This is a genomic window from Actinomyces sp. oral taxon 897, assembly GCF_002999235.1.
GTDB lineage: Bacteria > Actinomycetota > Actinomycetes > Actinomycetales > Actinomycetaceae > Actinomyces.
In genome coordinates this window covers 2,017,527-2,132,869 of sequence record NZ_CP027236.1, presented here as the reverse complement: position 1 = coordinate 2,132,869, position 115,343 = coordinate 2,017,527, and the positions used below count along the sequence as shown (strand labels likewise).

Annotated in this window: 83 protein-coding genes, 2 tRNA genes and 1 pseudogene (2 of these 86 cut by a window edge); 54 read left to right on the top strand and 32 right to left on the bottom strand. The window is 72.3% G+C overall.

Going from position 1 to position 115,343, the window contains the following annotated elements; translation table 11 throughout:
• From C3V41_RS08580 to C3V41_RS08550, 7 genes are all read left to right on the top strand, one after another.
• Nucleotides 1–181, top strand: the end of a protein-coding gene (locus C3V41_RS08580; protein WP_106109925.1) for an NAD(+) synthase. Its footprint begins 2,057 nt before the window's first position; 181 of the gene's 2,238 nt are visible here — the last part of the coding sequence; its start codon lies off the left edge, out of view; the stop codon is at nucleotides 179–181.
• Between the two features lie 29 nt (nucleotides 182–210).
• Entirely contained in the window at nucleotides 211–1,029 is an 819-nt protein-coding gene (locus tag C3V41_RS08575; RefSeq protein ID WP_106109924.1) for an HAD family hydrolase, read from the top strand.
• A gap of 249 nt (nucleotides 1,030–1,278) precedes the next feature.
• A complete protein-coding gene (locus C3V41_RS08570) occupies nucleotides 1,279–2,049 on the top strand; it encodes an HAD family hydrolase (RefSeq protein ID WP_106109923.1) in 771 nt (256 codons plus the stop codon).
• Between the two features lie 3 nt (nucleotides 2,050–2,052).
• Complete coding sequence (locus C3V41_RS08565) at nucleotides 2,053–2,730, top strand: HAD family hydrolase (RefSeq protein WP_106109922.1); 678 nt, start codon at nucleotides 2,053–2,055, stop codon at nucleotides 2,728–2,730.
• A gap of 159 nt (nucleotides 2,731–2,889) precedes the next feature.
• Nucleotides 2,890–2,961: transfer RNA gene (locus tag C3V41_RS08560), tRNA-Gln, on the top strand.
• 90 nt (nucleotides 2,962–3,051) lie between these two features.
• On the top strand, nucleotides 3,052–4,038 hold the full coding sequence (locus tag C3V41_RS08555; protein WP_106109921.1) for a bifunctional UDP-N-acetylglucosamine diphosphorylase/glucosamine-1-phosphate N-acetyltransferase GlmU: 987 nt from the start codon (nucleotides 3,052–3,054) through the stop codon (nucleotides 4,036–4,038).
• Between the two features lie 62 nt (nucleotides 4,039–4,100).
• On the top strand, nucleotides 4,101–5,084 hold the full coding sequence (locus tag C3V41_RS08550; protein WP_106109920.1) for a ribose-phosphate diphosphokinase: 984 nt from the start codon (nucleotides 4,101–4,103) through the stop codon (nucleotides 5,082–5,084).
• Nucleotides 5,085–5,453: 369 nt separating this feature from the next.
• Here C3V41_RS08550 and C3V41_RS13140 read toward each other — a convergent pair whose 3' ends face one another.
• The 7 genes from C3V41_RS13140 to C3V41_RS08515 form a co-directional block, all read right to left on the bottom strand.
• Nucleotides 5,454–5,627, bottom strand: coding sequence for a hypothetical protein (locus tag C3V41_RS13140; RefSeq protein WP_165271613.1), 174 nt, complete (start codon nucleotides 5,625–5,627; stop codon nucleotides 5,454–5,456).
• 598 nt (nucleotides 5,628–6,225) lie between these two features.
• Nucleotides 6,226–6,669, bottom strand: a complete 444-nt coding sequence (locus tag C3V41_RS08540) for a hypothetical protein (RefSeq protein ID WP_106109918.1) — start codon at nucleotides 6,667–6,669, stop codon at nucleotides 6,226–6,228.
• The gene (locus C3V41_RS14420; RefSeq protein ID WP_368033255.1) at nucleotides 6,642–6,845 is read right to left on the bottom strand and encodes a GAD-like domain-containing protein; all 204 of its coding nucleotides are present in this window, start codon (nucleotides 6,843–6,845) and stop codon (nucleotides 6,642–6,644) included. Before C3V41_RS14420 ends, C3V41_RS08540 begins: the two co-directional genes overlap by 28 nt.
• 639 nt (nucleotides 6,846–7,484) lie before the next feature.
• Complete coding sequence (locus C3V41_RS08530; RefSeq protein ID WP_106109916.1) at nucleotides 7,485–8,957, bottom strand: Eco57I restriction-modification methylase domain-containing protein; 1,473 nt, start codon at nucleotides 8,955–8,957, stop codon at nucleotides 7,485–7,487.
• Between the two features lie 396 nt (nucleotides 8,958–9,353).
• On the bottom strand, nucleotides 9,354–9,761 hold the full coding sequence (locus C3V41_RS08525; protein WP_106109915.1) for a hypothetical protein: 408 nt from the start codon (nucleotides 9,759–9,761) through the stop codon (nucleotides 9,354–9,356).
• Between the two features lie 525 nt (nucleotides 9,762–10,286).
• Nucleotides 10,287–11,561: a PLP-dependent transferase gene (locus C3V41_RS08520; RefSeq protein ID WP_254423542.1), complete on the bottom strand. Its 1,275-nt coding sequence runs from the start codon at nucleotides 11,559–11,561 to the stop codon at nucleotides 10,287–10,289.
• Between the two features lie 434 nt (nucleotides 11,562–11,995).
• The gene (locus tag C3V41_RS08515) at nucleotides 11,996–13,480 is read right to left on the bottom strand and encodes a MalY/PatB family protein (protein WP_106109914.1); all 1,485 of its coding nucleotides are present in this window, start codon (nucleotides 13,478–13,480) and stop codon (nucleotides 11,996–11,998) included.
• A gap of 561 nt (nucleotides 13,481–14,041) precedes the next feature.
• Between C3V41_RS08515 and C3V41_RS08510 the strand changes: the two genes are divergently transcribed.
• On the top strand, nucleotides 14,042–14,761 hold the full coding sequence (locus C3V41_RS08510) for a TetR/AcrR family transcriptional regulator (protein ID WP_106109913.1): 720 nt from the start codon (nucleotides 14,042–14,044) through the stop codon (nucleotides 14,759–14,761).
• Between the two features lie 7 nt (nucleotides 14,762–14,768).
• Here C3V41_RS08510 and C3V41_RS08505 read toward each other — a convergent pair whose 3' ends face one another.
• Nucleotides 14,769–15,926: a glycosyltransferase gene (locus tag C3V41_RS08505; RefSeq protein ID WP_106109912.1), complete on the bottom strand. Its 1,158-nt coding sequence runs from the start codon at nucleotides 15,924–15,926 to the stop codon at nucleotides 14,769–14,771.
• A 108-nt stretch (nucleotides 15,927–16,034) separates the two neighbouring features.
• Between C3V41_RS08505 and C3V41_RS08500 the strand changes: the two genes are divergently transcribed.
• Genes C3V41_RS08500 through C3V41_RS08490 form a run of 3 tightly spaced genes read left to right on the top strand, consistent with a single transcriptional unit; the run spans nucleotide 16,035 to nucleotide 18,600 of the window.
• On the top strand, nucleotides 16,035–17,426 hold the full coding sequence (locus tag C3V41_RS08500) for a glycerophosphodiester phosphodiesterase (RefSeq protein ID WP_106109911.1): 1,392 nt from the start codon (nucleotides 16,035–16,037) through the stop codon (nucleotides 17,424–17,426).
• Between the two features lie 30 nt (nucleotides 17,427–17,456).
• On the top strand, nucleotides 17,457–17,945 hold the full coding sequence (locus C3V41_RS08495) for a hypothetical protein (protein WP_106109910.1): 489 nt from the start codon (nucleotides 17,457–17,459) through the stop codon (nucleotides 17,943–17,945).
• 19 nt (nucleotides 17,946–17,964) lie between these two features.
• Nucleotides 17,965–18,600, top strand: a complete 636-nt coding sequence (locus C3V41_RS08490) for a Wzz/FepE/Etk N-terminal domain-containing protein (protein ID WP_106109909.1) — start codon at nucleotides 17,965–17,967, stop codon at nucleotides 18,598–18,600.
• A 1,253-nt stretch (nucleotides 18,601–19,853) separates the two neighbouring features.
• Here the strand turns inward: C3V41_RS08490 and C3V41_RS14415 are convergent.
• Nucleotides 19,854–21,980, bottom strand: a complete 2,127-nt coding sequence (locus tag C3V41_RS14415; RefSeq protein ID WP_368033254.1) for a glycosyltransferase — start codon at nucleotides 21,978–21,980, stop codon at nucleotides 19,854–19,856.
• 104 nt (nucleotides 21,981–22,084) lie between these two features.
• Here C3V41_RS14415 and C3V41_RS08470 point away from each other — a divergent pair, with 104 nt between their 5' ends.
• Nucleotides 22,085–23,095, top strand: coding sequence for a glycosyltransferase family 2 protein (locus tag C3V41_RS08470; RefSeq protein ID WP_106109907.1), 1,011 nt, complete (start codon nucleotides 22,085–22,087; stop codon nucleotides 23,093–23,095).
• Here C3V41_RS08470 and C3V41_RS14410 read toward each other — a convergent pair.
• The 3 genes from C3V41_RS14410 to C3V41_RS08460 form a co-directional block, all read right to left on the bottom strand.
• Nucleotides 23,079–24,113 (bottom strand): LamG domain-containing protein, encoded by a 1,035-nt coding sequence (locus C3V41_RS14410; RefSeq protein WP_254423540.1) that lies wholly within the window; start codon nucleotides 24,111–24,113, stop codon nucleotides 23,079–23,081. The genes C3V41_RS08470 and C3V41_RS14410 overlap by 17 nt on opposite strands.
• Nucleotides 24,092–26,068, bottom strand: a complete 1,977-nt coding sequence (locus C3V41_RS14405; protein ID WP_254423539.1) for a hypothetical protein — start codon at nucleotides 26,066–26,068, stop codon at nucleotides 24,092–24,094. The genes C3V41_RS14410 and C3V41_RS14405 overlap by 22 nt, the downstream gene beginning before the upstream one ends.
• A gap of 621 nt (nucleotides 26,069–26,689) precedes the next feature.
• Entirely contained in the window at nucleotides 26,690–27,334 is a 645-nt protein-coding gene (locus tag C3V41_RS08460; protein WP_106109906.1) for a hypothetical protein, read from the bottom strand.
• A 208-nt stretch (nucleotides 27,335–27,542) separates the two neighbouring features.
• Here C3V41_RS08460 and C3V41_RS08455 point away from each other — a divergent pair, with 208 nt between their 5' ends.
• Together C3V41_RS08455 and C3V41_RS08450 are read left to right on the top strand one after the other, a co-directional pair.
• The gene (locus C3V41_RS08455) at nucleotides 27,543–28,676 is read left to right on the top strand and encodes a glycosyltransferase (RefSeq protein WP_106109905.1); all 1,134 of its coding nucleotides are present in this window, start codon (nucleotides 27,543–27,545) and stop codon (nucleotides 28,674–28,676) included.
• Nucleotides 28,677–28,741: 65 nt separating this feature from the next.
• Nucleotides 28,742–29,989: a glycosyltransferase family 4 protein gene (locus C3V41_RS08450; protein WP_106109904.1), complete on the top strand. Its 1,248-nt coding sequence runs from the start codon at nucleotides 28,742–28,744 to the stop codon at nucleotides 29,987–29,989.
• A gap of 135 nt (nucleotides 29,990–30,124) precedes the next feature.
• Here C3V41_RS08450 and C3V41_RS08445 read toward each other — a convergent pair whose 3' ends face one another.
• The 3 genes from C3V41_RS08445 to C3V41_RS08435 are packed head-to-tail and all read right to left on the bottom strand — an operon-like array spanning nucleotide 30,125 to nucleotide 33,135.
• Nucleotides 30,125–31,009, bottom strand: coding sequence for a hypothetical protein (locus tag C3V41_RS08445; protein WP_106109903.1), 885 nt, complete (start codon nucleotides 31,007–31,009; stop codon nucleotides 30,125–30,127).
• Between the two features lie 54 nt (nucleotides 31,010–31,063).
• Nucleotides 31,064–31,783, bottom strand: a complete 720-nt coding sequence (locus C3V41_RS08440; RefSeq protein ID WP_106109902.1) for a CDP-alcohol phosphatidyltransferase family protein — start codon at nucleotides 31,781–31,783, stop codon at nucleotides 31,064–31,066.
• Complete coding sequence (locus C3V41_RS08435; protein WP_106109901.1) at nucleotides 31,780–33,135, bottom strand: oligosaccharide flippase family protein; 1,356 nt, start codon at nucleotides 33,133–33,135, stop codon at nucleotides 31,780–31,782. Before C3V41_RS08435 ends, C3V41_RS08440 begins: the two co-directional genes overlap by 4 nt.
• 467 nt (nucleotides 33,136–33,602) lie before the next feature.
• Between C3V41_RS08435 and C3V41_RS13835 the strand changes: the two genes are divergently transcribed.
• From C3V41_RS13835 to C3V41_RS14220, 8 genes are all read left to right on the top strand, one after another.
• A complete protein-coding gene (locus C3V41_RS13835; RefSeq protein ID WP_254423776.1) occupies nucleotides 33,603–34,160 on the top strand; it encodes a hypothetical protein in 558 nt (185 codons plus the stop codon).
• Nucleotides 34,052–35,092: a sugar transferase gene (locus tag C3V41_RS08430; protein WP_254423739.1), complete on the top strand. Its 1,041-nt coding sequence runs from the start codon at nucleotides 34,052–34,054 to the stop codon at nucleotides 35,090–35,092. Before C3V41_RS13835 ends, C3V41_RS08430 begins: the two co-directional genes overlap by 109 nt.
• Complete coding sequence (locus tag C3V41_RS08425) at nucleotides 35,092–35,547, top strand: adenylyltransferase/cytidyltransferase family protein (protein ID WP_106109900.1); 456 nt, start codon at nucleotides 35,092–35,094, stop codon at nucleotides 35,545–35,547. Before C3V41_RS08430 ends, C3V41_RS08425 begins: the two co-directional genes overlap by 1 nt.
• A complete protein-coding gene (locus C3V41_RS08420) occupies nucleotides 35,544–41,555 on the top strand; it encodes a fibronectin type III domain-containing protein (protein WP_106109899.1) in 6,012 nt (2,003 codons plus the stop codon). Before C3V41_RS08425 ends, C3V41_RS08420 begins: the two co-directional genes overlap by 4 nt.
• Before the next feature lie 82 nt (nucleotides 41,556–41,637).
• Complete coding sequence (locus C3V41_RS08415) at nucleotides 41,638–42,600, top strand: AAA family ATPase (protein ID WP_106109649.1); 963 nt, start codon at nucleotides 41,638–41,640, stop codon at nucleotides 42,598–42,600.
• 84 nt (nucleotides 42,601–42,684) lie between these two features.
• Nucleotides 42,685–43,944 (top strand): DUF58 domain-containing protein, encoded by a 1,260-nt coding sequence (locus tag C3V41_RS08405; RefSeq protein ID WP_254423538.1) that lies wholly within the window; start codon nucleotides 42,685–42,687, stop codon nucleotides 43,942–43,944.
• Nucleotides 43,941–46,205, top strand: a complete 2,265-nt coding sequence (locus tag C3V41_RS14225) for a transglutaminase-like domain-containing protein (RefSeq protein WP_106109897.1) — start codon at nucleotides 43,941–43,943, stop codon at nucleotides 46,203–46,205. Before C3V41_RS08405 ends, C3V41_RS14225 begins: the two co-directional genes overlap by 4 nt.
• 14 nt (nucleotides 46,206–46,219) lie before the next feature.
• Nucleotides 46,220–48,109, top strand: a complete 1,890-nt coding sequence (locus tag C3V41_RS14220; RefSeq protein ID WP_106109896.1) for an RDD family protein — start codon at nucleotides 46,220–46,222, stop codon at nucleotides 48,107–48,109.
• Here the strand turns inward: C3V41_RS14220 and C3V41_RS08390 are convergent.
• The 3 genes from C3V41_RS08390 to C3V41_RS08375 all read right to left on the bottom strand — a co-directional run bounded on the left by C3V41_RS08390 (nucleotide 48,074) and on the right by C3V41_RS08375 (nucleotide 51,764).
• The gene (locus C3V41_RS08390; protein ID WP_106109895.1) at nucleotides 48,074–49,528 is read right to left on the bottom strand and encodes a serine/threonine-protein kinase; all 1,455 of its coding nucleotides are present in this window, start codon (nucleotides 49,526–49,528) and stop codon (nucleotides 48,074–48,076) included. The genes C3V41_RS14220 and C3V41_RS08390 overlap by 36 nt on opposite strands.
• The gene (locus tag C3V41_RS08385; RefSeq protein ID WP_254423537.1) at nucleotides 49,525–50,763 is read right to left on the bottom strand and encodes an FHA domain-containing protein; all 1,239 of its coding nucleotides are present in this window, start codon (nucleotides 50,761–50,763) and stop codon (nucleotides 49,525–49,527) included. Before C3V41_RS08385 ends, C3V41_RS08390 begins: the two co-directional genes overlap by 4 nt.
• Nucleotides 50,764–51,011: 248 nt before the next feature.
• Nucleotides 51,012–51,764, bottom strand: a complete 753-nt coding sequence (locus C3V41_RS08375; protein WP_165271611.1) for an FHA domain-containing protein — start codon at nucleotides 51,762–51,764, stop codon at nucleotides 51,012–51,014.
• A 184-nt stretch (nucleotides 51,765–51,948) separates the two neighbouring features.
• On the opposite strand from C3V41_RS08375, the gene C3V41_RS08370 reads away from it, so the two are divergent.
• A complete protein-coding gene (locus tag C3V41_RS08370; protein WP_106110759.1) occupies nucleotides 51,949–52,500 on the top strand; it encodes a hypothetical protein in 552 nt (183 codons plus the stop codon).
• A gap of 301 nt (nucleotides 52,501–52,801) precedes the next feature.
• Here the strand turns inward: C3V41_RS08370 and C3V41_RS08365 are convergent, their stop codons facing one another.
• Nucleotides 52,802–53,167, bottom strand: coding sequence for a hypothetical protein (locus C3V41_RS08365; RefSeq protein WP_106109893.1), 366 nt, complete (start codon nucleotides 53,165–53,167; stop codon nucleotides 52,802–52,804).
• A 478-nt stretch (nucleotides 53,168–53,645) separates the two neighbouring features.
• On the opposite strand from C3V41_RS08365, the gene C3V41_RS08360 reads away from it, so the two are divergent.
• The 5 genes from C3V41_RS08360 (at nucleotide 53,646) to C3V41_RS08335 (ending at nucleotide 63,502) form a co-directional block, all read left to right on the top strand.
• Nucleotides 53,646–54,515 (top strand): phosphorylase family protein, encoded by an 870-nt coding sequence (locus C3V41_RS08360; protein WP_106109892.1) that lies wholly within the window; start codon nucleotides 53,646–53,648, stop codon nucleotides 54,513–54,515.
• A gap of 644 nt (nucleotides 54,516–55,159) precedes the next feature.
• A complete protein-coding gene (gene mfd / locus C3V41_RS08355; RefSeq protein ID WP_174714765.1) occupies nucleotides 55,160–59,107 on the top strand; it encodes a transcription-repair coupling factor in 3,948 nt (1,315 codons plus the stop codon).
• A 1,118-nt stretch (nucleotides 59,108–60,225) separates the two neighbouring features.
• Nucleotides 60,226–60,858 carry an LppP/LprE family lipoprotein gene (locus tag C3V41_RS08345; protein WP_106109891.1) on the top strand — a complete coding sequence of 211 codons (633 nt, stop codon included), beginning with the start codon at nucleotides 60,226–60,228 and terminating at the stop codon, nucleotides 60,856–60,858.
• Between the two features lie 609 nt (nucleotides 60,859–61,467).
• Entirely contained in the window at nucleotides 61,468–62,436 is a 969-nt protein-coding gene (locus C3V41_RS08340) for a glycosyltransferase family 2 protein (protein ID WP_106109890.1), read from the top strand.
• A complete protein-coding gene (locus tag C3V41_RS08335) occupies nucleotides 62,429–63,502 on the top strand; it encodes an acyltransferase family protein (RefSeq protein WP_106109889.1) in 1,074 nt (357 codons plus the stop codon). Before C3V41_RS08340 ends, C3V41_RS08335 begins: the two co-directional genes overlap by 8 nt.
• A gap of 623 nt (nucleotides 63,503–64,125) precedes the next feature.
• On the opposite strand, the pseudogene C3V41_RS08330 reads toward C3V41_RS08335, so the two are convergent.
• A pseudogene (locus C3V41_RS08330) lies at nucleotides 64,126–65,619 on the bottom strand (glutamine synthetase family protein).
• A 274-nt stretch (nucleotides 65,620–65,893) separates the two neighbouring features.
• Here C3V41_RS08330 and C3V41_RS08325 point away from each other — a divergent pair.
• Nucleotides 65,894–66,868 (top strand): methyltransferase, encoded by a 975-nt coding sequence (locus tag C3V41_RS08325; protein WP_254423536.1) that lies wholly within the window; start codon nucleotides 65,894–65,896, stop codon nucleotides 66,866–66,868.
• A 142-nt stretch (nucleotides 66,869–67,010) separates the two neighbouring features.
• Complete coding sequence (locus C3V41_RS08320) at nucleotides 67,011–67,952, top strand: glycosyltransferase family A protein (protein ID WP_165271610.1); 942 nt, start codon at nucleotides 67,011–67,013, stop codon at nucleotides 67,950–67,952.
• A 178-nt stretch (nucleotides 67,953–68,130) separates the two neighbouring features.
• On the opposite strand, the gene phoU is transcribed toward C3V41_RS08320, so the two are convergent.
• A complete protein-coding gene (phoU, locus tag C3V41_RS08315) occupies nucleotides 68,131–68,775 on the bottom strand; it encodes a phosphate signaling complex protein PhoU (protein ID WP_106109886.1) in 645 nt (214 codons plus the stop codon).
• Nucleotides 68,776–69,173: 398 nt separating this feature from the next.
• Between phoU and C3V41_RS08310 the strand changes: the two genes are divergently transcribed.
• The 5 genes from C3V41_RS08310 to C3V41_RS08290 all read left to right on the top strand — a co-directional run bounded on the left by C3V41_RS08310 (nucleotide 69,174) and on the right by C3V41_RS08290 (nucleotide 75,122).
• Nucleotides 69,174–70,469, top strand: a complete 1,296-nt coding sequence (locus C3V41_RS08310) for a sensor histidine kinase (RefSeq protein ID WP_106109885.1) — start codon at nucleotides 69,174–69,176, stop codon at nucleotides 70,467–70,469.
• Complete coding sequence (locus C3V41_RS08305) at nucleotides 70,466–71,182, top strand: winged helix-turn-helix domain-containing protein (protein ID WP_106109884.1); 717 nt, start codon at nucleotides 70,466–70,468, stop codon at nucleotides 71,180–71,182. Before C3V41_RS08310 ends, C3V41_RS08305 begins: the two co-directional genes overlap by 4 nt.
• 105 nt (nucleotides 71,183–71,287) lie before the next feature.
• Complete coding sequence (locus C3V41_RS08300) at nucleotides 71,288–71,782, top strand: CarD family transcriptional regulator (RefSeq protein WP_106109883.1); 495 nt, start codon at nucleotides 71,288–71,290, stop codon at nucleotides 71,780–71,782.
• 364 nt (nucleotides 71,783–72,146) lie between these two features.
• Nucleotides 72,147–72,956, top strand: coding sequence for an IspD/TarI family cytidylyltransferase (locus tag C3V41_RS08295; RefSeq protein WP_106109882.1), 810 nt, complete (start codon nucleotides 72,147–72,149; stop codon nucleotides 72,954–72,956).
• 645 nt (nucleotides 72,957–73,601) lie between these two features.
• Nucleotides 73,602–75,122, top strand: coding sequence for an MFS transporter (locus C3V41_RS08290; RefSeq protein ID WP_368033252.1), 1,521 nt, complete (start codon nucleotides 73,602–73,604; stop codon nucleotides 75,120–75,122).
• Between the two features lie 336 nt (nucleotides 75,123–75,458).
• On the opposite strand, the gene C3V41_RS08285 is transcribed toward C3V41_RS08290, so the two are convergent.
• Entirely contained in the window at nucleotides 75,459–75,782 is a 324-nt protein-coding gene (locus tag C3V41_RS08285; RefSeq protein ID WP_106109881.1) for a heavy metal-binding domain-containing protein, read from the bottom strand.
• A gap of 820 nt (nucleotides 75,783–76,602) precedes the next feature.
• Here C3V41_RS08285 and C3V41_RS08280 point away from each other — a divergent pair.
• The 5 genes from C3V41_RS08280 (at nucleotide 76,603) to C3V41_RS08260 (ending at nucleotide 83,435) form a co-directional block, all read left to right on the top strand.
• Nucleotides 76,603–77,121 carry a SprT-like domain-containing protein gene (locus tag C3V41_RS08280; RefSeq protein ID WP_106109880.1) on the top strand — a complete coding sequence of 173 codons (519 nt, stop codon included), beginning with the start codon at nucleotides 76,603–76,605 and terminating at the stop codon, nucleotides 77,119–77,121.
• 720 nt (nucleotides 77,122–77,841) lie between these two features.
• Nucleotides 77,842–78,669, top strand: coding sequence for a hemagglutinin (locus C3V41_RS08275; RefSeq protein ID WP_254423535.1), 828 nt, complete (start codon nucleotides 77,842–77,844; stop codon nucleotides 78,667–78,669).
• Complete coding sequence (gene tmk / locus C3V41_RS08270; protein WP_106109879.1) at nucleotides 78,666–79,520, top strand: dTMP kinase; 855 nt, start codon at nucleotides 78,666–78,668, stop codon at nucleotides 79,518–79,520. Before C3V41_RS08275 ends, tmk begins: the two co-directional genes overlap by 4 nt.
• Nucleotides 79,517–80,983 carry a DNA polymerase III subunit delta' gene (locus C3V41_RS08265; RefSeq protein ID WP_441299705.1) on the top strand — a complete coding sequence of 489 codons (1,467 nt, stop codon included), beginning with the start codon at nucleotides 79,517–79,519 and terminating at the stop codon, nucleotides 80,981–80,983. Before tmk ends, C3V41_RS08265 begins: the two co-directional genes overlap by 4 nt.
• Before the next feature lie 808 nt (nucleotides 80,984–81,791).
• Entirely contained in the window at nucleotides 81,792–83,435 is a 1,644-nt protein-coding gene (locus C3V41_RS08260) for an alpha/beta hydrolase (protein ID WP_254423534.1), read from the top strand.
• A gap of 4 nt (nucleotides 83,436–83,439) precedes the next feature.
• Here C3V41_RS08260 and C3V41_RS08255 read toward each other — a convergent pair whose 3' ends face one another.
• Nucleotides 83,440–84,516, bottom strand: coding sequence for an asparaginase (locus tag C3V41_RS08255; protein ID WP_106109878.1), 1,077 nt, complete (start codon nucleotides 84,514–84,516; stop codon nucleotides 83,440–83,442).
• Between the two features lie 470 nt (nucleotides 84,517–84,986).
• Here C3V41_RS08255 and C3V41_RS08250 point away from each other — a divergent pair.
• Nucleotides 84,987–85,059, top strand: a tRNA-Thr gene (locus C3V41_RS08250).
• Nucleotides 85,060–85,206: 147 nt separating this feature from the next.
• On the opposite strand, the gene C3V41_RS08245 is transcribed toward C3V41_RS08250, so the two are convergent.
• The 3 genes from C3V41_RS08245 to rsmI all read right to left on the bottom strand — a co-directional run bounded on the left by C3V41_RS08245 (nucleotide 85,207) and on the right by rsmI (nucleotide 90,991).
• Nucleotides 85,207–87,522: a phospholipid carrier-dependent glycosyltransferase gene (locus tag C3V41_RS08245; protein ID WP_368033249.1), complete on the bottom strand. Its 2,316-nt coding sequence runs from the start codon at nucleotides 87,520–87,522 to the stop codon at nucleotides 85,207–85,209.
• Nucleotides 87,523–88,249: 727 nt separating this feature from the next.
• The gene (locus C3V41_RS08240) at nucleotides 88,250–88,630 is read right to left on the bottom strand and encodes an NUDIX domain-containing protein (protein WP_165271609.1); all 381 of its coding nucleotides are present in this window, start codon (nucleotides 88,628–88,630) and stop codon (nucleotides 88,250–88,252) included.
• A gap of 1,356 nt (nucleotides 88,631–89,986) precedes the next feature.
• Entirely contained in the window at nucleotides 89,987–90,991 is a 1,005-nt protein-coding gene (gene rsmI, locus C3V41_RS08235; RefSeq protein WP_106109876.1) for a 16S rRNA (cytidine(1402)-2'-O)-methyltransferase, read from the bottom strand.
• 816 nt (nucleotides 90,992–91,807) lie between these two features.
• Between rsmI and C3V41_RS08230 the strand changes: the two genes are divergently transcribed.
• Nucleotides 91,808–92,398 (top strand): isochorismatase family protein, encoded by a 591-nt coding sequence (locus tag C3V41_RS08230; protein ID WP_106109875.1) that lies wholly within the window; start codon nucleotides 91,808–91,810, stop codon nucleotides 92,396–92,398.
• 197 nt (nucleotides 92,399–92,595) lie between these two features.
• On the opposite strand, the gene C3V41_RS08225 is transcribed toward C3V41_RS08230, so the two are convergent.
• Nucleotides 92,596–93,219 carry a hypothetical protein gene (locus C3V41_RS08225; protein WP_129591533.1) on the bottom strand — a complete coding sequence of 208 codons (624 nt, stop codon included), beginning with the start codon at nucleotides 93,217–93,219 and terminating at the stop codon, nucleotides 92,596–92,598.
• A gap of 372 nt (nucleotides 93,220–93,591) precedes the next feature.
• Between C3V41_RS08225 and metG the strand changes: the two genes are divergently transcribed.
• From metG to C3V41_RS08170, 11 genes are all read left to right on the top strand, one after another.
• Entirely contained in the window at nucleotides 93,592–95,439 is a 1,848-nt protein-coding gene (metG, locus tag C3V41_RS08220; protein WP_106109873.1) for a methionine--tRNA ligase, read from the top strand.
• A gap of 250 nt (nucleotides 95,440–95,689) precedes the next feature.
• A complete protein-coding gene (locus tag C3V41_RS08215) occupies nucleotides 95,690–96,616 on the top strand; it encodes a TatD family hydrolase (protein WP_441299704.1) in 927 nt (308 codons plus the stop codon).
• 353 nt (nucleotides 96,617–96,969) lie between these two features.
• A complete protein-coding gene (locus C3V41_RS08210) occupies nucleotides 96,970–97,758 on the top strand; it encodes a G5 domain-containing protein (protein WP_368033246.1) in 789 nt (262 codons plus the stop codon).
• A gap of 382 nt (nucleotides 97,759–98,140) precedes the next feature.
• Nucleotides 98,141–99,154, top strand: coding sequence for a G5 domain-containing protein (locus C3V41_RS08205; protein ID WP_254423533.1), 1,014 nt, complete (start codon nucleotides 98,141–98,143; stop codon nucleotides 99,152–99,154).
• 52 nt (nucleotides 99,155–99,206) lie between these two features.
• Nucleotides 99,207–100,271: a 16S rRNA (adenine(1518)-N(6)/adenine(1519)-N(6))-dimethyltransferase RsmA gene (gene rsmA / locus C3V41_RS08200; RefSeq protein WP_106109870.1), complete on the top strand. Its 1,065-nt coding sequence runs from the start codon at nucleotides 99,207–99,209 to the stop codon at nucleotides 100,269–100,271.
• Nucleotides 100,268–101,383 carry a GHMP family kinase ATP-binding protein gene (locus C3V41_RS08195; RefSeq protein WP_106109869.1) on the top strand — a complete coding sequence of 372 codons (1,116 nt, stop codon included), beginning with the start codon at nucleotides 100,268–100,270 and terminating at the stop codon, nucleotides 101,381–101,383. Before rsmA ends, C3V41_RS08195 begins: the two co-directional genes overlap by 4 nt.
• Nucleotides 101,383–103,500 carry an ABC-F family ATP-binding cassette domain-containing protein gene (locus C3V41_RS08190; RefSeq protein WP_106109868.1) on the top strand — a complete coding sequence of 706 codons (2,118 nt, stop codon included), beginning with the start codon at nucleotides 101,383–101,385 and terminating at the stop codon, nucleotides 103,498–103,500. The genes C3V41_RS08195 and C3V41_RS08190 overlap by 1 nt, the downstream gene beginning before the upstream one ends.
• 132 nt (nucleotides 103,501–103,632) lie before the next feature.
• Entirely contained in the window at nucleotides 103,633–104,403 is a 771-nt protein-coding gene (locus C3V41_RS08185) for a polyprenol monophosphomannose synthase (RefSeq protein WP_106109867.1), read from the top strand.
• A 5-nt stretch (nucleotides 104,404–104,408) separates the two neighbouring features.
• Nucleotides 104,409–105,371 carry a glycosyltransferase gene (locus C3V41_RS08180; protein WP_106109866.1) on the top strand — a complete coding sequence of 321 codons (963 nt, stop codon included), beginning with the start codon at nucleotides 104,409–104,411 and terminating at the stop codon, nucleotides 105,369–105,371.
• 41 nt (nucleotides 105,372–105,412) lie between these two features.
• On the top strand, nucleotides 105,413–106,726 hold the full coding sequence (locus C3V41_RS08175; protein WP_106109865.1) for a hypothetical protein: 1,314 nt from the start codon (nucleotides 105,413–105,415) through the stop codon (nucleotides 106,724–106,726).
• The gene (locus tag C3V41_RS08170) at nucleotides 106,723–107,553 is read left to right on the top strand and encodes a hypothetical protein (RefSeq protein WP_106109864.1); all 831 of its coding nucleotides are present in this window, start codon (nucleotides 106,723–106,725) and stop codon (nucleotides 107,551–107,553) included. Before C3V41_RS08175 ends, C3V41_RS08170 begins: the two co-directional genes overlap by 4 nt.
• Before the next feature lie 135 nt (nucleotides 107,554–107,688).
• Here the strand turns inward: C3V41_RS08170 and C3V41_RS08165 are convergent, their stop codons facing one another.
• The 5 genes from C3V41_RS08165 to C3V41_RS08145 all read right to left on the bottom strand — a co-directional run bounded on the left by C3V41_RS08165 (nucleotide 107,689) and on the right by C3V41_RS08145 (nucleotide 113,720).
• On the bottom strand, nucleotides 107,689–109,044 hold the full coding sequence (locus C3V41_RS08165; RefSeq protein WP_106109863.1) for an acyltransferase family protein: 1,356 nt from the start codon (nucleotides 109,042–109,044) through the stop codon (nucleotides 107,689–107,691).
• Nucleotides 109,041–109,676: a TetR/AcrR family transcriptional regulator gene (locus tag C3V41_RS08160; protein ID WP_106109862.1), complete on the bottom strand. Its 636-nt coding sequence runs from the start codon at nucleotides 109,674–109,676 to the stop codon at nucleotides 109,041–109,043. The genes C3V41_RS08165 and C3V41_RS08160 overlap by 4 nt, the downstream gene beginning before the upstream one ends.
• 360 nt (nucleotides 109,677–110,036) lie before the next feature.
• Nucleotides 110,037–110,540, bottom strand: a complete 504-nt coding sequence (locus tag C3V41_RS08155; protein WP_106109861.1) for a GNAT family N-acetyltransferase — start codon at nucleotides 110,538–110,540, stop codon at nucleotides 110,037–110,039.
• A 235-nt stretch (nucleotides 110,541–110,775) separates the two neighbouring features.
• Nucleotides 110,776–112,098 (bottom strand): serpin family protein, encoded by a 1,323-nt coding sequence (locus C3V41_RS08150; RefSeq protein ID WP_106109860.1) that lies wholly within the window; start codon nucleotides 112,096–112,098, stop codon nucleotides 110,776–110,778.
• Between the two features lie 185 nt (nucleotides 112,099–112,283).
• On the bottom strand, nucleotides 112,284–113,720 hold the full coding sequence (locus C3V41_RS08145; protein ID WP_106109859.1) for a serpin family protein: 1,437 nt from the start codon (nucleotides 113,718–113,720) through the stop codon (nucleotides 112,284–112,286).
• Nucleotides 113,721–114,582: 862 nt separating this feature from the next.
• On the opposite strand from C3V41_RS08145, the gene C3V41_RS08140 reads away from it, so the two are divergent.
• A protein-coding gene (locus C3V41_RS08140; protein WP_106110751.1) for a chemotaxis protein crosses the window boundary here: on the top strand, nucleotides 114,583–115,343 show its 5' portion. Its footprint extends 583 nt past the window's final position; 761 of the gene's 1,344 nt are visible here — the first part of the coding sequence; its start codon is at nucleotides 114,583–114,585; its stop codon lies beyond the right edge, outside the window.

The following is a 115,343-nucleotide window of genomic DNA, read 5'->3' as shown; positions in this document are numbered from 1 at the left end:
CTGGCTGGAGCTGTTCCACCGCCGCTTCTTCGCCAACCAGTTCAAGCGCTCCACCCTGCCCAACGGGCCCAAGGTGGTGGCCGGCGGCTCCCTGTCCCCGCGCGGGGACTGGCGCATGCCCTCCGACGCCGCGGCCACGGCGTGGCTGGCGGAGCTGGAGCGCAACGTGCCCCGCTCCTGAGCCCCGCGCTACGACCACGGAGGAGAACCATGCCCCGCCTGCTTGCCACCGACCTGGACGGCACCCTCGTCTTCCGCCACGGGGCCGACTGGGCCGACGCCCGCGCCCTGGCCGCCTGGCGCGCGGGCGGGGACCTGCTGGCCCTGGCCACGGGGCGTTCGGTGGGCCTGGTGCGCCGCGCCGTCGACGCCGTCGCGGCCTCAACCGGTGTGACCCTGGGCTACGACTACGTCGTCTGCGCCTCGGGGACCACGGTGCTCGACGGCGCCGGGCGGGTCCTGCGCACCCGCGTCCTGGAGCCCGGGCAGGTGGCGGCCGTAGCCGAGCTGGTCATGGGACGCGGTGACACGGCCCTGTTCGCCTCGACCCTGGACAGGGACCTGGTGCTCCACGACCCCACGGGCTTCGGGGACGACCCGCGTGTCTACGCCGACCACTTCAGCGCCGCCACCCTGGCCCAGGCCCTGGAGGCGTCAGTGGTGGCCCTGCCCGTCTACGTGCCCGACCCGGCCCTCGCCGACGCCCTGGCCGCCCGCATTGAGGCCGAGCTGGGGCTCGCCGCCCCCCGCTCCACCAACTTCATTGACGTCGTCGCGCCCGGGGAGTCCAAGGGGGTCGGGCTGCGCCGCCTGATCGAGTACCTGTCCGGGCGGGGGACCCCGGTCAGTGAGACGATCGCCCTGGGGGACTCCTGGAACGACCTGCCCCTCTTCGAGGCCTGTGACCGCTCCTTCGCCATGGCCCACGCCCCCCGGCAGGTGCGTCAGGGCGCTACCGACGTGGCCGCCTCGGTGGCCCAGGCCCTGGAGGGGCTCGGGGGCCAGCCGCCCGCCCCGCCTGCGCGCTGAGCAGGGCTAGCTAGCCGTCCCGCCCGCGCGCTGAGCAGGACCGGCCGGTGTGGAGCCGGTGGTGGGGACAGCGCGACACGGCGGCCCCTGGCACCCCGGCGCGCAAGGGGGCACGCGAGGCCCTAGGAGTCCGTGGTCCTGAGGCGGTGGCACCCCGGTGCTCAAGAGGCTACCATGTGATATAGGTCAACTCCGGGTTGCCAGGTTGGCCGACCGGGCCCTTTACCCGCACCGTAGGAGAACGTACCCGTGCGCAAGCTCATAGCCACTGACCTGGACGGCACCATCCTGTTCGACCGGCAGGTCAGCCCCGATGACCTGGCCGCCATGGAGCGCTGGCGTCGCGCAGGCCACCTCCTGGTGGTGGACACCGGCAAGTCCGTCTTCGCCACCAGGGACGCCCTGGGGCCCTGCGGTGTCAGTTTCGACTACGCCGTGGCCTTTACCGGCGCCGTCCTGACCGACGGCGACTACCGGCTCCTGTCCGCCCGCTACCTGCCTGACGGGGTCGTCCAGGAGATTATGACGCATCTCACCGACATTTCCGGGATCACGGTGTTCGCCACCACCCTGGAGACCGACTACGTCCTGCTCAACACCCTGGGGGACGTCTCCTCCATCCTGCGCGTGTTCTCCCCCCTGGACCTTGCGGAGGTGGCCGACCACCGGTTTATCGGGGTGCCGGTGCGTGTGCCGGACGACGCCGAGAACGACCGCGTGGCGCAGGTCATTACGGAGTGCTGTGGTTCGGGCATCGAGCTGTACCGCAACCAGGACTTCCTCGACGTCGTGCCCGCTGGCTGCTCCAAGGGCCAGGGCCTGACCGACCTCCTGGCCGGTCCCCTGGCGGGCCAGGAGGTGGAGACCTGGAGCGTCGGGGACTCCTGGAACGACCTGAGCATGCACGCGGTGGCCGACCACGGTATCGCCCTGCCCTGGTCCCCTCCCCAGGTCGTCGCGGCCTGCGAGCGGGTGGTCCCCTCAGTGGCCGCACTGATCGACTCGCTCCTGGAGGGCTGAGCCGTGAGAGCGGACCGTCTCCAGGCCGTCCTGTGGGACCTGGACGGTACGCTCATAGACTCCCAGCCCTTCTGGGACGAGGCCTTCCGGAGCTGCTGCCGGGCCCTGGGCGGCAGGCCCACACCGGAGGCGGTGGCCGCCATCAGGGGGGTCTCGATCCGACGTGTCCACGAGCTCATTGCCGCCACCGGCGCCACGTCCGGCCCTGAGGACCCGGCTACCGCGCAGGTCTTCGCCGCCATGGCCGCCGACGTCGGGGCCGCGGTCAGGGCCGACCCGCCCCTGCTGCCCGGGGCCCGGGAGGCCACCTCGGCCGCGGCCGGCGCCGGGCTCGTCCAGGTGATCGTCACCCAGTCGCCGCGCGGCATAGTCGAGGCGGTGGCCCACGCCCTGGGTGACGTGTTCGCCGCGCTGGTCACCGGGGACGACGTGGCCTCCGGCAAGCCCAGTCCGGCGCCCTACGCTGCCGCCGTCCAGCGGCTGGGGCTGGGCCCCCGGGAGTGCGTGGTGGTGGAGGACTCGGCCGCCGGCGTGGCCTCGGCCCGCTCCAACGACCTCCGCGTCATCCAGGTCGGCGGGACCAAGGTGTTCCCCGCCGACCCCGGTATCACCGTGGTGGAGGACCTGACGGCCGTCGTCCCGTACCTGCTGCCGGAGCCCGCTCGCGGGGCGGCGGGGTGAGCGGAGGGTGGTGGCGCCCGCTGGTGGCCGCTGGGCCCGGTGCGCACCCGACCCGGGGCCAGCGCGTCATGGGAGACACGGTTAGGCCGACCGCGGATAAGCTTCCCCGCGCGGACGTGAGACACTGGTCCTGGCGTCAGGCCCTGGCGGGCCCGGCCTTCCGCCCTGGTGTAGCGGCAGCACGCAGGCCTTTGGAGCCTTGAGGCCCGGGTTCGAACCCTGGGGGCGGAGCGTGGTGGCAGGGGACGTACAATGCGTCTGTCCTGCTACCGACCCTGACCGCAGCGGTGCCTGTCACCGCGCACCATGAGAAGAGGACCCGTGGTCTCTACCGCCCCCGCCGCCGTCATCGTCATGGCTGCCGGCAAGGGAACTCGTATGAAGTCCGCCACACCCAAGGTCCTGCACCGCATTGGCGGGCGCAGCCTGCTGGACCACGCGCTCACCGCCGCCCGGGGCCTGGATCCCGCGCACCTGGTCGTCGTGGTGCGTCACGAGCGTGACGCCGTCGTGGCACACCTGGCCCAGGTGGCTCCCGACGCCGTGCCCGCCGACCAGGACGAGATCCCCGGCACCGGGCGCGCCGTGGCCTGCGGCCTGGCATCCCTCCCGGCCGACCTGACCGGCCCGGTGGTGGTCACCAGCGGCGACGTCCCCCTGCTGGACACCGCCACCCTGACCGCCCTGCTGGACCAGCACACCGAACGCGGCGACGCCGTCACCCTGCTGACCACCGAGCTGACCGACCCCACCGGCTACGGGCGCGTCATCCGCCAGGCCGACGGCACCGTCTCGGCCGTGGTCGAGCAGCGCGACGCCACCCCGGCCCAGCGCGCCGTCCGCGAGGTCAACGCCGGGATCTACGTCTTCGACGCCGCCTTCCTGCGTGAGTCCCTGACCACCCTGGGAACCGACAACGACCAGGGTGAGGTCTACCTCACCGACGTCGTCGCCCGTGCCCACGACGCCGGACACCCCACCTCCGCCCTGGTCGTGACCGACCACTGGCTGGTGGAGGGCTGCAACGACCGCGCCCAGCTCGCCAGCCTCGGCGCCGAGCTCAACCGCCGCGTCCTGGCCCGCTGGATGGCCGCCGGCGTGGGCGTGGTCGACCCCGCCAGCACCTGGGTGGACGTCACCGCCACCCTGGCCCAGGACGTCGAGCTCGAGCCCGGCGTCCTGGTGCGCGGCGCCACCACCGTCGGTGAGGGCACCCGCGTGGGCGCCTACGCGGTCCTGACCGACGCCCACGTCCCGGCGGGCGCCATCGTCCCGCCTCTGACGGAGCTTGACGCCTCCCGTTCCTGAGCCTCCCCGCCTCCCCGACAACCGAAACCGGCCTGACGCCACGCAGAGAGGAACCAAGCCCCATGACGGGTATCATCACCAGCGGCGAGAAGCGACTCGTCGTCGTCTCCGGACGCGCCCACCCCGAGCTCGCCGGCGACGTCGCCCGGGAGCTGGGCACCCAGGTGCTCTCCTCCACCTCCTACGACTTCGCCAACGGTGAGATCTACGTCCGTTTTAACGAGTCCGTGCGCGGCTGTGACGTGTTCCTCATCCAGTCCCACGGCGATCGCGTCAACGACTGGCTCATGGAGCAGCTGATTATGGTGGACGCCCTCAAGCGCGCCTCCGCCAAGCGCATTACCGTGGTCGCCCCCTTCTTCCCCTACGCCCGCCAGGACAAGAAGCACCTGGGGCGCGAGCCCATTAGCGCCCGCCTGGTGGCCGACCTGTACAGGACCGCCGGTGCCGACCGCCTCATGAGCGTGGACCTGCACACCGCCCAGGAGCAGGGCTTCTTCGACGGCCCCTGGGACCACCTGTGGGCCCAGCCCGTGCTCGTGGACTACGTGCGCACCCGCGTGGACCCCTCGACCGCCACCGTGGTCTCTCCCGACGCCGGGCGCATCCGCGTGGCCGAGCGCTGGGCCAACGCCCTGGGTGGCACCCCCCTGGCGTTCGTCCACAAGACCCGTGACGTCACCCGCCCCAACGAGTCCGTGGCCAACCGGGTGGTGGGCGACGTGGCCGGGCGCTCCTGCGTGCTGGTGGACGACATGATCGACACCGGCGGCACCATTGCCAAGGCCGTCAAGGTCCTCCTGGACTCCGGGGCCAGGGACGTCATTGTCCTGGCCACCCACGGGGTCCTCTCCGGGCCCGCCGTCGAGCGCCTGTCCACCTGCGGGGCCCGGGAGGTCGTGGTCACCGACACCCTGCCGATCCCGGCGGCCAAGCGCTTTGAGCGCCTCACCATCCTGCCCATCGCCCCGCTCCTGGCCCGCGCCATTAAGGCGGTCTTCGACGACAGGAGCGTCACCAGCCTCTTTGAGCCGAGCAAGGGCTGAGGGCACGCGCGGACGTACCTTAGCCGTCGGAGACGTACCTTCGTCATTGTGGACGTACTCTAGAGGTCGTCTAGGGTACGTTCCCCATGACTAAGGTACGTCCACGGCGGCGACGTCGGACCGGTGCACGGGGACGTTTTGTGCGGGGCGGGACATTTTGTGCACAGGGTGACGTTCTGCGCAGAAGGTAACCTCGATTGGTTACTTTCTGCGCAATCGGTTCCCCTGTGCACAAAATGTCTCCTCGTGAGGCTGCCCGTACCCGCCTAAAGGCTGACCGGTGTGGGTCTGACGTGCGAGGACGGGTTGTGACAGTGTGCAGGAGGGTGTTGTCGCGACCGGTGGTCCGGTGTGCGGGGAATGCGTCGCCTACGTGATCTCGACGAGGACGTCGGTGATCATGGCGACGGCTGCGACACGGCCGCCCTCTCGGATGATTATGTATCTCCCCGGCCACAGGCAAGGCAGGACGAGCTCCCTTACCAGGAAGTCTATCTTGACCTTCCAGACGGTGACCGAGACAAGCTCGGTCGGCTCCAGCACAATGGACATGGTGTATCCCGGGCTCTCGCTGCGTCCGGGGTGAATGGCGCATATCCTCCTCAAGGAAGTCGCAGGTCGCGGCGTAGGGCCACGACGGCGGGCCGTTGCGTCTCCCTCCGGCCTGGGGCGAGAGCCACTCCGACGGCCAGGGCCACGGGGTCATCGATCGACATCATGGGCTGCCTCCTTCTGGGTAGGTTGTTCGAGATGTCGTCAGGTCCAGGCGTCTACGCAGCTCGGAGCGGGTACGACGGTCACCTAGGCCGCTAGCGTGCAATGTTCTGGAAGAACTGTCCGCAGCCGTGTACAAGGGTAACAACCTCTTCAGTTTATATAATGTGCAATATGCAAGGTAATGTCGCTCCGGCTACTTGCGCCAGCGTGGTGGGTTCCAGTGTGGTGGGTTATAGCGCAGGCAGGGCAGAACCTGTTTGCAAGGAGTTGGGGCTCCCGTTCGCGCCGCCGGTGGTGCTGCTGGCACCAGCACGGGCCCCGCCACCAGCGGTGGTGCCGCCAGTGGCACCACCGCCAGCCCCGACGCCGCCCGCCGGGCGCGCAGGACGCGCGCCATCAGCCGAGCCCGCCCGGCGCGCCGGGCTCACCACCCACCACCAGCCTCGTCGTCGGGCTCGTCGGGGGTGAGGGGCCTGGCCAGGTCGAAGCGCTCGATCACCGCCCCGATCTGGGCGCTGTAGTCCACCCCCAGACGACGCTCCACCGTCTGGGCCAGCACCACCAGGTAGGGCACGGCCTCCTGCACACCCAGCAGACCAGCCTCGCACCGCCCCGTCACCGCCAGCGGCGGCACGAACCCCAGCACCTGGTCAGCCCCAAGAGGCCCCAGACGCCCCAGGGCCACCTCCACCAACGACCGACCCGACACCTCGTCCACGTCATGGTCAGGGTGAGGGCTGGTGAACAGGATGCAGCCCATACGCTCACGCATCACCGGGTCGGCCATGTCCCCGGCGTTGTCGGCGTTGGGGTTGAGGGTGCCGTCCAGGGGGTCGACCCTCAGGGCCGGGCCCGATACCTCCCCCACAGGCACATCTGCCCCAGGGCCGTACGCCCCAGGCACCACCACACCTGCTCAGGGAACGGCAGCACCACCCCCTCCAACCACGCTCCCACCACAGGAGCCCACTCCACGGGGTCCGTCACCCAGAACCGCCCACCACCCAGACCCACGAACCCCAGACGCCTCCACACGTACAACATCGACGACGGCAACACACCACCAAACCGCTCAAAATACTCCCCAGGCACCGGACGCCCCACACCCACCGGCGCCCACGACCCCCCTCCAGCAGACCCTCACGGATCTCCTGCTCCACCCACTCATCACCCCACGGCAGACCACTAACCATACACCCCACACTACACCGCCTCGTTTCTTACGGCACGGATTCCGGATAGCTCTACGCGGTCCTCTGAACGACGTCCTGGCACCTGTCGGACGACCAGAATCCGTGCGTGTGTCGCAATCTGAGGATCAGAACGAGGACCATCTTTGGCTACGCCAGGACCCGAGCCCCTGACCTGCGTGGACATTAGGTGTACAAAGGTGAGAACGGGGTGGGGTCGGCTCTGATCCTCAGATTGCGACAGAACCAGACGCTCCAGCAGGGGTATCTCCCGGTACAGACCCCCGTCGTCGGACGCGGGTGCCTACCGTTCACCCCTACCCCTCCCGTACAGGATGCGCGCAACAGCGGACCACGATATCGGGCTCCTCAGCACAGCGATAGGGCAGGGCCTGATCGGAGGTGCAGGGCGCCCTCTGTGGTGTTGTCGTGGGCAGACCCGGTGTGCTGTTTTACGTCCGTGGGTTAGAGGAGGTTGTTGACCGGGTCGTCGTCACCGGTGGGGAGAGGAGGATCCTCGTTGGGAGGAGCGGAGTACGCTATACCTCTCAGAATCGCCCATTATCTGTTCTACGGCGTCGTCCGGGCTGAGCGCGGACTCTCCCAGCATCCTCAGCTGGCTTAAGGTGGGGAACTTCATTCGTCTCAGGTCGCCGGCGTTGACCTGCGTATGTCCGGAGAATACGCGGAAGTAGTCGTCGACATGTTTTGAGTTGAGCCACACAACCAGTCCGGCCGCGGTCCGCGGATCTATGCCGTGCCCCTGCTGATGGATATAGTTAAGCTTGTTGTCAAAAGCGGGAGCGCGGTCGTCTGACCAGAGGGAGGCAACGATCCTCCGTCTTTCCTCCTTGGTCGAGAAACGCTTGACCAGGACATAGGAGCCAGCAGGTACCAGAAGTCCGGACGCATGCGTAGGAGCGGTCCTGAGCCACTGAGGCTTTCGGACCGTGCTGCGAGGGTGAACCACCTGAGCGTTCACCAGGTTGGCCGGGTAGACCATAGGGGCGTTGTGCCGACCGCTTCTGTCCGTCAGAAGGTCACGGGAACGGAATCCCACGACCTTTCCTGTGGAGACCGTCAGCCCGAGGTCCGCCAGGGTGTGCCGGACACGTTCCATCCACGACACCGCAGCGCCGTCCTCGTCCGACGCCGGAACAAAGATGAAGTCGTCCGTCACCACCTGAGAGTACGGGACCGACCGACTTGCCGGGGTGTCCCGATGGTCCAACGATGAGGACAACCGGACCTCCTGAGGGATGGCACCCCGCGTCGTCGCCACAATGATTGTCTCCTGAAGGACCCCCAGGTCACCGAATACCTGGGAACGTGACTGGAACGTATGGATGCAGTCGATTCTAAGGTGTGTCAACAGGGTGCGTCGGAACTCTGAGAAGTAGGTGCCGTTCATCCACGAGCGAGGTGTGATCGACACCTGCTGGCCGAGATCGGCCAGGAGCAGGGATCCCAGCGCCATAAAACCTGCGTAAATATTGGGTACTATGATTCCTGCGCTACGAAGGTCCCTGTCGAGCGTCGAACCTGACCTGATCTTACGGTACGGCGGGTTCTGGATCACCAGGTCGAACCGTTCGTCGGTTCCCAGGGCCCAGTTCACGAAGTCGTCCCGTACGAGAGTGGTCCGTACGCCGACGTCCTCTAGGCTTCCAAGAGTCTGGGCCAGGACGCCGTGCAGGCGCTCGTCGACCTCGACGGCGGTGACCTCCAGCCGGAGATCCGGGGCCTCGCGGCGTACCCGGTCCACGACGGCAGCGGACAGCACGCCCGAGCCGGCACCCGGGTCAAGTACGCGCAGGACTCCCTGACGCGGTAGGCGGGGCAGGGCTGCCATGAGCCGCGCGACCTCGATCGGGGTGAGGAACTGGCCCAGATCCGCCCGAGCGCCGTCGTCGAGCGCGGCCAGTCCGGCGTCGCGTCGCCCGGCAGCCAGTGAGAGCAGATCCACGGCCCTAGGCTACCGGGTCTGTCCTGCGGCGTCCGGTGGCCGTGGGCGTCCCCTGCCCTCCCCGGGCCCCGAGAGCGCTGCCGTCTCAATGAGGACAGCACCCGGCCCGGACGTCTCCCGTGGCCGGGGGCACTGGCGGGTGTGTGGGTTGCTCAGGGCCTCGGCGCTCGGCTCCCCGTGGCCGGGGGCACCGGGCTCCTTAACGCCACGGGGTGTAGACCTCCCCGTGGCCCGGGAGTATTGCTGCGGAGCTTGTGGACCCGTGGCGGGACGTCTCCGCAGCCTGGGAACACTGGTCCCGCCCGGGCGCGGGTCGGGAGCGCCAGGTGTCTATACCCCACGGTCCGGGAGCTGGTTGGCCGGAGTCCGTCAGGCTGCTGCGCCAGTGAGTGTCCCTCACATGGCGTTGTCCTTCTCGATAATGCTGGAGCGGCTTGAGGGGTCGGCGGCCGTAATGGCCTCCTGGAGGGAGCGCATAAAGCGCCGGTACACGCCGTAGCCGTCAATGTACCTGGGAGAGACCGGGATGACGTAGAAGTACGTCATCCTGCTGGTCGAGTAGTTCTCCATCCTGCAGGTGACGCGGGTGCGGTACCCGTCCGACGACGTCGCGACCACGAACTCGATGATCGTGCCACCCATCAGGTTCTTGACGTTGAGACGGGCCGAGGTCCCGTCCCGCCCCACCATCCTAATGGTGCGCTGGCGCTCGGCGACCTGCGCCACGAGATTGAGCACGGTATCCACCGGCAGCGTGGTCAGCGCCTCAATGCGCGAGTTGTGGTACTTGTGCTGCTTTGCCATGAGCGTTCCTCCCCTAGCGGTGCGCGCACGAGTGCGGCCCCTGGTGCGGTCGGGCCGGGACGCCGCGACCACGATACTGCGACCGCGAGTCTCCCGAGCCGGAGATTACCTGTCCTGCGGACGGATCAGATTCTCTGGTCGGCCGGGGCGACTGTCAACCGCTGAGGGGGGTGGGTACCAGAACCTGTATGCGCTGCACGCTCCGCAGGGAGCGTGAGCTGCGGGTTAGCCACCTGAAGGGCAATGCGCTGTTGATGATGAAAGAGGGTCATATAAATGCCTTGGGATTATTACGATCAGATAACGGATGGCCCGATGTGACCTGTAAATCAACCGCCCGGTTCCTGTGAGGGGCATATAACTGGGCTCCCTCACCTCCCGTCGGAGAGCGCTACCCTGTACCCCGGGGCGGCCGGGGTTCCCCACGAGGTCGCCGACGACGGCGGTGCCCCAGGGCACTGGCCCGGGTCCAGGGGGCCGTCGTGGCGGGCGCCACCTCGTGCCCTGGGGCGCTGGCCCAGTGCCTCAGCTACGGGTGGCCGCCGCCAGCGCCTGGTCCAGGTCCGCCACCAGGTCACGGGCGTTCTCAATCCCCACGCTCAGGCGCAGGAGCCGGTCGCTCAGCCCGTAGGCGGCCCGCGTGGCCAGCGGGACGTCGGCGTGGGTCTGCACGGCGGGACAGGTCACCAGGGACTCCACCCCGCCCAGGGACTCGGCGAAGGTGAAGACCCGCACCGCCCCCAGGAAGGCGGCGACGTCCACTTGCGGCGCCAGGTCGAAGGAGACCATGCCGCTGCGTCCCGGGTAGAGGACCCTGGTGACGGCGTCGCTGCCCTCCAGGTACTCCACGACGGCCCGGGCGTTGGCCTCGTGCCGGTCCATACGTACCGCCAGGGTCTTCAGGCCCCGCAGCAGCAGGAAGGAGTCAAGGGGCCCCAGCGTGGCGCCGGTGGTGTTAAGACGGTACTGGAGGCGCTCGCCCAGCTCGGCGTCGGCCACCGTGACCACGCCCGCCATGACGTCGTTGTGCCCGCCCAGGTACTTGGTGGCCGAGTACACCACGGCGTCGGCCCCCAGCTCCAGGGGACGCAGCAGGTAGGGGGTGAGGAAGGTGTTGTCCACCACCAGCAGGGCCCCGGCGTCGTGCGCCAGGGCGGACACGGTGGCGACGTCGAACTGGGTCATCATGGGGTTGGTGGGGGTCTCGATCACGACCAGGCTGGCGGGGTCGGCCAGGGCCCGGCGCAGCCCCTCCTCGCCCCTGACGAAGTCCACCTGGTAGACGCCCTCCTCGGCCAGGACCTCCAGGAAGCGGTAGGTACCGCCGTAGAGGTCCTCCAGGGCCACGATCCGGCTCCTGTGCGGGGCCAGCGTGCGTACCGCGAGCTCGACGGCCGCCATCCCCGAGGACAGCGCGAAGGAGGCGCTCCCGCCGTCCAGGAGCGTCAGGGCGTCCTGGAGCACGTCGCGGGTGGGGCTGGCGGTGCGCGTGTAGTCGTAGCCGGTGGACTGGCGCAGGCCCGGGTGCCCGTAGGCGGTGGACAGGTGGATGGGGGTGGTGATGGCGCCGGTGGCGGGGTCGGTGCCAGTGCCCGCCTGCGCCAGGACGGTCTCTATGGCGTACCGCGCCCCGGAGGCGTCCCCCTGCCAGCTGGCGTGGTGGTGGACGGGTGCGTGGCGTGCGGCGTGGTGCGGTGCTGCGGGGGCGCCGGGCTGGTCCGGGGCCTCGCCGGGCTGGTCTGGGGCCCCGCCGGGGTGGGTGGTGGCGCTGTGGGGGCGTGGTGAGGGTGTGGTGGTCATTGTGGTTCCCGTTCCGTGTGGTTGAGGTGCTGGTACCGGTCCTGCTGACCGGTGCTCCCGGGGTCTGCTTACTGCTGGTCGTACCGTGGCTGGTTCTGTCACTTTAGTGAGGGCGGTTCCCTGCGCCGCGTACGGTCAGGCTCCTGACCTGCGCAGACGGCTGGCTTCCGGGGGAGGGACCGGGGTGGGCTGGGCCGTGGGGCCCCGTCTGCGTGGAGCAGCTTGACCGAGGCCGGTCTGTGCGGCGTCGAGTTCGCCGTGCCCTGTCTGCGTGGAGCAGCTGGGATGGTCCTGGTCCTGGCCCTGGTGGTGAAGCGCTGTGCCCCGTCTGCGTGGGCCAGCTGGCCTCCGAGGTCAGGGCGGTCCTGAGAGCTGGACCGCCTTCCGTTCTCACGGCAAACAAGTACCGTTCTCGCGAGCAATAAGTACCGTTCTCACGACGAATAAGTACCGTTCTCACGGAAGGAGCGGGGGCGAGGACGGGGGCGGGGGTGGTGGTGCAGGGTCTGGACCGCGCGCTCCAGGCGGTCCAGGGCCGCGTCCAGGGTGGCCCGGGGGCAGGCCACGTTCATGCGGGTGAAGCCCTCGCCCCCGGTCCCGAAGACGGCGCCGTCGTCGAGCCACAGGCCCGCCTGATCCAGCATGAAGGCGTCCAGCTCACCCGCCTCCAGGCCGGTGTCCGCCAGCAGGCCGGTGCAGTCCAGCCACAGCAGGTAGGTGCCCTCGCAGGGGGTGGCCGTGATACCCGGGATCCGCTCCAGGCGCCGGGCCACGTGGGCGTGGGCGCGGGCAATGTGCTCGCGCAGGGCGTCCAGCCACTCGTCCCCGCCCTCGTAGGCGGCGCGGCAGGCCACCAGCCCCAGGACGCCGGGCTGGGAGTAGCCCACGGCGTCCAGCTCGGTGCGGAAGGCGGCGCGCAGGCCGGGGTCGGCAATGAGGATATTGGCCACCTGGAGGCCGGCCAGGTTGAAGGACTTCGACGGCGAGGTGCAGCTAATGGTCCGGGCCGCCACCTGACGCCCCAGGGAGGCGAACGGGGTGGTCCGGTAGCCGGGCAGGGCCAGGTCGGCGTGGATCTCGTCGGCCACCACCGTCACCCTGTGGCGGCCGGTGACCTCGGCCAGGTCGGCCAGCTCATCGCGTGACCACACCCGACCCACCGGGTTGTGCGGGTTGCACAGGATGAGCAGGCGGGCCCCGCTGGCCTGGAGGGCCTGCTCCAGGGCCCCCAGGTCGCGGCGGTAGGCGCCGTCAGCCCCTCGCACCAGCGGCACGGACACCACGCGCCGCCCGGCACCCTCCACGACCTGGCGGAACGGGTAGTAGACGGGCTCCTCAATGACCACGCCCTCCCCGGGACCGGTGCAGGCACGTACCGCCAGGGCCAGGGCGGGCACGACGCCGGGGGTCACCACGTTCCACTCCGGGTCCACCTGCCAGTCGTAGCGGCGGGAGAACCAGTTGCGCAGGGCCCGGTCGTAGGCGGCGTCGGGCTCGGAGTAGCCGAAGATCGCGTGGCGCACCCGCCACAGCAGGGCGTTGGTCACGCAGGGGGCGGTGGCGTGGTCCATGTCCGCCACCCACAACGGCAGGGCGTCCTGGGGCCGACGTCGCCGGGCGGCGAAGTCCCACTTCAGGCTCCCCGTGCCACGGCGGTCGGCAACAAGGTCGAACTGGCTGGGGGCGTCGGGAAGGAAGGTGCCGGGGAAGGCCGTGGCGCCGGAAAGAGAGGCGCCGGGGAAGTCGGCGCCTCCCAGGGCGGCGGGTGCGGTGCCCGGGGTGCTCGGGGAGGCGGCGCTACCCGGGAGGGTAGCGGTGCCCGGGGCGGTGGTACCCGGGAGGGTGGGCGAGGTATTGCTGAGGCCGCCGTCCGGGAGGGTGGGCGCGGTGGTCAGGGGGGCGGGTGCGGTCGTGGTCATGGCGGGGCTCCTGGGGACGGTGGCGCGACGGCTACCTCATGCGTCCGGGTCGACTCGCTCCGGGCGGCCAGCTCGCTCTGGTCCTCGCTCCGACCGGAGCCGGGCCAGCTCCGGGCGGCCAGCTCCAACTTCCGGGGCGTGGACCAAGGCCAGCCCGGGACGTGGACCGGAGCCGACCCGACGTCGGCCGGAGCCAGCCCGGGACCGGCGCGGTCGGCGGGGCTGAGGTAGGGCGCCGTCAAGGTGTCTGGGGGGCGGATGAACACGGGGGCGGGCACAGGCCCCCGCGGAGTGCGACGAGCAGCACACGCGGCTCGGACTCTGACCGTATTGGGGCTACAGCGACGGCTGGCGCTGTCAGCGCATGCGCATTCGACCCACGACCGGGGTGCGCACCGTCAAAGCGCAGGTCAGAAGGGTCGAAGCAGCCATGACATCACCATACTCCCTGCCCACCGGGGTGCGCTCGGTGGCGCGCTGAGGTTCGCCTCACGGCCAACCTGTGGCCTTCGGATCCGGGATTTTTACCTCAAAGTGTGCTTGACGTGCAACAATACAGGCATGACCAGCATATCCGGCAGACCGGCATCGTCTGGACCTCGCAGGACCCTTCCTCGCGCGCACTACCGGCGCAGGGGAGGGCCCGGCAGGGGACCGGGCCGCCCCCGCACGGGCAGCGAGGACAAGCGCGAGCGCATCCTCGCTGAGGCCGTCACGATCTTCGGGACGCACGGCTACTGGGGCACCACGCTGGCCCAGGTCGCCCGGGCCGCGGAGATCTCCAAGGCCGGCCTCCTGCACCACTTCCCGAGCAAGGACGCCCTCTTCGCCGAGGTCCTCCAGCGCCGCGACGCCGAGGACGTCATCGCCTTCCTGGCCACCGAGGGGGAGGATCCCTGGATCTTCCTGGACCAGTGGCTGGACATTATGGAGCGCAACGTGCGCCACCGTGAGTTCGTGGCCGTCTACACGGCCATGACCCCCACCGTCCTGGACGCCACCCACCCGGGGCACGCCTGGATGGCGGGCCACCTGGCCGAAACCATCCGCCTCATTGAGCAGAGCTTCGAGCGGGGCAAGAGGAAGGGGCTGGTGCGCGCCGAGATGCCCTCCCGGATGGTGGCCCGCACCCTGACCGCCCTGAGCGACGGCCTCCAGATCCAGTGGCTGTGCGCCACCACGCCGGACACGGCCGCCGGTGCGGAGGTCGCCACCGGGATGGTGGAGGAGATCCGCCTGTACGTGGACACCGTCCGCGACCAGTGGAGCCTGCGGGCCTGAGGCCCGCCTACCCCTGCTCCCGCCCTAGGCCCTGGGGGCGGTTCAGCATCCCCCACAGGGCGAACCAGCGGTTCACCACCACCGGGGCCGCGAAGCTCTGGCCGTACTCAAAGGCCAGCTCTCCCGCCCGTGCCCGCGCCTCGGCGTCGGACATGAGCGCCCCCAGCGTCTCCTGGAACGCCTGGCGGTCCCCGTTGGGCACGAGGAACGCGTCAGGCCCGGCGGACATACGGATCCCCGCCGTGCAGTCGTAGGCCACCGTGGGCAGCCCCACCATGTTCGCCTCCAGGACCGACATGCCCAGGCCCTCGGCGCGTGAGGGCAGGGCGTGGATGGCGGCCCCGCGCAGCACCTTCCCAATGTCCTGGACCGTCCCGCACAGGGCGATGTCGGCCCCGCTGGCCTCGGCCTGCGCCTCCAGGGACTCCCTGGCCGGCCCGTCCCCGTAGATCCGCAGCTTCCACCCCGCCGGGGCGACGGCAGCGAAGGCCTCGATCAGGTGGTCCACCTGCTTGGCGCGGGCCAGCCTGCCCAGGTAGACCACCGTCTGGGAGGTGGCGGGGTCCGCCCGGCCCAGCAGCGGGGGCGCCGGGTCCACGAGGCACACCGCCTCCAGGCCCCAGCCCGCCAGCGCGCCGATCCCCGACGGGGTGAGCACCGAGACCACCCGGGACACCTGGGCGGCCTGACGGACCAGGTCACACTGCCTGGGCGTGAGGCTGGACATGTCCTCGTGGACCTGGGAGACCAGGATCCTGGACCTCACCCCCGCCTGGGCCAGAAGGAGCGTGGACTCCAGGCCGGCCCCTATCACCATCGTGCCCTCGTCCCAGGAGCTGGCCAGGCAGTGCATCCACACCCGGACCAGCGGCCACCACAGCGCGCCCACCACGCGGCGCACCGGCCGCAGCCCCTGCCGGGAGCGCTCGAACCCCGCCATCCTGCTGGTCAGGCGCCGACCGGGGAAGGGGTTCACGACGTGGTGGCGGTCTCGCAGGTCGTCGTCGCAGGGGCCGAAGCACCACAGATCCACCTCCAGCCCCCGCCGTCTCATCTCGGTGGCCAGCAGGTCCGTGGCCGAGACGATCCCGTTGGGCCGGTGCAGGTCGTCTATGAGGAAGACGACCCTGGTCAGAGGGGGCGGGTCGGAAGGGTACTCACGCATAGCACCAGCCTAGACTGTGACCTTGTCGTGACCGAGCTGTAACCCTGTCGTGAGGACTGCCTGGTTGCTAGGATGAGATGGCTTGAAACCACTCAAGGAGATTGTCTCGTGATCACTATCCGCCAGGCCGCCTACGGTGAGGCCACCACCGGACAGGGCACGCCGTTGAGTGTGTCGGCCCGGACCGGTGACCTCCTCGTCCTGATTACCTGCTCCCAGTTCGGCCACGTCGGACGCGACGGCGTCCCCTCAGGCTGGACCTCGGTCTACTCCGACGGCTCCACCAGCCGCAACCGCTCCGGCCTGGTCGCCTGGAGCTGGGCCACCGGCCCTGACGACGCCACCAACCTGCAGTGGTGGAGCACCAGCCCCGACAACACCTCCCGCCAGCGGGCCCTGCTGCTGGCCGTCTCCGGCGTCCTGCCCGACAGCACCCCCCAGTGCGCGGGCTGGCAGGCGGACCCCGACACACCGCCCACCACGGGCCTGGTGGTCGCCCAGGAGCACGGCACCCAGTGGGCCCCCGTCAACGCCTTCACCATTGACGGGGCCAAGGTGGTCCACCCCGGGGTGGCCAGCAACCTGTCATCCTGGTCCACGCTGCGCGCCCTGCTGACCACCAAGGGCGGCACGCTCACCCCCGGCACCGAGGGCTCCACCTGCGCCTGGACCTCCATCGCCCTCCAGCCCGCCCCGGAGACCCAGGCCGCCGGGCAGCAGAAGACCACCTCGGTGGTCGTCGTCGGCTCCGACGGCCAGCGCACCCCCGCCACCCCCCAGAACGTCTCCCCCTCCGCCCCGGCCACCGTCTCGGGCCTGCTGACCCGCTCCACCCCCTGGCTGGTGGCCCACCGGGGCGGCAGCGCCAACTGGCCCGAGATGAGCCTGAAGGCCTACACCGAGAGCGTGTCGCGCGGTGTGGAGGCCCTGGAGCTCTCCTTCACCCTGACCTCCGACGGCGTCGCCGCCGCCCTGCACGACCAGACCCTGCAGCGGGTGGACCCCACCGCCCCCGACACCCCGGTGGGCTCCATGACCTGGGAGCAGGTGCGCCAGTACCACACCGTGGGCGAGCCCATTATCTGCCTCCAGGACCTCCAGGCCGCCTTCGGCCAGGACCACGTGCTGTTCATCGACCCCAAGTACAGCGCCGCCCAGCACGCCACCTACCTTCCGTGGCTGGACCCCGAGCGCACGATCCTGAAGTTCTCCGGGGACGCCGCCTGGCTGGCCGACATCTGGAGGCGCCAGGGCTTCACCACCTGGGGCTACATGTACGCCGACTCCATCGACGACGGCCGGGCCGAGGCCTGGGCACGACACTGGGACCTGATTGGGGTACCCTGGGACGCTCCCGAGAGCACCTGGGCCAAGGCCGCGACCTACGGCAAGCCGATCCTGGGCCACATCTGCCCCAGCCAGGCGGCCCTGGACGCCTGCATCGGGCACGGCGCCGTGGGCGCCATGTGCTCGGCCGTGGACGGCCTGGTCCGGCCATGACGTCCCCGCACCCACACAGAAGGATCCCCCATGCTGAGTAGACGCACCTTCCTCGCCGTCAGCGCGAGCCTGCCCGCCCTGGCCCTGGCCGGGACCGCGGCGGCGCAGGAGCCCGCCGCACTGCCCGCAGCGGTCGGTGCCGACTCCCCGGACACGGTACCCGTCGAGGTGGGGCCGGTCGTGCGCCACGAGGACCTCATCGTGGTGCGGGTGGCCGCCCCCACCGCGCAGGCCTCCCTGCTGACCAGCGGCGGCGCCTTCAAGACCGACGGCTCCTCCCTCAAGGCCGACGGCGTCCGCCTGGTGTCGGTCAGCCGCGGGGCCGCCCTGGCCCCCCAGGACCGCACCGCGACCCGGGCGCAGGGCTCGGCCCCCCAGGACATGACGGAGGCCTTCGTCGTCTTCGCCGCCCTGGAGGGAAACGACCCCGTCCAGGTGCTGCTACCGGGCTGGGGCCTCATCCCCGACGTCCCCTTGCTCAGCGAGCAGGACGCCGGCCTGTCCGTCACCGTCAGCTGATCCCGGAGAACCGCCACCCATGGAACCAGACCGCATTCTTGCGGCTCTCCGTAAGCACATTATCCTCGTCACCGCCCACGCGCTCATGGGAGCCCTGCTGGGGTTCGGCCTGGGCTCCTTCCTGCCCCGGCAGTACACCTCCACCACCAGTGTCCTGGTCTACACCTCGCAGAACGACGGCTCCCAGGGCCTGACCGGCTCCGCGGCGCTGACCAGCACCATTATGCCGACCCTCATTGAGCTGGGTAACTCCCGCAGCGTGGCCGCGGAGGTGGCCCGCAGCACCGGGGCGGACCCGGGCCGGGTGGCAGGGGCCATCTCCCTGACCAACCCGGTCGGCACCCTCCTCATTGAGATCCGTGCCACCGCCACCGCCGCAGACCTGGCCCACGACCTGGCGGCCGCGGAGGTCGACGCGCTCGGCAAGCGCGTGGGCAAGATGTCCCTCAAGGCGGGGGAGGACAACTCCCCCCTGGCCCTGACCTCGGTGGACGACCCCACCGTGCCCACCCACTCGGGAGGCACCTCCCGCCTGACCACCGCCTTCCTGGGGCTGGCCGCGGGGCTGCTCATTGGTGCCGGGTTCGCCGTCGGGCTGGACGCGCGCGCCACCCGGCGGGCCGTCGCCTCCCTGTCCGCCCCAGGGCGGTCATGACCTCAGCCGCTGTAGCGGTCGCCAGCTCGGAGCGGGTCACCAGCCGCGAGCAGAAGGTCGCGATCTTCGCCCTCATGGTCGTGGTCGGGACGCGCTCCCTGGTCGGCCTGCCCGGGGGGCTGCGCCTGGGAGACTGCCTGGCCATCGCGATCCTGCCCCTGACCTGGTCGGCGATCAGGCACTCGCGGGTCTTTACCCGCCTGACCCTCCTGTGCGTCACGGCCGCGGCCACCGGCATGGTCATGTCCGTGCTCGTCGACACCAGCTTCCGGGTCTTCCCCGCCCAGCGGCGCTCGGTGCTCCTGGGGGTCATCGCCCTGCCCTGCGTGGCCGCCGCGGTGGCCTGGGGGGCGCGCCGGATCGGCCTGAACGCCGTCGCCGTGGCCATTGGCACCAGCATGCTCCTGGACGTCCTGCCGCAGCTCGGCAACCCCGGTGCCTGGAAGGTGGGGGTGGTTCCCGCCGTCACGGCCCTGGTCCTGGCGCTGGTGGCCAACCGGGGGCGTGCCGTCCAGGCCGTGGCACCGGTGGTGCTGGGGCTGCTCTTCGTGCTCAACGACGCCCGGGCGGCCTCCGGGTTCCTGCTCATTGTGCTGCTGGTGGTCCTGTGGCACGGGGGCCCCGAGCGGGTCCAGGCCCCCAGCAGGCACCCCCACCGGCAGATGGCCCTGCGCCTGGTCGCGGTGGTCGTCACCCTGGCCCTGGCCGCCTACGGGGTCATCCTGGCCTCCTCCGCCGGGGTCCTGGGGGAGGAGGCCCAGAAGCGGACCGTGGCCCAGTCCTCGGAGACCACCGGCGTCCTGCTGGCCGCCCGCCCCGAGCTGGGCGCCTCCTGGAACCTGTTCCTGCACCGTCCCTGGGGCTACGGCGCCGGGGTGGGGCCCCGCTACAAGGACGTGCGGGTGGCCATGGAGGGCATGGCCTCCCTGGGGTACGACCCGGAGAACAACTACGTCCTGCACTACATGTTCGGGCACGGCTTCGAGCTGCACTCGGGCATTGCGGACATGTGGACCGCCTGCTCCCTGCCCGGGGCGCTGCTGGTGATCGTGCTCGTCATAATGTCCCTGGGGGTCCTCCTGCGTGACCTGGGCTCGGCCCGGGTCCACCCCTGGCTGGTCTACGCCGTGCTCATGGTGATTATGAACGCCGCCGTCGGCCCCTGGGTGGTCCTGGGCCCCTACCTGGCCCTGACCCTGGGGGCGGCCTTCGTGCCCGCCATACCGCCGCTGCGCCCGCGCTACCTGCTCACCTCAGCGCTGTCCATACTCGCGGTGTCCCGGGCGGTCGAGCGCCGCGTCGAGCATGCCCCGTCCCCGGGCCAGGAGGCGGGCGCCCCGGGCCCGACGACGCAGCCCGCCCCCGAGCCCGCCCGCCGCCGCCGCGCCGCCCGCCAGGATCCGGGCCCCGCCGCCTAGGGCGGCCCGGACCCGGACCCGTGCCGGAGAGCCGCCCAGGGCCAGCTCCACGCGCACCGCGGTGGCCGCGTGGGAGCGCTGCCGACGCAGGATCCAGGCGTGGTCCAGGCGTGAGGCCGGGACGTGGTCGCGCACCCGTGCCTCGTCGCACCACAGGATGGTGCCCCCTGCCGCCGTGAGCTGGCGGGTGAAGAGGGTGTCCTCCCCGCCGGTGGCACCGAAGTCCGCATCAAAGCGCAGCCCGTGCTCGCGCACGAAGCCCAGGTCCAGCAGCAGGCAGTTGGAGGCGGCCACCGGCCGGCGGGTGCCCGTGGGCCAGGTCCGGCGCACGAAGAACCCCCCCTGGCGCACCCACTCGTCGGGCTCGACCTCGTAGTCCGGCACCACCAGGCCCGCCACCGCCTGGCAGCCCGTGCGCGCACGCAGCCCCACCAGGGCCGCCAGCCAGCCAGGCTCGGGCTCCTCGTCGTCGTCGATAAAGACCAGCAGGTCGTGGGCGCGGGCCTCGTCCAGCGCCCGGTTGCGCACCGCCGCCACCCCCGGGACCTGCTCCACCACGTAGCGCACCGGTCCACCGGTGGCCTGGGCGCGGGCGCTGGCGGCGGGGTCGTTGTCCACCACCAGGACCTCGACGTCGGCCACGCCCCGCAGGTCGGGGATCTGGCCGAGCACGCCGCGCAGGGCCCGCGCCAGGTCCGTCGGACGCCGGTAGGTGGGCACGGCCACCAGGACCCGTACGGGGCCGTGGGCGGAGGGGCCGGCGGCGGCGCGCGGGGACGGGGTGCCGCCAGGGGGGAGCGGGGCGTGACCGGGCCGGAAGGAGCCGGGAGGAGCCGGGCTGGCGGCCGGGCCGGGCCGGGTGCCAGGCCGGGTCGGGCCAGCGGCGGCGTGCGGGGCCGGGGTGTCGGGACCGGCGTGCGGGGCCGAGGAAGCGGGCCGGGCAGGGGACTGGGTGCGGGGTCCGGAGCCGGTGCCCGCGGGGCGCCGACGGGCCTTGCCGCTCATGAGATCCCTCACGCGAAAGGCGTGGGGGGATCGCCCGTACTCGTGCACGCGCCCGCCCAGGGCCCCCACCACCATGCCGACCCCGCCCCAGGCGGAGACCTCGTGGCGGGCCCAGGCCGCCACGTCCCCGCGGGCCCGCCCCACCAGGGCGCGAGGCCAGTCCCGCCCCACCCGGCCCACCCCCTTGAGGGCGTAGAGGGCGCGCAGCCGCGCACGCGAGCCCGAGGCCGTGTCCAGCCGCACGCTCACCCAGGACGAGCCCGCTCGCAGCGAGCGTCGCAGCACCCAGGGGCGCCGGGCCCGCCCCTCGGGCACGATCTTGGTCACCACGGCGTCGGCGGCGAAGCGGATGGTGCCGCCGGCCTGACTCAGCTGGCGGGTGAACAGGGAGTCCTCCCCGCCGCTGAGCCCGTACCGGGGGTCGAAACGCAGGCCCATCCGGCGTACCGCGCCCAGGTCCAGCAGCAGGTTGCCGGTGTCCGCGCTGGTCACGACGCCGCCGTCGGGCGCCTGCCAGGAGTCGAAGGCGCCGCTGTGCCTCACCCACGCGCTGGCCGGGCGGGTGAAGCGCGGTGGCGTCGGGCCGGTCACCGCCTCGCAGCCCAGGCGCTCGTGGGCGTCCAGCAGGGCCTCCAGCCAGCCGGGCCCGGGCTCCTCGTCGTCGTCGATAAAGACTAGCAGGTCATCCCCGGACTCCTCCAGGGCGCGGTTGCGTCCGGCCACGATCCCGGGGACGGGCTCGTGGACGTAGCGCAGCACGACGCCCTGCTCCCGGGCCCGTTCCTGCGCGGCCCGCACCACCGGGGCCGCCTGGCCCGAGGGGTCGTTGTCCACCACCAGGACCCGCGTGGGGACCGGTGAGCGGCCCGCCTGGTCCAGCAGCGCCGGCAGCACCGCCGCTAGTAGGGTGTTGCGCTGGTAGGTGAGCATCGCGATGGTGGCATGCTGGGTCTCCACGGTCCCTCCCTCCCGGGCCCGGCCCCACGGCACCACACGGTGTCAAGTGCCACGGCGGGAGGGCCCGCGTCTATAGCAACCAAGGATAGAAGGAGCGCCCGCACATGGACGAGATGGAGGTTCGCGCCCGGCAGCGCGCTGCACTGAGGCGCTCTGCCATTATCGTGGTGGCCTACAACTCCTCCGATCTCCTGTCACGCAACCTGGGTGCCGTCTCCACCCAGGCCCCTGAGTCGCTGGTGGTCGTGGTGGACAACTCTACCGACGAGCTGGAGCAGAGGCGTATGCGCAACCTGACCCGCTCCCGCGGCTGGGACCTGGTGGCGCCGCTCAGCAACGTCGGCTTCGGCGGCGGGATGAACCGGGGCATGGAGTACGCCCGCGCCAAGGGGGCCACGATCCTGGTGCTGCTCAACCCCGACGCCACCATCTCGCGCCAGGATCTGGGCAACCTGCTCATTGTGGTGGCGGAGTCCCCCATGACCATGGTCTCCCCGCTCATGACCAACACCTACGGCACGGTGGTCGCCGACGGCACGACCCTGTGCCTGGGCGACGGCACCATGCGCTCGCGCCGCTCCAAGCGGCCGATCCCCCCGGGCGGGACCTCCTACTGGATCTCGGGCGCCTGCCTGGTCCTGAGCACCGAGCTGCTGGACCTGGTGGGCGGCTTTGACGAGCGCTACTTCCTGTACTGGGAGGACGTGGACCTGTGCACCCGCGTCCTGGAGGTCGGCGGGGAGCTGAGGGTGGTGCGCGACTCCCTGGCCACCCACGACGAGGGCGCCACCCACGCCACCCCCGACCAGGGTATGCGGGCCAAGTCGGACACCTACTACTACTACAACGTGCGCAACCGCCTGCTCTACGCCGCCCTGAACCTGGACCGCCAGACCCAGAACCGGTGGCTGCGCACCGCACTGGGTGCCGGCTGGGAGATCGTCATGCGCGGGGGCGCCCGCCAGCTCCTCATTACCCCCCGCCCCCTGCTGACGGCCCTCAAGGCCACCTGGGACGGCTACCGCCTGCTGCGCAAGGGGCGCGCCGGGACCCTTCCGGATCCCGACGCGCCCCTGCCGCGCAAGGGGGCTCAGGTGGTCAAGAGCCCTTCCTGACCACGATCGAGTCCACCAGGACCTTGGCCTTCTCGGCGGCCCCCGCCGAGGCCGACAGGTAGGTGCTCAGGCCGACCGTCCCGGGCTTGTTCAGGCTGGCCTCGCCGTCCGTGGTGTCCACGCCCCAGGCCTCGGGCTCGGTGGCGCCGGTCCACAGCTTGGCCCGCACCGTGGTGGTCTCGGCCCCGTCCAGGACCAGGCGCAGGTGGAGGGTGTCACCGGGGGTGTAGGCGCCCTCCAGGGACGCCGTCCCCAGGACCGTCTCCTTGCCCTTGATCACCTTGGAGACCGTCAGCTGGGTGCCGTCCTTGGAGAACCGGACGGAGGCCTGGTAGCGCCCGGCGGCGGTCTGGCGTCCCGCGTAGGTGACGTAGGCGCCGTTACCGCCGGGGACGGCGTCCAGGGACAGGTCCACGGTGGCGTCGGTCGAGGTGGAGTCCACCACAGGGCTGTGGATGGAGGTGGAGGCCTTGGGGGCGGGCATATTGATGACGCCGTGGGAGGAGTCCGTCGAGAAGCTGGTGGCGGACCAGTCCACCGTCCAGTCCCCGCCGTACTCGGTGCTGCCCCAGCCGCGCTCGGTGGTGCGGGAGAAGGTGTCCTTGAGCAGCACGCCCGGCTCGGGCGGCTCGGGGTTGGGCTTACCGGGCTTGTCCGGCTTGGGCGCCTCGGCGCCGGTGCCCAGGGCGTAGTGGGCGGCCACGGCGTCGGCGCTCAGGGCGGAGCCGTACACGGCCACCTCGTCCACGGTGCCGGTGAAGTAGTCGTTGGAGGGCTTGCCCGCCAGGCCCGAGGCGCTGTCCCCGGCCAGGCGCCAGTAGCCGCTGAAGGACTGCGCGGTGGTCATGGTGGCGTCCTGGGCCGCGACCTTGCCGTCCACGTAGAGCACGCTGCCCGCCGTGGGGCTCAGCGTGGCCACCACGTGGTGCCAGCGCCCGTCGTTGTAGGACTTGTCCGTGGTCAGGGTGGTGACCTTGCCGGGGTAGGTCATAAAGCTCAGGGTGCCGTTGTTACGCATGTAGATGACGCGGTCCCTGTTCTTGGAGGCGCCGGAGGCGGAGGAGCCGTAGCCCAGGAGGGGTCCCCGGAGGTGGTCTCCGTCTTGAACCACAGCTCGGTGGAGAAGGTGGTGGGCGCCGGTGCCGCCTTGGAGGTGCTGGCGTGGCCGTCGGAGAACCACGTCGAGCGGAAGGACACGGCCTTGCCCGAGGGCAGCAGGGAGGCGGCGCCGCGCTGGACGCCCTTGGAGGACAGGTTCATGGGGCTGCTGCCCACCAGGTCCTCGGAGGCGGCCTTGGAGTCGTCCAGGGGCCAGTAGTTCACCGCCCCGTCCCGTACCACCTGGGAACCGTACTCCGACAGGGCCTGGCCGTTGGTGGCGGTCACCTTGACCCAGTCCGAGCGGGTACTGGCCCCCCACTGGTCCTTGACCACCACCACGTAGCGGTGGGTGGAGCCGGGGTCGACCGTGTCGATCGCGGAGAGCTGGGTGCGGGCCCAGGGCAGGGAGGAGACGGTCTGGGAGGACACCGGGGTGCCGTCCAGGGAGTCGCGGTAGACCTCGTAGGTCAGGTACTCGTCGTCGCGGTCCCAGTTGGTGGAGAAGGACAGGGTCACCACGCCGGCGCGCGGGGAGGAGGCCGAGACCTTGTAGGCCCCGCCCTTGTCCATGGGGCCCTCCTGGTTGGGGGCGATGTCACGCCGGGCAAAGCGGGCCAGGCCCTGCTGGGGCTTGCGGTTGACGGCCACGAACTCCCCGCCGTAGACCACGTAGTCCTGGTTGCCCTCCACCGTCCAGGTGGCCTGTGCGGCGGAGGTGTAGTTGCCCACGGTGAACTCGGGGTAGAAGTTGAGCACCGTGGGGGCCGGGTGCCCGCCGAAGTCCACGTAGGTCTTGGCCGTGTTGGTCTTGACCTTGCCGGTGGCGGCGTTGGTGATGGCGGTGCCGTGGCGCAGGCCGGTCTTGTCCGGGAAGCCCCCGATGTTGGAGCAGTCGTGGGCGTGGCTGGAGATGTAGACGACGTCGGCGGTGGGGAACATGTCGTAGGAGTCACCGTGGCAGTCGGCCAGGTAGTCCGCGTCGCCGGAGGTCCAGCTGGCCCGGAACACGCCCTCGTAGGTCCCCTGGTTCTCCTTGTACCAGTAGGCGCCCCCGTACAGGCCCTTGGAGTCGGCCACCAGCGACATAATGCCCGCCTGGCGCCCGGCGTTGCGGACGTACTTGTTGACGTTGTTCTTGCGCAGGGAGCCGTTGGGCTCCAGGATGGCCAGGCCGAAGCCGGGGTTGGTCGAGCCGTTGACCGAGGTGAAGTTACCGCCGATGGCCACCGCCCCCGAGGCCTGGTCCACCGCCAGGGCCCGTACGAAGTGGTCGGGGATGCGGGCCGAGAAGGAGGTCACCTTGTGGGTGGCCAGGTTGACGGCGGCCACGCGCTGGCGCCGGGTGCCGTTGACCTCGGTGAAGGAGCCCGCCAGGTAGAGGGTGGAGCCGTCAGGGGACAGGTCCAGGTCCATGACCGCGGCGTTGGTGCCCGCCCGCAGGGGGGCGCGGGTTCCGTCGGAGGCCCGGATGGCGGCCAGGCGGTAGGCGTTGGCGCCGTTGACCTTGGTGAAGGTGCCCCCGATGTACAGCACGGAACCGTCCTTGGACGCCTTGATGGCGCTGACGGTGCCGTTGGCCTTGGGGGCCCAGTCCAGGAGCTCGCCGGTGGTGATATCATAGGCCAGGGCGCCCGCGCGGGGCACCTCCTTGGTGCCGGGGGCGGCCCCGGCGGGGCGGGCCTTGGAGAAGTCCCCGACGGCGTAGACCGTGTTGCCCACGACCTCCTGGTCCCACACGACGCCGTTGATCTGCGGGGTCGGCAGGGAGTCGGCCGAGACGGTCTGGTCGGCTGCCTGGCCGGCCACCTCCGTGTCCGCCCGCGCTGGTGGGGGAGACACGGCCAGGACCCCCGTCAGTGTGAGAAGGGACACCAGCCCTGCGCACAGGGCGGTCAAGGAAAGTCGGCGGCGGGGATGAGGGCTCACGGTCGCTCCGGTACTCATGGGGTGGATGAGGAACAGGTGGGAGTGGCGGAGAGGGCGGTGCTCTTCGCACAATGCGTTCAAGTGTACTCCCTATATAACAGGTGGTCAGCGCCAGATGACGAGGGAGCGCGGCGGCTGCGCATCCGGCGGGGCGGAAGCCACCTGTAAGCAGGGCCTGAGCGAATCCTTAGGCAGGGCCCGGGCAGGACCTGGGTGCCTGCCGGGCGAGCGCCGAGTGCCTGTCAGGCGACTTTCAGACGAGTATCAGGCGAGCACCAGGTACCTGTCAGGCAAGTCTGTGCGCATTCTACTGCGGCGCCCAGGGGGGCGCCTCCGCGCTCGCGGGCCCGGCCCTGCACCACGGGGCCCGTGACCTCGCTGCTGGGGGCACCTCCGCGCTCGCGGGCCCGGTGCTCGGTGGCAGGCCGTCCCTGGGAGGCGCCCTGGGGTCAGCCGCCACTGGGGCTGGTCGTCCTGGGAGGCGCTAGAGGGTGCCACGCGATGACGCTGCCAGCGCTCATGAGGGCAGCCGTCCCCGCCAGGCGCCAGAGGACGCCGGGGGCCAGCTCAGGACGAGCCGGTGAAGACCGCGGCCGCGCTCTCGTTGCCCAGGCCCACGCTGACCCGCAGGTCGGAGCGGCCCTCGGAGGGCACCAGGAAGGCGAACTCAATGACCACGGCCTGGCCGGGGGCCACGGAGGCGGGGACCTCGTCGGAGGACCCGGTGACCTGGGGGGCCGGGGTGCGGTCGGCGCCCCAGGAGACGGAGACCACCAGGCCCTCCAGGGAGAGGTCCTCGGCCGAGCTGTTGGCTACCGTGACGGGGATGATCAGCCCCTCCCCGCCCCTCTCCCCGGGCAGGGGCACGAGGTCGCTGACGCGGGGGGCGCCCACGGACAGGACCGCCTGGGTCGTCTGCACCGCCTGGCCCATGGACACCGCCTCCAGCTCCGCGGGGGCCTGGGGCTCGACGGGGCCGTCCTGGTCCTCCTCGTCCTCGCCCTCCGGGGTGGGGGACGCGCTGGTAGGCTCGGGTGCGGCGGGGGTGACCACCTCGGTGGGAACCGTCGTGGGGTCGGCAGTGCCGACAGGCAGTGTCGGCTCGTCGGACGACGAGGAGGTGGGGGAGTCGGAGGAGCCGCAGGCGCTCAGGACGAGCGCCAGGGCACTGAGCACACCGAGGCCAGCCAGGCAGGGACGGGAGAGGGTCATGAGCGAACTGTACGTCACGGGATCGTCCGAGGCGACGTCCGTGCTGGTACGGGACCCCGGAAAGGGCCCGAGACCACCGCTACGACACCCCGGAAAGGGCCTGAGGTCACCGCGCCGTGATCTAGACGTTATCCTGGGGGCCCGCTGACGTCCAATGGCGGTTACTCATATGGTTGATATCAAGCATCTCAAGTCCCTCCGCATCGCAATGATCGGTACGCGCGGCGTGCCAGCCCACTACGGTGGTTTCGAGACCGCCATCGAGGAGGTCGGCAGGCGCCTGGTCGACATGGGCCACCGTGTCCTGGTCTACTGCCGCAACCCCGACCCGGCCACCCCGCTGCCCGCCAACTACCTGGGTATGCGCCTGATCGAGCTCCCGGCGCTGCGGCGTCGGAGCCTGGAGACCCTGTCCCACACGGGACTGAGCGTGCAGCACCTGGTGCGGCGCACCCACCCGGACGTGGCCCTGGTCTTCAACGCGGCCAACGCCCCCTACCTGCCCGTGCTGCGGGCGGCGCGCATCCCGGTGGCCACCCACGTGGACGGCCTGGAGTGGAGGCGCGGCAAGTGGGGGCCGGCCGGGCGGCGCTACTACCGGCTCGCGGAGTCCCTGGCGGTGCGCGGCTCGGACGCCCTCATCGCCGACGCCGAGGGGATCGCCGAGTACTACGACCGGGTCTTCGGGGCCCCCACCGAGCTCATCGCCTACGGCGCGCCCCTGGTGGCGCCCGGCTCGGGGCGCCTGGGCGAGCTGGACCTGCGTCCCGACGGGTACTACCTGCTCGTGGCCCGCTTCGAGGTGGAGAACCACGTGGACGTGGTGGTGGAGGGCTACGCCCGCTCCAACGCGCGCCTGCCCCTGGTGGTGGTCGGCTCGGCCCCCTACGCCACCGCCTACACCCAGAGGATCCACGCACTGGCCGACGGGCGGGTGCGCTTCCTGGGGGGCCTGTGGGACCAGGAGCTGCTCGACCAGCTCTACGCCGGGACCCGGACCTACTACCACGGCCACTCGGTGGGGGGCACCAACCCCTCCCTCCTGCGCGCCATCGGGGCCGGGGCGCCCGTGGACGCCTACGACGTCACCTTCAACCGGGAGGTCGTGGGCAAGGCGGGGCGCTACTGGACCACCAGCGACGCCGTGCGCGACCTGGTCGAGTCCGCCGAGGCCTACCCCGCGGCCTGCCGGGCCCGGGGCCTGCTGTCGCGCGAGCGCGCCCGGCTCTACGACTGGGACGACGTGGCCAGGCGCTACGAGGCGCTGTGCCTGCGCCTGGCCGCCCAGGGCCCCCTCCAGCACCGCCCCAGCGGGCGGCGGGCGGAAGGGAGCGAGGAGTGAGGCCCGGCGGCCGCCGGCCCGGACGGCGCGGGCGCCCCGGGCCCGGTCAGGCTGGGCCCGGGGACATGCCCGGTCAGGACGTGACCGGTCAGGCAGGGTGCGGTCAGGACGCCCCGGGCGCCACGGCCGACCAGGGTCGGGCCCCCCACCGGGACCCCGCCACCCGCAGGAGGGGCCGCACGGTCCTGGTGGCCCACCCCTACCCGGACCTCTACGGCTCGGACCGCCAGCTGGTGGAGACCATTGTGGCCCTGCGCACCACCGGCCTGGACGTCAGGGTGGCCCTGCCCCAGGACGGGCTCCTGCGCCCCCTGCTGGAGGAGACGGGGGCGCGGGTGGCGGTCCTGCCCTTCACGGTGCTGCGCAAGGCCCTGCTCTCCCCCTCCGGCCTGACCCGCCTGGCCGCCGGGGCGGCAGGTGAGCTGCGTCGGCTCCACGCCGTGGTGGGTGCCAGCGGCGCCGACCTGGTCCTGGTCAACACGGTGACCATGCCGTGGTGGCCGCTGGCGGGCCGGGCCGGCCGGGTGCCGGTCCTGGTCCACGTCCACGAGGCGGAGGACACCCAGGCCCTGGTCCTGCGGGCGGGCCTGAACGCCCCGCTCCTGGCGGCCACCCGGGTGGTGACCAACTCCTACGCCTCGCGTCGGGCGCTCCTGGCCGCCCAGCCGCTCCTGGCCGGGCGGACCCAGGTGGTCCACAACGGCGTCCCCGCCCCCGACGCCCCCCTGGCGCCGCTGCGGCGCCGGGCGCCGGGCGACCCGCTGCGCCTGGCGCTGGTGGGGCGCCTCTCCCCGCGCAAGGGCACCGACGTGGCCCTGGAGGCCCTGGCCCGGCTGCGGGGGCTCGGCTACCAGGCGACGCTGGCGGTGGCGGGCTCGGTCTTCCCCGGCTACGAGTGGTACGAGGCCGAGCTGCGCCAGCGCGCCGCGCGCCCCGACCTGGCCGGCGCGGTCACCTTCCTGGGCTACGTCCACCCCACCTGGCCGGTGCTGGAGGAGGCCGACGTCGTCATGGTCCCCTCGCGCGTCGAGCCCTTCGGGAACACGGCCGTGGAGGCCATGCACGCCGCGCGCCCCCTGGTGGCCTCCCGGGTCCAGGGCCTGGAGGAGGTGGTCACCGACCGGGCCACCGGGCTGCTGGTGGCCCCCGAGGACCCGGTGGCGCTGGCCGGGGCCCTGGCCGAGCTGGCCGACCGTCCCGCCTGGGCCGCCGACCTGGCCGCCAGCGCGGCCGAGCGGGCGGCCGAGCGCTTCAGCGTGGCCGGCTACCGCGCCACCATGGCCGACGTCGTCACCGGGCTCCTGGGCCCCTAGCCCCTCAGGTCCCGGCGGCGGGTCCGGGGCGCCCCTGCACCGGGCCCCTGAGCCCGGCCCCCAGGGCGCGGGCTAGCCCGGCCCCCAGGGCGTGGGGGGCGTCTGGGACCGTGCCCCGGCCCCACGCCCCGGGTGCTAGCGCCGGGCGGGGCGCAGGGGGTCGTCGGCCAGGCCCAGGGAGAGGTCCAGGTCGCCCTCAAGGGGCTGGTCGGGCCGCTCGAAGGGGACGCGGGCGTCGCACAGGAAGACCGCCATCTCCACGAAGCTGGAGTAGGAGGCGCCAATGAGGTGCTGGGCGCTGGCCAGCAGGTAGAGGTCGGTCAGGGCCGAGCGCACCCCCTGGACGGTGTTGTAGCCGCCCTTGTCCTCCAGGGCCACGCAGCCGTCGAACTCCTCCGTGAGACGGGCCTGGGCCGCCTGGGTGTCGCAGGACAGGAAGAAGGGGACCCCGGGGTGCTTGGCGCGGATCTGGCGCATCCGGGTCGCGAACCACTCCACCGGGGAGGACTCGATGGTCTTGGCGTGGGAGACGGCGTGGGTGCGCACCTGCACCCCCACGTAGGGGCGCCCCCGCAGGTGGGTGTCGTAGACCCGGCGCACGCGCTGGGCGACCTTGTCCACGGGGACCAGGTCGCGCAGCATAGCGTCCCAGGGCCGGGGCCGCTCGTCCTTGCCCCAGGCGGGGTCGCTCCAGGTGAGGTACAGGCCGTGGGAGTGGATCTGCCACAGGTGGGCCCGGCGCAGGGAGTCGGTGACCCGCACCCCGTCCGGGCGCCGGTAGCGGGCCACGGGTACCAGCAGCCGGGAGGTCAGGCGCTCCACCCGGCGGCCGGCCTCGAAGTGCCACAGCTGGTCCATGCGCGGGCCGAAGTACCGGTCGGTGCTCCACACGTAGTACAGGTCCCGGTCCTCCACCTCGGCCAGGGCCTGGGCGGACAGCAGGGCCCGTACTCGGTTGCCCAGGCCGTCGCGGCGGCCGGTGTGGATCAGGAGGGCCTTGCGGCCGGTCAGCAGTGCCATGGTGCTCCTAGGAGTCTGGGGGGTCGCCCAGGGCGGGTCCCTGCGGGGCGGGGGTCAGCGGGCGTCGCGGCGCAGGTCGCGGTACCACTTGGGCAGGGCCAGGACCACGTAGCCCGCGTAGCCCACGAGCATGAGCCCGTAGACCCACAGGAAGACGGTGGGCGCGAAGCGGGTCATGAGCACCAGGCACATGAGCCCGTAGTCGGTGGGGACCGACAGGACCGACTTGAGGATCCCGGGGCGGGACTCGTCCCTGGCCAGGGGGGTGCCGCCCTGGTAGCGCAGCTGGTAGGTGAGGATGTAGCTGAAGAAGTGGATGTTCTGCACCGCCCCGAAGGCCAGGGGGACCAGGAGGGCGGCCGGGGGCAGGTCGGTGAAGCGGAACAGGGAGATAGCGATGGCGCCGTGGATGGTGGAGAGCTTAATGACGTCGGCCACGTGGTCCAGCCACTCCCCGGCCTTCGAGCCGCCGCCGCGCAGCCGGGCCAGCTGGCCGTCGGCGGCGTCCAGGGCGTAGCCGAGCATGAGGAGGAGCGCGGTGGCCACGGCGCCCACCGGCGTGGGCCGCACCAGGGCGATCAGGGCGATACCGGTGTAGGTGCACAGGGCCGACAGCACGGTGACCTGGTCCGGGCTGGCCCCCAGGCGGTGGGCGACGGCGGCCAGCACGCGGCCGACGGGGCGGTTGACGACCCGGGAGTACAGGGGCGCTCCCGCCCTGGACTTCTGGGCCCGGGACAGTGCCCGGATGTTCTCGGAAACGGTCGTCGTCACAGACTCTCCTCGAGGTGGCTTGGGGACGGGCGGTCGAGGGCCCGGCGTCGGGCCACGTCACGGCGCACCCACCAGGTGTAGGGGACGAGCTGGCAGACCAGCACCGAGACCGCCGAGCCCAGGATGGGCCCGGCGGCGCCCAGGGGCGCGGTGAGCCACCACGACAGGGCGAAGTTCACCGGCACCAGCACCAGGACCGGCACCACCTGGAACCTCAGGCCCCGCGGGTCGGTCATGTACATGCCCAGGGGCTGCTTGGCGGCCTCAATGACCACGTAGACCAGGTAGGCGGCGATAAGGGTCACAGGCAGGTGGATGCGGCCGTCGGAGATGACCGACGCCGCCCAGGGGGTGAGCGCGGCCAGCCCCAGGCCGGAGACCAGCCCCCCGACGCCGAAGAAGAGGGCCGGGCCCAGGGGGCTCTCCACCCTGCCGCGGGCCCGCGCCCGGGCGAACAGCGGCCACATGGCCACCCCGGCCACCATGACGGTCTGGGTGAGCAGGTTGAACAGGGTGGAGGCCAGGTTGTACTGCGCCAGCGCGTCCGAGGCCCCCAGGTGGGACAGGAGCAGGCGGTCGGTCTGGAAGGCGATGGGGATGACCAGGGACTGGACCAGCTGGGGGCCGGCGGTGCCCCGGATGCGCACCCCGCGCGCGCTGCGCAGGCGGGGGACGTCGCGCACCGCCTGGCGCAGCAGCGGGCGGGTGGTGTACCAGGCCATGACCACGCAGACGACCGAGACCAGGGTGTTGGCCAGGTAGGACAGCACCGACACCGCGTTGCCGGCCTGGAGGCGGGCCGCGATGACCGCCAGCAGCAGGCAGCTCATGGCCGGGGAGACAATGCCCTGGCTAATGACCTGGGTGGCTGAGCGCCCCAGGCCGATGACAATGCGCTGGCCGATGGACAGGGGCAGGGCCAGGCCGTAGATGACCAGGCAGAGCGTGGCCGTGGTCCCGCCCCCGTCCATGAGCTTGGCCCCCAGCAGGGCTGGCCACAGCCCCAGCAGGCCGATGACCACGCCGACGGTGCAGATGACCAGTGCCGAGGCCAGCAGGACCCGGATGGCCGTGGTGACGGTGCGGCGCACCGTGGAGTCGTGGGCGGGGTCGACCGAGCCGGCCACGGCGTTGAGGATGACGGCGCCGATCCCCAGGTCGGTGAAGGGCATGAGGGTGGGGAAGGTGGCCAGCAGCCCGTACTGCGCGTAGGCGTCGGTGCCGAAGTGGCTAATAATGAGACGGGTGTTGACCAGGCCGAACGCCCCCGTGACCCCCATGACCAGGACCTTGGCCAGGGCGGTGCGGCCCACTGAGCCCCACGCCCCGGTGGTCGTACTGGCTCGTGGCATCCGGCTGCTCCTCGTAGGTCCCCTGCCTGCCGCCTGGGTGGGGCGGGTGGGCGCCACCGTAGCATCCGGGACGGTCCGTCGTCCGGTGGCGCCCCGGCGTCGGGGCGGCAAGCGTGCAGGTGGGGGGCGCGTCCGGGGCGCGGCGCCGCGGAAAGGGGCGGCTGCGGCAGGGAGCGCCGACGCGCCCCGGGTGCCCCGGGGAAGTGGGCAGGATATTATTCTACCGTTCCGTCACCCGCCCTCCCGGACGGGTGCCAACCGTCCCCGTGACGTCCTGACGCACCCGACCCGACACGCCGTGACACCGGTGCACCCCGCCGCCTACCTGCGACCTCACAGTAGACGCACAGTGAGCCCACTCACGTGCAGGCCATATATCGGTTTCGGGCGCTATGCTCATAGGGCCTCATGATGTCGATGCCGCTCAGGCGCGCCTCCATGGGCGCGCAGTGCCCCCTGGAGTTGCCTTGTCCCTTAAGCCGCTCGTCCTCCCTCCCGCTCAGCCCAGCCAGCTTCCCTCCGGCGAGCCCAGCGGTGACACCCTCGTGCGCCGTGCGCCCTCCTCCAGGCCCCACCCGCACCTCAACGTCCCCGCGCCCTGGCCCCAGGTGCGCGCCGACCTGCGCCTGTGGATCGTCCTGGGCGACCTGGCCGCCGTCCTGGTGCCCGTGTGGGCGCTCCTGCTCCTGGGCCGGGCGGACACGGCGCTGGCCGTCGGCGTGGCGGGCGGGGGCCAGGTCGTCCTGGTGTGGTCCATGGGCGGGCTGGGGCCGGGGGCGGTGGACCACGGGCGCGTGCCCTCCGGGCGCCTGGCCCTGTGCGCCCTCCTGACCTGCCCGGTGTCCCTCCTGGCGGCGCAGACGCTCGGGGCCCCCGCCGGGCCTGCCTGCTCCTGCTGGCGCTCCAGGCCCTCCTGGTGCTCGCCGGGCGCGTCCTGGAGGGGTCCTGGCTCTACCGGCGTCGCCTGGAGGGGCACGCCCTGCGCCGCACCCTGGTGGTCATGGGCCCGGGGGCGGAGCCCATGATGTACCAGCTGCGCCGCTTCCCCGGGGACGGCCTCATGGTGGTGGGCTACCTGTCCTCCGGGGTGGGCGACTCCTACGACCGCCCCGCCGACCCGGTGCGCAGCGCCCAGCACGTGGCCTCCCTGGTGGCCGACGAGCGCATTGACGTCGTCATGACGGTGGGCAGCGTCACCCCCGGTGACCTGCTGAACATTATGCGCGGCCTGGAGGGCACCCCGGTACGCCTCCTGGTGGCCCCGGGCCTGCAGGACGTCGAGCCCGAGCGCATGGAGGGCGTGCCCGTCACCCACGGCTGGACCGGGGTGGTCGCGGTGCGCACCCGGCGCACCCGCGCCCTGGGCAAGGCCGTGTTCGACCGGGTCGCCGGCACGCTCCTGACCGTCCTGGCCGCCCCGGTCATCGGCCTGGCCGCCCTGGCCGTGCGCCTGGACTCCCCGGGCCCGGCCTTCTACCGCCAGGTGCGTGTCGGACGCGGGGGCGAGCCCTTCACCCTGTGGAAGCTGCGCTCCATGTACGTGGACGCCGACGCGCGCCGAGCCGCCCTGGTCAGCGTGGGGGGCGACGCCGGCAACGAGGTCCTCTTCAAGGACCGCGCCGACCCCCGCATCACCCGCGTGGGGCACTGGATCCGGCGCCTGTCCATTGACGAGCTGCCCCAGCTGATCAACGTGGTCACCGGTGAGATGAGCCTGGTGGGGCCCCGTCCGGCCCTGCCCGAGGAGGTCGCCGCCTACGAGACCGAGGCCCGCCGGCGCCTCCTGGTCAAGCCCGGCCTGACCGGCCTGTGGCAGGTCTCGGGGCGCTCGGACCTGTCCTGGGAGTCCACCGTGGCCCTGGACCGCCACTACGTGGAGAACCAGGGCGGGGGCATGGACGTGAGGATCCTGGCGCGCACCGTCCAGGCCGTCCTGGGCGGCCGGGGGGCCTACTGATGCAGGTAGGCTACGTCCCCGGCGGCTTCGACATGCTCCACGTGGGCCACCTCAATATCCTGACCACCGCCTCCCGGCACTGCGACCACCTGGTGGTGGGGGTGGCCACCGACGAGTCCCTGGTGCGCATGAAGGGGGCCCCTCCCGTCGTCCCCCTGGTCGAGCGCATGGCGCTGGTGGCGGCCCTGCGGGTGGTTGACGAGGTGGTCCCCGACCACGACCAGGACAAGCGCCTGGCCTGGCGGGCCCACCCCTTCGACCTGCTCTTCAAGGGCACCGACTGGAAGGACACCCCCAAGGGCGAGCGCCTGGAGGCCCAGATGGCCGAGGTGGGGGCCCGGGTGGTCTACCTCCCCTATACTCCCACCACGTCCTCAACCATGCTGCGCCGGGCCCTGTCCCAGCAGATCTCGTCGCGCACCAGCCCTCGTCCCGGAGGTCCTACCCAGCTATGAGCACAACAGTCGCGCGCGCCACACGTCGTCGGCGTCTGTCCGCCGCGACCGCTGCTCTCACGGCCCTGGTCCTGGCCGGTGCGGCCTGGCTCCACGACGGCGTCCCCCAGGCCGACCTGGATCTCAACGACGGCGGGGTGTGGGTGACCAGCACCTCCTCCCACCTGGTGGCCCGCCTGAACTACCCCTCCCGCCAGGTGGACGGCTCCATCCGCACCGCCTCGGCCTCCTTCGACGTCACCCAGGACGGCACCGACGTGCTCGTGCCCGACCAGGGGCAGGGCAGCGTGTCCCTGGTGGACCCCTCCCTGGTCGAGCTCTCCGGCTCCACCAGCGTCTCCCAGGACGTCACCGTGCTCCAGGGAGCCAACCGGGTCCTGGGCGTGGACCGCACCGAGGGCACCGTGCGGGGCACCACCGTCAGCGCCCTGTCCTCCCTGACCTCCGCCCGGCCGCTGGTGGAGGGCCAGCCGGGCCTGGTGGCGGCCGCGGGTACGGACGGCTCCCTGCACGCGGTCTCGGTCTCCGCGGGCACCCTGACCACCGTCCCCGTCTCGGGCACCGGCTGGGGCGAGCCGCGGACCACCTCCATGACCCTGCCCCAGGGCGGGGAGGTGGCCGTCACCGCCGTGGGCACCGACGCCGTCGTCCTGGAGCGCACCACCGGGGTCCTCCACCTGCCCGGGGGAGGCACCACCGACCTGGGGGAGGGCGGGCTGGTCCTCCAGCAGCCCGGGCCGGCCGCCGGCTCGGTCCTGGTGGCCTCCCGCACCGCCCTGTACACCGTGCCCCTGGACGGCTCGGCCCCCACCCGGCAGGCCAGTACCAGCGGGGGCAAGGACGCCGAGGCCCCCGGCGTGCCCGCCGCACCGGTACGCCTCAAGGACTGCGTCTACGCCGCCTGGTCCGGCTCGGGGCAGTTCCTGCGCGGCTGCGGCACCACCCCCGAGATCCGGCACGACGACACCCTGGCGGCCTCCACCAGCCCCGTGTTCCGGGTCAACCGCGACGCCATCGTGCTCAACGACATTGCGGCGGGCCGGGTGTGGCTGCCCGACGAGGACCTCGTCCTCCTGGACGACTGGACCGAGACCACCGCCCAGAACGACCGGGACGCCGACCAGCAGGACGACTCCGCCGACGCCTCGGAGGACCAGTCCCAGCCCGAGCGCACCGAGGAGAACCACCCCCCGGTCGCCGTGGACGACCACTTCGGGGCGCGCCCGGGACGCTCCACGGTCCTGCCGGTCCTGGCCAACGACTCCGACCCCGACGGCGACGTGCTCACCGCCGTGCCCGGTGACGCGGGCAGCTCGGCCACCGTCACCCAGGCCCAGGGCGGCCTGGCCCTGCGCCTGGACGTGCCCGCCGACGCCACCGGGAGCGTGACCGTGCCCTACACCGCCGACGACGGGCGCGGCCTGAGCGACTCCGCCGTCGCCGAGGTGGAGATCCACGAGTGGGCCCGCAACGAGGCGCCCACGGAGACCTCCGTGCCCTCCCTGACGATCGTGGAGGGCGCCTCGGGCTCCCTGGGCGTCCTGGGCTACTGGCGCGACCCCGACGGCGACAGCGTCTACCTGTCCTCGGCCCAGGGCCAGGGGATGGACGTCATGACCTCCAACGAGGGCACCGTGGTGGTGCGCGACACCGGCGCCGGCGTGGGGGAGCACGAGCTGAGCGTGACGGTCTCCGACGGGCGGGAGTCGGCCACCGGCACCGTCAAGGTCAAGGTGGTCGGCGCCGAGTCGGCCCTGCCCCAGGCTAACGCCGACCACGTGCGGGTGGTGGCCGGGACCACCGCCGTGGTGGCGCCCCTGGACAACGACGTCTCGCCCACGGGCGACCCCCTGCGCCTGGCCGCCGTCAGCGACCCGCCGGTGGGGGTCACGGTCACCGTGGACCAGCAGGCCGGGGTCTTCTCCCTGACCGCCGACAGCCCCCAGACCCTCTACCTGACCTACGACGTGGCCGCCGGCTCGGGCACCGCCAAGGGCATTGTGCGTATTGACGTGGTAGCCCCCTCCGCCCCCTCCGTCCCGCCCCAGGTGGAGCAGGACACGGTGCTGCTGCGCGACGGCGGGAGCACCACCGTCGCCCCCCTGAGCAACGACTTCGACCCCGCTGGCGGCATCCTGGTGCTCCAGTCCGTCCAGGCCCCCCAGGACGTCGGCGTGAGCGTGACCCTGGTGGACCACTCCCTGCTCCAGGTCTCCGCCGCGGGCCCCGTCCCCGAGGGCACGGAGATCCGCTACGTGGTGTCCAACGGCACCGCCTCGGCCACCGGCACCGTCTCGGTGGTCCCGGTGGCCACCACCGAGCTCCAGGTCCCGGTGGTGGGCAACGACACCGCCGTGGTGCGCGCCGGGGACGTGGTGACGGTCTCGGTGCTGGCCAACGACTCCTCCCCCTCCGGGCTGAGCCTGTCAGTGGCCCCCGACCTGGAGTTCCTCGACCAGCCCCTGGGGACGGCCTGGGTCAGCGAGAACACCGTGCGCTTCAAGGCCGGCCAGGTCCCCGGGCGCACCACCCTGACCTACTCGGCCCTGGACACCAGCCAGCAGACCGCCTCGGGCACCCTGACCGTGGACGTGTGGGCGCGCGACGACGCCAACAACTCCGCCCCCGTGCCCCAGGGCCTGGAGGCGCGCACCGTGGAGGGCTCCCCGGTCAACGTCACCGTGCCCCTGGAGGGCATTGACGCCGACGGCGACTCCGTGAGCCTGGTGGGCCTGGGCCAGGCCCCCACTATGGGCACCGTCACCGTCAGCTCCACCTGGCTGACCTACACGCCCTCCAGCGGCGCCAGCGGCACCGACACCTTCACCTACGTGGTGGAGGACCGCCTGGGGGCCCAGGCCACGGGCACGGTGCGGGTGGGCGTGGCCAGCTCCTCGGCCGTCAACACCCCGCCGGTGGCCGTGGACGACCTGGTGGTGGCCCAGCCGGGGCGGACCGTGGCCGTGGACGTCCTGGCCAACGACCTGGACGCCGACGGCGACCGCCTGTCCCTCCAGGGCGCCCCCGTGGCGGAGGACCCCGCCCTGGAGGTCTCCTCCAGGGCCAACCAGGTCCTGGTGACCCTGCCCTCCTCCGAGGGCGTCTACTCCCTGCGCTACACGGTCTCCGACTCCCGCGGGGGCACCGCCGTGGGCACCGTCACCCTCCAGGTCAGCTCCGACGCCCCCCGGGCCCACCCGGTGGGGGTGGACGACTACGTCACCGTGGACCAGGTGGACGCCTCTGGCCAGGTCACCGTCCCCGTCCTGGACAACGACCGGGACAAGGACGGGTCCCCCTGGAGCCTGACGCTGAGCACCGAGGAGCCCGACGTGCAGGTGGTGGACAAGAGCCTGCGCCTGTCGGTGTCCCAGGAGCCGCGTACGGTCCTGTACACCGTCACCGACGCCGACGGGCTGACCGGCCACGCCGTCGTGGTGGTCCCCGCGCTGCGCGAGCTGCGCCCGCGCGTGGACGCCAGCACCGTCCCGGTGAGCGTCCCGGCGGACACCAGCACCGACATCCCCCTGTCCGCCCACATCCAGACCCGTGCCGGCACCAGCCCGGTCATTACCGACGAGAGCACCATCCACGGGGGCACCGGCGTGGAGTCGGCCACCCTGCAGGGGCCGGGCACCCTGCGCCTGACGCCCCAGAAGGGCTTCGCCGGGCAGACCTCGGTGACCTTCGAGGTGCGCGACGGCACCGGGTCGGACGCCCTGGCGGCCACCGTGACCCTGCCCGTCCTGGTGACCTCCACCACCAACACGCCCCCGACCTTCACCCCCACCGAGGTCACGGTGGCCCCCGGTGAGCCGCCGGTGGGCGTCAGCCTGGGCGCCATGGCCCGCGACACGGACGGCGACGCCCTGACCTTCTCCCTGGGGACCGTGCCCGCGGGCCTGAGCGCCACCCTGTCCGACTCCACCCTGAGCGTCTCGGCCACCCTCGACGCCCAGCCGGGCACCAGCCTCTCCGTGCCGGTCACGCTCAGCGACGGCGTCAACGACCCCGTGGCGGCCAGTGTCCCGGTCAAGGTGGCCGCCTCCACCCGCCCCATGATGACCACGGTCCCGGCGACCCGCACCTCCGACGGGTCCCCGGTGAGCGTGGACGTGGCCACCCTGGTCACCAACCCCTTCCCCGACAAGCCCATCACCCTGCCCAGCACCCCGGTGGTCACCGCGGGCCGGGCCGCGGTGACCACCTCCGGGACCGTCATCACCATCTCCCCCGAGGCCGGCTTCTACGGCCGGGTGCTCGTGCAGTACCGGGTCATGGACGCCTCGGGCCTGGAGTCGCGCTCGGTGACCGGCTCCGTGACGGTCACGGTGGTCTCCGCCCCCGGGGCCCCCACCGGTGTGCGCGCCACCCCCCGGGGGGCCACCGGCATGACCGTGACCTGGACCCCGGGACCGGACCACGGCGCGCCCATCACCGGCTACACCGTCACGGAGGCCGGTGGTGCCGGGCAGTGGTCGTGCACCGCCCCGCCCTGCGTGGCCACCGGCCTGCCGGTGGGCGGCACCTACTCCTTCTACGTGGTGGCCCACAACTCCGCCGGGGACTCCCCGGCGTCGGCCACCTCCACCCCGGTGGTCCTGTCGGTCACCCCCCAGGTGCCCACCGGCGTCCAGCTGACCGGCGGCGAGGGCGCCCTGAGCGCCCGGTGGAACGCGGTGCCCGACATTGAGGGCGTGACCATCACCTACGAGGTGCGCCTCCAGCCCAGGGGCGGGGGCAGCACGGTGACCAAGACCGTCTCGGGCACCTCCGTGGAGGTCCAGGCCCCCGAGGTGAGCGTAGGCACCACCTACACCATGTCGGTGCGGGCCGTGCTCAGCGCCGGCACCCCCTCGGCCTACTCCGCGCCCTCCGCCCCGGCCGCCCCCTACGGGGCCCCGGGCAAGCCCTCCGCGCCCACCGTGACCCCCTCCTCCGAGGGGGTGACCGTCAGCTGGGGGGCCGCCCCCGCCAACGGCGCGCCCGTGACCTACACCGTCAACGTCACCGGGGCCACCACCACCTCACCCAGCGCGGGCGGGGCCACCAGGCTCAGCATCCCCCTGGACCCGGGCTCCTACACCTTCACCGTGACCGCCACCAACCGCGCCGGGTCGGCCACCTCCGACCCCACCAGCTACGTCCTGCAGACCGCCCCGCTGGCCCCCAGCGCCCCGGTCGCGCAGGCCACCGGGGTCAACGGCCAGGTCAGCGTGGCCACCCCGGCTTACCCCCGGGCGGGCAACGGCTGGAGCCAGGGCGAGTTGAGTATCCAGTACTCCCTGGACGGCTCCACCTGGCAGTCTGGCACCACCTTCGACGGCCTGACCGACGGCGCCCCGGTGACCCTGCGGGCCCGGGCCTCGGGCACCACCAGCGACGGCAGCACCCTGTACTCCGAGCCGGTCCAGGCCGCCTCGGTCACCCCCTACGGGCCGCCGTCCAGCCCCACCGCCTCCTGCACGGTCAACGGCAGCCAGTGGTCGTGCACCTGGACCCCGGGGGCCACCGGGGGCAGGGCCAACACCTACCAGTGGTCCCACTCAGGCTCCGCCACCGACGGCACCCCCCTGACCGTGGGCGAGACCAAGACCTTCCCCTACAGCTCCGGCTCCGCCTTCACCTGGTGCGTGCGCGCTACCAGCGACGCCGGGACCTCCGACTGGGGCTGCTTCATCCGGGGCTCGGTGAGCCCGAACCCGCCCAGCCCGGGGGAGAAGCGCACCTTCGCCATCTCACCGGACTCCCCCGACGCTAAGTGCAGCGCCCAGGACCTCAAGGAGAGCGGGTTCTCGCAGGACAGCTGCTGGAAGATCGTCGTGGACATCCGCGGCATGAGGCCCAGCAGCGTCGTGGAGTGCTCCTACTCCTACCGGGAGAAGGGGCAGAACAACCTCTTCACCTACCACGGGGCCGTCAGCCTGGATCCCAACGGGGAGGCCCACCAGGTCTTCCCCCACCGTGCCAACACGCGCGACGCCGAGGTGACCTGCACCCAGAAGTAGGCCCCCGGGCAGTGACCATATTGAGACCTGGCACGCTCGGTCTCACACTGTGGCGCCGGGCCGCGTATAGGATCATTGCCCTATGGCTATGACTCAGGAGAATGCGGCTTGGTTTGCGGAGACGTTTGCGCGGATGGTGGGTAATGTGGGTCTGGCTCTGTTGGGTAAGGAGGAGGTGGTGAGGTTGGCTCTGGTGACGATGTTGGCTGAGGGGCACTTGTTGCTGGAGGACGCGCCGGGGACGGGGAAGACGGCTCTGGCTCGGGCGGTGGCGGCGACGGTGCAGGGGACGCACTCGCGGATCCAGTTCACGCCGGATCTGCTGCCTAGTGATATCACGGGGGTGACGGTGTTCGACCAGGGGAGTGGGGAGTGGGAGTTCCACGCGGGTCCGGTGTTCGCGTCGGTGGTGCTGGCGGACGAGATCAACCGGGCGAGTCCGAAGACGCAGTCGGCCCTGTTGGAGGTGATGGAGGAGTCGCAGGTGACGGTGGACGGGGTGGCTCATGCGGCGGGTCGTCCGTTCATGGTGATCGCGACGCAGAACCCGATTGAGCAGGCGGGGACGTATCGTCTGCCTGAGGCTCAGTTGGACCGGTTCCTGGTCAAGACGTCGGTGGGGTACCCGGACCGGGTGGCTCTGCGTCGGGTGCTGGCGGGGTCGGCTCGTCCGGACCGGTCTCGGTCGCTGGGGGCGGTGATCGCGTCCTCGGCGGTGGCGTCGATGGCGGATCTGGCGGCGGGTAACCATGTGGAGGACTCGGTGCTGGACTATGTGGGGGCTCTGGTGGAGGCGACGCGGGGGGATGCCTCGGTGAGGTTGGGGGTGTCGACTCGTGGGGCGATCGCGATGGTGCGGGTGGCGCGGGTGTGGGCGGCTGCCCAGGGTCGGGCGTACGTGGTGCCTGATGACGTCAAGGATCTGGCTCGTAGTGTGTGGGCGCACCGTGTGGTGATGGATCCTGACGCGGAGTTCGCCGGGGCCAGTCCCGAGCAGGTCATCGACCACGCCCTGACCACCGTACCCGCACCCACCCACAGGTAATAAGACGTGTCTCCCGCCCCGGTCCCTTCCTCCCCGCGACCCTCCCGGTCCCAGTCAGCTGGCCGTCGTCGGCTCCTGGCCCCCGTGCGCGGGCTCGTCCGGGCCCTGCGCCCCCTGGGCCGCCTCGCCGCACCCGTCCTGCGCCCCCTGGGCCGCCTCGCCCGCCTCCTCCCGCACGCCCGGGCCGCCTCGGTGCTCACGGCGCCGTGGCGGGTGGTCACCCCCACCGGCGTCGCCGCCGGGGTGCTGCTGGCGGCCTGCGTGGCGGCCGGCTGGGTCCTGGGCTGGCAGGAGGCCTGGAGCGCGGCGGTGGTCCTCGCCGTCGTGGTGTGCACCGCCTGGCTGTGGCTGCTGCCCTCCGGCGGGCACCAGGTCAGCCACTCCCCGCTGAACAGCAAGGTGACGGTCGGGGACCACGCCCTGGTGCACGTGGAGGTCACCAACCCCCTGACCCGCTCCCTGCTGCCCACCCGCATGGAGCTGCCCATCGGCGGGGGCACCGCCGTGTTCGCGGTGCCCACCCTGGCCCCGCGGGCCAGCTTCGAGCGGGGCTTCGTGCTGCCCACCGACCACCGGGGCGTGGTCACCGTGGGACCGGTGCTGTGCGTGGCCCGCGACCCCGTCGGCCTGCTGCGCCGCGAGCGCGAGCGCACCCGCGCCCAGAGGATCCACGTCCACCCGCGCACGGTCCTCATGGGGGCGGTCCTCCAGGGCGTGCTGCGGGACGTCGAGGGCGCGGTCACCCAGGACCTGTCCAGCTCGGACGTGTCCTTCCACGCCCTGCGCGACTACGTGCCCGGGGACGACCGGCGCAACGTGCACTGGCGCACCACCGCCCGCGTCGGGCGCCTCATGGTCCGCCAGTTCGAGGAGACCCGCCGCTCCAGCCTCATGGTGGTCCTGTCCACGGCGGAGGCGGACTACGACGACCCGGAGCACTTCGAGACGGCGGTGAGCGTGGCCTGCTCCCTGGCCCTGGACGCCATGCTCCAGGGCAGGCAGGTCCGCCTGCTCACCCCCGGGGCGTCCCTGCCCACCACCACGCCCCTGCGTCTGCTGGACGCCTCCTGCTCCCTGGCCCTGGAGGCCGCGCGCGACGACGTGTCCCTGGCCCGCCGGGCCTGCGCCGACCACCCTGACGCCTCGGTGCTGGTCCTGGTCACCGGCCAGTGCCTGCCCGTGGGCGACCTGGCCCGGCTGCGCGGGGTGGTCCCGGTGTCCATGATGGCCCTGGCGGTGCGCTGCGGGCAGGAGCCGTTCAGGCGCCGTCGGGTGGGCGCCATGGACGTGCTGGACCTGGACCGGCTCGAGGACCTGCCCCGGGCCATGAGGAGGCTGGTATGAGGGTCGTGCGTCTGTGGGGGCGGGTGCCCCCCACCCCGCCCACCGGGGCCGTGGCGGTCGGTGAGGTGGTCCTGCTCCTGGGGATCCTGGTCCTGGGGTCGGCGGCCTTCCTGCCCCTGTTCGACGTGGCGGCGGGCGCGCTGGCCGCCGCCGGGGCCGGTGCCCTGGGCCTTGTCCTGGGTGTGGTCTGCGCCCGGACGCGGCTGACGGCGCTGACCACCCTGGCCCTGGCGGCGGTGGTGCACATGGCGGTGGCCCCCTGGGTCCTGCCCGACGTCGGCTCGGGCTGGCAGGCGGTGCTGACGGTGTGGTCCAGCCTGGTCACGGTGTGGCGTGACGCCCTGACCCTGCCCCTGCCCCTGAGCGCCTTCAGGGCCATGACGGTCCTGCCCTGGGTGACGGGCCTGGCCGTGGGCACGCTGTCCACCCGCCTGGTGCTGGCCGGGCGTGAGCGTCTCGGGGGGCTGGCGGCCCTGCTGGTGCCGGTGGTGGCCATTACCTGGGGCGGGCGCACCGTGGTGGCCCCCACCGTGCTGGGCCCGGGCCTGGTGGCCCTGGTCCTGGTGCTGTGGGCGGTGGCCTCCCTGCGCGGTCGCCAGGACCGGGTGGCCGCGGCCATGGGGGAGGAGGACTCCGGGCTGCGCCGGGCCAGCTGGCGCAGCGGTACTCAGGCGGTGGCCCTCGTGGCGGCCGGTGTCGCGCTGGCCGTCGTGGTGGCCCCCACCCCGCCCGGGGCGCGGGTGGTGCTGCGTGACCACCTGGAGCCGCCCCTGGACCTGACCCAGTACGCCACGCCCCTGTCCCTGGTGCGGACCCTGGAGACCGACCTGTCCCACGAGTCCCTGCTGACCGCCTCCGGCCTGCCCGCTGAGGCCCGGATCCGCCTGGCCACCCTGGACTCCTACGACGGCGTGCGGGCCAGTATCGGGGAGCGCACCACCGGGGAGGCGCGCTTCCAGCACGTGGGTACCACCACCCGCCTGTCGCAGGCCGAGGCCGACGGGGCGGGCCCGGTGACCCTGACGGTGACCGGCTACTCCTACCCCTGGGTCCCCATGGTGGCGGACACGGTGACCATGCAGATGCGGGGGGACCGGGCCACGGCGCTGGGTGAGAACCTGTACAACGACCCGGCCTCGGCCACGGCGGTGGTCACCGCCGGCCTGGAGGAGGGCGACGTCCTGGACCAGCAGGCGGCGGTGGTCTCGGTCCCCAGCGACACCACGCTGCGCTCCCTGAGCGTGGCGCAGGTCGCCCTGGGGCCGGTCTCGGGGGTCCCCGCCTCCGTGGCCGCCCGGGCGGCCCAGATCGTGGGGTCGCAGTCCGCCCCCCTGGACCAGGTCCGCGCCCTCCAGCAGGCGCTGCGCGCCTCCTACTACTCCGACGGCACCAGGACGCCCTCGGAGCCGGGGCACGGGGCCGCGCGCCTGGCCTCCATGGTGCGCGCCCAGACAATGGTGGGTGACGACGAGCAGTACTCGGTGCTCATGATGCTCATGTGCCGCTCGCTGGGTATCCCCGCGCGCGTGGCCCTGGGCTTCCGCTCCGAGACCGACGGCAATACCGGGGTCGTCACCGGCGAGGACGTGGCCGCCTGGGTGGAGATCCCCTTCGAGGGACGGGGGTGGGTCCCCTTTGACGTCACCCCTGACCGCGACCAGATCCCCCAGCAGCAGAGCGCCCAGAAGGTCTCCAACCCCGAGCCGCAGGTGCTTCAGCCCCCGCTGCCCCGTCAGGACCCGGCTGAGCTCCCCCCGGCCTACCAGGACGACCCGCACCAGGACGACCAGGCCCCGCCCCGCTCCCTGCCGGTGGCCCTCCTGGTCGCGGGGGGCGCCCTGGGGGCGGTGGTGCTGGTCCTGGTGCTCATTGCGCTCCTGAAGTCCCGGCGTCGGCTGCGACGGCGGCGGTCACCGGGCCTGGACGCCGTCACCGGGGCCTGGGACGAGATCCTGGACCGCGCCCGCGACCTGGCGGTGGTCGTCGTGCCCGGGGCGACCCGGCGGGAGACGGCGGCCCGGCTGGGCGGGCGCTTCCCCTCCGCCGACCTGTCGCGCCTGGCCCGGGCCGTGGACGCCCAGGTCTTCGCCGGGGGGGAGCCCTCTGCCAAGGTGCGTGCCGCCCTGTGGGACTCGGCGGACGCCATGATCGCCGCCATGGGCGCGGGGTATTCTCGAGGACGTCGTCTCCTCGCGCGCTTCTCCGTCCGCTCGCTGCTACGCCCTGCGTCACGGCCCCACCGGCCGCGGCGTCCCCACTAGGGAGGCTCTTGCCCATGTCATCCGGCACTCGCCACTCGCGACGTCGTCCCGGCGCTCCCGCGGTGCTCCGTCCTGCCTCCGTGCGCTCCCGTGTGCTGGCCGCCGTCCTGGACACCGTCCTGGCCGCCGTCCTGGTGGGGGGGACGGCCCTGGGTCTCATGGCGGTCGGGCGGCCCGTCCTGGTGGGGACGGTCGGTGCGGGCCTGGGCCTGGGCCTGCTGCGTCAGCTGGTGCTCGCCCTCACGGGCTGGACCCCGGGCGCGGGGGTGGCCCGGATACGCCTGGTGGACGCGCGTACCGGGCGGCCCTCGGCCCTGGGGGTGTTCCTGCACGCCGACCTCACCCTGGTCTCCGTGGTCCCCACCCTGGGGCTGGGGGCGGTCGCCCTCATGCGCTCAGCCTCCTCCGACCCCCAGGGGCGGGCCTGGCACGACCACTTCTCCGGGATCAAGGTGGTGGACGCCACAGCCGGGGCGGAGCCTGCCGCGGACCCCGAGGGCGCGCAGGCGCAGGGCGGGGACGACGTCTTCCCCACGGACGCCTTCTCCTTCAGCGGCCAGGGCCGTAACACCCTGGACGTGGCCCAGGTGCCCCTGGACAGCCCCGAGGCCAGCCAGGCGATTATCGACTCGGTCCCCTGGGCCAGCGTCCCCATGGTCCTGGACGAGGCCACGGAGGACTCCCACGCCGTCCTGTCCCAGCAGGAGGCCGCTGAGCTCCGGGCCCAGGCGGCCGGCGGGTCCCGGGAGGGCCAGGAGACGGGGCCCTCGGAACCGCAGGAGGACCAGGAGGGGCCGGATGCAGCCGTCCCCGGCCAGGGCGCCCCGGCCGGGGCGGCACCTGCGCCGCCGGGCCCAGCCGGCGTCAGCGGGGCGGGCGCGTACGGGGACCTGCCCGAGGCCGGTGCCGGCTCCGCGCCCTCCCCCCCCGGTGCCAGCGCTCTCAATGGTGCTTATGGTATGATGCCTTCCGCTTCAGGTACTCACGGTCATGCCCCGAGTCCCGCCTCGGCACCCACCCGGGTGCCCGTCGGTGCCGAGCCCGGGTCGGACCCCCAGGTCCGTGCGTCCGCCGTGGGTACCACGATACTGTCGAGTGGTACTGAGGGTATGAGAACTGGTCCAGGCACTGCTGCTACCCCTGCCCCGGGAACGAGGGCGGCCGCCCGGGCCGCTGCCCGTGCTGCCGCCCAGGGCGCCGCGGGCGCGCCCAGGCCCGCCGGTACCAGGCCCGGGGAGGAGACCCGGGTGGGCATGCGCCCCATTAGCGCCGAGATACTCAGCGCCCCCCCTACCAGGAGGGCCGCCCACGCCAGCACCCCCCAGAGCCCCACCACCCGGGCCATCCCCATGACCCCCCAGAGCGCCACCAGCGCCCCCACCGCCCACGACCCGGCCCCGGGCAGCCGTCGGGCCCGTGCCGCCAGCGCGCGCCGCGAGGAGGTGGCGCTGCCGCCGGACGCCCCGAAGGTCTCCACCCCCGTCCTGGCCCCCTCGGCCCCGGCCGCCACCCGCTCAGGGCGTGCGGCCTCCCGCCCGCGGGTCAGGCTGATCCCCCTGGACGGCGGGGAGCCCATCCACCTGACGGAGCCCGCCGTGCTGGGACGGGACCCGGACAATATCTCCCCCTACCCCGAGGCCCGTAAGATCCGGGTCACCGACTCCGGGCGCTCCATCTCCAAGACCCACGCGGCCCTGGTCCCCATGGTGGACGGCCTGTGGGTCACCGACCTGCACTCCACCAACGGCACCCGGGTCAAGAGCGAGGGGCGGACCACCCGCCTGGTGGCGGGCGACGCCGTGCCCGCCCCCCTGGGGGCCACGGTGTACTTCGGGATAGCGGGCTACAGGATCCGCTCCGACTCCCGCTCAGGGCGTCTCGACGCAGGCCGTCGTCGGGCTTGAGGTACGCCCCTTGCGCAGGCTGGAGACCTGCAGGCAGGTGCGTCCGGTGCGCGCGGACACGGTCACCGTGGTCCTGGAGGTGGAGCTGGTCGTCGCCGACGCGCCCGGGCTGCTGCCCTCCTGGTAGAGGTACTGGTCGGCCCAGTCCTGTGTGGGCGGCTCCCAGGTAAAGGTCACCTTCCCGTCCTCGGTGAGGACCCCGGTGAGGTTGCGCGGCGGCGGCAGCTCCTCCAGGGACTTCTCCTTGCCCGGGGCGATGGTGGCGAAGGTGGCGTGGGGCCGGGGCCCGTCGGTCTGCCGGGACAGCAGGATGGTGCCCAGCACCGCCCCCGCGGCCACCACCGTGGTCAGCACCAGGACCAGGGCGCGGCGCAGCAGGGGGGAGCGTCCCGGCGCCTGCCGGTCCGGCTCCTGGGTGGCCTGCTGCTCGGTGGCGTCCTTGGCCTCAGGCAGCACGACGGCGTCGGGGACCTTGCTGAACACCCCCAGCCGGGTGGCCTCGCCCTCGGCCGCGACGGGGCGCCCCAGGCTCTCCCCGGGCTCCTGGAGGAGGTCCACGGTGGTGCACGGCAGCCCCAGCTCGCTCTCGACCTGCTGGAGGGCGCGGGCGAAGGCCAGGGCGGTGGGGTAGCGGTTCTCGGGGCGCTTCTCCATGGCCGTGGCCAGGACGTTGTACAGGGACGGCGGGGCGTCCTTGCGGGGCAGGCGGGGCACCGGGTCGGTAATGATCCGGCGTGACAGGGAGTAGACGTCCTTGCAGGTGCCGTCGGGGTCGAAGGGGCTGCGCCCGCTGAGCATCGCGTAGGTGGTGGCGCCCAGGGAGTAGATGTCGGACAGGGGCCGGGCCTCGTCGGTGCCCACGAGCTGCTCGGGGGGCGCCCAGGGCACGCTCATGCCCCGCAGCTCCCCGTCCTGCTTGGGCCCGCTCATGGCCGAGATCCCGAAGTCGGAGAGCACCGGGCGGCGGTAGTGGGTGAACAGGATGTTCGCCGGTTTGATGTCGCGGTGGATGATCCCGGCGCGGTGGGCGGTCTCCACGGCCCCGGCGATCTGGACCGCGGTGCTCAGCGCCTGGGACACCCCCAGGGGCTCGCGCTGGAGGATCGTCCCCAGGGAGGGCGGGGGGCAGTACTCCATGACGATGAAGGGGCTGCCCTCGTCGGAGACCCCCGCCCCGTAGACCGACAGGATCGCCGGGTGGGTGGAGACCTTGGCCATGAGGTTGGCCTCGGACTCGAAGCGTGCGGCGACGTCGTCGCCCATGTCCGAGTTCATGACCTTGACCGCGACCTCGCGCCGCGGCATGTGCTGCTCGTAGAGGTAGACGGTGGAGTACCCGCCCCTGCCCAGGAAGCGCAGGTAGGTGAATCCGGGGATGGTCGGTGGCGTGTTGGGTTCCCCCTGACGCCCCTGCGTCACGGCAGGTCCTGGAGCCGGACGGTCTGCCCGTCACCGAGGTCCAGCAGGTCGTTGCTGCGCAGCACCACGGACTGGCCGGCCGACAGGCGCAGGGGGGAGGAGCCCTCGCGGTGCAGGATCGTGCCGTTGGAGTGGGACAGGTCCTGGGCGAGCACGCTCCACTCGTCCACGTCCAGGAGCAGGTGGTTGCGTGAGATGAGCAGCTCGGGGCTGTCCACGGTCAGGGGCTGGGCGGTCAGGCCGGTCATGGTCGTGACGTTCTCCGGGGAGGGCAGGCGCCCGATGAGGACCGGGCGCACCAGCTCCACGCGCTGCCCGGAGGAGGAGACCGCCCACCCCAGGGAGGGGCGCGGACGGTAGCGGGCAGGCGTGTTGAGCGGCAGGCCGCACTGGCGGCAGGTGGTGTAGCTGGTCGGGTTGGCGTGCCCGTTGGCGCAGACCGAGGACAGGACGCGCTGCTCGGGCGCGGTCTCGGCGTGACGGGCCGGGGAGGAGGCCGAGACCGCCGGGAGCAGCTCGGCGACCAGGTCCTCGGGCAGCTCGGCCACGGTCCGCCCGTCGTGGTCCCCGGGACGCTCCTCGTCCTCGTCCTCACCCTCCAGGCTCGCCAGGTACTCGTCGTCAATGGCCGTGATCTCCGCCGTCGGGGAGGACTCGTCGCCGTGGAAGGGGACCACCGGGTAGGTGGTGGGCTCCTCGATGTCGAAGGGCGCGGACACCTCGGGGGTGGAGGCGGTCTCGTGGCGGGGCGCGGGCACCGGGGCGGGGCGGGAGGGCCCCTCGCCGATGACGACCCTGCCCGCGGGCACGACGGCGTCCGCGGCGGGGCGCAGTACCGGGGTGTCGTCGGCCTGCGACGGCGGGGACAGGACGATGTGGCTGCTGGCGGGGGCGGCCGTCTCGAACCAGGTGGCGACCTCCTGGGCGCGCACCGGGGTGCCGTTGACCTCCAGGACCACGCGCCCGCGTACCGCGATCCGGATCTCCTGGGAGGAGACCGGCATGACCAGCACGAACTCCGGGATCCCGCCCAGGCGCCCGCCCATGCCCATGACGAACTCGTCCAGGACGGTGGTCAGGGAGCCCTCCGGGGAGCGCAGGCACTCCCAGATCCGCTCGACCAGCTCGGAGGGGACGCGGTCGGGCAGGAACATCACCCCCCGGGGGGTGATGGCGGCGGACCAGGTGCCCTCGGACCACCGAGCTGAGGACATTGTGATCTCATCGATGGCCATGGGATCTCCTTTGAGAGGGGTGTTGGGGGTGTGGTGTCGTGCCACCTCGCTGCGCCTGATTCTCTCACAGATGAACCGGTGGTGACATGGTCGGGGTACCACGGGCCCGGCCGGCGACGGTGGACGTGGCGCGGCGCACGCGGGTGGGGCGCGGGTGGCGCCGGGCGCGGGTGTGCCCGGCATGACGCGGTTTCCCCGGCCTCCTGCCCGGCGGGGCCCGACGGCGTCCCCGGGCAGTCCGACGTGGCTCACTGCACAGTGCAGATGGTGTCCCCCAGGTAGAAGCGGTAGCCCCGGCGGACCAGCTCGGTGCGTCCCGGGCGCAGGCGGTGCGTCCCGGTCTCGGTCTCCACGTGGGTGCCGTTGGTGGAGTCCAGGTCCGTGAGCATGACGCCGGCCGGGTCGGGCAGGATCAGGACGTGGGTCTTGGAGATCGAGGGGTCGGGGGTGGTCACCGCCACCAGGCGGGCGTGGGGGACGCGGGAGGGGGGAGCGGGCTGGCGGCCCACGACGGTGGGCCCGAAGACGGCGATGAGGTCGCCGTCGCACAGGATGCTGGCCGTGCCGTGGGTGGTGGGGCTGCTGCGCAGCAGGACCGTGCCCGACAGCCGGTCGAACCAGTTGCGTTTCTCGTGCCGGACCAGGGCCGTGAGGTAGATGACCAGGGGGCCGACGCCGGCGGTCGCCAGCGCCGAGATCAGGACCAGGAGGTTGCGGTGCGCCCCGGCCCACCCCGGGGGGGTGTGGGGGGACGTGGCGCGCCGCAGCCGCGCGGAGAAGACCAGCAGGCCCGGCGTCGCCCCGGTGGCGGCCAGGACGACCGTGTCCACCAGGTAGGTCGCCAGGACGACCAGGGCGACGGCCCCCGGGGCCCGGAAGTCGCAGACCACGTAGGCTGTTACAGCGATAAGCACCATAATGGTGACGTTGGTCATACTCATGAGCACTCGCCGTGCCGAGGTGACGGGGAGGGGGGCGGAGGCGTGCTCGTTGGTGGTCACAGGGTCACGATAGCCAAGGGGCGGGCCGGTGGGTGCGTTCGCGGGCGCTCGCGGGACCCGGGCGGCTGGTGGCCGGGGGCGCTCCGGCGCCCCTCGGGCGGCGGCTCCCCGGTAGCAGGTGCCGAAGTGGTGGGAGGATGGTAGGAGGGTGGTGGGAGCAACCCGTCCCGAGGAGCCAGTGCGCATGAAGATCGCCGTGAACCCCGACCCCTCCCAGTGGGTCATTGTCCCCGCCTTCCCCCCACCCGGCTGGATCCGTGACGAGGCGCGGCGCCGCAGTATCGCCCTGGGCGTCACGGGGCCCCGCTGGCGGGCGGAGCTCGAGGCCCTCCTGGCCGACCTGCTGGTGGTGGAGCGTCGCGAGAGCCTGGCCCGCCTGCTCCATATCGACGACGCCTCCGGCACACCCTTCGTGGTGGATCTCAGCCTGGTCCGGGCCGATGACGACGGCACCAAGGCAGGGCGCCACGCCACCCAGAAGGCCCTGGTGGAGCGGTTCGTCCCCGGTGCCGTGCCCGAGCGCCAGCGCCCCGGCCCCACCATGGCGGGGTTCTGCGGGTTCGCGACCGACCCCGAGGAGGCGGTCCAGGGGGTCGTGGTGCTCCGCCTGGCGGGTCTGCCCACGGTGCCGGTCGACCTGGTCATGCGGTTGTGGGGGGCCTCGGCCAAGGCCATACGCCCCTACCTCACCGTCATTGTGGGGCTGGCCGCCCGGGTGGTACCTGCCGAGGGCTGAGGGGCCGGGGGCCGAGCGCCGGGGGCCGAGGGTCGCGGGGCCGAGCGCCGGGGGAGCCGGCCGCCGAGGAAGCTGCGGCCGCAGGCCGGGGGAGCCGCGGGGGCTGGCGGTTGCGGGGGCTGGCGGCCAAGAGCTGAGGGGGCCAGCTGTTCCTTGAGGACGTCGTCGGCCGGGCCCTCGCTGGCGGCTGCGGGCCAGGGGTTGGCGGCCGCGGGCCGCGGGGCCGAGCGCCGGGGGAGCTGGCCGCCGAGGAAGCTGGCCGCCGAGGGGGTCAGCGGTTGAGGGCCAGGGGCTGGCGGCCCTACTGGACGCCGACGAGCACGCCTGCTGCCTGGAGGGCCTGGGTGAGCTTCTCCACGTACTCGGCGTGGGTCTTATTGGACTTGCGTACGCCCAGGGCGCCGCCGATCAGGGCGGACGTGGAGGAGGAGCGGTAGGTGGCGGCGGTCCCCTGGGGGCCGGTGCCGAACTCCACGCTCTGGACCAGGTAGAAGCTGCTGCCCATAAAGGCGCCGAAGGCGATGGTCAGCCCCTTCTTGCCGCGGGTCAGGACGAGGCCCCCGGTGGGGGAGAGCTCGACCGTCCACCCGCCCTGGGTGAAGACGGAGCCGACGAGGGAACGGGCCTGGTCCACGGGCGCAGCGATAATAAAGGTCTTCTCAGCCATGGGGCGCATCCTACGCGACTCCCGGTGCGTGGCTGCGCCCCCCTGCCACCGGCGCCAGGGGGTTGGGTTTCACCACGCGCGCCGACGGTTTCATATGCCCACCCGCCGCTGGCGCCGGGCGGGTTGGCTACGGGCCTGGTGACGGGACGCGAATAGTCCAGGTCCGCTGCGCGCGAGTCCTGCCGCAGGCGCGCTGTCACGGGCCCCGGCCTCACTGTCCACCCGCTGCGCGCGAGTCCTGCCGCTCTTCCGCCTGCCCCGGCGCAGCTCGGCGCCCCCAGGCCCTGTACGTGCGAGTCCTGCCGATTGAGTTTCACGTGGAACAGTTCCACGACGCCTCCAGGCCCCCACGGTCCCACCACCCCGTCGCCGTCGAGACGGGCCCCTCTACGTAGGAAACCGGGTTTTCGCGGCACTGGAAGGGTTCTGCCCGGGCCGGTACCCTCGGTCACAGACGCCGGCAGACGAAGGAGGAGCCGTGGCCCAGCAGCCCCCTGCACCAGGAACCTGGGAGGAGGACCCTGCGGCGGCCTCGATCCTGGTGGCTACCGGCCGCCCCCGGCACGACCTCCTGGTGGTCGCCGACCCCGGCCTCCTCACCGAGCTCGACGCCGCCTGGGGCGCCCCCGACGCCAGCGTGCGCCTGTCCTTCCTGCCCGGGGTCTCCGCGCCCGTCTCGCCCGGGCAGGAGGACGCCCTGCTGTCCTACGACCGCTGGGGCCTGGGCGTCCTGGTGGCGCGGGGCCGGACCAGCCTCTACGAGGGGCGCCCCGCCCGGCGCGTGACCGCGATGGCTCGTACTGCCGCCGGGTCGGGGCTGCGTGCCGCCGTGCTGGTCGCCCGGGCGGCCTCCCTCGGGCAGGCGGCGGTGGGCGACGTCCTGGTCGTCTCGGACCACATGAGCCTCCTGGGCGCCCCGCTCTTCCCTGCTCCCGAGCCCGTGGAGGCCGCCTGGGACGAGGAGCTCACCGAGCGGGTCGCGGCGCTCGACGGCGTCCTGGGCCGCGGGGTGCTCGCCCTCGTCCCGGGCCCGGTGCGTCCTACGCGCACGGAGGCCTCGATCCTGGCGGCCCTGGGCGCGGACGCCGTCGTCATGGACAGCGTGGCCGAGGCGATGGCGCTGGCCTCACGGGGTGTAAGGGTCGTGGGCCTGGCCTGCGTTAACTCCCTGGCCGGACCCGCGGAGACGGGACGACGTGACGCCCGGTCCGCAGGACGACGGGCAACCAGGGCCCAGGAGCCAGCCCGGGCGTCGGCCCAGGTGCGGGGCTCCCGACGGGGTGGGCAGTGGAGCGCGCCGCGGGTTGTCCGCGCCGCGATCGAGACGGTCCTGACCGCCCTGCGCTAACCGCGAGAACGGTACTTGTTTGCCGCGAGAACGGTACTTGTTTGCCGCGAGAACGGTACTTGTTCGTCGCGAGAACGGTACTTATTGCTCGTGAGAACGGGCGGCGATAGCGCCGGGCCTGTGTGCGCCAGCCGCTCATGAGCTCCTCGTAAGTGACCTTCCGGTGGTCGCCTGCCTCGTGCCTCCTGGTGCGGGGCGGGCACCCATGAGGCGGACGCCGCCAACGCCTACGGATTATCCGGCTGTTCACGGGCCCCAGGTGCGGTCCGCAGCTGCCTGCGGCCTCAGGCAGCTGGTCCCGGGGCCGCCCACGAGGTGCGGCCCGCAGGTCGCACTAGTTCTTGCAGATCTCACGAGTTTCTGTACCGGCTCTCTGGGCGACCCCGGGAAATCCGCATGATTCCGCGGGCCTCAAGGGATCGCGCAAGAGCTCGTGCAGTTCGCAAGAAGCCGTGCAATCTGGTGAGTCCATGGGTCGTACCGAGAGCCTGTGGGCCGTACCGAGCCCGGCCTAAAACCGTCCCGACGTCGGCCTCCGCCGGATCCGGGATTCTGGGCCTCCTCGTTCCCGACCTCCTGGACCACCGTCGGCCCCGCCCGGTCCGGGATCCTGGAGCCGGGCCCCTCCCTCTAGACTGCTCGCCGTGCGCCTGACCGCCCTCCTGCCCCCGCTGCTCACCGACCCGACGACTGCCGACCTCGTCGCCGCGGCCAGCAGCCGGACCCGCACCGACCGCACCGTCGTCGTCGCCCCAGGTGCGCGTCCCGCCGTCCTGGCGGCCCTGACGCTGGGAGCCGACGGCGTCGCCCGCGCCACCGGTGCCACCATCCCGCCCGCGCCCGCCGCACCCGCCTCCACAGCCTCGGCGCCCGCCCCTGCTCCCGCGCCCACAGCCCCCGCCCCCGCCGCATCTACCGCGGCCCCCCTCACGACCCCGGCGGCCGCACCCGCCGCGGCCCAGGCGGCCGCACCCACCCTCACGTCCTCCGCCCCTTCCCAGGCCACGACCCCGGGGGAGCGGCGTACCCCCACCACCACGGGCACCCCCCTGCTGGTGGTCACCGCCACCGGGCGCCAGGCCGAGGAGACCGCCGCCGCCCTGACCTGCTACCTGCCTGACGCCGAGGTCGCCGTCTTCCCCGCCTGGGAGACCCTGCCCCACGAGCGCCTCTCCCCGCGCGCCGACACGGTGGCCGCCCGCCTGGCCGTCCTGCGCCGCCTGGCCCACCCGCACGACGAGCGCTGCGCGGGCCCCGTGCGAGTCCTGGTGGTGCCGGTGCGCGCCCTGCTGGCCCCCGTCATCGCCGGGCTCGGTGAGCTCGAGCCCCTCCACCTGGTCCGCGGTCAGCGCCTGGATCTGGACCAGGTGGCCGCCCGCCTGGGCGCGGCCGCCTACACGCGCGTGGACATGGTGGAGAGGCGCGGCGAGTTCGCGGTACGCGGCGGCATTCTGGACCTTTTCCCGCCTACCGAGCCGCGTCCGGTGCGCGTGGACCTCTTCGGCGACGAGATCGAGTCGGTGTCCTCCTTCTCCGTGTCCGACCAGCGCACGATCACCGAGCTCACCTCCGTCACCGCCACCGCCTGCCGCGAGATCCTGCTCACCGACGCCGTCCGCTCCCGGGCCGCCCGGGCCGCCGCCGCCATCCCCGGCGCCGCCGACATGCTGGCCAAGATCGCCGACGGCGTCCCGGTGGAGGGCATGGAGTCCCTGGCCCCGGTGCTCGCTGAGCGCATGGTGCCCCTGCTGGACCTCGTGGGCGACCGCCTGACCGTGGTCCTGGAGCCCGAGAGGGTGCGCCGTCGTGCCGAGGACCTGGTGGCCACCACCAGCGAGTTCCTGGCCGCCGCCTGGACCTCGGCCGCGTCCGGGGGCACCGTCCCGGTGGACCTGTCCGCCGCCGCCTTCGCGCCCCTGGGCGAGGCCCGCGCCCTGGCCCTGTCGCGCAACCTCGGCTGGTGGTCGCTGACCTCCCTGCCCCCCTCCGAGCGGACCGTCACGCTGCCCCTGAGAGAGCCCCGCACCTACCGGGGCCAGCTCCAGGAGGCCGTGTCCGACCTGGGGGCCATGGCCCGTGACGGCTGGGCGGTCGTCGTGGCCACCGACGGGCCCGGCCCCGGCCGGCGCATGGCCCAGCTCCTGGTCGACGCCGACGTCCCCGCCCGCATGGTCACCCACCTCGACGAGCCCGCCGACCTGGGCTACCGCCCCGCCCCAGGGGGTGACTCCGCCTCGGGTGGATCCGGCGCCGACCCCGTCACCCCCGAGCCCACCGACCTGGCCGCCCCGCCTGCTGCTGGACCCGCCCGGGGCGACGGCGTCGTGCGCGTCACCCAGGCCGCTACCGGGCACGGCTTCCTGGCCCCCGGCCTGCGCCTGGCCCTGGTCGCCGAGTCCGACCTCACCGGGCGGTCCCCGGCTGGCCCGCGCGGGGCCAAGACCCTTCCCGCCCGCCGCTCCCGCAGGAGCGTGGACCCCCTGTCGCTGCACGCCGGCGACCTGGTGGTCCACGCCCAGCACGGCATCGGCCGCTTCGTCGAGCTCAGCCGGCGCGCCGTGGGCGGCCCCCGCTCCGCCGCCACCCGGGAGTACCTGGTCATTGAGTACGCCCCCTCCCGCCGCGGCCAGCCCGGCGACCGCCTCCTGGTGCCCACCGACGCCCTGGACCAGGTGACCAAGTACGTCGGTGGGGACGCCCCGGCCCTGAGCAAGATGGGCGGCGCCGACTGGGCGCGCACCAAGTCCAGGGCCCGCAAGGCCGTGCGCGAGATCGCCGGCGAGCTGGTGCGCCTCTACGCCGCCCGGTCCGCCACCACCGGGCACGCATTCGGCCCCGACACCCCCTGGCAGGCGGAGCTGGAGGAGGCCTTCCCCTACACTGAGACCCCCGACCAGCTGGCCACCATTGACGAGGTCAAGGCTGACATGGAGAGGCCCCAGCCTATGGACCGCCTGGTGTGCGGCGACGTCGGCTACGGCAAGACCGAGATCGCCGTGCGTGCCGCGTTCAAGGCCGTGGCCGACGGCAAGCAGGTGGCCGTCCTGGCGCCCACCACCCTCCTGGTGAGCCAGCACGCCGAGACCTTCACCGAGCGCTACGCGGGCTTCCCCGTGCGCGTGGCCCAGCTCTCCCGCTTCCAGTCCGACGCCGAGTCCGCCCAGGTCCTGGCCGGGCTGGCCGACGGCAGCATCGACGTGGTGGTGGGCACCCACCGCCTCATCACCGGGCGGGTGCGCTTCAAGGACCTGGGGCTGGTGGTCATTGACGAGGAGCAGCGCTTCGGGGTGGAGCACAAGGAGACCCTCAAGGCGCTGCGCACCGACGTGGACGTGCTGTCCATGTCCGCCACCCCCATCCCGCGCACCCTGGAGATGGCGGTCACCGGCCTGCGGGAGATGTCCACCCTGGCCACCCCGCCCGAGGACCGCCACCCCATCCTGACCTACGTGGGCGCCTACGAGGCCAGGCAGGTCTCAGCCGCCGTCCGTCGTGAGCTGCTGAGGGACGGCCAGGTCTTCTACGTCCACAACCGGGTGGAGGACATTGACGCCGTCGCCTCCCGCCTGGCCGAGATGGTGCCCGAGGCCCGGGTGGCCACCGCCCACGGGCAGATGGGCGAGGCCCGCCTGGAGCGGGTCATTGACGACTTCTGGCACAAGGAGATCGACGTGCTGGTGTGCACCACCATCGTCGAGACCGGCCTGGACGTGTCCAACGCCAACACCCTCATTGTGGACCGTGCCGACCGTATGGGCCTGAGCCAGCTCCACCAGCTGCGCGGGCGCGTGGGGCGGGGCCGGGAGCGCGCCTACGCCTACTTCCTCTACCCGGGTGAGCGGCCCCTGACCGAGACCGCCCTGGAGCGCCTGCGCACGATCGCCACCAACACCGACCTGGGGGCGGGTATGCAGGTGGCCATGAAGGACCTGGAGATCCGGGGGGCCGGCAATCTGCTGGGAGGGGAGCAGTCCGGGCACATCGCCGGGGTGGGGTTCGACCTGTACGTGCGCATGGTCACCGAGGCCGTGGCCGCCTACAAGAAGGCCCTCAAGGTCGGTGCCGACGCCGACGCCGAGGCGGGGGTCGACGAGGACCTGCGCGTGGAGCTGCCGGTGGACGCCACCGTCCCCGAGGACTACATCCCTCACGAGCGCCTGCGCCTGGAGGCCTACACCAAGTTCGCCGCCGCCCGCAGCGAGACGGATGTGCGCGACGTCCTGGAGGAGCTGGCCGACCGCTACGGGCCGGTGCCACCGGCCACCGCACGCCTGGCGGACCTGGCCCGGCTGCGCGCCCTGGCCGCCTCCCTGGGGGTGCGTGAGATCGTGGCCCAGGGCAAGTCGGTACGCTTCGCGCCGGTGGACCTGCCCGAGTCCGGGCGTATGCGGCTGACGCGCCTGTACCCGGGGACCGTCCTCAAGCCCGCCACCCGCACCATCGTGGTCCCCGCCCCGGGCAGCGCCCGCATGGGCGGGGGCGCGGTCGAGGGCGAGGAGCTGCTGCGCTGGGCGGAGGTGCTCCTGCGGGCCGTGGTGGTCGGCGACAAGGACTACGAGGCCGAGGCCACCAGGTACCGACGCCGCCGGTGAGGCCCGGGTACTGACGCCGTCGGTGAGGCCGCCGAGCTGGCCCCTCCCCTCCCGCCTTTCTGTTCGCGAGAACGGTACTTATTCGTCGTGAGAACGGTACTTGTTCGTCGTGAGAACGGTACTTGTTTGTCGTGAGAACGGGGGGTGCTTGCAGTGGTCCTGTCTGGGCTGGTTGGTGGGTGCGGGTCGGGGTGGGTGCGCCGGGTGCCGGGTGGTCTTCTCGGTGTGCTCGTCTTCTGGGCGTGTTGTCCGCGTGGTGCCGGTGGTGGTGGTGGGCTCGTCCCGGGAGGGGCCTGGGCCTGGGCCGCCGCCACCTCCGGCCAGGTGCTCGCGGCGGCTCGTCCCGGGAGACGCCGGGCCCCGTCTGCTCTGCCGGTGTGCCCGCGCGTCGGGCTGGGTTGAGATGCCCCAGACGCGGCTCGCCGGCAGTGAGAACGGTGTGCCCGCGCGTCGGACTAAGTGGAGGTGAACGCGCTCTGGGGCAGGTAGACGCCATCTCACGAGTATGGACGCGCTTCCGTCCAGGTGAACGCTAGCTAGAACGGCGTTGACCCAACCAAGAGCGCGTTCACCAGCCTCGGAACACGCTTACTCGACCAAGAACACGTTCACCAACCTCTGGGCGCGTCCACCCGGCCCAGAGCGCGTTCACCCAGACCAGGGCACGCTCACCTGAGGGCGTGTGGGACCGGCTGCCCGGTGTCAGCGCCCGCAGACGGTCGGGGCCGTGGCGAGGGCGGCTGGAGCGGTCGGTCACGGGCAGGCCGGTCCGGCAGCAGCCTGGCCCGCCACCCGGCGGGGGCGGCCTGGGGCATGTGGACGCTGGCCCACCGCCCGGCGGCCTGAAGGCGCACGCACCCGCCGCAGCAGCCCGGCCCGCACGCCCGGCTGTGGCGGGGGCGCCTGGAACCGCCCGGCGGCCCACAGCAGCAGCCAGCCACCGTCGACGACGCAGGCGGCCAGGCGGCGTCGTCCCCCAGGGGTCAGCAGTGCGTTAGCGTGGGTCACGAAGGTCTTTGGGAAGGCGACGCAGGCGCGCCAACCCACATCCCGCCGAAGACCTCTCAATCCAACCGTCCACAGCCGCCCAGAGAAGCACACCTAGTTAAGGACGCTCAATGTCGCATCCCGCTTCACGCCGAACACCAGTCCTCGCCGCCTGCGCCCTCCTGACCCTGCCGGTCCTGCTGACCGGGTGCCAGGACTCGCCCCGCTCCGAGCCGACCGAGGCGGACGGCCCCACGGCCCAGTCCACCAGCGCTCAGGCCCTGCCGGGTCCCAGCGAGGAGGCGACGACGCAGGTCACTGGGGTCCCGCTGAGCCCGAAGCCGAGCCCGACGTCGACGTGCTCTGACAAGTCAGGGGCCGAGGCCCTGAGCACCTGGGTGTCCCGGGTACGGACCTTCAGGGGCTGGGCCTGGGACACCACGTACACGGACACCTCCACCTACGACCCCTGCGCCGCCCTGTCCTGGATCGTCCTGTCGATCGAGATGGGCACGGTCTCCTCGCCCTGCCAGATTATGCTCTTCCACCACGGTGAGTACATTGGCGTCACCAGCGACCGGATGATCGGGTTCTACCCGAAGGTGGTGCGCCTTGGTGACGGGGTGATCCAGGTCACCTACACGTGGCCGCGCGAGAACGAGGCCAACGCGATGGCCTCGGGACGCTCGGTCTCGATCTTCACGTGGGACGAGGCCTCCTCCTCGGTGGTGCACTCCGGTGAGTGGCCGCCCACGAACGACTGACGGCGGCGCGCGGGGACGCCTGCCCGCTGTTCCCCGGTGGCAGTAGGGCTGCCCTGTGTGCAGGGGTTCCGGGCCCAGGTGCGGGCCCGCTCCCACACGGCCCCAGGGCATCCGGGGGGTGCCCGCGCATCGGACTGGGTTGAGGTGAACGCGTTCTGGGGCAGGTAGACGCCGTCTCACGTGTATGGACGCGCTTCCGTCCTGGTAAACGCCAGCTAGAACGGCGTTGACCCAACCAAGAGCGCGTTCACCAGCCTCTGGGCACGCTCACCCGACCCGGAGCACGTTCACCTGCACAAAGAGCACGTTCACCCGGCCCAGAGCGCGTTCACCTGCACAAGAGCGCGTTCACCTGAGGGCACGTGGGCCCACAAGCAGCCAGCCCCACAGCCCGGCCCACCGCCCTACCCCACCGCCGCCGTCGGGGGAGGGACCGCACCCGTGCCGGGGCTGGTCCGGGGGCCGCCCACCACGCCGCCGTCGGGGGAGGGGCGAAGAGGCAGCAGCGGCTATGGAGATAGACAGGTGTCACACCTGGGCCCATCTCGGCACCAGGCCCTGCTTGGTAGCCTGACCAAGCTCCCTAATGCAAGGAAATGAGGCAGACGAATGGACCTTCGCGCAGAGCTGGGGCAGCTCTCCTGGTTCGCCCGGCAGTACCGCCACCCCTCCCGCTGGAAGAAGCAGGTCCAGGTCATACGCCATATGGATTCCCCGCACATTCGACGCCGCCGTCGCCACAGCGGTGAGGTGTGGGGCGTGTCGATCGTGCGCGACGAGGTGGACGTCGTCGGGCTGACGGTGCGTCACCTCCTGGACCAGGGCGTCTCACGCATCCTGGTGGCTGACAACTGCTCCGTGGACGGCACCCGGGAGCTGCTGAGGTCGCTGGCGCGCACCACCAGGCGCGTCGCCGTGGTGACCGACCACGAGCCCACCTACTACCAGTCCGAGAAGATGACCTGGCTGGCGCACCAGGCGTGGCGCGGCGGGGCGGACTGGGTCGTCCCCTTCGACGCCGACGAGTTCTGGTTCGCCGAGGGAATGAGCATAGCCGAGTACCTGGGCACGCTCGACGCCGGGACCGGGATCGTCCACGCCGAGTTCTGCCACATGGTCCCCACCACCCCCGCCCCCGACGACCTCGCGGCCGCCGAGTTCATTATGGACACCCACCCCGCGTTCCCCGGGAAGGTGGCCGTGCGCGCCCACCCCCTGCTCGAGATCATCACCGGCAACCACGGGGCGAGCCGGGTGGGGGCCAACGCCAAGGGCCTTCACATCGCCCACGCCCAGTACCGCAGCCCCGTGCAGATCGCCCGCAAGGTCAGGCAGGGGAACGCCGCGGCCAGCCGCACCGGCGAGGACCTGTCCTGGTTCTCGCCCCACTGGGCCAGCGGCAGCCGGCTGGGGGACGAGGAGATCCAGGAGGTCTGGGAGAATATCTCCCACGGGCGCCCCGATGAGCGGATCCGCTTCGAGGCGACCGGCCCCATGGTCAGGCTGCACCCGTTGACGTGGCGGACCTGGGACCCCGACGGGGTCGTCGCCCGCGCCCAGAGGGCGGCGGATGCCTGAGGCCGTGGCCCGGCGGGCGGGGCGCCACCTCACCCCGCCCGCCGGGAACCTCCCCCGGCTCACCGGGATGCGGGCCTTCGCGGCGCTCCTGGTGTTCGCCTACCACCTGCCCCGGCTGGGGCCGTGGGCGCTCGGGGGCCAGACCTCACGGGTCGGTTACGTCGGGGTCGCCTTCTTCTTCGTCCTGTCCGGGTTCGTGCTCACCTGGTCCTCCCGCGGGGACCGCGTGGAGCCGCGCCGGTTCTGGGTCAACCGTGTCGCGCGCGTGTACCCCTCCCACCTGGTCATGTCCCTGGTCGCGCTCGTGGTGCCCCTGGTGACGGTGGGCAGGCCGCTCCTGGGGGACCTGGCGAGCATCGCCCTGGTGCAGTCGTGGTTCCCCTCCGACCGGATCGCCTTCGCCCTCAACGCCGTGAGCTGGTCGCTGTCCTGTGAGGCCTTCTTCTACCTGCTCGCGCCCTGGGTGATCACCGCGGTGCGACGCCGCTCGGACGGCGGGGCCGCTGCGCTCCTCCTGACATGGTGGGCGGTGGCGGCGCTGTCCGGCCTGGCGATCTCCGGGGTCAGCCACGAGGCGGACATATGGGCCTACACCCTCCCGCTGGTGCGCTCGGGGGAGTTCGCCGTCGGCATCCTCATGGCCGAGCTGGTCCGCAGGGGCCGGGCCCGGTGGGCACCCCCGGTGTGGGTCGGCGTGCTCGCCGTCGTGGGGTCCTACGGTGTTGTGCTGAAGACGGTGCACTCCCAGGTCCTCGCCGGTGTCCTCATGACCCCGGCCTTCGCCCTCCTGATCGTGGCCGCCGCCCTGGCCGACGTCTACGGGCGCAAGGGGGTTCTCGGTACCAGTCTCATGGAGCACCTGGGGATTGTCTCCTTCTGCTTCTACCTGGTGCACGAGCTCCTGCTCGTCAACGTCGTCCCCCACCTGCCCGCACCGTCGGGCGGGGTCGGCCGCGTGGCGCTGGCCCTGGGGCTGCTCGCGGCGTGCCTCCTGGCTGCCGAGGCCCTGCACTACGCCGTCGAGCGCCCGGCGCAGCGGTGGATCCGTTCCCGCTGGTCGCGTTAGCCGCCCACCGCCCTCTTTCGCGAGAACGGTACTTGTTTGCCGTGAGAACGGTACTTGTTCGTCGTGAGAACGGTACTTGTTTGTGCCGAGAACGGTACTTATTCGTCGCGAGAACGGTACTTATTGCCCGCGAGAACGGGGTGACATGCTTCTGGGCGCCCCCGTGCTGTCCTCGTCGTGGGAATAGGGTCGTGGGAACGGGAGGCGGTCACGGGGCTGGCCGTGCGGCGGGCCCGCGGCCCCGGGCACCAGGTACGTCCGGGGTTCCTGCGGCGGGCCCGCGGCCCCTGGGCGCCAGCGATCAGCTCATGGGTGGTGGCCAGCGTCTCGCCGGCGGGCCCGCGGCCCCTGGGCGCCAGGTACGTCCGCGTCACCGCCGAACCTGCCCGGAAACCGTGGGCCCGCGGCCCCTGGCGGGTACGCCCGGCGGCTTGCGCAGCTTGTGCCAGACCCACAGACCGCGGCCCCTGGCGGGTACACCCGGGCCCGCACGGGTACGCCCGGGCCCGCACGGGTACGCCCGGGCCCGCACGGCCGCCGTCGCCCCGATCGCCCCCGCCCCGGCCGCCGTGTCGCCAGCAGGGAAGACGCTACCTGCGCCGATCGCCCCCGCCCCGGCCGGTTCAGCCGACGTGGAGGTAGCGGGCCACCAGGTCCTCGACCTGGACGCGGGTGTCGGCGATCTCCTCACGCAGGTCCTCGTCCCCCAGGGCGAGGAGCCGGGCGGCCCAGGAGTCAATGAGGCTGGGCGGGAACACCCCCAGGGCCTCGTAGTCCCCACGCTGGGCGAGCAGCCGCCCGGCGGCCTGGGCGCAGGAGGTGGGCAGCTGGTCCAGGCCGGTCAGCGCGGAGGCGTCCCCGCTGACGTAGCGCTCGTTGGCGTACTCCAGCATGGTCGGGTCGCTCAGGCCGATGCGCGCGGCCACGGTCATCCCCGCCAGCAGCAGGTGGACGGCGGCGCTGCCGTCCGGCGAACGCAGCTCCACGGTCTGGGAGTCGCCCGGCAGCCCGCCCACGGGCCCCTCGACGGGGTTGGCGTCACGGAACATGCGGTCGTCGAGGTTCTGCCAGCCCAGCGGCACCCGCACCAGGACCGAGCGGTTGCGGTCCCCCCCAGCAGATCGACGTCGGCGCCTCCTGGTGGGGGACCAGCCGCAGGAAGGAGACGGGTACGGTGTTGCCGAAGGCGGTCAGGGAGGCGGCGTGGGAGAGGTAGCCGCCAATGACCCGGCGGGCGGTGTCGGTCAGTCCCGCCCCTGGGAGAACTGGTTGACGCCGTCCCTCATGAGGCGGGTGTGGAAGTGCATGCCGGATCCGGCCTGGCCGACGGCGATCTTGGGGGAGAAGGACACCTCGATACCGTGAGAGTGGGCCACCTCACGCACTACCCACTTGGCCAGGACCATCTGGTCGGCTGCCCAGGTGACGTCGGTGGGCAGGAACTCGATCTCCTGCTGGATCACCTGGCGGCCGTCGGTGACGAAGTTGCCGACCTCGGCGTGGGCGTACTTGACCGAGCAGCCCATGGACACCAGGTGGTGCAGGGCCTCGGTGCGCACCTGCGACCACTTGGAGAACGGGGCGGCCTCGTGGTAGCCGCGCTGCTCCTCCACGGGGAAGAGGTCGTCGGCCGGGGAGAACAGGTAGTACTCCAGCTCGCCCAGGGCCTCCAGGCGGCACCCGGTCTCGGCCTCCAGGGCCTCCTGGGCCTTGCGCAGGATCTGCTGGGGGGCGCTGGCCAGGGGATTGCCCTCGACGTCGTAGAAGCCGCACAGGATGTCCAGGGTGGGCAGGGCGGTGAAGGGGTTGAGGAAGGCGGTGCGCAGCTGCGGGACCACGTACAGGTCCGAGCTGGTGGCGTCCACGACGTCGAACAGGGAGGAGCCGTCCACCCGCTCGCCCATGGTCAGGATCCGGTCCAGGTGGGCGGCGGACTGGATGGCGAAGTTCAGCTCCTTGAGCCGCCCGTCCCCGCCCACGTAGCGCAGGTTGAGCATGGGGACGTCCTGCTCGGTGACGAAGCGGATAATGTCCGCGCGGGTGAACGCCTCGGCGGGCTTGCCCAGGACCTGGACCAGCGGGTTGGGGCTGAGGGCGAGGGAGTCGGTGACGAGCAAGGTGGGAACTCCTCATTGGGCTGAGATCAGGGAGGCTGTGCCTGGCGCCGGCGACCGGTGGCCACGCGGGCGGCCGTCGTCGGCCACGGCCGAGCTGGCGGCGGCACGGTCCCTGATTCCGTCAGTAACGCCCTGCCAGGTCCAGGCCGGGCGGCGTCAGGGCCCTGGCACGGGCTGTATAGTTCGGGACCAGGGCGCGGCAGACCTGTCCGGGTCGGGATCCGTGCCCGTACCGCGAACTGCTACGTCGCCTGTGCGGCTTGAGGGAGGCCCGGTGACCCGACCTGACGCTACCGGCTCCCGGCGTGCGGACCTTGCCGCGCTCTGCCTGGGGCTCCTGGACGGGGCCGAGGGCGCTGACGGCCTCAGTGCCGAGGAGCAGGACCTGGCCGCGGCGGGCACGTGCCCGACCGAGGACGTGGTGGCCGCGACCCGGGACCTGGTCCTGGCCGGTGGCGACCCGCTCGGTGACGCCTACCGTCAGGTGGTGCCCCCCGAGGGCAGGCGGGCGCTCGGGCAGACCTACACGCCGGCGTCGATTATTGAGGCGATGACGGCGTGGGCGGCTGACCACGGCAGGCCGGTGCGCGTCGTGGATCCCGGCTGCGGCTCGGGGAGGTTCACGCTCGCAGCGGCGACGGTGTTCCCCGGGGCGGACGTCGTCGCCTGCGACGTTGACCCGTTGGCCACGCTCATGACTCGGGCCGGCACCCACGTCATGGGCCTGTCCGAGCGTGTCGAGGTGGTACTGGGCGACTACCGCGAGCTCAGGCTCGACGCGGTCGATGGCCCCACGCTCTTCATCGGCAACCCCCCGTTCGTCCGCCACCACGGCATCGCACCGCGGTGGAAGGCGTGGCTGACCGAGACCGCCAGGGCCCAGGGGCTGCACCCCAGCGCCCTGGCCGGGCTGCACATCCACTTCTTCCTCGCCACCGCCCGGCTGGCGCGTCCGGGGGACTTCGGAGTCTTTGTCACCAGCAGCGAGTGGCTGGACGTTCAGTACGGACGTATGCTCCGTGAGCTCCTCCTGGGTCCTTTTGCTGCCTACTCCGTGCACGTCCTGGACCCTGAGGCGGTCCCCTTCGCTGATGCGTTGGTGACAGGTGCGATCACCTGCTTCACCGTGGGAGAGGCCCTGCCCGGGTCCACGGCGGCGGCCCCGCTGGTGGGCCCGGCCTGCGGGCGGTCGTACCCGGCCCACGCCTGGCTGCCGCCACCGTCGCGCACCCGCGCCTATGCGCGCTGAGATGCCCGGCCCGCGCCTGTCGCGCTGCCACTACGCCGGGCCAGGGAGGCGACGATCTCGTGCCCGGCCCGCGCCTGGCTGCCGCCACCCCCTGCCTGCGGTAGTGTGTGCCCGCGTGCTGCTGCGACGAGAGGGTGGAGACGTGTCCGATACCCAGGTGACGACGTCGGTCATTATCCCCTGCCACGACGTCGGGAGGACCCTCGGCCTCCAGCTGGAGGCCCTCTGGCGCCAGCAGGATGCCGAGCCCTTTGAGGTCGTGGTGGTGGACAACGGCTCCACCGACGACACCGTGGCCGTGGCCCGCTCCTGGGCGGACCGCCTGGACCTGCGGGTGGTGGACGCCGCCGACAGACCGGGCGCCGCCTACGCCCGTAACCGCGGCGTGGCGCTCTGCTGGGGGGCCAAGCTGCTCTTCTGCGACGGTGACGACCTGGTGGCCCCCCACTTCGTGGCCCACGGCCAGCGGGCCCTGGAGGAGGTCCCGGTGTACGTCACCGCCTTTATCGGCGTGGAGGAGAAGGTCTTCAGGCAGGGCTACGACGCCGTCACCGACCAGCTCGAGGAGCACGACTACTGCTCCCCCCAGGAGGAGCGGCAGGACCAGGACTGGCCGGTCCTGCCGGGAGGCTGCTTCGGGATCCGCCGGGACCTGTTCCTCAAGGTCGGGGGCTTTGACCCCTCCGCGGAGCCGGGGGCGGAGGACAACGACCTCGGGATACGCTGCACCGACGCGGGGCACCTGCCGCCGGTGCTGCCCAGCACCATGCTGGCCTACCGGATCCAGCCAGCGGGGGACCGCAGCTACGCCCTCTTCCGACGCCGGGCACGCTCCACCGCCCTGCTCCTGACCCGCAGCGGCCGGTGGGGGCGGGCCTCCATTGTGCAGGGCCCGCCGGTCCTGGTGCTCCTCAAGACCTGCCTGGCCGTGGTCAGGCCCCTGGCCAGGCGCGACCGGCTCGCCTGGCGGGAGTGGCGCATGCGCCTGGCCCGGGACGCGGGCCTGGCCGACGGCTACCTCAGGTACCAGGTCCTGCACCGGACCCCGCGGCGCCGCACCGGCGAGGGCCTGTCGGAGGAATGAGCCCGGCGGTCACCGGGCCTCCGCCACTGGCACGCCCTGCCGTCGACGTGCCTTAGGTATCGGGTACGTACCTTAGATGACGCCGACGTACCCTAGACACCGCCGACGTACCCTAGGGTGCTGTCCTCTGCACTTAAAGTACGTCCCCGGTGTCTAAGGTACGTCTAGGATGGGAGGCTCAGTAGCTCAGGCTGCCTAGGACCAGGTAGGAGACCCGGCGTGCCACCGACGTGGAGTGGTCCCCGAACCGCTCCAGGAAACGGCCCATGAGGACGGCGTCGACCACCTGCTGGCGGGTGAGGTCGTTGGCCGGGTCCAGGATCATGGTGAAGGAGCGGCGGTGGAGGGCGTCGAGCTCGGCGTCCTGGGCCTCAATGAGGGCGGCGAGCTCCAGGTCGCGGGTGGCCACCAGACGGGAGGTGTTCTGGCCGGCTCGCACGGCGGCGTCGGCCATCTGCAGGATCAGGCCCATGACCGGCTCGGGCACCGGCGGCTCGGGGTAGCGGCCGCGTGCGATCGAGGCCACGTGGCGGGCCAGGTCGCCCTGGCGCTCCAGGGTCTGGGCCATGCGCAGGGCGGAGATGACCGCGCGCAGGTCGCCGGCCACCGGCTGCTGACGGGCCAGGAGCATGACGCACAGGTCGTCAATATCACGTTGAAGGTCGTTAATGCGCTCGTCGGCGTCAATCACCTGCTCGGCGACGATAATATCGCCGTTGCGCAGGGACTCGGAGGCACGCTCAATGGCGGTGGCCACCTGACGGGCCATGGACTCAAGGTCGGAGCCCAGCTGCCTGAGCTCCTGGTTGAAGATGTCACGCACGAGACGGCTCCTGTCCTTGCGAGGCGGCGGCCCCCGGGCTCGCCGGGGGCACGGGGCACTCACAGTGTGGACTGTCACCACGCCAGGTGCCAAGCGCCGTGCCCCACTGCCGGTGCGCTGGCCCCGATGCCGCCCCGCCCCGGTGTCCTGGTGCTGGCCCTGGCGTCCGGCCCCGGTGTCCTGGCCCCGGCGTCCCGTCCCTGACCCCGGTAGCCCGCCCCCAGGCAACTGCCTCACCCCGAAGCTGTCCCCGCCAGCCCCATCGCGGAGCTGGCCACCCCGGAGCCGCCAGCCCCGAAGCTGGCCACCGCCGCCCCCGGAGCCAGCCGCCGCCCTCTAGAGCCGGCCACCGCCGCCCCACCCCGGAGCCAGCCACCGCCGTCGTCTAACCTAGGTGCGTGGACCACACCTGGCTGCTCGTCGTCGTCGCCCTCCTGGGTGCCACGGTCGGCGTGGCCGTGGGGCTCGCCATTAGCGCCTCCGCCTCCGTGGACCCGCAGGCCACCGGCTCGGACGACTCCCTGCTGGGCGGGGGTGACGGCGTCCTGCCGGTCCTGGCGGCCCTGCCGTCCACGATCGTGGTCCTCGACGACGACGACGAGGTCCTGCGCGCCTCCGCGGCGGCCTACACCCTCAATATCGTGCGTGACGACACCCTGCGTGAGCCGCAGGTCGCCGCCATGGTGGCGCGCGTGCGGGCCACCGGCAGGATCCAGGACGACACCATTGTCGTGGCCCGGGGCCGGGTGAGCGGGGCCGGGCACTTCCACCTCCGGGTGCGGGTGGCGGCCATCGGGCGCGACCGGGTCCTCATCCTCATTGAGGACCGTACCGCCGCCCAGCGCCTGGAGGACATGCGCCGGGACTTCGTGGCCAACGTGTCCCACGAGCTCAAGACCCCCGTCGGCGCCATGGCCCTGCTGGCCGAGACCCTGGAGGAGGGGGCCGAGGACCCCGCCCTGGTGCGCGACTTCGCCGGGCGCATGCGCAAGGAGGCCTCCCGCCTGGGCACCCTCGTGCAGGAGATTATCGAGCTCTCCCGCCTCCAGGACGGTGACGCGCTGGTCAGCCCCCAGGAGGTGGACGTGGACGCCGTCGTGGCCGAGGCCCTGGACCGGGTGCGCGTGGAGGCCCGCTCCCGCGGCATCACCCTGGTCTCCGGGGGCGTCAGGGGCCTGAGCCTGTGGGGCGACGCCGCCCTGGTCACCACCGCTGTGCGCAACCTGCTGGACAACGCCGTCCGCTACTCCGAGGAGCGCACCCGCGTCAGCGTGGGGGTCAGCGTGGACGGGGCGCACCCGGACCTGGTGCGGATCGCCGTCGTGGACCAGGGCATCGGTATCGCCAAGGCGGACCAGGAGCGGGTCTTTGAGCGGTTCTACCGGGTGGACAAGGCCCGCTCGCGCGCCACCGGGGGCACCGGCCTGGGGCTGAGCATTGTCAAGCACGTGGCCGCCGACCACGGAGGGACCGTGGAGCTGTGGTCCGCCCCCGGCCGGGGCAGCACCTTCACCCTCGTCCTGCCGCGGTTCCTCCCGGCGCCCGAGGACGACGAGGAGGTCCCCAGCGCGGAGGAGATCCGTGCCGCCGGGGGCGCCTTCACGGCGCTGGCCGCCATTAACCCCCCGACCGACCCCACCGACACCGTGGGGACGCTCCGTTCCCAGCCCCGTGGAGAGAGGACCGTCCCATGACCCGCATCCTGCTCGTGGAGGACGAGGAGAACTACCGCGCCCCCCTGGCCTTCAGGCTCCGGCGTGACGGCTACGAGGTGGTGGAGGCCGGTGACGGCAGGACCGCCCTGCGTGCCTTCCAGGCCGCCGCGGCCCCCGGCGGGGGCGGGGCGATCGACCTGGTCCTGCTGGACCTCATGCTGCCGGCGGTGCCCGGCACCGAGGTGTGCCGTCGTATCCGCACCGTCTCACGGGTACCGGTCATTATGCTCACCGCCAGGGACTCCGAGACCGACAAGATCCTGGGCCTGGAGACCGGTGCGGACGACTACGTGACCAAGCCCTACTCCTACCGTGAGCTCATTGCCCGGGTCCACGCGGTCCTGCGACGCAGCCGGGAGGCCGCCGCGCCCGCCGAGCCCCAGGAGAAGATCCTGACCGTGGGGCGGGTGCGCATGGACGTGGAGCGCCACGAGGTGACCGTGGACGGGCAGGGCGTGACCATGCCCCTGCGGGAGTTCGAGCTCCTGGAGCTCTTCCTGCGCCACCCCGACCACGTCCTGACCCGGGGGCGGATCATTGAGCGGATCTGGGGGGCGGACTACGTGGGGGACACCAAGACCCTCGACGTGCACGTCAAGCGGATCCGGGCCAAGATCGAGGTCGAGCCCTCCCGGCCCCGGATGCTCACCACCGTGCGGGGGGTGGGTTACAAGCTGGAGGCCGGTCAGTAGGGACCCTCGTCGGCGTGGCGGCCTTATGTGAGCAACCTCCCCAGGAAGTTCACGTGTTCTCCTGATAAAGTGGAGTATCACTATGAGTCTGGAGTGACGTCACACATGACCTTTAAAGTCGGAGAGACTGTCGTCTACCCCCACCACGGCGCGGCCCGGATCATTGACATCCGCCAGCGCAAGGTCCGTGGCGAGGAGAAGACCTACCTGCAGTTGGAGGTCGCCCAGGGCGACCTCACCATCCTCGTCCCCGCTGACAGCGTCGAGCTCATAGGCGTGCGCGACGTCGTGGACCAGGCGGGCCTGGAGAAGGTCTTCGACGTCCTGCGCTCCCCCCTGACCGAGGAACCCTCCAACTGGTCCCGCCGCTTCAAGGCCAACCAGGAGAAGATCGCCTCCGGTGACGTCAACAAGGTCGCCGAGGTCGTCCGCGACCTCTCCCGGCGTGACACCGACCGCGGCCTGTCCGCGGGGGAGAAGCGCATGCTCTCCAAGGCCCGCCAGATCCTGGTCTCCGAGCTGGCGCTGGCGGAGAAGACCGAGGAGGACGCCGCCGAGGCCAAGCTGGACGAGGTCCTGGCCTCCGGCGTCGCCGCCTGAGCCGTCCGCGCTCCTCCCGCACCTACGGGTGCGTCTTCGCCAGCTGGCCTGCCACCGGGCCGCCAGCCAGCGCTCCTCCCGCGCGTACGGGTGCGTCTGACAGTTCCCCCGGTGCCGCGGCGGGTGGCCTGGCGGGGCCTCCAGGACGCCGCAGGCGCAGTTCCCCCGGTGCCGCGGCGGCGGGGGTGCTGAGGGGCGTCGAGGGGTGACCGGTCCCCGGGAGCGCCACGGTCCGACGCCGTCGACCCCACCTGCCCCGAGGGGCGGTGCTCTCCAGGGCGGTTGCCTTGTCCCGGGGCGGGTGCATGGCAACCCACCAGAGGCGCTGGTTCGCCCCGGCCCCGGTGACCGGTAGGATCCCCCCATGAGCACACACGCGGTGGCGGTCCTGACAGCAGCCGGTTCGGGGACCCGCCTGGGGGCGGACGGCCCCAAGGCCCTGGTCGAGGTGGGGGGGCAGTCGCTCCTGCGCCGTGCCGCCCAGGGGCTGGTCGACTCCGGCGTCGTCAACCACATTGTGGTTACCGCCCCTATTGACTCCCTGGCGCGTTTTGCCGCCCAGGTCAGCGGCCTGCACGGTGCCCTCCAGGGTGAGGCTGACGGCCTCGCCCCGGCACCCTCGGACAGCCTGCCCGACGGCGTGAGCGAGCCCGCCTGCACCATTGAGGTCGTGGCCGGCTCGCCCGTCTCCCGCCAGGCCAGTGTGGCCCGGGGGCTGGAGGCCGCCCTGCGCGCCGTGCCCGACGCCGACGTGGTCCTCGTGCACGACGCCGCCCGGGCCCTGACCCCCCCGGAGGTGGTGGTGCGCGTGGTGGGGGCCGTGCGCGGCGGTGCCTGCGCCGTGATCCCGGCCCTGCCCGTGGCCGACACCGTCAAGGAGGTGGAGCTGGCCCCGGCCGGTTCCCCGGAGCTCGTCGTCGGCACCCCGGACCGCTCCCGGCTGCGCGCCGTCCAGACCCCTCAGGGCTTTGAGACCGCCGTCCTGGTGGCCGCCCACCACGCCGGGTCCCGTCGGGCCCAGGACGAGGGCCTCGCCGCCAGCGACGACGCCTCCCTGGTGGAGGCCCTTGGACGGCCTGTCACGGTCGTGGCCGGGGACCCCCTGGCCTTTAAGGTGACCACGCCCCGGGACCTGGCCCTGGCTCGCACCCTCCTGGGCACGAGCCGGGCCTAGGCCGTCCCCCGTCGTCCCCCGTCCGTGAGAACGGTACTTGTTCGTCGTGAGAACGGTACTTATTGCCCGTGAGAACGGTACTTATTGCCCGTGAGAACGGGCGGGGCGTTCAGGGGGTCGGACGTGTAGCGAGGTGCTTTTAGGGGCCGTGCAGGTTCTTGCAGGACGTACGACGCCCTGCATAGATGTCCGTAGATCCTAGAGGATAACGCGGGTACCTCGGGGTGCGGCCGAGGGGTCGGCCGCCAGCGGGCACGGGTCGGCCGCGGGTTAGCCGCGGGCTGGCCGCCGACGGGTACGCGCGGGCGGGGCCAGCTGGCTGCCGCGGCCCGGTGTGTACCGGGGCGCAGGCACGCGCCAGCGGGTACACGTGCAGGGCTGGCGAGGTGAACACCGGCTCGGGCTCGCCTGTGGCGCGCGGGCTGGCACGTGCGCGGGGCTGACCGTCGATGCCGGGGTCAGCCGTCACCCAGGCTCCCAGGCGGGCACACGCGCAGGGCCAGCCGCCCTGGCGTACAAGTTCCCGCCCGCCGACTTGGCGGCTTCGGACGTCTCGCCGAGCAGCCGCTTGGCGTACAAGTTCCTGCCCCGCGCGTCGCCGTCGCCTGGTACGACGAGCGCCGCCAGGAGCCGTAGGCTGCGTGCATGACCCCATCATCCCCGCCCCCGCGGTCAGCCCAGGACGAGAGCTGGGCACCGCCGTCGGACAGCCCTGAGACCACCCCCGGCCCCGGCACCATGGTGCCCCACCACTCACGCCTGCTGACCTGGCCGGTCCTGGCCTGGGGGCTGTGGGACTGGGGGTCGGCGGCCTTCAACGCCGTCATCACCACCTTCGTCTTCACCGTCTACCTGACCACGAACCCCGGCTTCGGCAACCCCACGGAGAACACCTCCGCCCTGTCCCTGGGGCTGACTGTCGCCGGGGCCTGTATCGCCCTGCTGGCCCCCGTCACCGGCCAGCGCGCCGACCGCCAGGGGCGTACCGTCTTCTGGCTCGGCGTCTACACCGCCATCGTGGTGGCCGTCTCGGCCTCCCTCTACCTCATTATCCCCGAGCACCGCTACCTGTGGGCAGGCATCACCCTGCTGGGGGTGGGCAATATCTTCTTCGAGCTGGCGGGCGTCAACTACAACGGGCTGCTCAACCAGCTGACCACCAAGGACCGCGTCGGCGCGGTCTCCGGGCTGGGCTGGGGCATGGGCTACCTGGGCGGGATCGTCCTCATGCTCCTCCTCTACTACGGGCTCATTAAGGAGGGCAACTGGTTCGGGGTCAGCGACGCCAACGGCCTGAACATACGTGTGTCCATGCTCGTGGCCGCCGCCTGGCTCGGGCTGTCCGCGCTCCCCCTCCTGCTCAGCCAGTCCGGGCGCTCCGCCCGACGCCGTCGGGCCCGCCTGGCCCACTCCGCCACCCGGGGCTCGGCGCGCGACCAGGCCGCCATGGAGAGCGAGCCGGCCGACTGGGAGTCCGCCTCAGGCGGCGTGGCCAGCCCCGCCCGACGCGAGTCCGTCCTGTCCTCCTACCGGCGCCTGTGGCGCACCCTCGTGGGCCTCTACCGCTCCCACCCCGAGGTCCTGTGGTTCCTCCTGGCCGCCGCCATCTACCGTGACGGGCTGGCCGGGGTCTTTACCTACGGTGGCATTATTGCCAAGAGCACCTTCGGCTTCACCCAGGACGACGTCCTCGTCTTCGCCATTGTCGCCAACGTGGTGGCCGGCGTCGTCACCATTGTCTCCGGGTACCTGGACGACCTGCTGGGGCCGCGGCGCGTCATTATGGGCAGCCTGGCCGTGCTGGTGGTCATGAGCCTGCTGATCTTCGCGCTGCACGACGGCGGCCCGGTTACCTTCTGGGCGCTGGGGCTCCTGCTGTCCTCGTGCGTGGGGCCCGCCCAGTCGGCGTCGCGCACGTTCCTGGCCCGGCTCATTCCCAAGGGGCGTGAGGGGGAGATCTTCGGCCTCTACGCCACCACCGGGCGCGCGGCCTCCTTCCTGGCCCCGGCCATGTACGGCGTGGCCATCTGGGGCGGGGCGTTCGTGGTCGGCAAGGACGAGGCCGGGTACTGGGGGATCCTGGGGATCGTGCTGGTGCTCGTCCTGGGGATGGTGCTCATGCTGCGGGTCTCCGACCCCAAGGGGCACATTACCGACCTGGACTGACTCCCGGTCCTATGCGGGCCAGCTCCTGGTCTGACGACCTAAGGCGGGCCGGGCTGGTTCCCGGTGCAAGGTGGGCCGGCTCCCGGTCTGACGGCCTAAGGCGGGCGGTCTGCTTGGGCCTCGTGCGCGTAGGGCTCGGGGCGCGCTCGCTGGAAGGCCTCGGCGTCGTCCTGTTTGGTTCCTTGTGCGCGTGAGGCCCGGGCCGCCAACGGCACACTCCACCTCGACGGCGGCGTCTGGCCCTTGTGCGCAGAGTGGCGTTCTGCGCAGAAAGCAGTCCGGACCCGCCCTATGCGCAGTCGGCTACCTTCTGCGCAGAACCGCGCACGGCCCCGCTCAGCGGCTAAAACGTACCGCCGTGCCCGAGGCGGTGACCATGAGCATGCCGTTGTCGGCCCCCAGGGTCTCGTAGTCAATGTCCACGCCGACCACGCCCTCGGCCCCGAGCTCCTGGGCGCGCTGGACCATCTCAGCCAGGGCGGTCTCCCGGGCCTGCATGAGCTCACGCTCGTAGGACTCCGCGCGCCCGCCGACCAGGTTGCGGAAGCCCGCAGCAATGTCCTTGAAGGCGTTGACACCGGCAATGGTCTCCCCGCAGACCACGCGCAGGTACTGGGTGACGGGGTAGCCCTCGACGGTGGGGGTGGTGGTAACGAGCATGGGCGGCTCCTTCATGGTTCCTGGTAGGACGGTCGGGTGCTCCCGGCGGACCGGGACACCGCCTCATCCATCCTTGCAGTCTCCCGACGTCGTGGCCAGTTCCGTCGCAAGTGCCGGGGCCGGGCCAGCTCAAGGTGAACGTGCCCTCGTGTGGGGGAGTGTGCGTGGAGGAGGTCAGGGCCGTGTCCCACAGGTCGGAACGTGCCCTTGTGCGGGCGAGCGCCTTCTTGTACGGATGAACGCCTATTTGTGTGGGTGGACCCGCTGGCCTCCGTCCTGCTGGTGGGGTGGCTCCGTTCGTGAACGCCCTCTCGTGTGGGTGAACGCCACTTTGTGCGGGTGAACGCGCTCTTGTATAGGTGAACGCTACCTAGAGTGGCGTTCATCTGGGTTATAGCGCGTTCAACCGTATGAAAGGGCGTTCACCTGGGTCAGGGCGCGTTCACCACGCGAGTGGACGTCGCGCCTACCAGGACCCGGATGAGGTCAGGTACCGGCGTGTTCACCTACGCGAGGGGAAGCTCGCATTTCCAAGCCGGTGTCGGCGGCGGGGTACGTGCGTTCACCACGCGAGGGCAAGCTCGCCCGCACGAGGGGGCGCCCTCGGGGCAGGCCAAACTTAGGTGCCGTGGGCCATCAGCAGGTCAGCTGCTCCCGGATGCTCCTGGGATTGGATCCGGTCTCGTCGTGCTGGGAGGCGCGCTTACGCGAGGGGACGCTTGCAGCTGACAGGCCGCCGGCGAGCCCCGACGTCGGGAAGCTCGCCCGCACGAGGGCGTTTACCCGCACGAGGGCGCGTGCCGGCCGCTACCCTGCCACCATGGATCTGCCCGACGTCCTGGCCCTGGCGCGCTCCCTCATGGACGAGCACGGGGTCGGGGACTGGGACCTGGCCTGGGACCGGGCCCGTCGTCGCGCCGGGAGCTGCGACCACGGCCGCCGCCGTATCACCCTCTCGCGCCATCTCATGGCCCTCTATTCCCAGGCCGAGGTCCGCGAGACCGTTGTCCATGAGATTGCCCACGCCCGGGTCGGCACCCGCCACGGGCACGACGCCGTCTGGCGTGCCGAGGCCCGGCGGCTCGGGGGCAGCGGTGCGCGGCTCGTGGCCGCTGACGCACCCCGCGTCCCGGGACGGTGGGTAGGGGTGTGCCCGGCGGGCCACGAGGTAAGCCGGATACGCCGCCCGACCGTCCCGCTCTCCTGCTCGCGCTGCTCGCGCCGCTTTGACCTGAGGCACCTCATGGCCTGGAGCCGTGACGGCCACCCGGTGGCCCACCAGGACATAGGGGAGCGGTACGCCCACGTCCTCGCGCGTCTGCGTGCAGCTGAGGGCTGACCGACGTATTTGATGCCGATGTTGGTGACCTAGCTCCGGCGGAGCTACGATTCTATTAGTGGTGGATACGACAAGCCACATAAAGGAGGTGGTTAAACATGGCAAAAGGTCATCTTTGTCCAGATTGTGGTACGTACACACTTCAACCATACACAACAAACCAGTTACGATGCTCGACCTGCGGCTTGATCAAGCGCAGGTAATGATTGCGGTAGGTGGTTCATGCAGGTTGGGGTCTAGGTCCGGGCGAGTGCTGTCGTCTGTGACCCGGACCCCAGTGCAAGACGTGCCGCTTTGCCCTGGCCGCAGGGCTGACCGGGAGCCGGGCATGAGTGTGGCAGCATGGCGGTGATGTCCTTGCCTTCTCCGCGCCGCCCCCCTCGCCCTCGTCGTGCTGCGCCCTCCGGCCGTCAGTCGGGGCCGGGTCGGTCGCAGTCACCGTCGGGACCGACGGCGCGCTCGGCGTCGGCCCGCGAAGGGGCGTCACCCACGGGGCCGGGGAACGGGCAGGAGGCCGGATCCGCCAGCACCTCTGCTGCCTCTGGGTCTGCTGCTACCCCCGGGTCCGGTACCCCCGACGTCGCCAGTGCCCCTAGGTCCGGCACCCCGGGCACCGCCGGCGCCTCCCGCGGCACCGCCTCCCGGATCCTGGCGTGGGTCCCCCTGACGGGCCCCTGGTGGCGCCGTCGTCGCACGGCCAGCCCGGTGACCATTGCCTTGGTGACCTTCGCCGCCACCCTCATGGCCGGGCTCATTGTCGCCAACCTCATGTCCCCTCCCGCCTCCTCTCCGGGGTCCACCAGCAGGAGCTCCCCCGCCCCCGTCTCCCTGGACATGACCGGCTACGACCCCAACCACCTCATTGACGACGAGGTCTTCTACAACAGCCAGGCCATGACCTCCGCTGAGGTCGCCAGGTTCATCTCCACCGTCAACGACGGCTGCGTCCCCGGCGTTGACGGCACCCCCTGCCTGGCGGCCTCCACCTTCGACACCGAGGACAAGGAGGCCACGAGCACATGTGAGGCCTACCGCGGGGCCAAGGGCGAGACAGCGGCGGCGATCGTCTCCAAGGTGTCCACCGCCTGCGGCATCAACCCCCAGGTCCTCCTGGTCCTCATCCAGAAGGAGCAGGGGCTGCTCACCGCCTCCGGACGTACCCTGACCGCCCGGGCCTACGAGGCGGCCGCGGGCTACGCCTGCCCGGACGGGGCCACCTGCAACGCCCAGTGGGGGGGCTTCTTCCACCAGATCTACGCCGCCGCCTCCCAGTTCCAGCTCTACCGCCTCAACCCCTGGGAGTACGGGGTGGTCCAGGGGGTGACCACGCAGGTGGCCTACTCCGCCGACCCCGACTGCGGGGCCGCGGACCTGACCGCCGCTACCCAGTCCACCGCTGGCCTGTACGACTACACGCCCTACCAGTCCAACCAGGCGGCGGCCTCGGGCGGGGACTCCTGCACCTCCTGGGGCAACTGGAACTTCTACGGCTACTTCCGCACCTTCTTCGGCGACCCCACGCCCTCGACCCCGGAGGCAGGCTCATGACCACCTCGCCAGACCTGCCCGCCCGCCCCGGGACCGGCCCCCAGGCGGGGGCGCCCACCCAGGTCGCGGACCTGCCCGCCCATCCCGGGACCGGCCTGCTCATCTCCGTGGAAGGGGGCGACGGCGTGGGCAAGACCACCCAGATCGGCCTCCTGGAGGCTGTCCTGAAGGAGGCTGGGGTCGAGTACGTCCTGACCCGGGAGCCGGGAGGCACTGAGCTCGGCGCCTCCATCCGCAGGCTCCTCCTCCACGGCGGGTACGTCTCCCCCCGCGCCGAGGCCCTGCTGTACGCGGCCGACCGCGCCCACCATGTGGCGACCTGTATCCTCCCGGCCCTGGAGCGCGGCGCCGTCGTGCTCACCGACCGCTACCTGGACTCCTCCGTGGCCTACCAGGGGGCCGCCCGCGCCCTGGGACCCCAGGAGGTCCGCGACCTCTCCCTGTGGGCCACCGGCTCCCTCCTGCCGGACCTGACCGTCCTGCTCGACGCCGACCCCGCCCTGACCGCCCAGCGCGCCAGGAGTCGGGGCCTGGGCGACCGGATCGAGCAGGAGCCTGACTCCTTCCGCGCCACCCTGCGCCAGGAGTTCCTGGACCTGGCCGCCGCCGAGCCGCATCGCTTCGTGGTGGTCGACGCCGCCCAGGAGGTTGAGACGGTAGGACGCCAGGTCAGCGCGGAGGTGCTCCCGCTGCTACGAGAACGGCTCGCCCAGGGGCGGCTGGCCCGGCAGGGGAGCGCTGGGCAGCCGGCTCGGCAGAGTACGGAGCAGCCGGCTCGGCAGAGTACGGAGCAGCTGGTTCGGGGGAGTACGGAGCAGCTGGCCCAGTGGGCGCAGGAGGTGGGGCAGTGAGCGTCTGGGACGACGTCGTCGGCCAGGAGGCCGTGGTAGCACGGTTCACTGAGGCAGCCCGGGCGGCCCGGGTAGCCGCCGAGGAGCGTGAAGGTCGCCTCACCGCCTCGGATATAGGGTCAGCTACGGCCCCGGGGGCCGGGTCAGCAGCCGCACTGCAGGGCGCCGAGCCTGCTATAGCCCCGGGGGCTGACGTGGGGTCGGAAGAAGCCGCCTCATTGGCGGAGGACGGCCGCGCCCAGCCGCAGCCAGTCCGTCCCCAACGGAATACCTCGCTGACGGAGGGCGTCAGCCAGTCGGAACGTACCGGGCAGCCAGAGGGCGCCAACCAGTCGGGGGACGGCATTCCCCGACCGGCCCCTGCCCGGCCCCGCAATCCGCGTCCGGAGGCCTCGGCCATGACCCACGCCTGGCTGGTCACCGGGCCACCCGGCTCGGGCCGCTCGGTCGCCGCCCGCGCCTTCGCCGCCGCCCTGCAGTGCACCGGCCCCACCCCCGGCTGCGGGCGGTGCAAGCCCTGCCGGGACGTCATGAGCGGCACCCACCCCGACGTGGTGCGTCTGGCCACCGAGAAGCTCCTGATCACCATGGAGGAGGTCAAGGGCCTCATTGGCGAGGCCCAGCGCCGCCCCTGGACCGGACGCTGGCGGGTCATCCTGGTGGAGGACGCCGACCGCATGGCCGAGCGCACCACCAACGTGCTGCTGAAGTCCATTGAGGAGCCCCCGCCCCAGACGGTCTGGCTCCTGTGCACCCCCAGCGCCGACGACGTCCTGCCCACCATCCGCTCCCGCTGCCGCCTGGTGACCCTGCGCGTCCCGCCCCCCGACGCCGTCGCCGAGCTCCTGGTCAGACGTGATGGGGCCGACCCGGCGCTCGCGGCCCGGGCCGCCCGGGCCAGCCAGTCCCACATTGGGCTCGCTCGGCACCTGGCCACCGACCCCGGGGCCTGGGAGCGGCGCCGCCGCCTGCTCATGTCGCCGGTGTCCCTGCGCAGCGTGGGCGACGCCGTCCTGGCTGCCGCCGACCTGGTGGACGCCGCCGAGTCCGAGGCCAAGGACGCTACCGTCGAGCGTGACGCCCGGGAGAGGGCCGCGCTCCTGCGTGCCCTGGGCCTGGAGGGCGACGCCAGGGTCCCCCCGTCCCTGCGCGCCCAGGTCCGGGCGCTGGAGGAGGACCAGAAGCGCCGGGCTAAGCGGGCTCGTACCGACGTCCTGGACCGGGCCATGATCGACCTGCTCTCCTTCTACCGTGACGTGCTGGCCACCCAGATGGGCAGCGACGTCGAGCGGGTCAATGTGGATCTGGAGGACGAGCTCGACCAGGTGGCTGCCACGACCGGGCCTGAGCAGTCCCTGGCCCGGATCGCCGCGATTGAGGAGTGCCGGGCCAGGCTGCGTTCTACCGTCTCCCCACTGCTGGCCGTTGAGGCCCTGATGGTGGCCCTGCGTCCCCAGGCGTAGCGCGGGTAGTTTTCCCATCGTTTGTGCGCCCAGATCTCCGCCTGTGTCGCAATCTGAGGATCAGAAGGAGGGGCACCTGTGGCTCCGTCAAGACTCGGGCCTCTGACCTGCGTGGACATTAAGTGCACAAAGACGGGAGCGGGGTAGGGTCGGTCCTGATCCTCAGATTGCGACAAACCACCCCTCGGCATGGCCGCAGTCGTGAATAGTCCTCCGGCTTTCCCGGATCCGGTGCTGTAACTGCCCGGCCGCTGACTGCCGCGCTGGTGGTGCCGAGGTCCTTGGCACGTCCCCGGCACGGGTAGGGTCCTGCGAAGGCTGGAACGGTCCAGGTGGCGCGGCGCGTGCAGCAGGGCCCTGATCAGCCCAGGATCCATACCCACCCCGCCCCTGGTACGCAGGGAACCCCAGTCAACCCCGTAGTCACCACTCACGCCAGGATTCTTCCTCCTCCTTACCTGGTGTGCCGGGTGTGCGTCGGTGGAAGGGCTTCATGTGGCTGAGCAGGCCGTACTGTGTCAGTATCCTGGCCTCGTAGGTGGGGTTCCAGGTTCTGGTGAGTAGTCCTTCTGGGGTGGTGGTGACCTCTATGCTGCACGGTCTGTTGGGGTGGCCGTGGGCTGGGGACCTGGCCCGCACCGACACGACCAGGGGCGCCTGACGGGGACGCGCAGGGGGCGGCGTCGGGCCTGACTCTCCGTCTGCGGCAGGAGGCCAGCGAGGCCCCGGAGGTGGTTGGGGCCGTCCTCGCTGACTCTCCGTCCGCGGGAGGAGGACCGCGACCCTGGGCGCCCCGTAGGCTGTCGGGATGAAGACCCACCTGCCCCACGCCCCGGGCGCGACCCCGCGCCGAATGCGCCCCGTCGCCGCCGCTGCCGCCGTGCTGCTGGCGGCTACCACCCTGACCGCCTGCTCCGATCAGGACAGGAAGGTGGACTCTGCTCCTGTCAGCGTGGCCACCGCCGTCACGCCCACCCCGGTTACACCCGAGCTGTCACGCTTCTACGAGCAGGACGTCCGCTGGTACCCCTGCTCCAAGGATGCCGGGATCGCGGCGGTCAACGACAAGGACGCGACCTTCCTGTGCACCACCGTCACCGTCCCCCTGGACTACTCGGCCCCCGACGGGCCCACCATCCAGATCGCCCTTAAGAAGCGCCCGGCCAGTAAGAAGGCCATGGGCACGCTCTTCACCGACCCCGGGGGCCCCGGTGGCAGCGGCGTCAACTTCGTGGGCGGTATTAACAGCCATTTCTCCTCCGACCTGCTGGACTCCTACGACGTCATCGGTTTCGACCCCCGCGGCGTGGGCTCCTCCACCGCCGTGGACTGCCTGACCGACGCCCAGGTGGACGAGCAGCGCTCCGGCCAGGGACCCTACGCCACCAAGCCCTCCGCCGACGCCGCCGCCTACCGCGCCAGCGTGGAGTCCGCCGCGACCGCCATGGCCCAGGCCTGCACCACGAACACCACCACCACCGGGCTCCTGGACCACATTGACACCGTCTCCGCCGCCAAGGACCTCGACATCCTGCGCGCCCTGTCCGGCAGCTCCGCCCTGACCTACCTGGGCTACTCCTACGGCACCTACCTGGGGGCCACCTACGCCGAGCTCTTCCCCGGCAACGTCGGGCGCATGGTGCTCGACGGCGCCGTCGACCCCACCCTGAGCGCCGCCGCCCTGACCCAGGGCCAGGCCCAGGGGTTTGAGGCGGCCCTGCGCGCCTACGTCGCCGACTGCCTGGGCGGCAAGGACTGCCCGCTGACCGGTGACGTGGACTCCGGTGTCAAGCAGATCCAGGCCTTCCTGGAGTCCACCCGCAACCGCCCCCTGAGGACCGCCGACCCCTCCCGACCCCTGACCTATTCCCTGGCCTGGTCGGCCGTCCTGGACGTCCTTTACCAGTCCGAGGCGTGGAACGTGCTCTCCCAGGGACTGACCCAGGCCATGAAGCAGGACGACGGCTCCGTCCTGCTGTACATTAGCGACCTGTTCGCCTCCCGCAGCAAGGACGGTACCTACTCCGGCAACGGGGACGAGGTCATTAACGCCATTAACTGCCTGGACTACCCCGTGGAGGGCGACGCCGCCGTGTGGGACCAGGAGGCGACCGAGCTGAGGGAGGCCTCCCCGACCTTCGGCGAGGAGCTGGCCTACTCTGACCTGTACTGCAAGATCTGGGGGCACACCTCCACCCGCGAGCGCACCGAGATCCGTGCCAGCGGCGCCGCCCCGATCCTGGTGGTGGGTACCACCGGGGACCCGGCCACGCCGTACGCCTGGTCCGAGGCCCTGGCCAGGCAGCTCGACTCCGGCCGGCTCCTGACCTGGGAGGGCAATGGGCACACCGCCTACGGCCGCGGCGGGGCCTGCGTGACCGACGCCGTGGACACCTACCTCCTGACCGGCCAGCTGCCCGAGGAGGGCCTGAGGTGCTCCGGCAGCAAGTGAGGCCTTAGGTGACCTCCCCGGCGATGTCACGCCCCACGGCGTCGGACAGCCCCGCCCCGCGCAGGCCCTGGGAGAGCAGGAACACGATCTTGGTGTAGACCGCCTCCAGGGTCATGTCCCCGGCCCCGACCGCCCCGGCACGGGTGAGCGCCTCGCCGGTCTCGTAGCGGCCCAGGCGCACGCGCGCCTCATGGCACTGGGAGGCCACGACCACTGCGGTGCCGGCCTCCACGGCCTCCTTGACGACCCCGGTCAGACCCGGTTCGGCGCCAGGGGCGTTGCCCACCCCGAAGGCCCGTAGTACGACGGCGTCGGGCAGGGGCGTGAGCAGCGCCTCCAGGCGTCGGGCGGTGATGCCCGGGACCAGGTCCAGGACCACCACGTCCTGGCGGGCATAGGGGCGGGGGGCCGGCCAGCCTGTACCGGCCGGGGGCGCCGGGTACCACCGCCAGGGTGCGCCGACGCGCGCCAGGGGCGGGGTGGCGGGTGAGTCGAAGCCGTCGTAGGCCCACGAGCTCGTCTTGGTGGCGCGGTTGCCGGCCAGGAGCCGGTGCCCGAAGAACAGGCTCACCCCGCTCACCCGTCCGCTCGTGGCGGCCACCAGGGCGCCGGTGACGTTACCGGCCGCGTCCGAGCCGAGGACCCCCAGCGGCAGCTGGCTGCCGGTGAGGACCACCGGGTGGGGCAGGTCGGTCAGGGCGTAGGACGCGGCGGCGGCGGTGTAGGCCAGCGTGTCGGTGCCGTGGAGGACCACGAAGGCCGCAGGCCCGGTGCCGGGGGCCGCGGGGGCTGTGGGGCCGGTGCTGGGGGCCGTAGAGCCGGTGTCGGGGGCTGCGAGGGCGCGGACGGTGTCAATGACCTGCTGCCAGGAGGCCGGGGTGGCGTTGGAGGAGTCAATGAGCGGGTCCAGGCTGGTGAGCGTGACGTCGTCCGGGCCCGGGCCGTCCTGACCGGGTCCGGGCCTCCGGGGCCGGTCCAGCAGGCGGGTGAGCCAGCCCTCCAGGTCGGCCCCCGGGACCAGGCCGCGGGGGGAGTCCACCATGCCAATGGTGCCCCCGGTGTAGATGACGTGGACGCGCACCTCTAGGCCTCCTGGTCCTGACGAGCACGACGTCGTCCGGCGTGTTGGTGGGCTTGGGCTTGGGTGCCTTGGGGGCCGGGGCGCCGGTGGGCCGGGGAGCCGCCGCGGGGGCCGGGTTGGTGCCCGGGGTGCCGGTAGGCTTGGGCGTCGCCCTGGGGTCCGGTGGGCTGGTGGGACTGGGCGCCTTGGGGGACGGGGAGCTGGTGGGTTGAGGCGCCGTCCCAGGGTTCAGGGCGCTGGTGCCTGGGGCGCCAGCGGGGGCGGGGGCCGGGCTGGTGGGGGCTGCGTCGGCCACCCCCGGGGCGGCCGGGTCGGGGCGTGGTAGCACGGTCCATGGGTCTCCTACGGGTACGTGGGACCGACGGCGTCGACCCCGGTTGTGTCCAGGCCCACGACGGCGTCGGGCGCCTGCGGATTGCGTGGTCGGCTCACCGGCCGGTACAGTCTCCTGCGCCGCCACTGGGCGGCAGGCCGCCTTAGCTCAGTCGGCAGAGCGATTCACTCGTAATGAATAGGTCGTGGGTTCGATTCCCACAGGCGGCTCCCGGTCCCGGGCCCCGGCGTCATGCCGGGGCCCTTTCTCATTGATACTACGCCGCTGGCCTGCGGGGCCGGTGGCGGGTACGGCAGCCCCGGGCGGCTCAGTCTGGCGGCTGACGGCCCAGGGCTACCTCGAGGACGCGGCGGCCCTCAGATCCAGGAGGGCAGCCACATGTGCCAGTACCAGAAGCTCCTGTCGACGGTGTGCGCCGTCCAGATGGGCCACCAGGCCAGCGCGCAGGCGACGGCCAGGACCACCACCACCGCGGTCAGGACCACGCCCTCACGGCGCAGACGCCACGAGGGCACCCCGGTCACGTACGTCAGCACCTGTGCCCGCCTGGAGGTCGTCAACCGCTCCAGGAACCGCCTCCACCTGCGTCGAGGGGAGGTCAGGCCAAAGCCCAGGAAGAGCGCCAGGGGCCCGCGGGGGGCGCCGATGCCCGGGCCGATCCTGCCCGCCCGCAGCGCGGCGGTCTCAGCGCACTCGGCCGCGCTTCCCGGCGTCGGGGTGAGCAGTCCCGCGACCTGCCCGAGCATGAGGGTCAGGGCCAGGACCACCATGGGCTCGAAGGCCACCGTGTAGAACTGGAAGATGGTGCGCTCCCAGTACAGGAACCAGGGCACGTACAGGCCCAGGTAGCCGGCCAGCGGCACCCAGGCGCGCCAGTCGCGGCGTATCCCCGCCAGGACCACCAGCAGGGTCACCAGGGCGATGAAGGCCGACCACCACACCGCCACGTTCCCCAGGGAGGTAATGGCCTGGACGCAGTCGCCCGAGCTGCAGGTGGCGCCCGGTAGGTCCGCCTTCTTGTCGAGCCAGTGGAAGGACGTGGGCCGCAGCTGGAGGAGCCAGGCGGACGGCTTGGACATGTAGGGGTGGGGGTCGTGCAGGTGGGTGTGGAACTCGTAGGCCTGGTGGTGGTACTCCAGCAGGTCGTTGAGGGGGTCCGGCAGCCAGTCCCGGGGCACGCGCTCACCCGTCGCGCGGATGGCTGCCGCCCAGCCGTGCTTGTAGGCGCGCGGGTGGGTGAACCATGACCACCACCCGGCCACGTACACCGCCAGGGCCACGGGCACGGTCCGCAGGAAGTCGCCGCCGCCGCGCACCAGGATCCCCCAGGCGAACCAGTAGGGCACCTTGGTCCGGTACATGGCCAGGACGTCCCAGGCCACCGCGATAATCCCCACCACCATGGTCAGGTAGAGGCCCGACCACTTGATGGAGCAGGTCAGGCCCAGTGCCACGCCCGTGGCCAGGAGCCAGGGCCTCAGGTGGAGGCGTGTGGGGGTGGTGCCCGCGGGCGTTCCGGCGAGGTCCCGGGCCAGCCGGGCGCGGGAGGACTGGCGGTCCCGCACCAGGCAGTACAGGGACAGGGTGGCGAAGAAGCCGATGAAGACGTCCAGGAGGGCGATACGGGACTCGGTGATGCCGACGCCGTCGATCGCCAGGAGCAGGCCCGCCAGGCCGGCCAGGAGCGGGGAGCGGGTCAGGCGCATAGTGAGCCGGGCCAGCAGGAAGACGGTGGCGATCCCCGCGACGGCGGGCATGAGCCGCCATCCCGCGGCGTGGCCCGGGCCGGTGATGTCCATGCCCAGGGAGATGAGCCACTTGCCGAGCTGGGGGTGGACCACGTAGCTCGGGTTCGTGGTCATGAGCGACGTGTCGCCCCGGGCGAAGGCCGCGTCCGCCCCCTCGCGCCAGGAGGTCTCGTAGCCCACGTGGGACAGCGACCAGGCGTCCTTGGCGTAGTAGATCTCGTCGAACACGAGGGTGGAGGGGTGCCCCAGGCCGACCAGGCGTGTGACGGCTGCCACCAGGGTGACGAGCGCCGTCGCCACCCACCCGCTGACGCGCACGGCCACCGGCAGGGTCCAGCCCAGCGGGTCCAGGCCCAGGAGGCGGCGCAGGAGGTCCTCGCTGCGGGGTGCCTGGGCCTTCTGGTCGTCCTGGGCGCTGGCCTGCTGGGGGTCGAGGAGGGCTGTGGCCTGCGCGGTGAGGACGCTCGACGCCGTGGCCTCCGCCTGGGTGGGTGGCGGAGGGGCGGGGGCCAGAGCCGCCCAGGTGGGGGTGTCCGGGGCGGTCGGGGTGTCCAGGGCGTCCGGGGCGTCCGGGGTGAGGTTCGGCTGGGACGAGGCGTCTGGGGTGTCCGGGGCCGAGGTGTCCGGGGCCGAGGCGGCCTGGTCCGCCTGGTTTGGGGAGGCGTCCGTGGGCGTCTCGTCCGACTGGTCAGGGCGGTCGGAGGGGGCCTGGTCAGGGTGGGGCTGGGCAGAAGCGCCTGGGGCGGCCGGGACCGGGGCGTCTGGGGCCGGGGCGGCCTGGTCCGCCCGGTCCGGGGAGGCCTGGGCGGGGCTGGAGGCCGAGGGCCTGGCGTCGTCCGCCTCCTCCGGGCGCCCGGCCACCTGGCGTGGGGGAGGGGCGGTGTCGCCGCCGGGCCGGGAGTCGGGTTCACGGGAGGTAGTCACGACGGTGAGTCTAGGATGCCGCGCCAGCAGGTGGGCCGCGGCCGGGCACGAGGCGCCCTGCCTCGTCCCCTCCGTGGGAACGGGTCAGGGCGTGGATGATGAAGCCCGCGCGCAACCCTGCCTCATCCCCTCCGTGGGAACGGGAAGGGTAAGTCGAAGCGGCTCGAGCAACCGCTAAAGAGTCCGTACCCTCCTGGGAACGGGAGGGGTGCACGCCGTGCGCGTGCCAAGGATTCCGTCAGCCCGTCCCCTCCGTGGGAACGGGAGGGGTATTCACGGCCCTGTCGAGTCTGGTGCCCGGTCTTGACGCAATCTGAGAGTCAGGGTCCGCCCTCCCCAGAATGTTTACGCAGGTCAAAATCCCGGGTCTCGGCACGACCGAGGGTGCCCGCGGTTCTGTTCGCGCCTTAGTTGACAGGACGTCTCCTGTCGTGCCGGTGAGGACGAGGCGTCCGACCTCGAGCTCCTGGTCCTGGACAAGCCTCTCCTGCCGTGCCGGTGAGGACGAGGCCGGTATGCTGCCGCCGTCGGCAGGGACCAGGGGGTGCGCCACCTGGTGGACACGCGACCTAGTTTGCTGACGCCCGGTCGGTAGAAACCGTAGTGCACACGCTCATATCAGACCGGCAGGCGACGTCCTGACGCCCCGTCAGCAGGAGCTAGAGGCGTGGGTGGCGGCGCGTACGAGGACGTCCAAAGAGCGACAGGAAGGTCGGATTGTGCGGTGCTAGCCGTGGGGACGCCTCGACCCGGCGTCGGATCCCAGGAGATCCTTGAGGATATCGATAATAAACTCGGGTCTGAGGGATGACAGGTCCTCCGCCCCCACCCAGGCGAACTCGAGGTCCGGTTCGCGGGGTCGCGGTGGTTCGTCAGGTAGAGGATCTGCTGAGATAGCGTGGTAGAACTCGATGGAGTGCACGGTACGTCCCGCACGGGTGAAGAAGTTCTCGCCGGCGAGGATCTGATCGTGGACCATGACGGCCATTCCGACCTCCTCCGCGAACTCTCGTAAGAGACAGGTCTTCAGGGTCTCTCCGTGCTCCAGGCGCCCACCGGGCAGGGTAGAGCCTGCTTGCGGGGAGTCGGGGATGCTGGTCGCGCGCACGAGGGCAGCGTGCGGGTTGTGCAGGGCGGAACATTTTGTGCACAGGGTGACGTTTTGCGCAGAAGGTAACGAATCCAGGTCACTTTCTGCGCAATCGGTTACCCTCTGCACAAAATGTTCCCCTAGGCGTCGCACCGGCCCTCTCCGCCGGGAGGATCGCCACGACCTTGTCTTGGCAGGGCTCGCCGAGGCCACACCGTCTCTTTCGCTAGGAGGACCGCCTTCGACCCAGCCTCACGAGACAACACGCTAGCAGGGCGTAACTAATCGTGAGGGCAGGGGTCCCTCGCCTCTCTCGGCGCACATATGGCGAACTTTATGCGGCGCCCTGGATGGTTTGCCATCTATCTGGTGGTTCGTTTTTCTCGCGTGTCCAAATCTGAGGATCAGAACGTCGAGCACTCTTAACTCTATTGAGGCGCGAGCCTCTGACCTGCGTGGACATTAAACGCACAAAGTCTAGGACGGGGTGGGGTCAGCTCTGATCCTCAGATTGCGACAGAATCTGCTGTCGCGCCGCCGGACCACTGAATAACCCCCGGGTGCGCCGCCCGTGTAGGGGTCGGGCCGGAGTGGGCGTCCACCGTCTGGAAGGGCCTGAGTGTAGGGCGGCGATGACCTGGGACCCGTCGGCGGGGCGTCCACCGTCTGGAGGGGCCTGAGGGTCCGCGCCGCTCATGTGGGGGTCGGGCAGGAGTCCAGCATCCCAGGGACCTGGTGGCGGAGTCGGCATTGTCCGTATAGGGGCCGGGCCAGGGGGCCGCACGGCAGGAGGAGCGTCGGCGTGGCGTGCAGGGGAGTGTCGTTCCCCCAGACCAGGCTTGCGGGCAACAAGGAGTGTCGGCGCGCAAGGAGAGCGTCCTGTGCAGAAGGCGGTTACCTGCGTGAACAGAACTGGGCTGTGAGGGGCAGGCGCCTCCGGACTGTGGGGGACCGGTGGCGTTATAAAACGGAACTAAAGATACGAGCTAAGGCACCTCCGGGCTGTGGAGATAGGCGTTAGCTGGAGTACCAGAGTATCTGGCGCAGGACGAGTTGCGTACAGCCGTACCCGTTGGGGCGGTACCGGGCTGCCTCCTTTGGCCGCCGGGTACCGTGCCCTGACCGCCGGGGTACCGTGGGGCGTTGCAGACCTCGCCGCTGGCCTACCTCATTACCCGCCGGGACGCCAGTGCCGGGCGGGTAGGCGTCGTACCCGGCCTGGGGCACGCCCCTTACCCGCCGGGACGCCAGCTGCCGCCCGGCAGCGCCTGGCGCAGGCCGGTCGCACACCCTTCACCCGCCGGGACGGCAGTGCCGGGCGGGTAGGCGTTGTACCCGGCCTGGCGCACGCCCCTCACCCGCCGGGACGCCAGGTCAGCGCAGGGCCAGGGCGGCGCGGTAGACCTCGTTGGGGCGCAGCCCGCTCTCCCCCGCCACCCGGGCAGCCGCCTCCTTGAGCCGCACGCCCTCCTGGGCGAGCGCCAGCGCCGCGAGCGCGGCCTGGTGCGGGTCGGCCGACTCCGGCCGGGCCCCCGCCACGACCAGGACGACCTCACCGAGCACCTGCCCCGACGTGGCCTCAACCAGGTGCTCCAGGCTGCCGCGGACCACCTCCTCGTGGGTCTTGGTCAGCTCCCGGCACAGGGCGGCGGGTCGGTCCTCGCCAAAGGCCCGCGCCATGGCCGCCAGGGTGTCGTGGGTACGCCGCGGGGACTCAAAGAAGACCATGGTGCGCCGCTCCCCGGCCAGCGCCTCCAGGGCACGACGCCGTTCCCCGGCCCTGCGCGGCACGAACCCCTCGAAGCAGAAGCGGTCCGTGGCCAGGCCGGAGAGGGCCAGCGCGGTGAGCACCGCCGAGGGTCCCGGGGCCACGGACACCCTCACCCCCGCCGCCACGGCCGCCACCACGAGCCGGTAGCCGGGGTCGGAGACCGAGGGCATCCCGGCGTCGGAGACCACCAGGACGCTGCTGCCAGCGCGGGCTGCCTCAATGAGCTCGGGGGTGCGCGCCCGCTCATTGTGCTCGTGGAAGGCCACGACCCGGCCGCCGACCGACAGCCCCAGGCGGGCGGCGAGGTTGAGCAGGCGGCGGGTGTCCTCCGCGGCGACGACGTCGGCGTGCTCCAGGGCGGCGCGCAGGCGGGCGGAGGCGTCTGCGGTGTTGCCGATCGGGGTGGCGGCCAGGAGGATCTGCCCGGGGAGCGGGAGGCAGGGTGACCCGTCGGCTCTGCCCTCGCTGGTCCTCGCGCTCGTGGGACCGCCTCGGGGTGCCTCGGGGCCGGTCTGGGGCTCCGGTCCGGAGGACGTCGTGCGGGCGGGGTCGTGTGCCTGCCCAGGTCCTCGGGGCTCCGGTCCGGGAGACGTTGCGACGTCAGTCATAGCGCCAGTATTCCCCTAGGTGCCGGGGCGGAGGACCACCGGAGCGGTGGCGGGGCTCCTTCCGTATTCCCCCCAGTGCCGGCGCAGGGGTGGAAGGCCCTGATCCCCGCGGCCCTGACCTGGTGTATTCCCCTTAGGTGCTGGGGCAGGGGCGGGATGGTCGCCTGCTTCCCCCGCCTGTCCCGGTATTCCCCCCTAGGTGCCGGGGCAGGGGTCCGACACCGCCCGCCTGTCTGGATCTGACCCGCGCCACCGCCAGCACCGAGGTCGGTGGGGGCCGCCCCTGCCCGGGCCTGACTCGCGCTTCGGCGAGATCGACGCGCGGGCCGTGAACTCGGACCGCCCCCCGCCTGGACCTGACTCGTGCATCTCCCTCAGGTGCCAGGTTGGGAGCGGCGTACGGGGGGTACGTGGCTGCCAGCCGACGCATTCCTCTCAGGTGCCGGGGCGGGAGCGCATGGAGGTCCAGTCCCGCACCATCGGCGCCGCATTCCTCTCAGGTGCCGGGGCGGGAGAGGGGAGTTGCACATTCTTTTTACAATCGGCGATCAGTAAACGGCGGGATCATGCGGATCTGCTTGGCGGTCTGGGCCTGGGAACCAGGATGAATGTGCAATGGCGCCCGCGTTGCACATTCATCCTGTCCTCGGACGCCTCCCGGGGCGGGAAAACGTTGGAATGACGCCAACGGTCCGACCGAGCCCCCAGGATGAATGTGCAACACCGCCGCCCCGCCCCCGACGAACACGCCACGGGGCGTGGGCGGCGGGGGTCCGGTGGTCGACGGGTAGGGGAGTGAGGCGCTATCATGGTGTCATGACAGGTGTCATGACCCATGTTCCCCGCGCCCTCATCATCGTGGACGTCCAGCCCACCTTCTGCGAGGGCGGCGCCCTGCCCGTGGCAGGAGGCAACGCCGTCGCCGGGCGCATCGCGGGCTACGTCGCCGCCCACCGCACCGAGTACGTCGTCATCGTGACCACCCAGGACTGGCACATTGACCCGGGCGGCCACTTTTCCTCGGCCCCGGACTTCGTGGACACCTGGCCCCCGCACGGGGTCGCCGGGACCCCGGAGGCCGAGCTCCACCCCGCCCTGGCTGACGTGGACGCGGACGTCACCGTCAAGAAGGGGCAGTACGCTGCCGCCTACTCCGGTTTTGAGGGGACGACGGCGTCCGGCGGGACCCTCGACGCGGCCCTGCGCGCCCGCGGGGTCGTCGCCGTGGACGTCGTCGGGCTCGCCGAGTCCCACTGCGTCAAGGACACGGCCCTGGACGCCCAGCGTCTGGGCTACGCCACGCGCGTCCTGACCGACCTCACTGAGCCGGTCTCCCCGGAGCTCGGGGCCGCCGCCCGCACGGCCCTGGCCGCCGCCGGGGTGGAGCTGGCCGTCTCCCAGGCCTGAGCCTGCGGGCGGTGGTCAGGAGGGAGGCCGCCTTCGCCTGCGCAGGCCCACCTCAGGGGGCCGACGCCGGACTGGTCACCCTGGAGGCCGCCTTCGCCCGCGCGGGGCCGCCTGGCCGGACGGCCTGCCCGTGCCGCCGTCCTGGCCCTGCCGATACGTCCCGCTGGGCACGTCATCGGGCGGGCGTCCCCCAGGCACTAGTCCTGCCGGTGCAACCCGACGTCGCCCTGCTGGATGCGGTACTGGAGCCGGAGCGCCATCTGCTCGTGCACCTTCCTGTTGTGGGTCGAGCACATGATCATCCAGATGCCGCCGCTTCCCAGCAGGCCCAGGCCCGGCAGGCCCAGGACGATACTCGCCAGGACGCCCCAGACGGCGCTGCTGACCTGGCCGACGGTAATGTGCCTGGCCAGCTGGAGGCGGGCCTGCGGGCCGCTGGTGCAGGTGACGGTGTAGGTCCCGGCGTCGTCCGCCTGGAAGGTGCCCACCAGCGTCAGGCCCCTGGTGGTGGTCCTGCGGCGTGGGGCCTGCACGCTTATGGCGTCGCCGCCGGGGCCGGTGCCCGAGCAGGTGGCGTCGGCGTCGTCGGAGTAGAGGCCGTAGGTGAGGTCCTTCTTGAGGGCCACGCTGGTGGGGCCCGCAGGGGTCAGGGCGGCGCCCCGGTCCAGGCTGCGGGAGATGCGCGCGGAGGCGGAGTCCAGGCCCATGACGAGGGCGGCGACGGCCAGGGCCGTGAGCAGACCGCCCACGGCGGACATAACGCTCGGTCCGACGCGGCTCTTCTCCTTCAGGGCCGGTGGTGCTGACGGGGTGTGGGACATGGCTCTCCTGCGGGCGAGGGTACGAGGTGAGCCTACGGGAGGGACGGCGCCGCGCGCCTCCTTCCGGCAACGGGCTGGCTCCAGGGGCGAGCGGGCCCGCCGCCACGTCGTGCCGGCCCGCCGGGCGCTGCCGCCACGCGGGACGCGGGTCGTGTCCAGGAGCTCGGGGCGGTCCCCGAGCGTCTGCCGCCCGCCGCGCGGGCCTGCGGTGCTCACCGACCTGGGTACCGGCACCAGGCGGGCGTCTGCCGCCCGCCGCGCGGGCCTGGGACTTGCGCGCGTACGGTGCCGTTGGCGGCCCGCTGCCCGCCGCCGCCCGGCGCCGCTCCCTTCTGGGGGCGGGTCGGCGCGCGAAGCCGCTAGTCTTGCCCCATGAGCCACATCCTGTCCGCGGTCGCCTGGCCCTACGCCAACGGCCCGCGCCACATCGGTCACGTCGCCGGCTTCGGCGTCCCCTCCGACGTCTTCTCCCGGTACATGCGAATGTCCGGCCACGATGTGCTCATGGTCTCCGGCACCGACGAGCACGGCACCCCCATCCTGGTGGCCGCCGACGCCGAGGGCGTGAGCGCCCGCGAGCTCGCCGACCGCAACAACCGGCTCATTGTCGAGGACCTGGTGGCCCTGGGCCTGTCCTACGACCTGTTCACCCGCACCACCGCCGGCAACCACTACGCCGTCGTGCAGGAGATGTTCCGTACCGTGCGGGACAACGGCTACATGATCGAGCAGGTCACCCGCTCGGCCATCTCCCCGTCCACCGGTCGCACCCTGCCGGACCGCTACATCGAGGGCACCTGTCCCATCTGCGGCACCCCCGGGGCGCGCGGGGACCAGTGCGACGCCTGCGGCAACCAGCTCGACCCCACCGACCTGATCAACCCCCGCAGCCGCATTAACGGGGAGAAGCCGGAGTTCGTGGACTCCACCCACTACTTCCTGGACCTGCCCGCCCTGGCCGGCGCCCTGGGGGCCTGGCTGGAGGAGCGTCAGGCCTCGGGCACCTGGCGCCCCAACGTCATCCGCTTCTCCGTCAACCTCCTGGCCGACATCCGCCCGCGCGCCATGACGCGGGACATTGACTGGGGCATCCCCGTGCCCGGCTGGGAGGACCAGCCCACCAAGCGCCTCTACGTGTGGTTCGACGCCGTCATCGGCTACCTGTCGGCCTCCATCGAGTGGGCCCGCCGCAGCGGGGACCCCGAGGCCTGGCGCGCCTGGTGGAACGACCCCGACGCCCTGTCCTACTACTTCATGGGCAAGGACAATATCGTCTTCCACTCCCAGATCTGGCCCGCCGAGCTCCTGGGCTACGACGGCCGGGGCGAGCGGGGCGGCGCCCCCGGGGAGCTCGGCAGCCTGAACCTGCCCACCGAGGTGGTCTCCAGCGAGTTCCTGACCATGGAGGGCAGGAAGTTCTCCTCCTCCCACGGCATCGTCATCTACGTGCGCGACTTCCTCAAGCGCTACCAGGCCGACGCCCTGCGCTACTTCATCAGCGCCGCCGGCCCCGAGACCGCCGACGCCGACTTCACCTGGGCCGAGTTCGTGCGGCGCACCAACGGCGAGCTGGTGGCCGGGTGGGGCAACCTGGTCAACCGCACCGCCTCCATGATCCACAAGCGCTTTGGCGCCGTCCCCGCCCCCGGGGAGCTGGAGGACATCGACCGCGCCCTGCTGGACGCTATCGAGACCGGGTTCGACACCGTCGGCGGCCTCATCGCCCAGCACCGCCAGAAGGCCGCCCTGGCCGAGGCCATGCGCCTGGTGGGGGAGGCCAACAAGTACGTGGCCGACACCCAGCCCTTCAAGCTCAAGGGGCAGGACCCGGCCACCCAGGAGCGCCTGGCCACGGTGCTGCACACCCTGGCCCAGGCCGTGGCCGACCTCAACCTCATGCTCTCCCCCTTCCTGCCCCACGCCGCCAACGACGTGGACCGCGTCATGGGCGGCGCCGGCGAGGTGGCCCCCATGCCCCGCGTCGAGGAGGTGGCCGAGCTCGACCCCCAGGTCCTGCCCGAGGCCTTTGAGGGGCGCAGCGGCTACCCGGTCATTACCGGCGACTACGCCGGCGCGCCGTCCTGGGGCCGCCACCCGGTGGTCGTGGGCACGCCGGTGGGACGCCCGACCCCCGTCTTCACCAAGCTGGACGAGTCCGTGGTCGACACGGAGCTGGCCCGCTACGCGGACTTCCTGCCCGACGACGTCACCGGCGCCTGAGCGGGCCGGGGATCCGGGCCAGCCAGGGACCGGGCCAGTCCGGGGCCGGGCATGCCGGTGGGCGGGACCGGTCGCCTGGTGCCGGGGCCAGCCGGTGGCCGGTCGCCTGAGCGGGGCGCCGCGCGGGGACGGTCCGGAGCGGTACCCTCCTGGACGACACCAAGGACCAGGTGACACAGTGGCTCCGGGCCCGCCGCGGCGGACCAGGGCGGCGCCACCGGGCCCGCTGGCACGGACACGAGGAGGAGTGATGAGCGCAAGGCGTGAACGCAGCTGGGTGGAGCTCGACGCCGTCGCGCCCCTGGCGGGGCGCGTCACCGACAACCACACCCACCTGCCGGTGGCGGGGCTGGGGGACACCGGGCCCGGCAGCGACGCCCCTCTGGACGCCGCCGCCCTGGTGACCCGGGCGGCGGCCGTGGGCGTGGCCCGGCTCATTACCTCCGCCTGCGAGCTCCCCACCTGGTCCGGGACCCTGGACATGGCCCGCAGCCTGCGGCCGGTGCGGGCGGCCCTGGGGGTCCACCCCAATGAGGCGGTCCTCCACGCCGGGATCCTCGAGACCGGCCCGGACGGGCTGGAGCACGTCCCGGGACCGCACCACGAGATCCCCCTGGACGAGGCCATGGGCCTGCTGGAGACCGCGATCCGCTCCCACCGGGAGCTCGTGGTGGCGGTGGGGGAGACCGGCATGGACCTGTTCCGTACCGGCTCGCGGGGGGCGGTCGCCCAGCGGGAGGCCTTCCGGGCCCACATCGCCCTGGCCAAGGAGCTCGACCTGCCCCTGCAGATCCATGACCGGGACGCCCACGCCCAGTGCGTGGAGATCCTGCTGGCCGACGGCGCCCCGGCGCGTACCGTCTTCCACTGCTTCTCCGGTGGGTCGGCCCTGGCCGCCGCCTGCGCCGAGCACGGCTGGTACGCCTCGGTGGCCGGGCCGCTGACCTACCCCTCCAACCGGGGGCTGCGCGAGGCCCTGGCCCTCCTGCCCGACGAGCTGCTCCTGGTGGAGACCGACGCCCCCTACCTGCCACCCGTCCCGTGGCGGGGCCGGCCCAACGCCTCCTACCTCATCCCCGCCACGGTCAGGTTCCTGGCCGCTCAGCGCGGCCTGGACGAGGAGCAGGCCTGCCAGCGTCTGGAGGCCACCACCACCCAGGTCTACGGCACCTGGTGAGGCCGGCCTCGGTGCCTGTGCACCGGCTGCCTACCGTCGCCCCACCCCGGTGCCCGTGGCCTGCCGGGCAGCGTCACCCCTGTGACGGGGCCTTGGCATTGTCCCTGGTCCGGGCCGTTTCGCACGTGCTGTACCTCCTATGCGTTGTCGGACTCGCGTCTAACAGGTACTCTGGACCGGACGCTGTCTCCTGTGGAAGGTTTTGACTAGTGGGCAGGCACGCACAGACAAGTTCCCTAAGCACCACCCTGATCGAGCTCGGTTCCCTCGCCTCCCGAAGTGTTGCGGCTGCTGAGAACGCAACCCACGGCCGCCGTCGCGCCGAGGGACGGGCGAAGACCTCTCTGTCCCCCATGATCTACCGCGCCGGTGGGACCGCCGCGGTCCTCTCCCTGGCCGTGTCCGGCGCCGCCTACGCCGCCGTGCAGGCCGGGAGCGACGTGATCCAGCCCCTGGGGGCCAACCGCGCCGCGCTCGCGGCCATCGGCACCAGCGGCACCGACTCCGACTCCGGCTCCTCGGCCAAGGCGACCCAGGACCCCATGACCGTCAGCGGCCAGTCCACCTCGGTGACGACCCTGACCCAGGACGAGGTCCAGCCCCACCAGGTCGTCACCCGGGAGACCAAGGAGCTCCCGGCCGGGGAGACCAAGGTCCAGACCGCCGGGGTCGACGGGGTCGCCCGGGTGACCTACCAGGTCACCTGGGCCGACGACACCGAGATCTCCCGCGAGGCGGTCTCCCGGGTCGTCCTCACCCCGGCCGTGGACCAGGTGGTCCTGGTGGGCACCGGCACCGCCACCGAGGTGGCCCTGGCCCAGGCCGGTGACGGCAAGACCCCGGAGTCCGCCCAGGCCGTGGCCAAGGTCCTCATGGGCTCCTACGGCTGGGGCGAGGCGGAGTACTCCTGCCTGCACAGCCTGTGGACCCGGGAGTCGAGCTGGAACTACCAGGCCAAGAACCCCTCCTCGGACGCCTACGGCATCCCCCAGTCCCTGCCCGGGGACAAGATGGCGTCGGTGTCCTCCGACTGGGCCACCAACCCCGTTACCCAGATCACCTGGGGGCTGGGCTACATTGCGGGCCGCTACGGCAGCCCCTGCGGCGCCTGGGCCCACTCGGAGGCCACCGGCTGGTACTGAGCCGGCTACCAGGCTGCCACCAGACCCGCCCGATCACCTGCTGCCGCTCCGGCGTCGACGCCGGACCGGGCTGGTGCCAGCGGGCCCTGGCGCCCCGGGCCCCGGTGGGTAGGGAGGCGTGGACGCAGTGACGCCGGGCACGGAGGCCGTCGACACCTCGCGCACGTCGCCACGCCGTACACCGTACGTGATACCCGGCACGCCTATGAGCCCCTGGCCGCGCTCCCAGGATCCGGGACCGACCCGATATGACGCCGTCGGGCCCGGGTGGACCCGCCGACGCGGACCCTGGGAATTCGCTGAGGGGTGAGCGATCTCCTGGCGCGTGGCGGTGGATCTCCGCTACCGTGGCGAGCAGTCACCGACGGAAGGATGTCCCCAAGTGGACCACCACCAGCACGGAACAGCCACCCAACCGACCGCTACCGAGGAGGGTCTTGAGCCCGGTGCGCGTGAGCGCCACGCACACCTCGCCCCCTCCGGGCTCCTGGCCACCCTGACCCCCTCCACGCTCCTGCGTGCCGGTGCGGTCGCCGCGGTCCTGTCCATTGGCGTCAGTGGCGGGGCCTACGCGGCCATCCAGCAGAACGGCCCGGGCGAGGGCGCCAACGGCGCCGCACCGCTGCCCGTAGGCGCCTCCCTGCCTCCGGTGGGCGCCACCGGCACCCCCAGCCCCGCTGCTGACAGCGACGACACGGCCACCCCCTCCGCCGCCCCCACCGAGGACACGGGCCTCACCGTGGACGGCCAGGCCACGACCGTGACCACCCAGACCCTGGACGAGACCCAGGCCCACAGCCGGGTGGAGAAGGAGACCGACACCCTCCCCAAGGGGGAGACCAAGGTCGAGACCCAGGGCGTTGACGGGGTCACCCGCACCACCTACCGGGTCACCTGGGCGGACAACACCGAGATCTCCCGTGAGGCCGTCTCCACCGTCGTCGTCACCAAGCCCGTGGACGAGGTCGTCCTGGTGGGCACGGCCGACCCCGCCCCGGCGCCCGCCGCGGCACCCTCCTCCTCGTCGAGCTCCTCCTCGGACTCCTCGGGCACCGCCGCCCCGACCCCCCAGTACGCCTCCGGCGGCACCACCGCCGGGGACGCCCAGGCGGTCGCCCGGTCCATGATGGGCTCCTACGGCTGGGGCGAGGGGGAGTTCTCCTGCCTGGTCAGCCTGTGGAACCGCGAGTCGGGCTGGAACTACCAGGCCGAGAACCCCTCCTCGGGCGCCTACGGCATCCCCCAGGCCCTGCCGGGAAGCAAGATGGTCTCGGCGGGCTCCGACTGGGCCACCAACCCTGTTACCCAGATCACCTGGGGGCTGGGCTACATTGCGGGCCGCTACGGCAGTCCCTGCGGCGCCTGGGCCCACTCGGAGGCCACCGGCTGGTACTGAGCCGCCCGGCCCCCGCTCTACCGCCCTGCCGTGGCCCCGGTAGTCTGGGGGCATGCCCGACCCCTCCGACGGCGCCGCCCGGCGTCGCCACCCCACCTCCGCCTGCCCCCACCGGGAGACGGCGGAGGCAGGCCGCCTGCCCCCGGTCAGCCCTACCTGGCTGCGTGGCCTGGCCGCCGCCCTGGGCTTACGGCCCACCAAGGCCCTGGGGCAGAACTTCGTGCACGACGCCGAGGTCCTGCGCGGCATCGTCCGGCACGCGGGCGTCCGGCCAGGGAACACCGTCCTGGAGGTGGGCCCCGGCCTGGGCTCCCTGACACTGGCCCTCCTGGCTGCCGGGGCGCGTGTGGTGGCCGTGGAGATCGACCCCGTCCTGGCCCGCGCCCTGCCCGCCACCGTCGCCGACCGTATGCCGGAGGCCGCGGGCAGCCTGAGCGTCGTGCACGCCGACGCGCTGGGCGTGACCGGCCCGAAGTCGCTGGGCCTGCCGCAGGGGGCGGACCTGCCCACCCTCCTGGTGGCGAACCTGCCCTACAACGTGGCCGTCCCCGTCCTCCTGACGCTCCTCGAGGCCCTGCCCTGCCTGGAGTCGGCCACCGTCATGGTCCAGGCGGAGGTCGCCGACCGCCTGGCCGCCGCCCCGGGGTCACGCACCTACGGGATCCCCAGCGCCAAGGTCGCCTGGTACGCCTCGGCCCGCCGCACCCTGACCATTGACCGCACGGTGTTCTGGCCGGTCCCCCACGTGGACTCCGCCCTGGTCGAGCTCACCCGCCACGCCCCCCCGGCCACCCGCGCCCCCAGGGAGGCGGTCTTCGCCGTCATCGACGCCGCCTTCTCCCAGCGCCGCAAGACCCTGCGCCAGGCCCTCGCCGCCCTGGCGGGCTCCCCGCAGCAGGCCGAGCAGGCCGCCCGGCAGGCAGGCGTCAACCCGCGCGCGCGCGGCGAGACCCTCGACGTCGCCGCCTTCGCCGCCCTAGCCGAGGCCCTGGGGACCCGGGCCCGGCACTCCGGCGGGCGGGCGGGCAGCCCGACGACGGAGGCCGCCTGCGCCCCCGGGTCCGGGACCCGGCCCGCCCCCGCCGCCTCGCCCCGCGCCCCCAAGGAGAGACCATGAGCTACCTGCGTGCCGTCCCCAGCGACTCCGACCTGCCCAGCCGCTCGGGCAGCGCCGCCTCCGTGCGTGTCGAGGCCCCCGGAAAGGTCAACCTCTTCCTGTCCGCGGGCGCCCCCGGCGCCGACGGCTACCACCCGCTGACCACCGTCTTCCAGGCGGTGCGCCTCATTGAGACCGTCACCGCGCGCCGGCAGGCGGCGGACGCCATCGGCGCCATCACCCTGACCCTGGAGGAGCCCGACCCCGCCGTGCCCACCGGTGAGGACAACCTCGCCGTGGCCGCCGCCCGCCTCCTGGCCGCCGCCACCGGGGTCACCGAGGGCGTGGACCTGCTGGTACGCAAGCGGGTACCGGTCGCCGGCGGGATGGCGGGGGGCAGCGCCGACGCCGCGGGCACCCTCCTGGCCTGCAACCAGCTGTGGGGCACCGGCCTGGCCCTGGACCACCTCATGAGCCTGGCCCGCCACCTGGGCGCCGACGTCCCCTTCCCGCTGCTGGGCGGCAGCGCCCTGGGCACTGACCGGGGCGACGAGCTCAGCCCCCTCATGACACGCGGCACCTACCACTGGGTCCTGGCCCTCCAGGACCGGGGCCTGCCCACGCCCTCGGTCTTCCGCCGCCTGGATGAGCTGCGCGGCCCCGGCGCGGCCCTGGCGAGCCTGGAGGCCCCTGCGGCCCCAGCGGACCTGGAGGCACCTGCGGGCCCGGAGGCTCCGGCGCTCCCGGCGGCGTCCACGCGGGACGTGCCCCCGGCGTCGGGCCTGACGCCGCAGCCCGATGCCAGGACCAGGGCGTCGGCCCCCGACCCGGTGCCCCCCGCCCTGACCGCCGCCCTGCGGGCCGGGGACGCCCACGCCCTGGCCCAGGTCATGCGCAACGACCTGGAGGCTGCCGCCCTGGACCTGCGCCCCGAGCTCGCCGACGTCATTGACGTGGCCCAGGCCTCCGGTGCCCTGAGGGCCATGGTCTCCGGCTCCGGGCCCACCGTGGCGGCGCTGGTGACCGACATGGCGACCGCCCAGAGGGTGTCACGGGCCCTGACCGCCTCCGGGGTCTGCTCCGGCGTGCTGCGCGTGGACGCCCCCGTGGCTGGGGCCAGGGTGGTGGGCTGATGGCGTACCTGCTGGGTGTGGAGGGCCTGCGCGTGGTCGTCGGCTCGCGCATCCTGCTTAACGGCGTCACCCTCGGCATCGAGGACGGCACCCGGGTCGGGGTCCTGGGGCCCAACGGCGCCGGGAAGTCCACCCTCCTGCGGGTCCTGGCCGGGGCCCGCCACCCCGACGGCGGGCGTGTCACCCGCACCGGGGGCGTGCGCCTGGCCATGCTCAGCCAGGCCGACGACCTGGACGCGGAGGCCACCGTGGTCCAGGCGGTCCACGGGGACGTCCCCGAGCACACCTGGGCCTCCGACCCGGCGGTCCGCGACGTCCACGCCGGGCTGCTGGCGGACCTGGACCTGGGCGCACGGGCCGCCACCCTCTCCGGGGGCCAGAGGCGCCGCGTGGCCCTGGCTGCGGTCCTGACCGCCCCGGCCGACGTGGTGGTGCTCGACGAGCCCACCAACCACCTGGACGTCGAGGGCGTGGCCTGGCTGGCCCGCTACGTCGGCGCCCGGTTCGCGTCCCGGCGTGCCCGTGGCGCCCTGGTCGTGGTCACCCACGACCGCTGGTTCCTGGACGCGGTGTGCACCAACGTCTGGGAGGTCGTCCCCGGCGTGGACCCCGGGGGCGACCGCCCCCAGGTGGCCGGGAGGGTCGAGACCTACGACGGCGGTTACGCCGCCTACGTCCTGGCCCGGGCCGAGCGCTCCCGGCAGGCCGCCCTGGCCGCCGGGAAACGGGCGAACCTGCTGCGCAAGGAGCTGGCCTGGCTGCGCCGGGGCGCCCCGGCACGCACCTCCAAGCCCCGCTTCCGCACCGAGGCCGCCGAGGCCCTCATTGCCGATGTGCCCCCGCCCCGGGACACGGTCCAGCTCACGGCCATGGCCACCGCCCGCCTGGGTAAGAAGGTCATTGACCTGGAGGACGTGTCCGTGCGCTACCTGGCCGGTGACGGCTCCGCACTGACCCGTGACGGCTCCGCACTGACCCGTGACGGCTCCGCACTGACCCGTGACGGCTCCGTGCTGGCTCGTGACGGCTCCGCCCCGGGTGGCGCAGGGGTACCGGGCACCGGGGCCGGGAGCCGGGCCGGTGACGGCGGGACCGGCGGGGCCGGGCCGGGTACCGAGGTCCTGCGCCACGTCACCTGGCGCCTGGCACCGGGGGAGAGGGTCGGCGTCGTCGGGGTCAACGGGGCGGGCAAGACCACCCTGCTGCGCCTGCTGGAGGGCGTCCAGCAGCCCACGGAGGGGCGCGTGGTGCGCGGCAGGACCGTCAAGGTGGCCGCCCTGTCCCAGTCCACCCACGAGCTCGACGCGCTGGCGGACAAGCGTGTGGTCGAGGCCGTGGCCATGGTCGGTGAACGGGTGGTCGTGGACGGCAAGGAGCTGACCGCCGCCCAGCTCGTCGAGCGCCTGGGCTTCACCCGCCAGCGGGCCTGGACCCGCGTGGGGGAGGTCAGCGGCGGTGAGCGGCGCCGCCTCCAGCTGCTGCGACTGCTCATGACCGAGCCCAACGTGCTCCTGCTGGACGAGCCCACCAACGACCTGGACACCGACACCCTGGCCGCCGTGGAGGACGTCCTGGACTCCTTCCCCGGCACCCTCGTGGTGGTCTCCCACGACCGCTACCTGCTGGAGCGGGTCACCGACCACCAGGTGGCCCTCCTGGGCGACGGGGGCCTGCGCGACCTTCCCGGCGGCGTCGAGCAGTACCTGGCGCTGCGGCGCCAGGAGTCCGGTGGCGTGGCCCGCGGTGGGGGCGGGGCGCCGGGACCTGGACCGGGCAGGTCCCGCAGGGGCGGCGGGCGCGACGGTGCGGGCCGCAGCGGGCGCGACGGTGCGGGTAGGGCCAGCGGGGGCGCCGGGGCCCTGGGCGGGGCCGGTGCAGGCGGGCTCACGGGAGCCCAGCACCGGGAGGCCACCAAGGCCCTGGCCCGCCTGGAGCGTCGGGTGGGGAAGGCCGGGGACGCCGTCGGACGCCTTCAGGCCCGCCTGGAGGAGGCTGCCGCCGACCCCGCGCGCGTGGGCGAGCTGGCCCGTCTGGGGCGTGACCTGAGCGCCGCCCAGGCCGAGCAGGCCGCCCTGGAGGAGCAGTGGCTCCAGGCCGCCCAGGCCCTGGAGGACTAGACGCCCCGCGCCCGCCCCCTGGCCGCCGCCTCGCGCTCGCCACCCCGGTGCGGCGGGCGGGCGGAACCGTCTAGAATCGCCTGGCGACGCTGACACGCGTCCTGTCCGCCTGGCTCGTCCCCGGAGAATCACGTGAAGACCCTTGTCGTTATCCCGACCTACAACGAGGTCGAGTCCCTGCCGGGCGCCCTGGACCGGGTGCGCCAGCACGCGCCCGCCGCACACGTCCTGGTCGTGGACGACTCCTCCCCGGACGGAACCGGTGCCCTGGCTGACGAGCGCGCCTCGCGCGACGACCACGTCCACGTCCTGCACCGCAGGCAGAAGAACGGCCTGGGACCGGCCTACCTGGCGGGCTTCGACTGGGGCCTGAGGGCCGGCTACGAGCTCCTGGTGGAGATGGACGCCGACGGCTCCCACCGCGCCGAGGACCTGGTCCTGCTCATCCAGCGCGCCGAGATGGCCGACGCCCCGGACCTGGTCATCGGCTCACGCTGGGTGGCCGGCGGGGCTACCCAGGGCTGGAGTGCCCGGCGTGTGGCCCTGTCCCGCGCCGGGAACCTCTACGTCAACGTGGTACTGGGCACACGTGTCAGGGACGCCACCGCGGGCTTCCGGGTCTACCGCGCCGACCTCCTGCGACGCCTGGACCGGAGCCAGGTACGGGCCCTGGGATACGGCTTCCAGGTCAATATGACCAAGGTCGTGGAGGACATGGGAGGCCGGATCGTCGAGATGCCCATCACCTTCGTGGAGCGCCAGGCCGGTCAGTCCAAGCTGAGCGGGGGCATCTTCACCGAGGAGCTGGCCCTGGTCACGCGGTGGGGGCTGGCCCGGCGCGCCCACCAGGTCGCCGCCGCGGCCCGGCGCGCGTCCTCCCGCCTGCGTCGTGGCCGGGGGTGAGCGGCGTGGCAGCCCCGAAGCCCCCCTCACAGGACGACGGCGGGGGCACGAGCCTGCGCGCCGTCGCCCAGCAGCTCAAGCACCGCCTCCACACGGCTCGGGTGCGCCTGGCCGCCCGGCGCCTGGCCAGCGCCCACGACCGCGTCGCCCGTAGGGCCCAGGCGGTCCCCTACGTGTGGGACCGGGACCGCTACGACGCCGGGATCGGCCACGCCGCCGACTCCAACTCCTCGACCTTCGTGGTCAACCACCTCTTCTGGTCCCTGCCCCAGGCGCGCGACGCCGTGCCCGCGCTTCAGGCCCCCAAGGTGCTCTGGGCCCTGTGGACCGGGGACAACCCCGTCACCCCCAGGCGCCGGAAGAGCCTGGACGCCCTGGCCGCGGACAACCCCGACCTGGAGATCAGGGTGGTCACCCCCGCCAATATCCAGGAGCACGTCGTCGCCGACCACCCGCTCCACCCGGCCTACGAGCGGCTGTCGTACATGCACCGCTCGGACTACCTGCGCGCCTACCTCATGCTGCACCACGGAGGGGTCTACTGCGATATCAAGCAGTACACGCGGCCCCTGTCGGTCCTGGTCGACCAGCTCAACGCCGACCCGGACCTGTGGGCCTGCGGGGCGGCGGAGAGGGCCCCCGAGCACACCGGGCCCGCCTTCGGGCCGCTCGGGCAGGACCAGCGGCGCTACTTCCGCCAGGAGCTCTCCCAGTTCTGCTTCGCCTTCAAGGCCCGCACCCCCCTGGCCGTGGAGTGGGTCGCCGAGGTCGAACGGCGCCTGTCCTACTTCCAGGACCTGCTGGAGCTGCAGGAGACCAGCCAGCCCTACGGCACGAACCCCGACTACCCCGTGCCCTGGAGCGCCCTCATGGCCTTTGTCTCCACCCCCCTGAGCCTGAAGTACCACGACCACGTCCGCGCCGACCCCACCGTCCAGATCGACTGGCAGCCAGGAGGGTACCGGTGAGGCCGCGCCCGCCCCGAACCACCGACCGCCCAGGAGGAACCATGAGCAGCACCACCATGCTGTACGTCCAGCCGCAGGGCCACGGCTGGGGCCCCGTCAACACCATGGTGCGCCTGGCCGCGCGCCTGCTGGAGGCCGACCTCATGGTCGTCCCCGACACGCCGCTGGGCCAGGCCGCCAAGCTGCGCCTCCTGCTGCCCCGGATACGGGGACGAGACACGCTCCTGGTGGTCGCCGCCGTCCCCGAGCACCTCAACGCCGTCCTGTGCGTGCCCGGGCTGCGCCACCGCTTCGGGACCGTGGCCGGGTGGGTCATTGACTGCTGGTGGACGGACCGGGTCCCCGTCGCGGTGACACGCGGGCGGCTCTACGACCGCCTCCTGGTCACCGAGAAGGGTGTGGTCCCCCACTGGCAGCAGGCCAGCGGGCTGCCGGTGACCTGGCTCCCGCTGGGCACGGACGCGCTCGCGGCGTGGCGGCGCCGCGTCGTCAAGGACGACTCCGGTCCCCGGGGCACCGACCCTGTGGGCGTCCCCGCGGACGGCTCCTGGGACGGGGGCCGTCCGGTGGACCTCCAGCGCATGGGACGCCAGGCCCCCGCCTGGGACGACGACGCCGCCCTGGCCCGCTGCGCCGCCGACCACGGGCTGGTCATGGGCGCCCGCCCGCCCTTTGGCGCCACCGCGGCGGCCTCCTACCGCAACGTCCTGGACTCCTACCGCCGGGCCAAGGTCGTCCTGGCCTTCACCAACCTGGTCTCACCGGCCGAGTACACCCACCCCACCCGCGAGTACGTCACCTCCCGGTGGCTGGACGCCCTGGCCGGCGGTGCCCTGGTGGCGGGGCGGCGTCCCCGTGAGGAGGGCAGCGACGAGCTGCTGTGGGAGGGGGCCACCGTGGACCTGCCGGTTGACGACCTTGAGGCGGGTATGGTCCAGCTGGCGCTGCGTCTGGCCGACTGGTCGCCCAGGGAGGCGCTCGCCCTCCAGGTCGAGGCCCTGCGCCGCCTGGACTGGCGCCTGCGCCTGCGCGTACTCGCCACGGAGCTGGGCCTGGAGTGCCCCGCCCTTGCGCGCTCCGAGCACCACCTGGCCGCCGCCCGGCAGGAGGCGGAGCGTGAGCTGACCGCTGCCGGTCAGGAGATGGAGCGTAAGGTGATTGCCGCCTTGGAGAGGTCGGAGCGTGAGCTAATCGCCGTCCTGCAGGAGGCTGAGCCTGAGCTGGACGCCGAGCCGGAGGGGGAGCGTGAGTCGGCGGCCGCCCGGCAGGGGGCGGGGCCTGAGCTGGCTGCCACCCAGTCGGAGGCTGAGCTGGACGCCGAGCCGGAGGCTGCTGAGCCGGAGGAGGAGCAGTGAGCACCCTGCCCCGCCTGTGCCTGGTCTCGGGTGCTGACCGGATCCGCTACCGCTCCCACGTCAACCAGGCGGTCTACGCCCAGGAGCACGGGTACGACTACCGGTTCGACCTGGGGGTCAACCTCGGCGGCCTGCGCAGCCACTTCGACATTAAGCTACGGGTGCTCCAGCGCCTCGGACCGCTCTACGAGTGGGTGATGTGGATCGACGACGACTGCTGGTTCACCGACTTCCGCCCGGGGATCCTGGAGGCGGTGCTGGAGGAGGCCACGGAGCGCGACGCCGACATTGTCATCGCCCGGGGTGCCCGCGAGCCGCGGGGGTTCTCCAGCTTCCTCAACTCCGGCGTCATCCTCCTGCGCCGCAGCCAGGCTGCCACCAGCCTCCTGGAGGGGGTGCTCACCGAGCCCATTGACGACGTCGAGCGCTGGTGGGATGAGGAGCGCCTGGGTATCTTCACCCACGGCGACCAGGACCAGATCGTCAAGGTCCTCCACGACCGGGACCTGCTGGGGCGTACCTGGCTCACCGCCCCCCAGCGCCTCAACTCCCGCACCCACCTGTACACCGCCTCCGCCCAGGACGCCCTGGTCTGCCACTTCGCCGGCCACTACGACCGGGAGCTCTCCGTGGCCTACTTCGCCCGGGACTACCACCTCTCCCCGGACCTGCTGCCCTGGGAGGTGGCCAGGAGGTACGGCATAACCACCCGGCCCATGAGCCCCGCGGAGATCCGCCTGCGCCAGGAGCGACGTGACCTGCGCGGACGCCTCAAGCCCTACCTCAAGCCCCTGCGCGACCGGCTCCGCGAGGTCAGGCGCCGCTGACGCCGTCGGCGTGCCCCGGGTCAGCGGGCCGGGGGCGCCGGCCCGGAGCGCGGTGACGGTGCCGTCGGGGTAGACGACCAGGCAGCGGACCGGGTGCGCCGGCCTGGAGGGGTGACGCCGTCGGCGTGCCCCAGGTCAGCGGGCCGCGTCCCCCGCTGGGCGGCGGAGCCCCAGTGACCAGGGGGCGAGCCACCTCACCGGGACCGCCACCGCGTGGCACACCCCGACCGTCACCAGGGCGACGCCGAGCGCCCACAGGCTGGAGGGGACCGGCCAGGCCTCTGCGCCGACGCGCCCCAGGACCATCTGGAGGGCGATGACCACGAACTTGTGCAGGCACAGGATAATGAGGCTGTCGCGGCCCACACGCTCCAGCCACCGCCCCCAGGGACGTGGCAGGGACCGGGCCAGGAGCACCAGGCCCCCGCTGCCCGTGAGCGCGCCCAGGAGGAAGAGGGGGTAGCTCTCCCCGTAGGCCTTGGTGACGTAGTCAACGGGGGACTGGCTGAAGGCGATGAGGGCCGTGGCCGCCCAGCAGGCGGTCCCGGCGGCGGCCTCCAGCCAGGGGGGCGTGGACGGGTGGGACCGGCGCCTGGGGACGTCGGGTAGGGCAGGTGCCCTGTGGCTGGTGGAGGCCTGGCCGCGGCCCGGGGCACGCCTGGACGCCGGTGCGGCGCGGCGCTCGCCTACCTCCCCCGCCAGAGCGGGTGGGGCCAGGACCTCCGCGGCCGGGTCGCCGACGCGCGCCTCCCCCGTCGGGGCCAACGCCCCCGTGCGGGTGGATCCCCTGGTGCGTGTGGCTTCCCTGGTGCGCGTGGATCCCCCGGTGCGCCCGGCCGCGGCACCCAGCAGAGGCCCGCGCAACCACGCCCCGATAAGGAAGAAGGGCATGAGCACCACGACCCGTTCCAGCGACCAGGGCAGGGCCGGGGTGGTGCGGGCGACCGTCCACCAGGACAGGCCCACTGAGGCCAGGATCCACACCGGCAGGGGCACCCGGGCCAGCTCCACCCCCAGGCGCTCCACCCCGGTGGCCAGCAGGTAGGCCACCGTAATGGCCGGGAGGAACCACAGGGGCTTGTTCCAGTCCATGAGGTGCTCGGAGGGGTTGGCCCACACGATCCCCCACAGGTCCTGTGACAGCGAGGTCGGCCCCCGGCGGTGCAGGATCTGGGCCGCCAGGCCCCCCACGACGTCGAACAGCACCACGCTCACCAGCGCCCAGGTGAGGTAGGGCACCAGGATGGTGCGTACACGGCCCCGCAGCCACGCGGTCAGGGAGCGTCCTCGGGTGCGGTGGACCAGCCCGGACAGGAGGAAGAAGGCGGGGACGTGGAAGGCGTAGATAAAGGTGAAGGCCGTGGGGTGCCCGTCCCAGGGCAGGTAGGCGTGGCCGATGACGATCATGAGCATGGCGGCGCCCCGGGCGACGTCGATCCACGGCACCCGTCCTCCGACGCGCTCGGGGCCGGCGTGCCGCGGCTGGCTCATCCCTGGTCTCCCGGGTCCGTGCCGCGGGTGCGCAGCACCGGTCTGGGCAGGATCCCGCGCAGGCCGTTCCAGGCCAGGTTCACCATGTGCGCGGCCACCTCCTCCTTGCTCAGCCTGCGGTTCTCCAGCCACCACTGGGAGGGCAGGGCCACGATCCCCACGAGCATCTGGGCGTACAGGGGCGCGGTGCGGGGGTCGAGCTGGTGGGCCTTGAAGTGGGTGGCGAGTATGCCCGAGACCTGCACCGCCAGGTCCGCCAGCAGCGTGGAGTAGGTGCCGCTGGAGCGGTCGTTCTCACTGGAGAGGATGCGGAAGCCCTCGGTGTGGTCCTCGATGTAGGTCAGCAGGGCCAGGGCGGCGTGCTCCAGGATGACCGACGGGGAGGCGTCGGACTCCAGGGCGCCGGTGATGGCGGCGTAGATGCAGGTCAGCTCACGGTCCACAATGACGGCGTAGAGCCCTTCCTTGCCTCCGAAGTGCTCGTAGACCACCGGCTTGGAGACCTTGGCCCGGGAGGCGACCTCCTCGATGCTGGTGGCGTCAAAGCCCTTCTCCGCGAAGAGCCCCCGTGCCACGGCAATGAGCTGCTCGCGCCGCTCTCCCGCGCTCATCCTGGTCCGCTTGCTCGCCATGGGAACCATTGTGCCGTCCTACGGCGTCCTTCAGCCGACCGGGGGCACCGGCGTCGCGGCCTGTCTGCGCACCCGGCTGCCCGCAGCGTGGTTCACCGGGACGTACGCTGCCAGCCCCCGGGACCCGGCCCAGGAGTGGCGCAATGGCGCGGACGTACCTTAGCCGCGGGGGACGTACGGGCAGCTGGACCAGGAGCGTGGTCTTGTCCGCGGACGTACCTCAGTCGCAGGAGACGTATCTTTAGGGTACGTCCCCCACAACTAAGGTACGTCCCCTATAACTAAGGTACGTCCCCCGCGGCTAAGGTACGTTCCCTATAACTAAGGTACGTCCCACATGTTCGCGCGCCGCAGGAGGTGTTAGGACTGCTTGTAGCGGTAGACGTTCGTCTCGCGCAGTTCGAAGCCCGCCCGGCGGTAGAGACGGTTGGCGGCCTCACGGCTGGGACGGCTGGTGAGGTCCACGGTACGGGCGCCAATACTCGTGGCGTGGGCGACGGCGGCCTCCACCAGGGCCTGCCCGGCGCCCCGGCCGCGGGCCTGGCCGTCCACGACCACGTCCTCGACCCAGGCGCGCAGGCCCGTGGGGATGGTGAAGGTCGCCAGGGTGAGCATGCCCAGGATCGGCGCGGCGGCCCCGGCAGCAGTCCCGGCCCCCTGGGCACTCGGGCCGGCCTGGCTGGCGGCCCCTGTCGGTGCGTCGGCGTCGGGCCTGAAGACGAAGAGGAAGACGCCGGGCTGGGCCACCAGGTCCGCGCACTGCTGCGCGGTCAGGGCCGGGGCGGTGCGGGAGAGCTGCGGGATGAGGCGCTCCATTGCCTCGACGAGCTCGGGGGTGGAGGAGGTGACCAGCTCAACGCTCATGACGTGCCTTTCGGATGGGGACGAACGCACCTACTGTTCCACATCCCCGCCCCGGCCGGTGGGGCGGAGGCGCGGGCGTGGCGCCCGAGGGCCAGACCACATGCGCGGCGTCCAGGATCCCGCAGGTCTCGACGCGGGGGAGTGCGCCTGCCGGTCGGGCTACCCCGGTGCCCCTAGGTGGCGGGGTCCGTACGAGGCCGTGGTCACCCGTGAGATGCCCGAGCAGCCGGTGCCCCTAGGCGGCGGGGTCCATAATGGCGGCCTGGACCAGGGTGGTCCCGGTGGCCAGGTCGCGCAGGCGCAGCACGTAGGGGTGGTCCACGACGAAGTCAATGGGCTTGCTCTGGTCGGGGGCGGCCCCGGCCGTGAGGCCCACCTCCGTCAGGGCGGCGGCGACGGTGCCCTCCTCGTCCACCAGGAGGCGCACCTGCTGGACCACCTGGCTAATGGACAGCCCGAGGGCGATCCCGTCCAGGCTGGAGGTGTCCAGGCCCAGCGCCTTGAGCATCTCCAGGAGCTCGACGGGCCCGGAGGTCAGGTCGAGCTTGGGCAGGACGATCCTGACCTCGTTCTGGTCCGAGCCTGCCGCGGCCTGGTCCAGGGCGGCGGAGGCCTGGGCCCAGGTGGCGGGGGGCAGGTCGGCGGGACTGGTGCCCTGGTTGGGCAGGACGACGTCCATGGCCAGGCCCTGCCCGTCGAGCTCCCCGCCCTGGTAGCCCAGGCGTACGGCGGCCCAGCCCTGGCCGTAGGCGTAGGGGATAATGCGGGTGCCGTGCATGAACTTGGTCTGGGTGGTGGAGCCGTCGGCCCGGGTGAAGGTGCCCTCCCTGGTGTCCTCGGCCTTGAAGGGCGTGTCCCACTGGGCGGCGAAGAGCAGGGCGTTCTGGAGGACCAGGGCGGTGTCGCTGGTGACCTGGACGCCGGTCTTCTTGATCAGCCCGGCGGTGTTCTTGTCGGCCCACTTACTGAGGTTGTCCGCCAGGTCGCCTAGGGGGACCTTCTCGATCTGGGCGGAGAACCAGCGCAGGACGGTGTCCAGGTAGGTCTGGCTGACGGTAAGGTCCTTACGGTCGACCACGACCACGTGGTTGGCCACGTGCACCAGGGGCGTCTCAGGGGGCTTGCCGGGGTCGAAGCCGTCCAGGGAGCGGTCGTTGCGGTTCAGGGCGGTCTGGACGGCCGACCAGGTCTGGTCGCGTTCCTGACCGCTGACTCCCAGGAGCTTGTCGTAGCCCTGGGTGGTGGCGTCCGTGGCGCCGTCGGCCACCAGGGCCAGCGCCAGGGCCAGGCTGAGCGGGGAGGCCAGGGCGTTGGTGCCGGGGCTCTGGGTCAGCAGGTGGTTCAGGAGCTGCGCCCCCAGCTCGTCGCAGGCGGTCACGGCGTCGGCCAGGGAGGTGCGTACACTGTCCAGGGACACGGTCTCACGGGTGACCGTGGAGGTCAGGGGCGTGCCCGTGGCCGAGGAGGAGCACGAGGCGAGGAGGGCGCTCGCCGTCGGGGCCAGCGCGGCCAGGGCCAGGAGGGAACGACGACTCGGCTGGCGTGTGTGCGGACTCATACTAAGAGGCTATCAGGAGACTGGTGTCACTGGTACGTACCACCCCGGGCCTGCCCTCCCCGTTCTTCCCCTCCCGCCCCCTTCCGCGAGAACGGTACTTATTCGTCGTGAGAACGGTACTTGTTTGTCGTGAGAACGGTACTTATTGCTCGTGAGAACGGGGGCGCGGGACCAACCTGGGTGTGTCAGGAGGTGGTGGGGTCCATGACGGCGGCCTGGACCAGGGTGGTCCCGGTGGCCAGGTCACGCAGGCGCAGCACGTAGGGGCGGTTGACGATGAAGTTGGTGGGATCGTCCTGGACAGGCGCGCACCCATCCATGATTGCCGCCTCCGTCAGGGCCGCGGCGACGGTGCCCTCCTCGTCCAGGATCAGGCGTGTCTGCTGAACGACCTGGCTGAGGTAGAGCCCCGGGGCGATCCCCTCCAGGCCAAAGGTGTCCAGGCCCAGGTCGTGGAGCAGGCCCAGCAGGTCGGTAGGCCCGGAGACCAGGTCCAGCACGGGCAGGGCGATCCTGACCCTGCGGTAGTCCGGGCCCTTCATCCCCGGCCCGGCCACCTCCGCCCGACCTGGACTCGTGGCCTGGTCCAGCCCAGCCACCTCCACCCGACCCACCTCAACTGCCCGGTCCAGCCCAGCTGCCCGGTCCAGGGCGGCGGAGGCCTGGGCCCAGGTGGCAGGGGGCAGGTCGGCGGGGCTGGTCCGCCGTCGGGGCAGGACGACGTCCATGGCCAGGCCCTGCCCACGGGGCCACCCTCCGCCCTGCCCGTCCTGGTAGTCCAGGCGTACGGCGGCCCAGTCCCGGCCGCGGGCGTAGGGGATGGTGCGGGTGTCGTTCATGAACTGTGCCCGGGTGGTGGAGCCGTCGGCCCGGGTGAAGGTGTCCTCCGCGGTGCCCTCGGCATTGAAGGGCGTGCTCCAGCGGGCGGCGAAGAGCAGGGCGTTCTGGAGGACCAGGGCGGTGTCGCCGGTGACCTCGATGCCGGTCTTCTTGATCAGCCCGGCCGTGTGCTCCTGGGCCCAGGCGCTGAGGTTGGCTGCCAGGTCGCCTACGGGGACCTTCTCGACCTGGGCGGAGAACCAGCGCAGGACGGTGTCCAGGTAGGCCTGGCTGACCGCCACCTCCTCACGGTCGACCACGACCACGTGGTTGGCCACGTGCACCAGGGGCGTCTCAGGGGGCTTGCCGGGGTCGAAGCCGTCCAGGGAGCGGTCGTAGCGTCCCAGGGCGGTCTGGACGGCCGACCAGGCCCGGTCTCGGTCCCGCCCTCCTGCTCCCAGGAGGCGGTCGTAGCCCTGGGTGGCGGCGTCCGTGGCGCCGTCGGCCACCAGGGCCAGCGCCAGGGCCAGGCCCAGGGGACAGACCAGGATGTTGGTCCCAGGAGCCTCGGCCATGAGGTGGCCCAGGAGCTGAGCCCCCAGATCGTCGCAGGCGGCCACGACGTCGGCCAGGGAGGTGCGTACGCTGTCCAGGGACACGGTCTCACGCGCCACAGCAGAGGTCAGGGGCACCCCTGGTGCTGACGGCAGACGCGGGCAGGCCTCCACCGAGGGACGGGAACGACGGGGCCGCGTCTTTTTCCAGGTGCCGGGCACCGGGAGCAGACGTGTGCGCAGTCTCATAGCCGGAGGCTACACCCCCACCTGGGCACCCGGAGCTGGCGCGTGGGGGTCTGCCCGCACGTCCTCTCCCGTGACCCCCCACCTGGGCACCCGGAGCTGGCCGACCTCGGCCACGCCCACCGAGGACTCCGTCCCATCCCCGAGAGCGCCGGGAGCTGGCCGGGCCCTCGGTAGGGGCATCGCCCCTGGGCCCCCACCCTTGGGAGCACTGGGAGCTGGCTTTTCGGGGTCTAGTCGCCCACTACCCTGGTTGCCCACCCCTGAGAGCGCCCGGAGCTGGCCCCTGGTGGGCGCCCCAGGCCGAGTTGCACATTCTTTTTACAATCAGCGATCAGTAAACGGCTTAATCACGGGGATTCATCAGGCAGCTCGGGGCCCGGAAACCAGGATGAATGTGCAACGGCGCCCGAGTTGCACATTCATCCTGCCCACCTCCGCCTCCCGGGCCGGGAAACCGTTGGAATGACGCCACTGGCTCGCCACCGGCTCCAGGATGAATGTGCAGGTGCCGGTGACGGACGGCCGAGGAGCGTCGAGTACCCTGTGGGGCAGGCCGAACGTCCCAACTTCGCCAAGGAAGGCAACCATGACCGACGCCGCCTCTGTCACACCCGACCACACCGCCCCAGCCACTCCCGCCCCAGCCACTCCCGCCCCAGCCACTCCCGCACCGGCGGCCCTCACACGGGCCACCCCCACGTCAGCCGCCCCTGCACCTGCTACCCCCGCACCGGCCACCCACGCGCCAGCCGCTCCAGCCACCTCCCTCCCGCCCGTGCCGACCCTCACCGAGGTCCGGCCCGTACCCGCCACCCCGGCCGTGCCCGTCCCCGCGCCGGTCCCCAGCGGGGCGCCCACCGTCCTGCCCGACGAACACACCTACACCGCCGACGAGCTCTTCTTCTCCACCACGGACTCCGCTGGCCGTATCCGTCGCGCCAACGCGATCTTTATGCGCCTGTCCGGCTACCCGCGGGGGGCGCTGGTGGGGCGCGCCCACAACGTGGTGCGTCACCCCGACATGCCCGCCGGGGCCTTCCGCTCCATCTGGGAGGACCTGGAGGCCGGGAACGCCGCCAGCGCCTACATCACCAACCGCTCCTCAGACCGCGGGCGCTACCGGGTCTTCGCCACCATCGTCCCCAGCGGGGACGGCTACCTCTCGGTGCGCACCCTGCCCATGCTCACCGGCCTGCGCGACGCCGTCGAGGCCGCCTACACCCGCGTCCGCGAGGTAGAGGCCGCCTCCGCCGCCTCCGGCTCCACCCGCCGGGAGGTCGCCGCCGCCGGGCAGGCCGCCCTCCTGACCGAGCTGGGTGCCTTGGGCTACCGCGGCACCGTGGACTTCACCCGTCAGACCCTGCCCGCCGAGGTCGCCGCCCTGGTCGCCTCGGGGGTCAATATCCCCCGCCGTCCTGACGCCACCGGGCCGGTCGCCACCATCCTGGCCCAGATGGACGGGATCGAGGAGGGCACCGCGGGGATGGTCTCCCTCCTGGACGTGCTCGCCCGCCTCGTGGGGCTCCTGGGGCGTCGCGCCAGCGCGGTCACCGCCCTGTCCGACCGCCTGGGCCGCTTGCGCGAGAGCCTGCGCGGCGTCGTCGCCGACGTGGAGCGCCTGGC

What these genes read in the sequence shown, in the direction of transcription:
- C3V41_RS08575 (WP_106109924.1), top strand. Translation starts at nt 211, where the DNA reads ATGCCCCGCCTGCTTGCCACCGACCTGGACGGCACCCTCGTCTTCCGC.
- C3V41_RS08550 (WP_106109920.1), top strand. Translation starts at nt 4,101, where the DNA reads ATGACGGGTATCATCACCAGCGGCGAGAAGCGACTCGTCGTCGTCTCC.
- C3V41_RS14420 (WP_368033255.1), bottom strand. Translation starts at nt 6,845, where the DNA reads ATGTTGTACGTGTGGAGGCGTCTGGGGTTCGTGGGTCTGGGTGGTGGG.
- C3V41_RS08525 (WP_106109915.1), bottom strand. Translation starts at nt 9,761, where the DNA reads ATGGCAAAGCAGCACAAGTACCACAACTCGCGCATTGAGGCGCTGACC.
- C3V41_RS08520 (WP_254423542.1), bottom strand. Translation starts at nt 11,561, where the DNA reads ATGACCACCACACCCTCACCACGCCCCCACAGCGCCACCACCCACCCC.
- C3V41_RS08515 (WP_106109914.1), bottom strand. Translation starts at nt 13,480, where the DNA reads ATGACCACGACCGCACCCGCCCCCCTGACCACCGCGCCCACCCTCCCG.
- C3V41_RS08510 (WP_106109913.1), top strand. Translation starts at nt 14,042, where the DNA reads ATGACCAGCATATCCGGCAGACCGGCATCGTCTGGACCTCGCAGGACC.
- C3V41_RS08505 (WP_106109912.1), bottom strand. Translation starts at nt 15,926, where the DNA reads ATGCGTGAGTACCCTTCCGACCCGCCCCCTCTGACCAGGGTCGTCTTC.
- C3V41_RS08495 (WP_106109910.1), top strand. Translation starts at nt 17,457, where the DNA reads ATGCTGAGTAGACGCACCTTCCTCGCCGTCAGCGCGAGCCTGCCCGCC.
- C3V41_RS08490 (WP_106109909.1), top strand. Translation starts at nt 17,965, where the DNA reads ATGGAACCAGACCGCATTCTTGCGGCTCTCCGTAAGCACATTATCCTC.
- C3V41_RS08470 (WP_106109907.1), top strand. Translation starts at nt 22,085, where the DNA reads ATGGACGAGATGGAGGTTCGCGCCCGGCAGCGCGCTGCACTGAGGCGC.
- C3V41_RS14410 (WP_254423540.1), bottom strand. Translation starts at nt 24,113, where the DNA reads ATGCGTAACAACGGCACCCTGAGCTTTATGACCTACCCCGGCAAGGTC.
- C3V41_RS08460 (WP_106109906.1), bottom strand. Translation starts at nt 27,334, where the DNA reads ATGACCCTCTCCCGTCCCTGCCTGGCTGGCCTCGGTGTGCTCAGTGCC.
- C3V41_RS08455 (WP_106109905.1), top strand. Translation starts at nt 27,543, where the DNA reads ATGATCGGTACGCGCGGCGTGCCAGCCCACTACGGTGGTTTCGAGACC.
- C3V41_RS08450 (WP_106109904.1), top strand. Translation starts at nt 28,742, where the DNA reads ATGCCCGGTCAGGACGTGACCGGTCAGGCAGGGTGCGGTCAGGACGCC.
- C3V41_RS08445 (WP_106109903.1), bottom strand. Translation starts at nt 31,009, where the DNA reads ATGGCACTGCTGACCGGCCGCAAGGCCCTCCTGATCCACACCGGCCGC.
- C3V41_RS08435 (WP_106109901.1), bottom strand. Translation starts at nt 33,135, where the DNA reads ATGCCACGAGCCAGTACGACCACCGGGGCGTGGGGCTCAGTGGGCCGC.
- C3V41_RS08425 (WP_106109900.1), top strand. Translation starts at nt 35,092, where the DNA reads ATGCAGGTAGGCTACGTCCCCGGCGGCTTCGACATGCTCCACGTGGGC.
- C3V41_RS08420 (WP_106109899.1), top strand. Translation starts at nt 35,544, where the DNA reads ATGAGCACAACAGTCGCGCGCGCCACACGTCGTCGGCGTCTGTCCGCC.
- C3V41_RS08415 (WP_106109649.1), top strand. Translation starts at nt 41,638, where the DNA reads ATGGCTATGACTCAGGAGAATGCGGCTTGGTTTGCGGAGACGTTTGCG.
- C3V41_RS14225 (WP_106109897.1), top strand. Translation starts at nt 43,941, where the DNA reads ATGAGGGTCGTGCGTCTGTGGGGGCGGGTGCCCCCCACCCCGCCCACC.
- C3V41_RS14220 (WP_106109896.1), top strand. Translation starts at nt 46,220, where the DNA reads ATGTCATCCGGCACTCGCCACTCGCGACGTCGTCCCGGCGCTCCCGCG.
- C3V41_RS08385 (WP_254423537.1), bottom strand. Translation starts at nt 50,763, where the DNA reads ATGGCCATCGATGAGATCACAATGTCCTCAGCTCGGTGGTCCGAGGGC.
- C3V41_RS08370 (WP_106110759.1), top strand. Translation starts at nt 51,949, where the DNA reads ATGAAGATCGCCGTGAACCCCGACCCCTCCCAGTGGGTCATTGTCCCC.
- C3V41_RS08365 (WP_106109893.1), bottom strand. Translation starts at nt 53,167, where the DNA reads ATGGCTGAGAAGACCTTTATTATCGCTGCGCCCGTGGACCAGGCCCGT.
- C3V41_RS08345 (WP_106109891.1), top strand. Translation starts at nt 60,226, where the DNA reads ATGTCGCATCCCGCTTCACGCCGAACACCAGTCCTCGCCGCCTGCGCC.
- C3V41_RS08340 (WP_106109890.1), top strand. Translation starts at nt 61,468, where the DNA reads ATGGACCTTCGCGCAGAGCTGGGGCAGCTCTCCTGGTTCGCCCGGCAG.
- C3V41_RS08335 (WP_106109889.1), top strand. Translation starts at nt 62,429, where the DNA reads ATGCCTGAGGCCGTGGCCCGGCGGGCGGGGCGCCACCTCACCCCGCCC.
- C3V41_RS08305 (WP_106109884.1), top strand. Translation starts at nt 70,466, where the DNA reads ATGACCCGCATCCTGCTCGTGGAGGACGAGGAGAACTACCGCGCCCCC.
- C3V41_RS08300 (WP_106109883.1), top strand. Translation starts at nt 71,288, where the DNA reads ATGACCTTTAAAGTCGGAGAGACTGTCGTCTACCCCCACCACGGCGCG.
- C3V41_RS08295 (WP_106109882.1), top strand. Translation starts at nt 72,147, where the DNA reads ATGAGCACACACGCGGTGGCGGTCCTGACAGCAGCCGGTTCGGGGACC.
- C3V41_RS08290 (WP_368033252.1), top strand. Translation starts at nt 73,602, where the DNA reads ATGACCCCATCATCCCCGCCCCCGCGGTCAGCCCAGGACGAGAGCTGG.
- C3V41_RS08285 (WP_106109881.1), bottom strand. Translation starts at nt 75,782, where the DNA reads ATGCTCGTTACCACCACCCCCACCGTCGAGGGCTACCCCGTCACCCAG.
- C3V41_RS08280 (WP_106109880.1), top strand. Translation starts at nt 76,603, where the DNA reads ATGGATCTGCCCGACGTCCTGGCCCTGGCGCGCTCCCTCATGGACGAG.
- tmk (WP_106109879.1), top strand. Translation starts at nt 78,666, where the DNA reads ATGACCACCTCGCCAGACCTGCCCGCCCGCCCCGGGACCGGCCCCCAG.
- C3V41_RS08260 (WP_254423534.1), top strand. Translation starts at nt 81,792, where the DNA reads ATGAAGACCCACCTGCCCCACGCCCCGGGCGCGACCCCGCGCCGAATG.
- rsmI (WP_106109876.1), bottom strand. Translation starts at nt 90,991, where the DNA reads ATGACTGACGTCGCAACGTCTCCCGGACCGGAGCCCCGAGGACCTGGG.
- C3V41_RS08230 (WP_106109875.1), top strand. Translation starts at nt 91,808, where the DNA reads ATGACAGGTGTCATGACCCATGTTCCCCGCGCCCTCATCATCGTGGAC.
- C3V41_RS08225 (WP_129591533.1), bottom strand. Translation starts at nt 93,219, where the DNA reads ATGTCCCACACCCCGTCAGCACCACCGGCCCTGAAGGAGAAGAGCCGC.
- metG (WP_106109873.1), top strand. Translation starts at nt 93,592, where the DNA reads ATGAGCCACATCCTGTCCGCGGTCGCCTGGCCCTACGCCAACGGCCCG.
- C3V41_RS08215 (WP_441299704.1), top strand. Translation starts at nt 95,690, where the DNA reads ATGAGCGCAAGGCGTGAACGCAGCTGGGTGGAGCTCGACGCCGTCGCG.
- C3V41_RS08210 (WP_368033246.1), top strand. Translation starts at nt 96,970, where the DNA reads ATGATCTACCGCGCCGGTGGGACCGCCGCGGTCCTCTCCCTGGCCGTG.
- rsmA (WP_106109870.1), top strand. Translation starts at nt 99,207, where the DNA reads ATGCCCGACCCCTCCGACGGCGCCGCCCGGCGTCGCCACCCCACCTCC.
- C3V41_RS08195 (WP_106109869.1), top strand. Translation starts at nt 100,268, where the DNA reads ATGAGCTACCTGCGTGCCGTCCCCAGCGACTCCGACCTGCCCAGCCGC.
- C3V41_RS08190 (WP_106109868.1), top strand. Translation starts at nt 101,383, where the DNA reads ATGGCGTACCTGCTGGGTGTGGAGGGCCTGCGCGTGGTCGTCGGCTCG.
- C3V41_RS08175 (WP_106109865.1), top strand. Translation starts at nt 105,413, where the DNA reads ATGAGCAGCACCACCATGCTGTACGTCCAGCCGCAGGGCCACGGCTGG.
- C3V41_RS08165 (WP_106109863.1), bottom strand. Translation starts at nt 109,044, where the DNA reads ATGAGCCAGCCGCGGCACGCCGGCCCCGAGCGCGTCGGAGGACGGGTG.
- C3V41_RS08160 (WP_106109862.1), bottom strand. Translation starts at nt 109,676, where the DNA reads ATGGCGAGCAAGCGGACCAGGATGAGCGCGGGAGAGCGGCGCGAGCAG.
- C3V41_RS08155 (WP_106109861.1), bottom strand. Translation starts at nt 110,540, where the DNA reads ATGAGCGTTGAGCTGGTCACCTCCTCCACCCCCGAGCTCGTCGAGGCA.
- C3V41_RS08150 (WP_106109860.1), bottom strand. Translation starts at nt 112,098, where the DNA reads ATGAGTCCGCACACACGCCAGCCGAGTCGTCGTTCCCTCCTGGCCCTG.
- C3V41_RS08145 (WP_106109859.1), bottom strand. Translation starts at nt 113,720, where the DNA reads ATGAGACTGCGCACACGTCTGCTCCCGGTGCCCGGCACCTGGAAAAAG.